Below are 110,093 nucleotides of genomic sequence, written 5' to 3'. Positions count from 1 at the left end.
TGCCGTCGAACTGCCGCCGAGGTGGACGTCCGGCGGACAGTCATCAGCAGCTGCGACGCTATTCGTCACGCGATCCGATCTCATGAAGACGCGTGATCGGTTGTTGGCGCTCATGCCGTCTAGCGGTGTCACGACCGCGTTCTCGGCGCCCGATGTTTCGCCCATGGTCCCCCGGCCAATTGGCATGTTCGTCCCTCGATCGGATTCGGGAGTATCGCGATGACCAGGTGTGCGGGTTCGCAAGCTGATGGTGTATGGGCGATGCCTTCGGCCCGCGCTCTACTCGTCGCTTCGCTCCTCACCGAGCCACCCTTCGGGTGTCTCGGCCCTTCGGGTAACGATCGCTATCGCAAGCGCTCGGAAGCAGTGGGGGCTTCGCGAGTTGGCGGCCAGGTCGCGGTGGCTCTTTCGGGAACCGGCGACCCGGAGACCACGACGGCAGGACGGCGAGATAAAAGGGGCTCGCCGCTCGAACCGCAAGCCATTGACATGGCTTGGGTTCCGGCGTGCCGGTCGGTCGGGGCGCGTGCCGCGCCTTGGATTTTTAAGAATGAGATCAACTACATTTTCGGCACTCTACGCGTTTTGGCGTCCTTCGAGGCGCAGTCATGACCACGGGCGACAGCGATCTGCGTATCCGGCCCGGGCGCATCCGCAGTACCCGCGCGCCGAAGCCGAAAAGCTTCATCAATCAGGTGCTACGCGCGGCGAAGAAAACCGGACACACCTCGGGTCAGACCCCGGCCGGCAGGCGTTCCGCGGCCCATGGGCGTTCGACGTTTGGCCGCGGGCGCCTCGCCTTTAGCCGGGCGAGATTGTTCAGCCCGACGCGGCGCGTTGTGGTGAAGGCGCGCGTGGTTCGCCACAAAGGACGAGCCTTCCGCTCAGCGCCGCTGACGGCCCATCTCTCGTATCTGAAGCGCGATGGCGTGACCCGGAGTGGTGAGCGGGCCGAGATGTTTGATGCCCGCGGCGACGGCGCCGATAGCGCGGCGTTTGCCGAACGCTGCAAGGACGACCGTCACCATTTCAGGTTCATTGTCTCGCCGGAGGACGCCGGCGATATGACCGACCTGAAGGCCTTCACCCGCGACCTCGCCAAGCAGATGGAAGCCGACTTTGGCACGCGACTGGATTGGGTGGCTGTCGATCATTGGAATACCGACAATCCTCACGTCCATCTTCTCGTTCGGGGGGTCGACGAAGAGGGCGCTGATCTCGTGATCTCCCGCGACTACATCAGCCGGGGCCTGCGTTCACGCGCCGAGGAATTGGTCGCGATCGAACTGGGTCCAAAACCGGAGCACGAGATCCGCAATTCGCTGGAGAGGGAAGTCTCGGCGGAACGATGGACGCGGCTCGACCGGGAGGTCCGACTGGCGGCGGAAGAGACCGGGTATATCGATCTTCGACCCAAGAATCCCGGCAGCGCGGATCCTGAGATCCGCCGCCTGATGGTTGGCCGTCTTCAGCACCTCGAGAAGATGGGCCTTGCCGCATCCGCCGCACCAGGGGAGTGGATGGTCGGACTCGAGGCCGAGCGCAGCTTGCGCGACCTCGGCATGCGCGGCGACATCATCAAGACCATGCACCGCGCCTTTACCGAGCGCGGGGAAGCGCGCGGCGTCGCCGACTTCGTCATCGAGGGTGGACAGCCGACGTCTCAGCTTATGGGACGACTGGTCGAGCGTGGATTGCATGACGAACTGACTGGCGAGGCCTACGCCCTGATCGACGGGACCGACGGACGCGCGCACCACGTGCGCTTTCGAGGTATCGAGGCCTTCGAACATGCTCCGCCCGTTGGGGGAATCGTCGAAGTCCGACGCTTCGGTCAAGCCGGCGATCCACGGCCGACCGTGGTGCTCGCCATCCGCTCCGATCTCGATCTTGCCGAGCAGGTCACCGCAAAAGGCGCGACCTGGCTTGACCACAGGCTGGTCGAACGCGACTCCATGCCGCTTGCCATGGGCGGATTCGGCCGAGAGACGCGCCAAGCCATGGAAGCCCGTACCGAGCATCTGATCCGGGAGGGCCTAGCGCGGCGGCAGGGCCAACGCATCATCTTGCAGCGCAACCTCCTGAACACGTTGCGCCAGCTTGAACTGGACCAGGTGGCCGCAAAAGTCTCGGCCGACACCAGCCTCCCTTACGTGAAGTCCGAATCCGGGGAGCATGTGGCGGGGACATATCGCCAGCGTCTGACGCTCGCCTCGGGACGCTTCGCCATGATCGACAATGGGCTCGGCTTCCAACTCGTGCCCTGGTCGCGCGAACTCGAAAGGAGGCTCGGCCAACACGTCACCGGCGTCGTGAAGGACGGCGGTGGAATCGAATGGGGCTTTGGTCGCAAGCGCGACCTCGGTCTCTAACAATCGCACCAATCCAGCTGCGGAAGGGCGTTCGGGATGTCCGGAACCAAAATCCTTTGGGGGCAGGTGATCGTGGTCGGCCTGATCGTTTTGCTGGCCATCTGGGGAGCAACCGAGTGGACGGCCTGGCGGCTCGCCTGGCAACCGGAGCTTGGGCGGCCCTGGTTCGAACTGTTGGGCTTCAAGGTCTATTACCCGCCCGTCTTCTTCTGGTGGTGGTTCGTCTACGACGCCTATGCGCCACGGGTCTTTGTCGAAGGAGCCTTCATTGCGGCGTCGGGGACCTTCGTTTCGATCGCGGTGGCGATCGGCATGTCGGTTTGGCGGGCGCGCGAAGCCAAGAATGTCGCGACCTATGGGTCGGCGCGCTGGGCTGGTGCGGACGAGGTTCGAGCGGCGGGACTTCTCGGTCCGGATGGTGTGGTGCTCGGCAAGCTCGACCGCGACTACCTTCGCCACGACGGGCCGGAGCACGTGTTGTGTTTTGCACCCACCCGATCCGGCAAGGGTGTCGGTCTTGTCGTCCCCTCGCTCCTGGCTTGGCCCGGCTCGGCCATCGTTCACGACATCAAGGGCGAGAATTGGCAACTGACCGCGGGCTTCCGCTCGCGACACGGCCGCGTCCTGTTGTTCGATCCCACCAACCCAAAGTCCTCAGCCTACAATCCGCTGCTCGAGGTCCGGCGCGGGGAATGGGAGGTTCGCGACGTCCAGAACGTGGCCGACGTCCTGGTCGACCCCGAAGGCTCCCTCGACAAGCGGAACCACTGGGAGAAGACCAGTCATTCGCTCCTGGTCGGCGCCATACTCCACGTTCTCTATGCCGAGGCGGACAAGACCTTGGCCGGCGTCGCCGCCTTCCTGTCCGATCCGAAGCAGCCGATCGAGACCACGCTGAGGGCGATGATGACTACACCGCACCTTGGCGAGCAGGGCGCCCATCCCGTCGTCGCCTCGACCGCGCGCGAACTCCTCAACAAATCCGAAAACGAACGCTCCGGCGTCCTATCCACCGCGATGTCGTTCCTCGGGCTCTACCGCGATCCCGTCGTGGCCCAGGTGACCTGTCGCTGCGACTGGCGGATTGCCGATCTGATCGCAGATGGTCGCCCGACGACGCTTTACCTCGTGGTGCCGCCGTCGGATATTTCTCGGACCAAGCCGCTGATCCGTCTGGTGCTGAACCAGATCGGCCGGCGCCTGACCGAGGATCTACACGCCCGCGACCGTCGGCATCGAGTGCTAATGATGCTCGACGAGTTCCCGGCGCTGGGGCGGCTGGATTTCTTCGAGTCTGCGCTCGCCTTCATGGCGGGGTACGGCATCAAGAGCTTCTTGATCGCGCAGTCGCTCAACCAGATCGAGAAGGCCTACGGGCCTAACAACGCCATCCTCGACAACTGTCACGTCCGCGTCAGCTTCGCGACCAACGACGAGCGGACCGCCAAGCGGGTATCGGACGCGCTCGGGACCGCGACCGAGATGCGGGCCATGAAAAACTATGCCGGCCATAGATTGAACCCGTGGTTGGGGCACTTGATGGTCTCGCGGCAGGAGACGGCCAGACCTCTCTTGACCCCGGGCGAGGTCATGCAGCTTCCACCGATGGACGAGATCGTCATGGTGGCGGGTACGCCGCCGATCCGGGCGAAGAAAGTTCGCTACTACGAGGATAGGCGGTTCACCGAGCGGGTTCTGCCGCCGCCAAATCCGGCGAGCGCCGGCCGATCATCGAGAACGGACGGTTGGTCAGCGCTAGGACCATTGAAGCCGACGGCGGGTCCAACTGACAAAGCCGCGGAGGTCGAGGAAGACACGGCGAACAGCGGACTCCGTCGCGAGCCCGAACTCCCCGATCACGTCGCGATCGCCAAGGAGACGACCGAACCGACGCCGGCAGAAGAATTTGCCGCCGTTCTTGACGATGACGAGGATGGGGTCCGCCAGTCCCGGCTCATACGCCAGCAGATGCGCGGCGTTGCGCGTCAGGTCGCCATGGACCCGAATGACGGTATGGAGCTCTGAGGCATTATGCGCGACCGGATGAACGTCTACTTCCCGCCAGAACTGCTGAAACAGATCTCAGAGCTCGCCGATCGCAAAAGACTTTCTCGGTCGGCGATCGTGGAAGCGGCAGTTGTTTCGTTTCTGTCCCCGGATGGAGCGGACAGGCGAGAAGCGGCGTTTACCCGGCGCCTCGATCGGCTGTCGCGCCAGATGCAGCGGCTGGAACGCGACGTGGGCTTGACGGCCGAAAGCTTGGCGCTCTTCATCCGCTTTTGGCTGACGATCACGCCGCCGCTACCCAACGACGCACAGGCTGCCGCGCAGGCAAAGGGCAGGGATCGTTTTGAAGGATTTGTCGAAGCACTCGGGCGCCGTTTGCAAAAGGGGCAAAGCTTTCTCCGGGAGATTCCAGAAGACATCGGTCGTCAGGAACCGGCCGAAGAAACTTGAGAGAGCCACGTAGACAGACCATTTCGCGGATCCTTCTTATTCTACGCCACCCTACGACCGCAGGGATTTACCCGAACTGACGAAAAGCTGGTCGCGCTATCGGCTCGCACGAGCTGACAGCAAGAGGGCCAGCATGCAAATTTCCGGGACATGGCGTCTCATCTCGCGCGTTTTTCTCCCGTTTGCTGCTGGATACTATCTTTCGTATCTGTATCGAACGATCAACGCTTTGATCGCCAGTCATCTCAGCTCGGATACCGCGCTCGGGACTGCCGACCTCGGGTTGCTTACGTCAGTCTATTTCCTGATATTCGCGGCGGCTCAGATCCCTGTCGGTATATTGTTGGATCGCTTTGGTCCGCGTCGCGTCCAGAGTGTTCTGCTCTTGCTAGCCGCAGCGGGCGCCGGACTCTTCGCGATATCGACCGGTTTCCTGTCGCTTTTGATCGCGCGTGCAATGATCGGGCTTGGCGTGGCGGCGGCGTTGACCGCAGGACTGAAGTCGATCGTCCTTTGGTTCCCCAGAGAACGAGTTGCCTTGCTTAACGGCTACATGATCATGCTGGGATCGCTAGGAGCGGTGACCGCTACGGTTCCCGTAGAATACCTACTCGCTTGGATGAGCTGGCGGCAGCTCTTTGAGATCCTAGCGGCGGCGACCGGCGCGACGGCCATTTTCATCTATGTCGTGGTTCCCGAGCGGGGCATTGTCCCATCAGCAGCCTGCGCCACTCTTAGCTCCGTTTTCAGCGATCGGCGCTTCTGGCGAATGGCCCCGTTGTCGGCGACTTGCGTCGGATCAGCCTGGTCTCTGCAGGGGCTGTGGGCATCACCGTGGCTGATCGACGTGGAGAGGCTTGATCGCACAAGTCTCGTCAGACAGCTGTTTACAATGTCCGTCGTACTAAGCGGCGGTGCCTGGTTGTTCGGTATGGCCGTCCATTACATCAAACGCAAAGGAATCGGAGCGGAGGCTATATTAGTGGTGGTTGCAGTGCTGTTCATCGCAGCCGATTCAGCCTTGATCTTGCGAGCGCCCCTGCCGTCCATCCTGCCCTGGTCGGTTGTCGCAATTGCCGGAACGGCAACCGTGGTCAGCTTCGCGGTAATAGCGGATTACTTTCCGCCGGAGCTTGCTGGTCGTGCCAACGGCGTCTTGAACGTCCTGCACTTTGGTTGGGCATTTCTGGCACAATACGCGACAGGCCTGATCCTGGAGCAATGGCACACGATCGATGGCCATAGGTCCGTCCAGGCCTATCAGGTCGCGTTCGGCCTCAACGTAGCGCTGCAGATCGCAGCCTTGGTCTGGTTCGCGCTGCCTTGGCGTAGAGTCTGCGCTTCATGGATGAGTTTAACTTCCCGCTCCACGCCAGCCTCTGTTTCCAATGGTGTCAAGTCGGTCGGCTTGTACGAGAATTCGCCCATCCTGATACCCGCGGACGACGGCGCGGAGTGGTGAGCGATAGCTCTTAGCGGACTGGTACGATTGAGCAGGAGTCCAATATCAGTTCTCAGTCTTCCTTTTTCTACGCCAGTCTACGATCACCGAAAGCGCTTGTTGCGCCAACTCCATAGGTGCTTTTTCTAATCATCCCATCTGAGGGCCCTTTGCGGACGCTCTCACTGGGTGGGGACGACGGTGCCAAGCCATTCCATTCAATCGGAAGCGAATTCGCGCGGCGCGCGCATGCTTCGTAGTGCGCTTGGCACAGCGATTGCCGGCTACCTCGAAGATGAAGCGATCATCGAGGTGATGCTCAATCCGGATGGGCGGTTGTGGATCGACAGGCTGTCGAGTGGCTTGATCGACACAGGCAAAACTCTCTCCGCAGCGGATGGCGAGCGCATTGTTCGCCTGGTAGCGCACCACGTAGGTGCGGAGGTGCATGCCGGGGCGCCACGGGTTTCGGCAGAACTGCCTGGAACTGGTGAGCGCTTCGAAGGCCTTTTGCCTCCGGTCGTTGCCGCCCCGGCCTTTGCTATCCGCAAGCCAGCGGTCGCGGTGTTTACCCTCGACGATTACGTCGCCAAGGAAATCATGACCTCGGAGCAGGCCGAGATCCTGAAGAGCGCGGTCGCCGCACGGAAGAACATCCTCGTCGCCGGGGGAACGTCGACCGGCAAGACGACTCTGACAAATGCGCTCCTGGCCGAAGTGGCAAAGACTGCCGATCGGGTCGTGCTGATCGAAGATACGCGCGAACTGCAGTGCACAGCGCCCAACCTTGTCGCTTTGCGTACCAACGATGGCGTGGCGACGCTATCGGACCTCGTTCGCTCCTCGCTGCGACTGCGTCCTGACCGTATTCCGGTCGGCGAGGTCCGCGGTGCCGAAGCCCTCGATCTGCTCAAGGCCTGGGGTACCGGGCATCCCGGTGGCATCGGGACCATTCATGCTGGTACCGCGCTCGGTGCCCTGCGGCGGCTTGAGCAACTCATTCAGGAAGCCGTCATCACGGTTCCGCGTGCCCTGATCGCCGAGACCATCAACGTTATCGCCGTGCTGGCGGGGCGTGGCGCTGATCGTCGCCTCGTTGAGCTCGCGCTCGTCCGGGGGCTTGGAGCTGCCGGCGACTACAGCCTTTCAACAGCAGGAGACTGACATGCGTCAGCAAATTCGTTTTCTTCGAGGTGCATCGGTGGCCGCCTTCGGCACGGTGCTTTTGGCGGCGGCGCCGGCATGGGCCGCTGGTTCGAATATGCCATGGGAGCAGCCGCTCAATCAGATCCTGCAATCGGTTGAAGGTCCGGTTGCCAAGATCATCGCGGTCATCATCATCGTCGTGACCGGGCTCACGCTCGCGTTCGGGGATTCGTCGGGTGGTTTCCGCCGGCTGATCCAGATCGTGTTCGGCCTGTCGATCGCATTTGCCGCCTCGAGCTTCTTCCTATCGTTCTTCTCCTTCGGCGGCGGCGTGGTGGTTTGATGGATGAACCGGTCACAGGTTTTGTCGTGCCCGTTCACCGCGCACTCACTGAGCCGATTCTGATGGGCGGCGCGCCGCGGTCCGTCGCGATCGTGAACGGCACGCTTGCTGCGGCCCTTGGACTTGGATTGCGGCTCTGGATCGCGGGTCTCATCCTCTGGTTCATCGGCCACATGGCCGCCGTCTGGGCCGCCAAGCGCGATCCCGCATTTGTCGATGTCGTGCGCCGACATCTGCGCATTCCCAGCCACCTCAACACCTGAGCGCTCCGCCATGATGAACCTTGCCGAATATCGTCATTCCAACGCGCGTCTCGCCGACTTCCTGCCCTGGGCAGCTCTCGTCGACGAGGGAATCATCCTGAACAAGGATGGTTCTTTCCAACGGACAGCAAAGTTCCGGGGACCTGACCTCGACAGCGCGGTGCCGGCCGAACTCGTTGCCGTCGCCGGTCGTCTGAACAACGCCTTGCGCCGCCTCGGATCCGGCTGGGCCGTGTTCGTTGAGGCGCAGCGTCATTCTGCGGGCGCTTATCCTCCAAACACCTTTCCGGATGTCGCGTCTGCGCTGGTCGATGCCGAACGCAGAGCGCAATTCGAGGAGGCAGGTGCCCACTACGAGTCCAGTTATTTCCTGACCTTCCTCTATCTGCCGCCGGAGGAGGGAGCGGCTAAGGCGGAGCGATTGCTCTATGAAGGTCGCGACCGCACCGTTGGAGCAGATGCCCGGGAGGTGTTGCGCGGCTTTATCGATCAAACCAACCGCGTGCTGCAACTCGTCGAAGGGTTCATGCCGGATTGCGCCTGGCTCGATGATCAGGCCACGCTGACCTATCTGCACTCGACGATCTCGACTAAGCGTCACCGCGTTCGCGTGCCCGAAATTCCCATGTACATCGATGCGCTTTTGGCCGACCAGCCACTGACCGGCGGGCTTGAGCCGATGCTGGGTTCAGCGAACGTGCGGGTCTTGACGATTGTCGGCTTTCCGGGCGCGACGACCCCGGGGGTCCTGGACGACCTGAATCGCCTGGCATTCTCGTATCGTTGGTCGACGCGCGCAATCATGCTCGACAAGACCGATGCCACCAAGCTGCTGACCAAGATTCGGCGGCAGTGGTTCGCCAAGCGAAAATCCATTGGCGCCATTCTCAAGGAGGTCATGACCAACGAGGCGTCGACGCTGCTCGATACCGACGCCCACAACAAGGCGATCGACGCCGACGCGGCGTTGCAGGAACTGGGGTCGGATCAGATCGGACAAGCCTTTGTTACGGCCACCCTCACTGTGTGGGACCGAGATCCCAACGCTGCCGATGAAAAGCTGAGGCTGGTCGAGAAGGTCATTCAGGGCCGCGATTTCACCTGCATGATCGAGACGGTGAACGCTGTCGAAGCCTGGCTCGGTAGCCTGCCGGGACATGTCTATGCGAATGTGCGGCAGCCACCGGTCTCGACGCTCAACCTCGCCCATATGATTCCGATGTCAGCCGTGTGGGCCGGTGAGGCGAGGGATCTGCACTTCAAGGCGCCGGCACTCCTGTTTGGCAAGACTGAGGGATCGACGCCCTTCCGATTCTCTCTCCACGTCGGCGACGTCGGCCACACCCTCGTGGTGGGCCCGACCGGCGCCGGAAAATCCGTTTTGCTGGCTCTGATGGCGTTGCAATTCCGCCGTTATCCGAACTCTCAGGTCTTTGCGTTCGACTTCGGCGGTTCAATTCGGGCGGCTGCGCTCGCCATGGGTGGCGACTGGCATGATCTCGGCGGTGCATTGTCAGACGGGGACGAAAACCCCGTCGCCCTGCAGCCGCTGGCCTGGATTGAGGATCCTTCCGAGCGCGGATGGGCGACGGAATGGATCGGCGCGATCCTGGCACGGGAAAAGGTCGAGATCACCCCGGAGGTCAAGGATCATCTGTGGTCGGCACTGACATCTCTCGCTTCGGCGCCGAGGGAGGAGCGGACCCTGACGGGCTTGTCAGTCCTGCTCCAATCGAACTCTCTGAAACGCGCCTTGCAACCTTATTGCCTCGGCGGACCTTCCGGGCGCTTGCTCGACGCCGAATTCGAGCGCCTTGGCGAAGCCTCGGTCCAGGCGTTTGAGACCGAAGGTTTGATTGGAACGGGTGCTGCGCCGGCCGTGCTGTCGTACCTCTTCCATCGCATCGGGGGCCGTCTCGACGGCCGGCCTACACTCCTTATTGTCGATGAAGGTTGGCTTGCCCTCGATGACGAGGATTTTGCGGGGCAACTCCGGGAATGGCTGAAGACGCTTCGGAAGAAGAACGCGTCCGTCATCTTCGCCACACAGTCGCTTTCTGACATTGATGGCTCCGCGATAGCACCGGCGATCATCGAAAGCTGCCCGACGCGCCTGTTGCTGCCGAACGAACGGGCGATCGAACCGCAGATCACCGCCATCTACCGCCGCTTCGGACTCAACGATCGCCAGATCGAACTTCTGAGCCGGGCAACGCCAAAGCGCGACTACTATTGCCAGTCTCGTCGCGGCAACCGGATGTTCGAACTTGGCCTTGGTGAGGTTGCGCTCGCCTTCACCGCAGCCTCTTCCAAGACAGACCAGGCAGCCATCGCGCAGCTCCTTGCCGAACATGGACCTGACGGCTTCGTGCCCGCCTGGCTCCAGCACCGCGGCGTCGCCTGGGCCCTCGACCTGATCCCCAACCTCGTCAATCTGGAGAAATCGCAATGAGACCTCTTGGCCTATTGGCGACCACGGCCGCCTTCGCGCTGCTGCTTGGCGTCACGGTGCCTGCACGGGCGCTGATCGTCTTTGACCCCACCAACTACGTCCAGAATGTCCTGACGGCCGCGCGGGAGCTCCAGCAGGTTAATAATCAGATCACCTCGTTGCAGAACGAGGCACAGATGCTGATCAATCAGGCAAGGAATTTGGCAAGCCTGCCGTATTCATCGCTGCAGCAACTGCAATCATCGATCCAGCGGACCCAGCAATTGCTGGCCCAGGCCCAGCGGATCGCCTACGACGTTCAGCAGATTGATCATGCCTTCTCGACAAGTTACGCGCCAGCGACCAGCAGCCAATCGAACCAGTTGCTGATCTCCAACGCTCAGTCACGTTGGCAGAATTCCTATGCCGCAACGCAAGACGCGCTTCGCGTCCAGGCGGGCATTGTTGGCAACCTCGACACCAATCGCATCCAGACATCCGCGCTCGTAACGTCAAGCCAGGGTGCCAGCGGCGCGCTGCAGGCAACGCAGGCTGGCAATCAGATTCTCGCGCTGAACGCGCAGCAGCTCGCCGACCTCACCGCCGTCGTGACGGCGCAAGGTCGGGCGCAGAGCCTTGAAGCGGCTCAGCGCGCCTCGGCCCAGGATCAGGGACGAGAACAGCTTCGTCGGTTCCTGACTCCGGGACAGGGCTATCAGTCATCCAACGTACAGATGTTCCACTGATGACGGACATAAGGGCATTCAAGGCGTTGTCGCTGCTTACGACAATCGGCGTGTTGGTCGTCACTGCCTGCACGATTCAGCTTCGCGGTGGTGACGAGCAGCCCGCGCTGCCGAAGGCCGCGCAGACGACAGATGCAACCAGCTCTGACCTCGCACGCTGCCGCAGCGTCACTGCGGAGGAAACGGCAGGTTATCAGCATTGCAGGCAGGTCTGGGCCGAAAACCGGCGACGCTTCTTGGCCAAGAAATCTGGTGCCGCGGTTCGTGGCCAAGAAGAACCCGCCGCTGCGTTGGCGCCGGCCCCAAAGGATCAGAGCCGGATCCCGCAGGGATATCTGCTACCGGCGACACCTGAGGCGAGCAAGCCATGACGGGTACGGGGATTATCGACCAATTCCTGGAAACGTTCACGCGATATATCGACAACGGCTTCGGCCTGCTCGGTAGCGACGTCGGCTATCTCGCAACGACCCTTGCCGCGATCGACATCACGCTTGCTGCGTTGTTCTGGAGTTGGGGGCCGGACGAAGACATCGTCGCGCGCCTCGTCAAGAAGACGCTCTTTGTAGGCGTCTTTGCCTATCTAATCGGTAATTGGAACAGTCTGGCACGCATCGTTTTCGAGAGCTTTGCCGGCCTTGGGCTAAAAGCATCAGGCGCAAGTCTCTCCGCGTCGGACTTCCTTCGGCCGGGAAAGATCGCTCAAGTCGGACTTGACGCTGGCCGACCGCTGCTCGATTCGATCTCCAATCTGATGGGCTACATCAGTTTCTTCGAGAATTTCGTCCAGATCGTCGTTCTCCTGTTTGCCTGGATCGTGGTGCTGCTCGCCTTCTTCATTCTGGCGATCCAACTCTTCGTCACCCTGATCGAGTTCAAACTCACGACGCTGGCCGGCTTCGTGCTCATTCCCTTTGGGTTGTTTGGCAAGACAGCCTTCGCGGCAGAGCGGGTCTTGGGCAACGTCATCTCTTCAGGGATCAAGGTCTTGGTCCTGGCCGCCATCGTCGGCATCGGCTCGACTTTGTTCTCGCAGTTCACCGCTGGCTTTGGTGGCAATCAGCCGACCATAGAAGACGCGATGACCCTGGTCCTTGCGGCGCTCTCCTTGCTTGGCCTGGGCATCTTCGGTCCTGGAATCGCCAACGGCCTGGTGTCGGGTGGGCCTCAGCTCGGTGCCGGTGCCGCGGTTGGAACAGGCCTTGCTGCCGGTGGCATTGTTGCGGCGGGCGCGGGTCTTGCCGCCGGCGGTGTTGGTCTCGCTGGCGGCGCGATTGCGGGCGCCGCGCGCGGTGGTGGCGCTGTCATAAGGGGAGCGTCAGCCGCCTATCGAAGCGGCGGCCTTGCTGGCGTCGCTGAGGCGGGCAGCTCGGCTGCCATGAGTCCATTGCGTCGTGCAGCGGCTGCCTTCGGGGGCGAGCAAGCTGGCGAGCAGGCCGCAAGCGCTTCGGCCGAAGGGCTGCCCGATTGGGCGCGCCGCATGAAGCGCGCCGAGACTATTCGGCATGGTGCCTCGGCTGCTGGTCACGTCCGCTCGGGCGATCATGGTGGCAGCGGCTCCTCCGTCGATTTGTCCGAAGGAGAGCGCTGAGACGCATCACCGCACTTTCGCCACCCGCCACGCGGCAGCGCCTCAAACCCAGACACTACACGGCTCAAAGCCGATCACTTGATCTCAGGGGCAATCATCAATGATCAAACGACCATTAGTTCACTACGGGCGCATGCCCGAACCGATCACGCCTTATCAAAAAGCAGCCCAAGTTTGGGACGAACGCATTGGATCCGCCCGCGTGCAAGCCAAAAACTGGCGGCTGATGGCGTTCGGTTGTCTCATACTGTCAGCCGGTCTCGCTGGTGGGTTGGTCTGGCAATCAAGCCATGGGTCGATCACGCCCTGGGTGGTCGAAGTCGACCATCTTGGCCAAGCCCAGAGGGTTGCGCCGGCCAACTTCGACTATCAACCGACTGATGCGCAGATCGCCTACCATCTGGCGCGCTTTATCGAGGATGTCAGAGGTCTGCCGGCCGACGGCATCGTTCTACGCCAAAACTGGCTCCGGGCCTATGATTTTACGACCGATCGCGGCGCCGCTGCGCTCAACGACTACGCGCGGAACAATGACCCCTTTGCCAAGCTCGGTAAGGCGCAAATCTCCGTCGACGTCTCGAGCGTCATTCGCGCGTCGTCGGAAAGCTTTCGGGTCGCATGGACCCAGCGCACCTATGACAACGGTTCGCTGAGCTCGACCGAACGCTGGACCGCAATTCTCACCATCGTGATCGAGATGCCCCGCGATGCCGAACGCCTGCGCAAGAATCCCCTTGGCGTTTACGTCCGCGCCATCAACTGGTCAAAGGAGTTGAGTCAGTGACCAAGACGCCGTTTGACGTTTATTCGAAGCGCCCCGCCCCGGACTGCGGGATCGGTCCCACTTGGCCCGCGTTCTTGACCGCGAAGCGAGCAGTTTTGTTTGCTCTCCTGCTTGGTTCCTCGGCGCTCGGTGGGTGCGCGACCTACATTCCTCCGGAGATCAGCTATGACGCCGAAGTGCCTCCGTTACCGGCTACGCCGGTGGCTCTCGACGACAGATCGCGACCGCTTCACATTCCACCCCTCTGGAAGCCGGCTCTCGGCGGCAAGTCGGGAGGGAAGGAAGACGCTGAACCTGTGAGCCGGGTTGAGACAGCAAATAGCGCGGCCCGGGTCGAACCGCGCAAGCGAGGGTATTTCAACGCAGCGCAAATCTACGCCTACAGTCCTGGGGCGCTCTATCAGATTTACGCCGCGCCGGGGCAGATCACGGATATCGCGCTCGAGGAAGGAGAACTTTTGACGGGATCAGGGCCGATCGCGGCCGGAGATACCGTACGCTGGGTCGTGGGCGATACCGAGAGCGGGAGCGGCGACACACGGCGCGTCCATATCCTGGTCAAGCCGACCCGAGCCTCGATCGAGACCAACCTGGTGGTCAATACTGACCGGCGCACCTACCTGATTGAGCTCCGCTCTCGCGAGCGGCCGTACATGCCATCCGTTGCTTGGTACTATCCTGAGACGGTACGCGAACGGTCGCGTTCAGCTGCTCTGAAGCCCGTTCTTCCGGACCCAGCGCAGCGTATCTCCCGCTATTCCATCGAAGGCGACAGTCCTCCCTGGCGGCCGCTAGCCGCATATGACGATGGCCGCAAGGTCTACGTCGAATTCCCGCTCGGCATCGTGCAGGGCGAAATGCCTCCGCTCTTTGTCATCGGCCCAGACGGCAAGACAGAACTCGTCAACTATCGCGCCTACGGCAATGTGTTGATCGTCGATCGGCTGTTTGCGGCCGCCGAACTCCGGCTCGGCGGTGAGCACCAGCAGAAGGTCAGGATTGTCAGGACCGACGGGAGACCGTCGTCATGAACACCCGGAATGAAAACGATCACGAGCAAGCAGTTCCGCCGGAGACACAAGCGGAGCAGTCCGAAAGTTTCCGCTTGAGAGCGGAGCATCCGCGCGTGACGCGGTTGTCGCGGAAGGTCTTGGCTGGCGGGAGCGCGGTTGCCCTGCTTGTTATCGGCGGAGCAGTGTTGTGGTCACTTCAGAGCAATCGTGCTCGAAATCAGGCGGCCGATGAGCTTTACAGCACCGACCATCACAATGTTGCCGACGGCATTACGACCCTGCCGAAGGACTATGCTGGCGTTCCGCGCCAGCCAATCCCGCAGCTTGGTCCGCCGCTCCCCGGTGACCTCGGTCGACCGATCCTTGCCGCTCAAGGCCAGTCGCCGACGAGCGGCGCTGATCCGGACCAGCAGCGCCGGGATCAGGAGACCGAAGCAGCCCGCATCAGTCATCTGTTCGCTTCGACCAATGGACGAGAAGTGCGTCCGTCCGCGACTGCGGCTGTTGGAAGCGAGCGGGTCGTGCCACCGAACGCAACGAGCACCGGCGACGATGGATCTGTGCAAAACGGTCAGGACCGGAAGCTTGCCTTCGTCAACGCCTCTGTGGACCGTCGCACGGTAAGCCCTGACCGCATCACCAGGCCGGCCTCACCGTATGTCGTGCAGGCTGGGACGGTCATTCCGGGTGCCCTGATCACCGGGATCCGATCAGACCTTCCGGGCCAGGTTACAGCGCAGGTAACCGAAAATGTTTTTGATACCCCGACCGGCCGCTTTCTGCTTGTGCCTCAGGGAGCGCGTCTGATCGGCATCTACGATAGCCAGGTCACTTTCGGCCAGTCCCGCGTCCTGCTCGTCTGGACCCGGCTGATCATGCCGAACGGACGTTCTATCGTTCTCGAGCGGCAGCCTGGCGTTGACGCTGCCGGGTATGCAGGCCTCGAAGACCAGGTCGACAATCACTGGGGTGAGCTGTTCAAGGCTGCGGCCCTATCGACGTTTCTGGCGGTCGGGACCGAACTGGGTGCCGGCTCGGACACCAACAGCAACGACAGCGCAATTATCCAGGCCTTGCGACACGGCGCCTCGGACTCACTGAATCAAACCGGACAACAGGTGGTTCGGCGCAGTCTCAACATCCAGCCGACCCTGACGATCCGCCCGGGTTTTCCGGTTCGTGTCATCGTCAACCGGGATCTCCGCCTCGAGCCTTACACAGGATGACAACCTCAATGACGAAGCTGAAGATCGCCGCCGTCCCAGACGACAAGCCGGTGAAGGTGACCGCGGAGTTGCCTGCATCCGTCCACCGGGACCTTGCTGCGTACGCGGAGGCAATCGCGCGTGAAACGGGTCAGCGCGCCGATCCAACAAAATTGATCGCGCCGATGCTGGCGCGGTTCATGGCGGCTGACCGAGGATTCGCCCGTCTACGACGCGCGTGTCAATCGCCGAGAGATGGGGAGGAATAGCGCTCCGCCAGCATTTCGAGAAAGCGGTTGAGGGCTGGATTCTCGTTGTCAGCGCACCAGTGTGCAGAAAAGCCGATATGGCTTGATCCTGTCCCGTCCCGTAGTTCGCGATATTTCAGTCCGGCGAAACTCGCGCCCATATCGGACTCCATGACGAGGCTAATGCCTAGTTTCATACTGACGAGACCCTTGATCATGCTTCGGCTGACGTCGTGTCGGTCGATCTTGGGCCGATCGTCCGTAGATACAAATTTCGATATGATGAGATCTTCAAACTCGCGGCTGGAATCGTGATGGCTTAGTAGTACGGTTTCGTCGCGAAGATCGGTCCAATAAACCGCGTCGCGCGCCGCCAAAGGGTGATCCTCAGGCAATGCAACGAGGACGCGTTCGCTCCAGACCCTGAGCGTCTTGTTGTCCGATGATGGCGTGTCGCTCGTAACGATGAGAACGTCGAGTGTTCCGCTCCGGAGCGCGTTCATAAGCAAAGTGCGCGGCCGTTCGGCTATAGCGAGTTCGATCCGAGGAAATCTCGTTCTAAAGTCGAGGAGGGTAGTCCGCAGATTGCCTGCTGAAATCGACGTGCAGAAGCCGACCGAAAGGTGGCCAGTTTCGCCACGACCAATTGATCTGCCGGTTGCAACGAGTGTATCAACCTGCTCCAGCACCATTCTTGCGATCCGCACGACTACTTTACCAGCAAGTGTTGGCTGGACTCCCGCGGTCGACCGCTCAAACAAGCTGGTCCCGACTAGGCGCTCGAGTTGGCCAATGGAGCGGCTCACGACAGAATGTGGAATGGAAAGTAATTCAGCGGCTTGCCGAAGACTTCCACAGTCGTTGGCAACGACTGCAAACCGAAGCAGGCGCAGGCCGATGACGGGCATTCCGGTCGTGCGCTGCTGGTTGTCAATGTTGTTGATTTCCATCATGCCTGTAGCCCGTCAGTAGGCGAAACTGCGTCCCAGGGGTCCGCTGTGCGACCGTTCTAGGCGACGCGCAATACAGGCGCCCAGAGCACTGGCCCGGAAAGTCCGCCTGCCCCACGGAGTTTCGCGAGCGCCGCACTGGAGATATCCAGATATCCAGCGACGGCGAGAGTGTTCCCAATCTTAGAGGGAGCGCCGATTCGACGTAGCGGCCACCCAGCGCGCCGCAGGATCCTTTCCATTCGGGCGTCGGTAACGGTAACAATATCGCTCAGATGCCGCGAAAGCCCAAATTCCACCATGCCAGCAAACAACTCGTAGGTGGCACAAGCTATTCCGTGTTCTCCTTTTGGTGTGTCGAGTCTAGCGTCGATCGCAAAGCGGCTGCTTTCCCATATCTGCGGACTCATGGGCATCGGCTGACCATTCAGAAGCGCGGGAAATGTGTCGCGGAGCATCGTCGGTCCCTTGGTTGGAAGCAGGCGGACGCAGCCTTGTACCCGGCCGTCGTCCGAGAGTTGGGCGAGGTATGCCGGATGCAACGAGTCGAACTTGTCAACTTCCATGTCGCCGCTAATTTGAACGTCCCAGTCCATCCGGACCTTGAAGACGCGATGTCGTAGTTGGTGTATTGCAAAGAGCGTATGGGAGAATTCGCCGTACCAAGGCTCCGTGATGAGCTGAATCATGACATCCTCCAAGGTTGCCATGATTCTTTGAGGCGAAGTTACGCTAAGAAGCATCACCCCTAGTTGTGGGAGGAGTTCGCCTTAGTTTTGCTGTTCTCGTTTGGCAGCGGCCACGCGTAGTGCCGCTTGAACAACGGTTCGCACTCCCAATTTTGCTTTCGCGTTGTTCAGGTAAGAGATAGCAGTGTGATGCGATATTCCCAGAATGCGTCCGATGTCCCAAGCGCTCTTGCCGCGGGCGGCCCACTCCAGACATTCGAACTCGCGGGCGGACAAAGCTGCTCCATCAACACGAAGATCGCTCGCGAGTTTGCGGCGAACGTGTGAGTGGAAGAACATCGCCATCAACTGAAGCATTCGAGGGTTCGACGTGACGAAGCGTTCGAATTGAGCTTCCCGTTGGTTGCCGGCAAAGGTGACGGCGGCAACGGGGCCGTGTCCGTCATGGATAGGAACGGTGAATCCTAGCCGAATGCCATATTGGGAGGCTTCGTCCAGCAACCGCTTCTGTGCCGGCGAAAGATATCGTTCGGTCGATCCGATTCCCCAGCGAAACGGCTCGGTGTCCCGTAGCGCCTGCATGATAACCGGATCGATCCGTTCGTAGTGGCTCCTTAGGTAGTGTGAAGTCCACTCCTTTGGGTATGTCGACATAAGACGGGGTGTCCCATCGAGCTTTTGCGGTAGCGCGAGGTACGCAAAGCAAGACAGGTCGAGAGCCGCGGCTGTGACGGCCATGGCTCCCGAAAGCTCTGCTTGATCTTCAGCGCTCGAAAGATGATCAATGAAGTCTTGAAATATGCGATGCATGTCGAGCTAGGTTAGGTGGCGTCGGTACTTGATCTCCGGCACGGCTGTCCCGGTTAAACCTTCCTTATCGAACGGTCAGAGCAGCACGGACATCGTTGACGATTGCGGGTGATGTCCAAAAGGGTACTCAAATCCATAAAAGAAGCCCGGGACCCGTCATCGGACCCCGGGCAGTCTAGGGAGGACGCCCTCAGGCGCTTGCTGCCATTTACTGACACCTTCGCGTCAGACCGCCGACAACGAGCGGGACCACGGGAAATCAAGCGATGGCCTGTGCGATGAAAGGCAGGGTTTCAGATTGTTCCTGCCATTGAGGGAGAGAACATTGGGTCACTTCCCGGCAATCAACTCTGCAGCTTTCTCCGCCATAGCCATGATCGGCAGATTGGTGTTTCCGCTGATCACGGTCGGCATAAGTGAACCGTCGATAACGCGTAGATTGTCGATGCCCCGAACCCGAAGCTTGCTATCGACCACGGCGTCGCGATCCTCACCCATGCGACATGTTCCGACCGGGTGGTAGATCGTTTCTGCGCGGGCTCGTATCCACTTTTTGCGGGATTCCGTGCTGGTAAACGGATCGATATCGAGTTTGCGCTTAATGTGTTTTCGGAGCGCCGGCTGATCGATGATCTCGCACATCTGCCGAACGCCTTCTTGCATGCTGACGAAATCACTTTCATCGGATAGAAAGCGGGGGTCGATCGCCGGCGCGACGAAGGGATCGGCCGACCGCAGGCGCAGCGTTCCACGACTCTTCGGACGAAGCTGGCATACGCGAATGGCAAAGCCGTGCGGGACGCGCTCGCCCTGCGGCGGGTTTCGCAGCGCGACGATGAGATGAGCCTGCCACTCAGGCCACGATGAGGTTTTATCGGGCCCCCAGAAGGCTCCGGCTTCGACCCCCTGTGAGGTGCCGGGCCCCGTGCCTCGGAGCATATATTGTGCGCCGGCCAAGGCACCTCTGAACAATCCGATGTACGGCGTCAGTGTGATCGGCTGCGACGCCTCCAATCGAATTGCGCAATCCAAATGATCTTGCAGATTGCTTCCAACGCCGGCGGAATCGAGCACCGGCTTGATGCCGAGTGAACGGAGGTGATCGGCCGGTCCAATTCCTGACAGCATCAGTAATTGCGGCGAACCAATGGCCCCGGAAGTCAGCAAGACTTCTCGTTCGGCCGAAACGGTGACCTCACGCCCGTTGTGGTCAATGACAACACCCCGAACGCGCGTGCCTTCGACCGCGAGGCGCCGAACCTGAGTGTTGGCCATGATGGTCAGATTGCTTCGTCCTTTCCCCTGGTCGAGAAACTTGAAAGCACCTGAACGCTTGCCGTCTGAAATCGTAAGTTCGTAGAAGCCTGCGCCCATCTGAGACGGACCATTGAAGCCGTTGTTCTCGGGGAGGCCTGCCGACTTGGCGCTCTCAATAAATGCCTTCGAGATTGGATGCTGCAACACGCCATAAGAAAGTCGGATCGGACCCGAATAACCTCGGTCCTGATCGGGCTGGGACGTTACCTGGGCGGCGTCCTCGATTTTTCTAAGGTAGGGGCGGAGGTTTTCGTACCCCCACCCACGACAGCCTTGCGCTTCCCATGAGTCGTAATCCTGAGGATTTCCCCGGATCGCAATCATGGAGTTGATGGCGGACGACCCTCCCACCACCTTGCCACGGGGAATATAGATCTTGCGATTGTTGAGTTCGGTCTGCGGTTCGGTCCAAAATTGCCAGTTATGCTTCGGACTCGTGTAGAGCACGCGAATGCCCGCCGGCATGTGAACGAAGATTGAAGAAGAGGGACGTCCGGCCTCGAGCAGCAACACCTTGACGTTGGGATCTTCGCTCAATCGAGCGGCGAGCACGCATCCTGCCGATCCTGCGCCGACAACGATATAATCGTATTTCGAGAGCTTCATCCTCCGTCCCCTATTTCAAAAGCCGACGATCGGTTCGTTTTTGCGACCAGTTTCGCCAAGGTCAGGCCTTCCCGACTTGCAAAAGCCATCGCCAAACTATAATTGGTCCTACCAATCAGGTCGATCCAATTATAGCGACGAAGGCCTGGTAGTCAACGGAGAGCTCGTCTCATGTTTCAATACCGGAGGATCGTGGCCGCGTTCCTGCTCCTCGGCGCAGGGCTCGCCGTTTTGCTGCTCGCTCCTGCCAAACCTGCCATCCAGCCGGACCAAGAGACGATTCGACGAGTGATATGGGCTCTTGGCCCCTAGCCGACTTCGGGACGTCCGATATCGATGATCCGTCGCTCACTTAGATCTTGGATGGCCGCCGAGTCGTACTTCAGTATCGACTTGAGGATGTTTGCAGTATCCTCGCCTCGCCGCGGCGGTCCTTTGGCATATTCGATCTTCGTTCCGGAAAACTTTATCGGATTGGCGACGAGAGGGGCTGTTGTTCCGGAAGAATGAGGAAGATTGACCTGCATCTCCCGATGGATAACCTGAGGGTGAGCGAACACCTGATCCAGCCGGTTGATCGGTGCGCAAGGCACGCCCACGGGCTCCAGAATGGAAATCCAATGCTGGGTCGTCTGCTGTATCAGATGCGCATCGAGTAGGGGGATGAGTTGATCACGATTCTTAAGCCGGTCGGTGTTAGTGACGAAACGGCTATCGGTTGCCAGGCCGCTTAAACCAGTAGCTGCACAGAACTTCCGGAATTGCTGATCATTACCAACGGCGAGCACGAAGGAACCGTCGCTGGTTCTGAAGACCTGATATGGAACGATGTTTGGATGCGCGTTGCCGAACCGTTTCGGCGGCGTGCCGGTCGTGAGGAAATTCAAATTTTGGTTGGCGAGAACCGCGACCTGGACGTCCAGCAGTGCCATGTCGATATGCTGTCCTTCTCCGGTGCGTTCGCGATGCAGTAATGCGGAGATGACGCCGGCGGCGCTATACATGCCAGTGAGAATATCGACGATCGGAACCCCGACCTTCTGCGGACCCCCGCCTGGCTTGTCATCACTCTCTCCGGTAATGCTCATCAGGCCGCCGATGGCCTGAATGGCCATATCGTATCCTGCGACGTCCTTCATCGGGCCGGTCTGGCCATAGCCGGTGATGGAACAGTAAATGATGTCAGGCTTGACCCTTTTAAGCGCCTCGTAGTCGAGGCCGTAACGCGCCATGTCGCCGACCTTGTAGTTCTCGATCACGAGATCGGCTTGCTGGGCAAGTGCGCGCACAATGGCGCTACCCTCGTCAGTCGATATATCGACGCATATCGAATGCTTGCCGCGATTGGCGCTCAGGAAATACGCGCTTTCGGTCGTATCAATTCCACCGTCTTTCCGCAGAAAGGGCGGGCCCCACTGCCGCGTATCGTCGCCGGTGCCAGGGCGTTCGATCTTCCAAACCTCGGCTCCTAGATCAGACAGCAACTGCGCTAACCAAGGCCCCGCGAGGATTCTCGAAAGATCCAGCACTCGATAACCTGCCAACGGTCCAGCCATCACGCTTCCTTGAAGTCTGCGGGTCAAATAGCCGCGCGCCGTGCGAGGCCGCACTAACTATATGTGGAGCGACCAGATTGGTCAAACCAAATGCTGCTTGACACCGCGCATCACGCGACATACGGTCCTGCCAAATTGGTTTAACCAATTAATGAAAATACCGGGAAGAACGTGAAGGTCTGGCTGTATGGCGCGAGTAACTCTCCAGAATGTCGCGAAATCCTTTGGAGGAGATCGAGGGCCATGGGCCGTTCAGGACTTTTCGTTGGATATTGCCGATGGCGAACTGGTCGTGTTCGTCGGCCCGTCCGGCTGCGGCAAGTCCACGACGTTGCGAATGCTCGCCGGTCTAGATGACGTCACATTCGGCAAGATTCTGATCGACGGAAGGGACGTCACCGCGCTTCCGCCGAAAGATCGCAACATTGCGATGGTTTTTCAGAACTACGCTCTCTATCCACAGAAGACGGTCTTCGAAAACATGGCCTTCGGCCTTCGGGTCCGTAGGACGCCACAGCAGGAGATCGATCGTCGGGTGCGCAGCGCGGCATCAAGTCTCGGATTGGAGGCCCTGCTGGAGCGCAAGCCACGCCAATTGTCGGGTGGTCAGATGCAGCGCGTAGCGCTTGGTCGCGCGTTAGTCAGAGATCCCGACGTATTCCTCCTCGACGAACCCCTCTCGAACCTTGATGCGAAGCTGCGGGTCCGGACGCGAGAAGAGATTGCGACGCTACACGCCCGATTGGGCGCGACGATGATATTTGTTACCCACGATCAGGTCGAGGCCATGACGCTCGGCGATCGTATCGTGATCATGCGTGACGGATTCATCCAACAGGCGGGCAGTCCGCTTGACCTTTATGATCGGCCCGCGAACGCCTTCGTGGCGACTTTCATCGGGTCTCCAGAGATGAACCTGATTGATGGCGGGTTGATGCGCGACGGGGGCGCGCTCGTAATGCGCTCCGGCGGTTTGAGCGTCAACTTGCCTGCCCAGTCATTCTCCGAAGCGGAAAGGGATGTCACGCTTGGCATTAGGCCCGAGCACATCGAGCGCGCGGAAACCTCCACGGCTTTTGAGCTGGTAGTCGGCTTGGTCGAGCAAATCGGCGCGCAAACCTATGTGCTGGGTAAGATCGATGGCAACAAAATCCGCGCGGTATTTGCTCGGGACGATGCGCTGAGGGCGGGCGACCGAATTTTTGTGAATTTGTCTCAAGAGAAGTTGCACCTGTTCTCGCGCGAGAGCGGCAAGACACTGAGGCGGACCTCGACGAAAGGCGAAAATGGCAACGGGAGAGAACTTCATGGACAAGCTCAGCTTAGGCGCGCCGAGTTCCAAGGCTAACGTGAGCGACATCGATCGGCGGCGTTTTCTCAAAACGACGGCTGGTGCAGCGGCTGGCATCGCGGGCTCACTTTCCGCGCCCTATGTCAACGCACAGTCCGGGGTAACGCTTCGCATTTTGAACGCTGAAACGACTGCTGCGAGCCAATCGGCCTTGCGCGATGCGTGCAATGAATACGAGAGCAAGTTCGGCGTAAAAATCGTCGTCGACTCGACGCCGATTAGTGGTGGTTATGCGAAGTCGATGGCGGCCATCAATGCTGGCGCTCCTTACGATATCGCCACGGCGGGATACATTGCGCACATCTTGCAATACGCGATGGCGGGTCACATCGTGCCGTTGACGGATCTTGTCAAAAAATATTCGTGGGGGAAGCAGGGAACCTGGTCATATAAGGGAGAAAATTGGTTCTATCCCTATGACTACAATTTGGTGACGGTTTTCTACAGAAAAGATCTGTATCAGGAGAAGGGCCTGAAGGTTCCCAACACATGGGCCGAGTTCCTTGAGAATTGCCGGGCGCTGACTGTCGCGAAGGATGGCAACATAGAGCGAGGGGGGTGCGTCATACCGCTCGCGAGTGACAGTGCCACCAACTGGGCGAGCTTCGGCAACTTGTTTGCAGACGCGCCGAAGTTTTATGACGACAAGTGGAACGTCGTTCTCGATGCGCCGGGGAATGCCGGACCGACCGGCCGTTTTCTCGATCTATATGCCGATCTTTATAAAACGATGCCGGCTGGCATGAACACGGTCAGCTATGCTGAGCTGATGAGTCTTTTCGCGACGGGAAAGGTTGCGCATACCGTCTATTCGGGCCGCGTAGTCGAGGCGCTGGAAGCTCGCAATCCGGACCTCGCAAACAAGTATGGTATTTTCGCTTCTCCAGACAGTGCTGGTAAGCAGAACGCACTGTCCTTCGCCTTCGATGGCTTTATTCTTTACAAGACTAAGCAGACTGAGGCGGCCTTTAAGTTTCTACAATGGTTTATTGACGCGCACTATATTCGCTGGCTGCACTCCGCCTGGATGAATTTCCAACCGGCGCGATTGGACATTTACGAAGATCCACGGTGGAAAAATCATCCGATGATTCAGAAGCATTGGGCGACGATGGAGCAGATGAAGTCGTTCATTGATGAAGACAGCAAGACGGTTCTTAACTCAATAGATATGACGGGTCCGTCGTTTGATCTGCGACCGTGCAAGGTCTTTGATGCGAACATTATGCCGGAGATGCTGCAAAATCGGGTTCTTAAGAACATGTCGTCAAGCGACTGCGTGAAAGCCGCCGCCGATCGAATCCGAAAAATTGGCTGAGCATCGGAACTGGTGAATAGAGGCCCGAGGCTATGCGACAGGACTGGCGAATCATCGGTTTGTTCATCGGGGGTGTACTGGTACTCGGTACAATTGTTGGCGGACCTCTCCTCTATTCGATAAAGCTCTCCTTCTACACAGCGGCGTCGTTCATCGACCCGCCGCAGTGGGTGGGACTTGGCAATTACGTGAAGGTTCTTAGTGAGCCGCTGTTCTGGGGCTCGCTGTTAAACGGTGTCACGATCGCCATCTCGGCGATCGTGCTGCAAGTCGTTCTCGGCGTCACCATTGCGCTCGTCCTCAATAGGCAGTTTGTGGGGCAGACTGTCGTGCGGGCGCTGTCAATCGTGCCGTATTTTCTTCCGACGGTCGTCGCCTGCCTCATCACGCAGTGGATTCTTGATCCCAACTACGGCCTTCTCAAGAGTGTCTTCGCGTCATTCGGATATGGGATGTTCGATTGGGGAGGTAATTCAACGAGCGCGAAGGCGACTATTGTCCTTGTTAGCGTTTGGATCTGGACGCCGTTTGTCGTGACCTGTGTTCTTGCCGGCCTTCAATCCATTCCGGCTCAACTGTATGAAGCGGCCCGGGTCGATGGAGCAGGGGTTATGAAGCAATTCTGGCATGTCACGCTGCCAGGATTGAGGTCAGTGTTGATCGTGGTCATCCTCCTGAGAGGGATCTGGATGTTCAACAAGTTCGACGTGATCTGGCTTCTAACGAAGGGCGGACCGCTCAACGAAACCGAGACGCTTCCCACGTTGGCCTACCGAAAAGCGTTTCTCGAGTTCGACTTGGGAGGGGGGGCCGCTGTCGCCACCATCTCGTTCTTGATGTTGGCGAGCATTATCTTGATTTACCTCAGGGTTTTTCCGATCGACGAGGCCAAGCAGGGACGATGACGATGTCGACTCAAAATCAAGCCCGCTCTGCTGCCGCTGTCGTCGTTGGTTCACGAGCGGTGCGGATGTTGCATAGCTCTAGCGGCTCAGGAAGAGAAATCTCAGACTCCACACCTTCAGTCTCGCACGGGAAAACGACGCGGTATTACGGCAAGTCGCTGAAGCAGATTGCCGGCCGCGTCGGTTTGTATGCCGCGGTTGCGCTAATCTGCATCTATTCCTTCTTCCCGATCTACTGGATGATCCTCTCCAGTCTGAGGTCGCCCGAAAAGCTATTTCTGGATTCATCCTTGGTTTTCTGGCCACCCGATCTAAGCTCTTACAAGTCACTCTTGCAGCTTACGAACTATCCGGCGAATTTCGTTAATAGCGTCATGATGGCTATGGCTACGATTGCCGTGGCGACGACGCTGTCATCATTCATTGCTTATGGAGCGACGCGTTTACGGTTTCGGGGCAAAACGACGTTGGTCGCGTCCATGCTGTTCGCCTACATGTTTCCGCCATTGATGTTGGTTATTCCGATGTCCGCCTTGTTCCGAATAGCTGGCTTAGCCGATAGCTTGTGGGGCCTGCTAATCGCTCACCTGGCGATTTCGCTGCCGCTGGCGGTGTGGCTGCTATGGGGCTTTTTCAAATCGATGCCGTTCGATCTGGAGGAAGCGGCAATGGTGGACGGCTGTTCCCAATTCGGCGCCTTCATCAAGGTGGTCCTTCCGCTTTCGGCCCCCGGCTTGATTACGGTCGGCATCTTCTCGTTTTTGCTGTCCTGGGCGGACTACGTATTCGCGCTCATCCTCATCATGAGTGATGATCGCAAGACATTGCCCGTGGGCTTGGCATCAATGCTTGGCGCGCAAGATCTGCGTTGGGGTGAGATACTCGCCGGCGCAACCCTTATTGCTCTGCCGTTGTTCGTTATCTTTATGTTCTGCTATCGATATTTCGTCGCAGGGCTGACGGCGGGTGCGCTCAAAGGTTAGGCACTGTTCGAGCGAAGCACGTCCTCGTGCTTCGCGCTAGACCGTGGGTATTTCGCGTAGAGATGGCGGACGGGGTGCCCGGCAAGACTAACGTTTTGTGACTTTGGTTTCCCCTAGAAGCGATTGCCATGCCTCCACTGTTCGCGAGAGGTGAGCGTTCATCTGTTGTTCGGCTAGGCCTACCCGCCGCTCTTCGATCGCTTCCAAGATGGTGCAATGGTCCTCATAAGATTGTCGACCTCGATTTTGGTCGGCAAAGTAGACCTTCCGTCGATGCCTGGACAGTTCGTAGAACGATCTCGCCACGCGCAGCAAAATGTCGTTCTTGGTTGCAGCAAAAATCGCAAGATGGAACGCCTCGTCCTCGCGCTCTATGCTTTGCTTTTTGGATAGGCGCTTGTTGGTCTCTTCAAGTATGGCGGTGATCTCGCGAATGTTGTCCGCGGTCCTGCGTGTGCAGGCCAACCTGACCGCCTGCCCTTCGAGCATGCGCCGGACCTCCATGACGTCGGCGATTTCCTTGGCCTCGAATGGAACTCCGGATTCAGCATAAAGCACTAGAGCATCGATGCTGCTCTCTTCGATCTTTCGCAGATAGATTCCAGAATTTGGGCGCCGTTCTATCACTCGCATGGTTTCAAGTGCGGCCAGAGCCTCTCGAACCGCGCCGCGACTGGTGTCGAACTTTTCCGCAAAGTCGCGTTCTGATGGCAACCGTTCGGAGGGCTGATAGCGGCGCTCACGGATGAAGGAAAGGATCTTTCCGATGGCGTTCGAAGGAGCCTCAAGCTTGTCGGTTCGATTTCGCTCAGTCATCTAAAATATCCTGCCTGGTCCTGCCGACCACTTGATTTCGATTTCCTCGGTAGCTAATCATGGCCGACCAAATTGGTCGACCAGTACTTTGGAGGAACCTTGAGGATCTCGGTCGAATCCGCCCTGCTTCAGTAGATATCAGGTTGAGGAAATTGAAGCATCTGAAACGCGCCAAATCCACCTAAAGAATTGATTTCCCAGCATGGATAGCTTTGAGACGGATCTGTTTGTCATAGGTGGCGGCTCGGGCGGCGTGCGCGCCGCGCGGATCGCCGCTGGCCATGGCGCCCGCGTCATGATCGCCGAGGAATATCGGATGGGCGGCACTTGCGTCATTCGCGGGTGCGTACCGAAGAAGCTATTCGCCTACGCCTCGCATTTCAGCCACGACATCGCGGATGCCGCGGGCTTCGGCTGGACCGTTCCGCCGGCGACGTTCGACTGGGCCACCCTGATCGCCAACAAAGACAAGGAGATCGCCCGGCTGGAAGCGGCCTACACCACCAACGTGGAGAAATCTGGCGTGCAGGTGATCAAGTCGCGCGCCGTGTTCGAGGACCCGCATACGCTGGTGCTCGACGGCGGCAGGAGGGTGCGCTCGAAGTATATCCTGATCGCCACGGGCGGCGCACCGAACCACGGCAAGGCCATTCCCGGCATCGAGCATGTCATCTCATCGAACGAAGCATTTCATCTACCCGAATTGCCGAAGCGTATCCTGATCCAGGGCGGTGGCTATATCGCGCTGGAGTTTGCGTGCATCTTCTCGGGCCTGGGTTCCCTCGTGACTGTGGTCTATCGCGGCGACAACATCCTGCGTGGCTTCGACGACGACGTCCGCGCCCATGTCCGCGATGAGATGGAGAAGAACGGCATTACCATCCTGACCGGTTGCACGGTCGACGGGATTGAGAAGCACGACGATTGGTACACGTCGCACCTGTCGAATGGCTCCAGCATCGCGTCCGACAAGGTGATGTTCGCCATCGGCCGTCACCCCGCCGTCGCAAATCTCGGGCTGGAGAAAGCCGGCGTCGCCATCAACCCGGATAACGGAGGCATCGTCGTCAACGAAGCCTCGCAGAGCTCGGTGCCACATATCTATGCGGTCGGCGACGTCACCCATCGCTTCAATCTGACGCCGGTAGCGATCCGTGAGGGCCACGCTTTCGCCGATACGGTTTTCGGCAAGCGGGCGGTCAAGGTCGATCACATCGATATTCCGACCGCCGTGTTCACGCAGCCCCAGGTCGGCACCGTGGGCCTCACCGAGGCGCAGGCGCGGGCGCAGTTCGCTATCGTTGATGTCTACAAGGCGGCGTTCCGCCCGTTGAAGGCGACGCTGTCCGGCAGCGAGTCGCGGGTGTTGATGAAACTGGTGGTTGACGCGGGGAGCGACCGCGTCGTGGGTTGCCATATCGTTGGATCGGACGCGGCCGAATTGGTTCAGGTCATCGCCATTGCCGTAAAGATGAAGGCTACCAAGGCGGACTTCGACGCCACTATGGCGCTGCACCCGACCTCCGCCGAGGAACTGGTGACTATGCGTACCCGCACTGCACGTTACGTGCGCGACGCGGCGGCTTAGAAAGCTCAATTTCGATCGATTGTGCAAATTCAGGCCGTTGGCGCGCGCGTTATGCGGCGCCGCTCAAAACGCACTTGACAATACGATTGTGATCATACCAAACTGGTCCTACCAGTATCGGTGAAAATCCAGCAACAGACTAACCTCGCCATCCGCAGCCGCTTGTAGTCGAGGAGCTGGATGCGGAAGTTCTGGCGAAGAAGATTGGGCCCACCATGGAAGTGGATTATTTGACTAGCCTGCCGCGACGCATCCACCTCATTGTGGATGAGGGGGCCAAAGCAGGAGCATCCCGGCCGGCTCTTACTGACGAGCGGGGCATCGTTTGGTCCTATCGGAGACTGATCGATACGATCGAGGCCGTTGCAGGTGACTTGGCGCGTCTAGGGATCCGTCCCGGTGATCGGGTCATGGTGGTGGGCGAGAACTCAATCGGCGCCATCGTCCTGATGTATGCGGCGAGCCGGCTTGATGCATGGGCAGTGATGACGAGCGCACGGCTCGGCCCGCACGAACTGGACGCCATTGAGGGTGATTGCAAGCCCAGACGCGTATTCTATACGCATGGAATATCGGCGGAAGCAGATGCTGCGGCGTGCCGGCGCGGCGCGGAAGCCGAAGCGTTCACGGGGATTGGAGCGATCAAGGTCGGTAAGTTGGAGGCGAGCGCCGTTCCCGAGGAGGTCTATGAGGATCCCGCCCGTCAGGTTGCAGTTCTCATCTACACGACGGGGACTACCGGTCGCCCGAAGGGAGTGATGCTCAGTCATCGCAACCTCGCTTACGTGGCGGGCCGGGGCAAAAGAACCAACACGCTCTTTCCCGAGGACGTCACGCTTTGCGTTATGCCGATCTCTCATTCGTACGGGTTGACGTTGCTGCAAGGTATGTTGTTTGTCGGCGCACACCTGCGGATCATGCCGAGGTTCTCTCTCACGCAAGCAATCGACGCCGTCGTGAATGGTTCGTTGACCGCCTTCAATGCCGTCCCTGCGATGTTGTCGCGGATCATCGCTTACGTCGATCAGAACAATATCAAGCTCACGCCCAATAACCTTCGTTATGTCTATACCGGAACGGCACCGCTCGATCTGTCTCTGCGACAGAGCGTCGAGCGAGTGTTCGGCGTGGTGCTTCATAATGGTTACGGGCTGACCGAGACGTCTCCGACCATCAGTCGGACGCTGTATGCCATGGGAAGCAACGAAATCAACATCGGACCGCCAATCCCGGGAATCGAAACCAAGATCGTCGGACCTGATGGGCGGGAAGTACCCGATGGCGAAGCGGGCGAACTGCTCGTTCGCGGGCCCAACGTGATGTTGGGGTATTATGGTCAGCCGGACATGACCGCGGAGGCGATCGATCGCGAAGGATATTTGAAAACCGGAGATATCGTCAGCCGGTCGCCGGGCGGCGAACTGGTGGTCCAAGGCCGGTCGAAGGAGCTAATTATCAGGTCCGGCTTCAACGTCTATCCGCCCGAAATCGAGGCTGTCCTCAATTCTCATCCGGCGGTTCTCAATTCCGCGGTAGTCGGGCGATCAATCGAGGGCAACGAGGAAATCATCGCTTTCGTTGAGCCGACCCCTGGAAGCACCATCGAAGTGGCCGAACTGCTCGCGCTCGTGGAGCGGCAGCTCGCACCATACAAGAAGCCGCAGCAGATCATTGTCTTGCCGCAACTTCCGGTAGCCCCGAACGGGAAGATTAGAAAGCACGACTTGAAAAAGCGCGCCGAGGAGTCGCTGTCAGCGGCTACCTCAGTTTAACGAATTATAGACCGGACGGACGGAAATGGTGACAAGTCGCGAGCAGATGTACCCCGATACAAAGTTGTTCATCGATGGATCCTGGCGCGATGGAACGAGCGGAAAGGTCGAGCCCATCCTGAATCCGGCGACGGGAAAATTGATCGGAACAGTTGCGCACGCGTCTATCCCCGATCTCGACGACGCACTTGAATCGGCCGTGCGCGGGTTCGAATTGTGGCGGAGGACGTCTTCCTTCGAGCGATACAAATTGATGCGTGGGGCTGCCGAAAAGCTCCGCGAGCGAGCCGCCTCAATCGCGCGTATCATGACGCTCGAGCAAGGCAAGCCGCTGGGCGAGGCGAAGATGGAGGTGTTGCTCGGCGCAGACATCATCGACTGGTTCGCGGAGGAGGCGCGTCGATCCTACGGTCGGACCATTCCGTCACGTTCCGGCGCCGTACAGCAGGTCGTGATCCGCGAGCCAGTTGGGCCTGTCGCCGCCTTCACGCCGTGGAATTTTCCGATCAACCAAGCCGTCAGAAAGATATCAGCTGCGATGGCGGCCGGGTGCTCCGTGATTCTGAAGGGACCCGAAGAAACGCCGGCAAGTTGTGCAGCTCTGGTCAATGCTTATGTCGATGCCGGCTTGCCCTCCGGTGTCCTCAATCTCGTTTTCGGTGTGCCGTCCGACATATCGGAATACTTGATTGCCCACCCTGTCATTCGCAAGATTTCGTTCACGGGTTCGACGCCAGTCGGGAAGCGGCTTGCGGCTCTCGCTGGAAGTCACATGAAGCGCGTTACGATGGAGCTAGGTGGACATGCGCCTGCGCTAGTCTTCGAGGACGCAGATGTCAAACAAGCGGCAAAATTGCTGTCCGCGGCAAAGTTCAGGAATGCCGGCCAGGTTTGTGTTTCTCCGACCCGGTTCATGGTCCATGAACGGGTCTACGACGACTTCGTTGAACAATTCACCGCTGCTGCCAAAGCTCTCGTCGTCGGGGACGGCCTCGACGAAGCGACCCAAATGGGACCACTAGCTAATCTCCGTCGAGTCGAGGCGATGGACGCGCTGGTCTCGGACGCCGTTCAGCGCGGCGCGCGCATCCGGACAGGTGGAAGGCGCCTGCGCAACGATGGCTTCTTCTTTCAACCGACGGTTCTGACGGACGTGCCTCTGGACTCGCGCATTATGAACGAGGAGCCATTCGGCCCTGTTGTGCCAATCGCGTCGTTCTCGACATTCGAGGATGCCATGGTCGAAGCGAATCGGCTCCCTTATGGCCTTGCTGCATATGCGTATACGAAGTCAGCGGCGACGATCGGCGCGCTCGGCTCGATCGTGGAGAGTGGAATGGTGTCGATCAACCACCAAGGCCTTGCCTTACCGGAGACTCCCTTCGGAGGAATCAAGGACTCCGGATACGGTTCGGAAGGTGGTACAGAAGCGATGGACGCGTATCTCAACACTAAGTTCCTGACCCAGATGCACGGTTAGCATGCGCGATCGGCAATGCTGATACGCCGTCGCGGAGCATGCGTCGCGCAGGTCAAACCTCGCGACGGTCCTTCGCCGCGCCAGACTCTAGGGCCCAAAGATCCAACGCCTAAAGCGAGTTAGCGAAGTGTTGTTGACCATCGACCGCGTTCAGATCGCGACGCCGGATGCCAAAAGTGCCGCGGAGATGTGGCGTCGCCGATTGGGGGCGGAACAAGTCTCTGCGGATCGGGTCCGGGGATTGGGCGCCAAACGAGTGACATTGCGTGCCGGGACCGGCGAGATTGAGTTGTTGGAGCCGGAAGGCAACGGCGTTGTCGCGGACGAACTGGCAAGACGCGGGCGATCTCATCTATTCGGCGCCGGCGCGACCTCACTCGACCCGCGTGCACTGGTGCATCATGCCACGTCGGTCGGAGTTGAGCATCAGCACGAAAATGGCCAGGATTTTCTCCGGTTCGAAATCGAGGGGAAGCCGGTCCATTTCGTAATCTCTCCCCCGCGTACGGTGGAGCCGACCGGCGGGATTGATTTCCTTTATGAGGTGACTTTGCTCGCGGCCGACCAGGCAGCCGCGGTAACGCGCTTCGCCGAAGTCTTTCGTCTTGATACACGGAATTTCGTGACGATTACCTCGGAGCTCTTTGGCTATACGGGCGTCCTCACTCTCTTCGCGCCTGATCGCCTCGACCGATTTGAAGTCATCACGCCGACGGACTTCACCAAGACGCTCGGCAGGTATCACGCCCGCCAAGGCTCGTCTTTCTATATGGCGTATGCCGAAAGCCGAGAGATCGGTCGCATCGAAAGATCGGCGAAGGCGGACGACGTGGGACACACGCTGGATCCGCGCGAGGAGAAGCGGAGCGGTCGAGATCCGGAGCAACTCTGGCTTCATCCTCCGGCCCTTGGCGGAATGATGCTAGGGCTATCGCGGCCGACGCTTGGTTGGCGCTGGTCGGGCCACCCTGAGAGGGTCGTGGCGTTAGTGCAATAGAAGCTCGATGGTGGATGCGTCGGGCTTATGTCGATTGCATCAGGCCGCGACTGACCCATCGGAAAAATATCCGATGACGAGGATACGATGAGCAAAATTAGGTTCACCGAACCAAATCGAGAAATCCTCGCGCGCCGAGATTCAATCATAAACGATCTAACCCGCCTTGTTGACCCCGCTGGGCTAATAACGTCGACGGACGAGTGTCGGGCTTATGAGACAGATGCGTTGACGGCCTATCGCAAGATGCCGCTCGCCGTCGTCCTACCGAAGACGACCGAAGAGGTGAGTGCCGTTTTGAAATACTGTCACGACACCGGCGTCAAGGTCGTGCCGCGCGGCGCAGGTACGTCTCTCGCCGGCGGGGCAATTCCGAGTGAAGACGCCGTCGTTCTCGGACTTTCAAAGATGAATCGGGTGCTCGCGGTCAACTACGATGACCGCTTCATCCGCGTCGAAGCGGGAGTCACAAATTTGAGCGTAACGGCGGTGGTGGCGGAGAACGGCTTCTTCTATGCGCCAGACCCTTCCTCTCAACTTGCCTGCACGATCGGAGGCAACATTGCCAACAACTCCGGAGGCGCGCATTGCCTGAAGTATGGAGTCACGACCAATAACCTCCTCGGCGTAAGGATGGTACTGATCGATGGATCGATCATCGATCTCGGCGGTGACTATCTCGATAGCGCTGGACTCGATCTGCTGGGCCTGGTCGTCGGCTCCGAGGGGCAGCTCGGGATAGTGACCGAAGCGACCCTCCGAATTCTGAAATCGGCCGAGGGAGCGCGCCCGGTTCTGTTCGGTTTCCCGTCTTGCGAGGGAGCGGGCAAGGCGGTTGCGGACGTCATTGCCGCCGGTATCATTCCCGTAGCCATCGAATACATGGACAAGGCCGCCATCGAGATCTGCGAGGCCTTCGCCAAGGCCGGCTATCCGCTCGATGTCGAGGCCCTTCTGATTGTAGAGGTCGAAGGGTCCGACGCCGAGATGGACGCGACGCTGGCGGACATCACCGCCATCGCTCGTGCGAATGGTGCGACGACAGTGCGCGAGAGCAGGTCGGCAATTGAGACGGCGGCAATCTGGAAGGGGCGGAAGTCGGCTTTCGGTGCGACCGGGCGAGTCGCTGACTATTTGTGCATGGACGGCACGGTGCCGACCGGCAAGCTGTCGTACGTTTTGGCGGAGATCTCCAAGATCGTACAGCGACACGGATTGCGTGTCGCGAATGTTTTCCATGCCGGTGACGGCAACATGCATCCGCTCATCCTCTACAACGCGAACGATCCGTCGCAGCAGTCGAAGGCGGAAGCAGCGGGAGATGACATTCTCAGGCTCTGCGTTGAAGTTGGTGGGTGCCTGACGGGCGAGCACGGTGTCGGTATCGAGAAGCGTGATCTAATGCGCTGCCAGTTTGACGATGCCGATCTGGCTCAACAGATTCGGGTGCGCGCCGCGTTCGATCCGCGATGGCTGCTCAATACGGATAAGGTGTTTCCCCTCGATTTTCGATGTCAAGGTTAGGGTGACGGGAGTGTGATGACCGATTGCTATAAGCCGCGCGACGAGTGCGGACTGTCGTCTGCCATCAAGGATGCGGCTACAGCAAAGATGCCTCTCGTCGTGCGCGGCGCCGGCTCCAAGTCGGCGATGGGCCGACCGCTGGGTGGATACGCTATGCCTCTAACGACCGAGCGCATGCGCGGAGTTTCACTTTATGAGCCGACAGAGCTCGTCATCGGTGCTTTGCCTGGAACGCCGGTTTCCGAAATCGATCGGATGCTCGCCAAGCACAACCAGATGCTTCCGTTCGAGCCGATGGATCATCGTGTGTTGTTCGGGACGAGCGCAGAGCCGACAATCGGAGGTATTGTCGCCGGGAATGTTTCGGGTCCGCGTCGTGTCGCGGTCGGAGCTTGTCGCGACAGCCTGATCGGCGTTCGCTTGGTCACGGGCCGCGGAGACATCGTGAAATCCGGCGGGCGCGTGATGAAGAATGTCACCGGGCTCGATTTGGTCAAGCTGACCTGCGGTGCGTGGGGCACGCTCGGCGTTTTGAGCGAAGCCATCTTCAAGGTGTTGCCGAAGCCGGCGCGTTCCCTATCGCTGGGATTGCGCGGCTTGGACGACATGACAGCGATTTCGGCGCTAACCGCAGCGCTCGGGTCGACTTTCGCGGTCTCGGCGGCGGCGCATATCCCGGCGAGTATTGGGTCGGACTCGACTACGATCGTTCGACTAGAGGGGTCCGAGGGCTCGGTAGCCTACGGATCCCGCGAACTTGCCAGGCTCTGGTGCTCCTTTGGGCTGCCCGACCTGATCGAAGGGGATGAAAGCGCAAACTTTTGGTTGCGCATCCGCGACGCGCACTGGCTGGCTCAGCCAATGGATCGTTCCATTTGGCGGTTGTCCTTGGCCCCCTCCAAAGCGCCGCGTGCTCTTGCTGACATCCGGCGAAAACTCGGCGTGCGGTATTTCTACGACTGGGGCGGTGGTCTCGTGTGGCTCGCGGTCGTGGGCGCTGACGATGCGGGAGCGTCGGTCGTTCGGGAAGCTATGGTCAATACCGGTGGGCACGCCACACTCGTACGGGCTTCATCGGAGATTCGCCGCAGGATCGATGTGTTCGAGCCGCTTCCTCCTGCGGTGCTCAAGTTGACGCAGGAAATCAAGAAATCTTTCGATCCTGACCGCGTTCTAAATTTCGGCAGGATGTACGCCGGTATCTGAGGCGAGGCGGACTGGTATGCAAACAAACTTCTCGCTGACGGCCTTGGCCGATGCACATGTAAGCGAGTCAGAAAAAATCCTCCGTGCCTGTGTGCATTGCGGCTTTTGTACTGCGACATGCCCGACATATCTGCTTCTTGGTGACGAAGCGGACAGTCCGCGCGGGCGCATCTATCTGATCAAGGACATGTTGGAGGAGGAAAAGCCGGCGACCCCTCAGGTCGTCGAGCATATCGATCGATGTCTGACGTGTCTTTCCTGCATGACGACCTGTCCGTCCGGCGTGCACTACATGCACCTGGTCGATCACGCGCGAGCCCATATCGCCCGAACCTATACGCGTCCTCTGCCTGATCGGTTGCTTCGAGGCATGTTGGCGAAGGTGCTGCCGTTTCCGGGCCGACTTAGGTTGGCTTTACGCGTGGCTACCGTGAGCAGGCCGATCAGAAAGTGGCTCGCCAATCTTCCCGGCGGCGCGCAACTCGCCGCGATGATTGAACTTTCGTCGTCATTCAAGCGAAGAAGGCCGACCCGAAGGTTACCGGGCGCGACCGTCGATAGGCCGCGCGGTCGGGTTGCGCTTCTGAGCGGATGTGCCCAGCAGGTCCTCGGCCAGAACATCAACGAGGCTGCAATCCGGTTGTTGACGCGTCACGGTATCGAAGTAGTTCAACCGATCGACGAAGGGTGCTGCGGAGCTCTCGTGCAGCACTTGGGATACGAAAGTCGGGCGCTGGATGCGGCTCGACACAACGTGGATGTATGGACACGCGAAATCGAGAACGGCGGCCTCGACGCCATCGTGGTTACGACGTCCGGTTGCGGAACGGTCATTAAAGATTATGGCTTCCTACTTCGCAACGATAACGCCTACGCTCAGAAAGCCGTACGGATCTCGGCTCTAGCGCGGGACATCACAGAATTCTTGCATGAATTACCGCTTCAAGACGGTGTTCGGACTACCGGCCAGGTCGTGGCTTACCATTCGGCATGCTCGATGCAGCATGGACAGCAGGTTAGAGATCAGCCGAAGTCACTTTTGAGGCGAATGGGGTTTGTAGTGAGAGAAGTACCGGAAGGCCACATATGTTGCGGCTCCGCCGGAACATACAACGTACTGCAGCCTGAGATCGCCAATCGACTGCGCGCACGAAAGGTCACCAACATTGAGAAGGTCAAACCGCAAATCATTGCGAGTGGAAATCTCGGCTGCATAACGCAGATTGGTGCTGGAACACGCATTCCAGTCGTCCACACGGTGGAGTTGGTCGATTGGGCGATGGGCGGCCCGTTGCCTGACGTCCTAAAGGGGTGCTTGGGCTAGGTGCGGACAAGCGACCGCTCTGACGTCCTAGTTTGGATTGCCATTTCCGTCCATCGCGGCTTCGATTGCCTTATTGGCTGCTGTCTCATCATACAGATGGCAGGCGATCTGCCGATTGCCGTGCAACCGCAGCGGCGGAATTTCGCGGCTGCAGACCGGCATGGCGGACTGACAGCGAGGGTGAAATGGACAGCCGGGCGGGGGGGTGGCGACGCTCGGCACCTCGCCCTGAAGGAGCACGTGATCGCGGGCGCGCTCGATTTGCGGGTCCGGCACCGCTACCGCATCGAGAAGAATGCGCGTGTAGGGATGGAGCGGTTCGCCGTAGAGGTCGTCGCGCGTCGCGATCTCGACGATGCGTCCGAGATACATCACTGCGACCCGATCGCTCATGTGTCGGACGACGCCGAGGTCGTGCGAGATGAACAGATAGGACAAGCCGAACTGCTCCTTGAGGTCGGAAAACAAGTTCAGAACCTGGGCCTGCACTGAGACGTCGAGAGCTGAGACCGGCTCATCACAGATGAGCAGTTTCGGACGCAGTGACAGGGCGCGCGCGATGGCGACCCGCTGACGCTGGCCGCCGCTGAGTTGGTGCGGATAGCGGTCGAGGAAGCGAGTACCCATTCCGACCGTATCTAGGAGTTCGGCAGCCTTCGCGCGGCGCTCGTGGCCCGATCTGCCGACGCCCTGAATCGCCATCGGTTCGGCGATCAGGTCGGCGATTGTCATGCGGGGATTTAGCGACCCGAACGGATCCTGGTAGATGATCTGCATCTCACGCCTTAGCGGTCGCATCTGGCGATGACTGAAGCCCGTGATATCGCGTCCGTCGAACACGACCCGGCCGCCGCTCGGCGGCGTCAGTTGTAGTATGGCCATGGCCGTGGTGGATTTGCCGCAACCGCTTTCGCCGACGAGCGAGAGAGTTTCGCCGCGCTGGAGTGTGAGGGATATGCCCTTGACAGCTCGAACGGAGGGGGCGCCCGTTACGCCGAAAGAGGTTGTGCTTGCATAGTCGACGCACAGGTCCGAGACCTCGAGAATATTCGTTGCTACGTCGTTCATAGCGGATTCCAGCACGCGAACAGATGGCCGTTCCGTGTGCGTTCGTCGCCGCTAAGCGGAGGGCGTTCGTCGCACCGTTCGGTCCGACGTGGGCAGCGCGGTGCGAAGGCGCAGCCCCCGGTTCCGTCGGAGGGGGCGGGTGGCTGCCCAGCGATCGACTCGAGCCGATGAGCGATCGGACCGACGATCTTGGGCACGGAGGCGAGGAGGGCGTGCGTATAAGGATGGCGCCCATCGCGATAGAGGTCGTCGGCCGCCGCTGTCTCGACGATGCGGCCGGCATACATCACGTTGACCCAGTCGGCGTAGCGCGCCACGACGCCGAGATCGTGCGTGATGAGAAGCAGCGCCCCGCCCAATCCGCGGGTAAGGTCAGTGAGAAGCGTCAAAATCTGCGCCTGCACGGTGACGTCGAGTGCTGTCGTCGGCTCGTCCGCGATGATGAGTCTTGGCTCGCAGGAGATCGCGATAGCAACCATGACACGCTGGCGCATACCCCCACTGAGCTGGTGAGGATAGGCCTCGGCTTTGGTCTCTGCATCCGGGATGCGGACCTTCTTGAGAAGGTAGATCGCCTGCGCTTTGGCGGCGCTCCAGGACATCCGGCGATGACGCACCAGCGGCTCGGCGATCTGGCGCCAGATGCGCAGGCTTGGGTTCAGCGCTGTCATCGGCTCCTGGAAAACGATGCCGACCTCGTTGCCTCGGATGTCCCTGATCTGTTTTGGTGACTGCGTCTGCATATCACGGCCGGAGAGGCGTATTTCGCCGGCCGTGATCTTGATCGGTGGCATTGGCAGTAGATGGGTGAGCGACATCGCGGTGATGCTCTTGCCCGCGCCGCTTTCGCCTACGAGCGCCACGACCTGGCCTGAATAGGCCCGGAACGAAACGTCTGCGACAGCACTCAGCTCCGTCTTGCCCGACCAGATGCCCACGCAGAGCCCGCGTACATCCAGTATCGGGGGCCCCGACATTTCCAAAGTTCCGTGCATCGATCAGAAGCCCATCGACTTCTTTAGATCCTGATCGATCCAAGCGCGCGCCCAGACCGGCGCATCACGCCGAGCGGAGACCGAAATCTCACCATAGTAATTCTTGACCCACGGCCACCATACCGTGAACGAGCGCGGCCTGGGCAGAAACAGGAATGGCGCTCGCGCGGTCATCTCATTGGTGAGCGCGGCGACGCCCTTCTTGACCTTGTCCGGGTCCCTCTCCTGCTGGATGGTGTCGAGTGCCGCATCGACCTTCGGGTCGTTGACGCGGGCCGAATTCCAGACGGAAGAGGACCGGTACAGTTTCTCGATTGAGGCCGTCGGATTGCTCATGCCTGCGAGATGCCAATAGCCGGGGCCGTGCTTGCCGGTGGTCATCAGACTGAGAAACGCTCCATACTCCTTTGGCTCGATGGTCATCTTTACGCCGATTGCCGACAGATATCCGGCTACAATCTGCGCTTTCTTTAGCTGCTCAGGGAAGCTCGGAACCTGTGCCTTGAACTCGAAACCATTCGCAAGACCCGCTTCGGCGAGGAGCTTCTTGGCCTTGGCCGGATCGTACTGGAGAACCTCCCGGGCATCGTTCGGCATCTTTTCGGGCGGCGTGAAATAGCCTTCCCAAGTTTCGTCCATCGGCAGGTGCGGAAAGTCGGCGTGGCCGCCATAGATCTGCTTCGAGATGGCGGCCCGGTCGACCGCGAGATTCAAGGCGAGACGCACCTTCGGGTTGTCGAAGGGTGGTGCATCGACCCGCATTGCCAGTGCCTCACCCGCATAGTCGGGGTGTTCGATGACTTTGATTTTATCTTGGATCGGCGCCAGTGACTTGAGTTCGTCCCAGTTGATATTCGCCATGACATCGATCTTGCCGGTGCGGAAGGCGGCTAGGCGTGTCTGTGAATCCCCGATCGTCCGCATCACAAGGTTATCGACGAATGGGATCTTGTAAGGTTTGCCGTCGATCGTCTCGCGGTCCCAGTACTCCTTGTTAGCCTGATAATCCCCGAAGGCCCCGGCCTCATACCGCGTCAACCGGAAGGGACCCGTGCCGCAGGCATTCTGCCAGTTGCCAGCACCGCCGTTAGGGGCCTCCGTGATCTCTTTGGGATAGATGCCGGCGTAATAGCCGTAGCCGAGGCGGTACTTCCACTCCGAGTTGTACTCCTTCAGGAAGAAGGTCACCTGGTGCGGTCCCGTCTCCTCGGCCCTGTCGATGAAGGAAAAATAGACTTTGTTCGCCTTCGGACTAGCGACGAGACGGTTATACGCGAACACGACGTCTTTGGCGGTAAAGTCGCGCGCTTCCATGATGCCTTTGCAGGCCTGCCATTTCACGTTCTTGCGCAGGTTGATAACGATCGAGAGCGGTTTGTCGACGACCTCCCAGCTCTCTGCGAGTTCGCCGCGCAGCACGTCGTCGCTGAGCCAGGCCTCGCTGAAAAAGTTGTTCTTCCCGCCGCCACGTACGCCTTTGCTTAGATCGCCCACCATCAACTGCTCCATGTAGGGCCCAGCATCGATAGAGACCTTCCAGTTCCAGTCGGCGGGATCCCACGACAACGCCGCAATCCCCGGGGAGTAAGGAACGATGGTCAGCGTGCCACCGTATTTGGGTTCCTGGGCGCTCACGGCTTGGGTCGCAATCACAGTCCCGAGCGCGATAACCGCCATAGTTCCGAGATGTCGGCCTACCATTCCTTGCTCCTCCTTAGTGTTATGGTTTTTCGCTCAATTGCGCACTATTCCGCGTGGATCGAGAAGATCGCGGAGAGAGTCTCCGAAGATGTTCACGCAAAAAACGATCAGAGTTATCGCGAGGCCAGGGGCCGCGACCATCCAGACGTTCTCGAACATGTAAGGGCGGGCATCGCTCAGCATACGGCCCCACGCGGGTGCGGGCGGTGGCACACCAAGACCAAGGAAGCTGAGACTCGATTCGGCCAGGATCACGCCGCCGAGGCGCGTGGTGTAAAGCACGATGAGGGGCGCGGCGATCGTCGGCAGGATGTGCCGGAGAATAATGTGCCAGTTACCGGCGCCGAAGGAATGGCCCGCCTGCACGTACAGTTGCTCGCGCGCCGACAGGACCGCGCCGCGTACGATGCGCGAACCGGCAACGCCGTAGAGGATGCCGAGGAGGGCGATGATCTGCACGATCCCGGGGCCGAGAACCGCGACGCCCGCGATCAGCACGATTAGGTCGGGAAAGCTCTGCCAGGTATCGACGAACCGCTGAACCAGGGCATCGAGACGTCCGCCGAAATACCCGGACAGAACCCCGAGCGTGACCGATAGGGCGAGCGATAGCAGCGCGGCGGTGATACAGACGATAACGGAAGTACGGGCTCCATAGATGATGCGGCTGAGGATGTCGCGTCCGAGTTCGTCTGTGCCGAGGTGGTGCGACCAGGACGGCCCTTGCATCAGCGATGTAAGGTCGATCGCGTCGAAGTCGTACGGTGCGATCCAAGGTGCCAAGAGTGCGCAGACCACGATCGCGGCGAGAAGGCCGGCGCAAACCGTTCCGAGGATATCCTGCTTAAAAAGGCGACTGAAGAAAGTCCTGACGGGTGCTGCCCAAGCGCCTCGCCCGGGACCTGTTTCGATCTTCAGAGGTGACTCGATAGTCATGCGTTCAGCCCTGACGAATCTTGGGATCTAGGAGGGCGTAGCTGATGTCGACGAGCAGGTTGATCGTCATTACGCCGACGCCCACGAGAAGAAAGATGCCCGTAATGACCGGATAGTCCCGCTGCGACACCGCCATCAGGAGTAGTTGGCCCATACCGGAGATCACGAAGATCTGCTCAATCACGACCGCGCCACCGATCAGCAGGGGCAACTGCAACCCGACGATGGTTATGACCGGCAGAAGCGCGTTTTTGAGGACATGGCGCAGGACGACCGTCCGCTCGTCGAGACCCTTGCTCCAAGCTGTACGGACATAATCCTGGCGCATGACTTCGAGGACCATGGTGCGGGTCATCCGCATCGTCACTCCCGACAAGGCGATGCCGAGGACGATGGCGGGCGGCACCATCTGGCGGAGGCTAAGGAGGGGATCGTCGGTCAGCCGAACATATTGCACGGTCGGAGCGATCCCCCAGAGCATCGCCGGCACGACCACCACTAATGTCCCGAGCCAAAAAGGCGGGACGGACAGGGCCGTGATGGCAAAGACACGGCCGAGATAATCGACCGGCTTGTTTTGCCGGATCGCCGAGATGATCCCGACGGGCAGCGCGATCAAGAGCGCGAATATCATGGCCAGCACGCCTAGATACAGAGTAATCGGCATGCGCTCGGCGACGAGGCGGGTGACGCTATCTCCCGTCCAAAGCGAGCGACCGAAATCTCCGTGGAACACAATCGAGCTGATCCAGTGCCAATATTGTACAAGGACCGGCTGATCGAGCCCGAGTGCCTTGATAAGATCTTCGCGGGTCTGGACGCTGGCCGAGATGTCGTTCTGCGACATCATCATGTCGATCGTGTTTCCCGGTATCAGGCGAATGGCCGAGAACACAATAACGCTCGCTAACAGGAACGTCGGCACAAGGGCGACAAGGCGACGAATTAGATATCTCAGCATGACGCGGTCCATTGGAGGGCGCGCTCACCATGCAGATTGGCTTGGTCCGACAGCACCACGCTCTTGTCCCTCTCTATGTGAAAAAGGCCGCTGAACGCCCGCTCATCAAAAAATGAGGTGAGTTCTCTATTTGCAGATCAGTTGCAATCTGGCACATCCAATCTGGTCATACCATTCAAGCGTGCTCTTGGCGGCGGTGTCAAGGCGAATGTTGTCGCGGTGGCGTAGCTCCGGGGTGCTTATCTACTCCGAGAACCATTGACCGACCGAATTGGATATGCCAATTTGGTCGAACCAGATCGCGATGTCTACCAAAACGCATGCGCACCTGGATGGTTGATTTACGTCGAAAATCTCGAAGGAGAAGCGCTGTGGCGAAGGAAAAGAGTGGCTACTACGGCCAGCGAAGGAAGTTCTGGTCGTGGGGATATGAAGGTGAAGCTAATTCCAAGGACGAAATCCGAACCATGCGAGACCGCGTGGAGCAGCGGCTTGGAATTAAAGACATCGAAATTCTGTCAGACCCGACTCTGGACGAGATTGAACTTTATGCGTCGCGCATAAAGATCCCGCGAACGCTGGAGGATTTCTGTACCTCGGAAAAATGGGACAGAATTGTTCATACGTACGGTAAGGGTTTCAAGGACATGACCCTTATCTACCGGCGCGATTTCAAGAAGGCTCCGGACGTCGTGGCCTATCCGCGCGACGAAGAAGACATCGCTGCCATCTTCGACTGGTGCGGGGAAAATAGTTATGCATGCATCCCGTATGGCGGCGGATCGAGCGTCACCGGCGGCTTCTGGGGTCCCGAGCGCGACGCCTTTCCCGGGGTCGTCGTAATCGACTTGGGCAACCTCAACAAGATTCTCGAAGTCGACCCCGTGTCGCGCTGCGCGCGGATCCAGGCGGGCATTCTCGGTCCGGCTCTGGAAGAACAACTGAAGCCGCATGGCCTCACCTTGCGCCATATTCCGCAATCGTGGGAATTCTCATCGCTGGGCGGTTGGATCGCAACCCGCTCGTCCGGTCACTATGCGACCCATCTCACGCATATTGACGACATGGTGGAAAGCCTGCGCGTGGTCACCCCGGCGGGAACGATCCAGAACCGCCGCCTGCCAGGCTCGGGTGCGGGACCCAATCCGGATCGGCTGTTCATCGGGTCTGAGGGCTCGCTGGGCATCATCACCGATGCATGGATGCGTCTACAGGGGCGTGTGAAATTCCGTGCGAATGCGTCGATCTCCTTCAAGACGTTCTATCAGGGTGCCAAGGCCGTCCGTCAGATCACCCAAGCAGGACTGTTCCCGGCGAACTGTCGCTATCTGGACGAGCAGGACGCCAAATTCTACGGCGCTGGAGACGGCACCGATTCGGTCCTGTTGCTGGGCTTCGAATCCGCCGACCATCCGGTGGACGCGTGGCTGGAGCGTAGTCTCGAAATCTGCAAGGACTTCGGTGGCGTCGTGAAGCAACAGGCGGGAACTGCGGACAACGCGCTGGAGACCAGCCGTAGCGGGCCGCAGGGTAACTGGCGGCACCAGTTCAGATATCTGCCCCGGTTGATGCATACGCGCGCAGCGATGGGAATCGTCAGCTTCACGTTCGAAACTGCCTACACTTGGGATCGGTTCGAAGAAGTCGATACCGAGATCATGCGTCGCATCCGGAAGGCCCAGAAGGAAAATCTTGGCGGCGGCATCGTCTGCCGCAGGTTCTCCTTCCTGTATCCGGACGGCCCGGCTCCTTACTATTCGATCATGGCTCCTTCGACGCACGCCAACAGCCTTGAAGCCTATAAGATGCTCCACGACGTTGCGTCGGACGCGCTAATCGAACTCGGCGCAACCATCACGCACCACCATGCTGTCGGAAAATCGTTCCGTCCTTGGTACGACAAGGAAGTCGATCCGTTGTTCCGCCGTGTGCTGGCAGCCGCCAAGACCGAACTGGACCCGAAGTGGATGTTGAACCCTGGGCTGATCGTTGACAAGCCAGCAGGGCTCAAGATCGTCGGATAGGAGTCCTCTGCGATGATTGATCTATACTTCTGGCCAACCCCGAACGGGTATAAAGCAGCCATAATGCTGGCAGAGTTGGACTTGGAGTATCGTGTAGTTCCGGTTGATATAACGGCAGGTGAGCAGTTTCATCCGGAATTTCTGAAGATCAATCCAAATAACAAAGTGCCGGCCATCGTGGATCACGATGGCCCGCACAACAAGCCATATGCAGTTTTTGAATCCGCGGTCGTTCTTATCTATCTCGCGGAAAAGTCCGGTAGATTTCTCTCTCAGGATCCTGAAAAGCGCTACGATACGCTAAAGTGGCTTGTATTTCAGAATACGACGATGGGTCCAATGCTGGGCCAAGCGCACCACTTCATGGTGTATGCGACTGAGAAGATCGATTACGCGATCGAACGTTATGATCGGGAAGTTGGTCGAATATACAACATTCTCGAGAAGCGCCTTGGCGAATTTGAATATCTCGCCGGCGAGTATTCCATCGCTGACATCAGCACATTCCCTTGGGTTCGCACGCGAAAGCTGCATCGACGTGACTTGTCGGAGTACCCGAACATTGATCGATGGTACCAGGCGATCAAAGACCGTCCGGGGGTTAGGGCGGGCATAAATACGTTGTCCGACAGCAAACAATGGGAAGCGAAGCCGGGCACCGAGGCCTGGAAGAATATGTTCGGAAAGAACTGAAGTTCGCAACAATCCAAAAGCGAGCGTCGACTCGAATGACTAACTGGGTAAAAGCCGCTCTTACGAAAGATGTGTCGGATGACAGCATTCAGCAGCTCAATATCAACGGATGCAAAGTTGCGCTCTACCGCTGCGGCGAAGAGTATTTTGCCACGTCTGACGTTTGTACTCATGCCTATGCACTTCTGTCCGACGGTTGGCTCGATGGTTACGAGATCGAGTGCCCGCTTCATGGCGCCCGCTTCGATGTTCGAACGGGCGCGGCGTTGACCTCACCAGCAGAAACGGCCCTGGCAACCTATCCTGTTCGTGTCGCCGGTGATGCTGTGGAAATCGATGTCACCTCGGCACCGTCTAATCCCGACGCGTCAACCTAACTTAACGGCAAGGGGGGCGACGATGTCGCCATTTTGTGTGACGCCCCCATCTCGTCCGAAATAGCCGCTCCGCTTTGCTACAAGAAAAATAGAGGAGGTCGAATTGACCAGCTTCAGGTCGGAAGTACCCAGCCCTGTGAGGCCGAGCGACGGTGGTGTCAGAGGTGGGCCAATCACACCCGAAATGGTTTCGAAGCTGCTGGACGATCGACCCGATGACGGAATATTTCGGGTAGATCGGACGGTGTTCACCGACCAGGATATTTTTGAGCGCGAACTTACTCACGTTTTCGAGGGGACTTGGGTTTTCGTCGGGCTGGAAAGTCAGTTACGCAAGCCGAATGACTTCGTGACGACGTACATCGGGCGCCACCCCGTCCTGATTACAAAGGACGGGACTGGAGAAATTCGATGCTTCTTTAACACCTGTCGCCACCGCGGGGCGATCGTTTGCCCCTTTAAGAAGGGCAATCAGAAATTCCATGTTTGTCGCTATCATGGGTGGTCGTACGATAGTGCCGGCAAGAATGTTTCGATGACCGATGAGAAGGATGGCCAGTATCCGCCGTCCTTTCTTGCGGATGATCATGGCCTCAAGCCTGTTCCCAAGATTGCAAGCTATCGAGGGCTTCTGTTTGCAAGCGTGTCGCCCGACGTGCCGACGCTAGAGGAGCATCTTGGTGACGCGCGCGCGTTTATCGATCTCGTTGTCGATCAGGGCATCGAAGGGCTGGAGTTCGTTGACGGAAACGTAAGCTACACGTTCGACGCCAATTGGAAGCTTCAGTTCGAGAACGGGCTTGATTATTACCACTTCGCTTCAACGCACAGTTCGTATATCGACGTTCTCAAGAAGCGTGAAGTGCGGAGAGGACCGCTAGAAGTAAAGCCGTGGAATCCGACAGAGACCGACCCCGACGCGCAAGGAAGCTTCAGCCTGGCGAGGGGGCACGCGATGATGTGGTCCATTCATGCGTCAAGGGTTTATAAGCTCCGCCCTCTCAATCAGGATGGCAAACTTCTGTCGACGGTTCAGGGGCAGACTCGGGAAGACAAGCTCAAGTGGATGTTTCGTCAGCGCAATCTCACGATTTATCCTAACCTGCAGATCGTTGATATCGGCACGCTGCAGTTGCGGACGTGGCGGCCATTGGCTCCGGACAAGACGGAGATTACGTCTCACTGTCTTGCCCCAGTTGGTGAAAGTGACGAGGCGCGCCGCGTTCGCATCCGTCTGTATGAGGATTTCTTCAATCCGAGCGGTCTTGCGACGTCCGACGACAACGTCATGTACGAGCTTTGCCAGACCGGCTACGGAGCTCGTTTCGCTGGTCCTACGCAGGGGTATGCGCGAGGCTTGAGGCCGAAGTCCGGCGAGGCACTCAACTACTCTTCCGAATTGCAGGTTTCACCTGATCGGTGGACCTATGGAGCGCCCCTGTTCGGCGATGAGACATGCTTTCATTCCGGTTACCGGGAATGGCTGCGCCTTATGACTCGTGATCCCTCGGAAGGCTAGGTTAGCGACATGTCAGAGGATGATTACCTGAAGATTGCTACTCGCGTTCTCTTCACGGAGGCAAGACTTCTGGATCAGAAGAAATTCCGCGATTGGGTCAAGCTCTACGCTGACGATGCGATTTTCTGGGTGCCGGCCTGGAAGGACGAGTACGAGACGACGTCCAATCCGAACCGCGAGCTTTCAATGATATATCATGAGAACTCATATGGGCTGAGTGACCGAATTGACAGGATACAGTCGCGAAAGTCCATCACGGCGATGCCGCTTCCGCGCACGGTTCATTCCTATACGAACATCATGGTCGATGCGGCCTCGACGGATTCGATCGAGGGAAATGCCTGCTTCACGGTTCATACGTACGATCCGCGCGCTTGTAAAAGCCATACCAACTTCGGACGCCTTGAATTTCGGCTGCGCCGTCTTGGAGAGGCTTGGCTGATCGGATTCAAAAAGATTTCCCTTACGAACGATCAAATGGCCACTGCGCTCGATTTCTACAGCGTCTAGCAAGTGCGTCGCAGATGAATATCAGCAGAATCTGCCAACTAGCCTTCGGCTGAAGGTATTGAATGTGAGAGTGCTCGGCGCCTGTCAACGGCGGATAAGGAGGACGGGCGCGCCGAATGTGCCCTTCCCCTACAGGGAGCGCTAAAATGCGTTTTGTGATTGTCGGAGCAGGCCTCGCGGGGCACACAGCCGCCGTGCATCTTCGCGAGTTGGCGCCACAAGCCAAGATCGATATTCTCGGAGACGAACTCGGCCTGCCGTATGATCGCCCGCCGCTGTCCAAAGAAGTCCTTGGCGAGGGCGCACCGCGCTATCTGGCAAACGCGGAGACCTATCATGAGAACGGTATTTCGTATCATCCCGGACAAACCGCGACGCAGATCGATCGAAACCGCTCCGAAATTCTAACCGCTTGCGGAAATGCTTATGCTTACGATCGGCTACTCCTCGCGACCGGATCGCGGGCGAGAAAATTGCCGGATAGCGTCGGGCAAAGCTCGAAAATTCTCTATCTGCGAACGCTTGAAGACGCGGTTCGCTTGAAATCCGTGCTTCGGGAATCGCGTCGAATTGCTGTGATCGGCGGCGGGTTCATTGGGTTAGAGGTTGCTGCCGCCGCTCGAGCGATGGCCTGCGAGGTTTTTCTGTTTGAGATGACGGATCGGATACTATCTCGCGGCATGCCTGCTATCCTGAGCCGTTGGGCTGAGAAATTGCATCGCCTGAACGGAGTCCAGTTCGAATTTGGCTCAAAGATCGATTCAATTCATCATCAGGATGATGGTTCGTTGCGATTGCGCTGGAATGCATTCGCAGATGTCGACGCAGTCGTTGTCGGGATCGGGGTTCAACCCAACACCCAACTTGCATCGGACGCGGGGCTGGACGTCGATGATGGTATTGTCGTGGATGATCGCTGCCAGACATCTGATCCGGCGATCTTCGCTGCGGGAGAGGTGACGTCACACCCCGTCTTAGGCGGCGCGTTTCGTCAGCGACTTGAGTCCTGGAAGGTGGCCTCGGGCCAATCGCTGGTCGCGGCGAAATCCATGGCAGGGATTGACTCGCATTATGCGGAGCCGCCGTGGCTATGGTCGGACCAGTTTGGACACAACATTCAGTCGTTAGGAGTGCTGCAAAATGCTGACCGCAGTGTCGTGCTGGACGATCCTGAAACGAACAATTGGACGGCAATCTTCCTCGATAGTCACGATAAAATTGCCGGCGCAATCGCGGTGAACAACGGCCGTGATATTTCGATGCTAAAGCGTGCCTTGCTTCATGACGGAATCATTCCAGAGAAACTGCTCAATAGAGCCGCCAGATAGCGCTCCTATTACGTGTTCATCATGAGAACCGAGATACCGAGCGATATGCTTGGCTTCGACCAAACTCATTGCGCCTATGTTGGCGCGGTTCATGGCGACGGACAGAAGCTTTTTTGAAGGCTCGCCGAGTGCGTCATTTCGCTAAGCGAGCCGAAGGGTAGCCCTCGGAGAGCATCCTCAGGAAAGAGTCAGAGCGGGGTTCCCATTGTCGGCTCTCCAATAGGCCGAATAGTAAAGCCGGTTTGGGCCCGCGCCATGCGCAGTTTTCGTTGCCTATTCCGAAGCTCTAGCCGGGACCGCGTTCGCAGCCGCGCCTTCCCGATCCGGCTAAGCTGGTCCCGCCGATGTTCAAGTGCGTCATGGCGGCGGATAAGGGGCCGGAAGGCGAGAGGAAGTTGTCAGTTAAGGTAGATAGCATCAAAGCAGAAGGGGACGCCGCATGTATTGTAATATAGCCGTCAGATCCTCGGTTGCCGCGTCGCGCGACGCACCCGTCGACCATAACGCTCGTTATCCGTCGGATCGGGGTGCTTGCCGCCGCCCTTCCAGTCGTCGGAGATCAGCCAGTCCTCGAAATAGTAAAGCCACGTTGTGGCCCAGGGTACGAATGTCTGATCGATCCGCATCGTGCCGGTCCACTCGCGCGTTCCTGGCAACGTGAGGCACAGGCGCAGGGGATCATGATAGACGTGCGGCAGGGGCCGCTCACCCGCCAAAGCCGAAAGCTCGGGGTCCGTGACGAAGACGCTTGGTGTTTCGCCCCGCTGAAATGTAATGCGCATGGAGTATTCACGGCTAAGGGGCGTCGGCCTGTCACGATAATCCCAAATAAAGCCAGTCGCGTGCAGCCGGCCTGTCCCCGTACAGATGGGATTGGCGCGCAGAAACATAAACTGCTGCGCGGGCGTCAGGTCTGGGCGGTCACGCGAAAACACCTAGTCACCGAAGAACGTGTTGGAGCGAACCGGCGTCGCATTGGCCGCGCTGGACAGCGTGAGCCCGACCGTCGGCGCGACGTAGAGCTTCTTGGCCGTGCGTGCCTGCGAAATGCTGTCGGTGCGAGCATCGATAACTTTGCGAACGACCGAACTCCCGAGGCTTCCTTCCAAGCTCTTGCCGATAACGTCGATGCCCTGCAAATCCGGAAGGGCCTCGAAGTCCGCCAGTGCCTTCGCATGCCACTCGTAGAAGGCGGCGGCGCGAGCCGGCTCAGTATTCCAGCGCTCGGCGAAGTTCTCGCCGACCGTGGTTTCGTTGGCCACCACATAGATCCGCCGACCATTGACGACCGGCTTATCGATGAAGTGTGGCATCAACCGAATGGTCGCGATCAGAACGTCAAGTTCGGAATCGAAAACAAAGCTCTTGACGCAATACTCATACGACTGTGCCGCGAGCGTGGTGATGATGATGGAGATCGGTGCGATCTCCTCGACGACTTCCAGGAAATGCACATCACGATGCCGCTTGAGGATCTGCACCGTCCGCCGCAGGATGCCTTTGGCGGTGCCATGCACAGGGAAGGGCTCGACGGCCGCACGGTCCTCGGCAGCGAGAGCCTTTTGCATCCGCAAGGTGGGGATTAGGGCTGCCCTGCGTTCAAAGAGCGCCTTGTAGCCTTTCGGATTCGTCGGTTTGAATTCCCGCAGCTTCTTGTCGGGAACCAATTCGCCGCCGTTGGCGCATTTGGCATTGTTGATCGTCGGCGAGATGTCGAGATGATATTCGCGTGCGTAGTTCAAGCGCCAGCAGCGCTTCTTCTCTTCGAGCATGGCAGCGTAGCGCGCGTTCTCCTTCAGGCGATCGCCGACAATGCGTTTCAACTCTGCCGGTGGCCGGTCAGCGGTAAAGCGCAGCACCTTGCAGATGAGATCGACGTCGAAATCTTCGCGCCCGATCGGTTTGACCGTCGTGCCGAGGCCGGTCGAGCCGTGAGCATAAATATCGATCCACTTCAGAAGAGGGTTGTCCGACCCGGAGAGCCATTCCGCGACAGCCTCGTAGCTCGTCCGCGCAGCCTCAAGCTGAGCAGCGGTCAACTCCAGCGCTTGGCAAATCTGATCGAGGAGCGAGTAAACCTCGGCTTTGCGCAAAAGCAGATGCGTCTGGGGAGGCGCCGTGAACATCTGATTCATGGCTCAATTCCTTTCACGGTGTAGATAGGTTTGAACGATTCGGCAGTTTCCGTCAGAAAAACGGGTTCAATGCGAGGACGCTCCTTACGAGCTGATGAGGCGCCCATGCCTTTGAGTTGCGCGATCTTGCGCGTGTCATCGAGATTGAAGAAATCCTTCGGCACATCCGGGCAGCACCGGAAAATCGCCTCACGTTCGTATTGATGGCCGGTAAGCAACTTCGCCATACCAAGCGCGCCATGCGACTGGCCGTCCATGAACAGGCGGGTCACATCCTTTGCGAGACCGCCCCAACCAGGCGCCTCGCCGATCATGTAGACCTCGTTGACGCAGCCCAGGCTCAGCACTCGCAGACTGCTGGCCGGCCAGTCGAGCAAAGTGACGGCCTCGACCACCGCCAACGCGATCGGGTTGTTGGCCCATACGCCGCCGTCGAGCAGACCGACATCCTCGGCGGTCCGGTGGCGCTTGTAGTAGGTGGGCGCGGCGGCCGTCGCCATCGCGGCATCGACGGCGAGGCGCTTGTAATCGGTCTTGAGGCGGGGATGATGCGCTGTCTTGAAAATATAGACACCGCGATGGTCGGCATCCCATGCGGGAATCACCAGTCGCGTTCTCGCATCCCCAATGCGCCTGCTGCCGAGAACTGTAGAGAGTTCGCTCCGCAGCAGATCAGCGTCATGCTTCGGGGTGACGATGTGCTTGAGGCGACGCCACGCGTCGCCGGCGAAGCTCGCCAGAGCGCCGCCCGACTGTCCAAAAATGTGTGGGCCGCGACGGACATAGAGGTCAAGGAGATCACGCGCGGGAAGACCCATCGCCAATCCGATCGCCAGAATGCCGCCCGTGGACGTTCCTGCGATCAGATCGAAATACTCTCCGATGGGCCGGTCGAGATCCTCTTCCAGAGACGTAAGAAAGGACGCCGGCTGCGTTCCCATGATGCCGCCGCCGTCAATCGAGAGAATTCGACGAATCGGCGGTTTATCTGAAGGAACTGCAACCTGCGTCATGTCGCTTAGCCCTTCGGAGGATAGGGATCGTGCCCGTAGGAATTCTTGTCGCGAATCCGACCGTCCGGCCGATGAATGACGACTTCGCTCTGCTGGTTGATCGCGATCTCCCGTGCAGCCCGTTCGGCATCTCCCTGGGTCGGATGGATCGAGGTTGCCCTCTCATTCCTTTCGCCACGCACGGCCCATTCGTCACCGTGCGGAACGACATGCTGATTCTTGCCTGCCATGCTCACAACTCCTGATTCCTTGACCTGATTCGCAAATCGTAATAAGTAGCTATACGCTCTGTCATAGCCTGAGCCGAAGAAATAGCCCCGCGGGGCTGTCGACGATCTAGACATGGAACTCTATACGATCTGTCATGGCCGAGTCAAGCGCACCAAAAGACTTCGCCTCTCGCCTGCGCAAAACGCGCGAAACGCGGGAGCTAAGCCAATCCGAACTGGCCAGGGAAGCCGGCATGCAACCTTCGGCCATCGCCCATTTTGAGGCTGGGCGCCGCAAGCCGTCGTTCGACAACGTGCGAGCGCTCGCGAAGGCGCTGAAGGTCTCGGCCGACTACCTACTCGGGGCGCAAGCCGCGACGACCGCCTTTCGCGACGAAGACAAGCTGAGCGCAAAAGATCGACTTTTTATTCAGAACATCATCGACACAATGATTAAGGACAAGAAATAGGGGGCGAAACATGGCGGGCTTTCGGTTGAAGATGGCAACCCAGCACGGCGAAAAGGTCGCTGAGGAATTTGGCTTCAATCAGTTTCCAGTTAGACCTCGAGAGATCGCCAAGGCCAGGGATATTGTCATCCAGGCGAAACCAGCCGAAGTGACGGGCGTGTCCGGCGCGATCATCTTCGCCGGTGATTCGGCCACCATCATCTACTCCACCGAGCACGGCAACGAAGGCTTCGAGAATTTCTCCATTGGCCATGAGCTGGGGCATTGGTTCCTGCCGGGCCATCCCGAGGAGATTATCAAGGCCGGCGGCGCGCACATGTCCCGCGCCAATTTTACACAGAATACGTCGATCGAGCTGGAGGCTGACCACTTCGCCAGCGGCCTTCTCTTGCCGTCCAATCTCACACGCAACCTGCTCTCCAATTATCAGATCGGCCTCGACGGCATTCTCAAGCTGGCTGAGAAGGCCCATTGTTCGATCACGGCTGCCGCGATTCGGGCCGCGGAGTGCGGCAGCTATCCGATGGCGATCATCGTCAGCAAGGGCAACGAGATCGCATATGCGTTTACCTCGGAGTCTTTCAAGAATCTCGGCAAGCTAGCGTTCTTGCGAAAAGGCGCTCCTTTGCCCGACGGAGCGACGCAGAGGTTCAACGCGGATGCGGCGAATGTCCTTCGCGCCGAACGCGCCGTTGGTGAAACCGACTTGGCGACATGGTTCGACGGCCCGGGTCGGATCACTCTTGATGAAGAGATCATCGGCCTTGGCAAATACGGCTACACCTTGACCGTGTTGACCAGCGAGGGGCTGCCCGAAGCCCCTCTCGATGAGGAGGATGAGGATGCTGAATTGGAGCGAAGCTGGACACCCCGCTTCGCTTATGGCCGGTAGCCACATCCGACATTGGGCCGATTAGCAGGGCCATGCTGCGGGCCGTGGGATTGCCCTCGAACTAATACGGGTGTTGCACCCCCCGCAACCATCCCCTCTTCGAAACAGTATTATGACCCTTCCGGTAATTTCGGCTGCCGGAGATGATATTTCGGACGTGGCCGTAGTCCAGGAAGGTCGAAAATGCTTTATCTTTCAGCGGGGGCTGACTGACACTCTCTCCGTCGCACTGCTTCTCCATTGTATCCGGCCGTTCGAAGCCACGGCAAAGCATTGGATCTAGGCGACAACGGCTGTTGCGGTTATCTCAGGCGGACAAGCGCAACGCGATGCAACGGATGCGAAATCGATCCTTCCAGCACGAGATGCACAAGCGTCGACGATTATCACATGAGCTTTGCGACGGGTTGAATTGGGCAACTTAACAGGCCTGATGATAGGCGACTCAAGCCTGCGCGCCTCCCTTGATCGGCATCACCTTCTTGGGATCGAGCCAGTGGTCGATCCGATCAGCCCAATGCTGCATCAGCTTCGTGCGCGAGCCGATCAGCGCGAGGGGTCCGTGCTTCTTGTAGAGACCTTCCACAGTAGAGTTATCGAGATGTGCGAGCTGCAGCTCGACGACATCGCCATCCCATGCCTTGGCGTCCTTGATCTCTTCGTGGTGAGATAGAGTCGAGAACGTGGTCCGGAATCCGTGGGCACAATGATCAGTCTTGGTATCAATGCCAAGCAGCCGCAAGCGCTTGTTGAGCGTATTGTTTGATAGCGGCGCGTCCTTCGAGCAGGAAAACGCGTACCGGCGATGGCCGGTCAGCTTCTGGACGCTACGCAGGATCGCGAGTGCCTGTCGTGACAAGGGCACAACATGGTCCCAACCGGTCTTCATCTTGGGAGCTGGAACAGTCCAGCGTTTGGCATCCCAATCGACCTCGCCCCATTCCATTTCATTGACCATGCCGGGGCGGGGAATGGTCAGCGCATTGAAGCGCAAGGCAAGGCCAACGACGTCACCAAATCTCGCTCTCGTCCACGGTGCGCTGATAAGTTTGAAGACGCGCGTGACGTCGCGTGGTTCGGTGACACCGGGACGCGGCGTCGAAATGTTGGCAATCATCTGTCCATTCAGGTTGCGGAATGGATTGTAGCCGTCGCCTTCGACGTCGGCATAGTCGCAGATCTGCTCGCCGATGCTGCGCACTCGGTCCCGGGTTTCCAGCCTTCCCTCTGCTTCATATGAACGCATGAAAGCGAGCACGTCGGGACGCTTGATGTCCTGCCTGCACAGCTTGCCGAAGCGAGCCTTGACGTAGCCGACGCGCAGCTCGAGCACCTCGACGGTCTTGGGGTCGCGCACTGCGACGATCCTGCCGCGCTTGACTTTCTCCACCTTCTTCTTGGCGAGCCACTCATCGGCCCATTGCGCGAAAGGCCGGGCGGCGGCCTGCTTGTGCTTGTCGAGCTGCTTCTCGATGCTCGGGTCTTTGCCTTCCTTGAGCAGGTCTTTGGCCTTGTCGCGCTCGCGCCGCGCGTCTGCGAGCGAGAACGTGCCATCCCTGCCGTTGCCGTAGGGGCCGATGGAGTAGGTTTTCTGGCGGCCGTGGAAACGGTAGTCCATCCGCCAGAGCTTGGAGGCAGCGTTGCCGGGCCTGCTCACGTCCGGCGTGACGAAGAGATAGAGCCAGCCGCCGGTCACGTCGGAAATCTTAGCGGGACTCCACGCGCCATTGTCGAATTTCGGTCGGGCGGCGCGGCAGTCGACGTCGGTCTTAATCTGCTTGGGATTGGCGCACGCGCCGTCGTTCTTGCCGCCCATCGGCTCAATTCCTTCATTCGGCAAAGCGAAAGTCGCCGTGAACGTTTGTTCTCCCGATACCAGCAAAAATACCAGCAAATCGGGCGGCTGGGATCGGAGGAGAACAAACGGTGACGAACTAGAACGTACGCGGAAGTGCCTATTTTTCAAGGCTTTCCGAGCACGGTGCGGACGGTTGCGGACGTTTCGGAACGGGCTTGAACAGCCTGGTTGGTGCCCCTGGCCGGAATCGAACCAGCACTCCTTGCGGAACTCGATTTTGAGTCGAGCGCGTCTACCAATTCCGCCACAGGGGCCAACGGACCGCTGCCCGAGGGCAGGGATCGCGAAGCGGGCGGAATATAGCCCGCGCGCGCGCGCGGTCAACCGCCTGTGATCGTGCCATATGTCGACAGCGGGCGGCGGGCAAGCTAGGACCCGTTCCGAACCGGAGAAGATCACGTGGCGAGCGGCACCATTGTCACAAAAGGCTCGGAGAGTTCGCGGGACGCGGTGTTCGCCGCGGGCGCGGGCGTGGCCGTCATTGCCGCCGCGACCATCGCGGGCGCGTGGTTCTTTGAGCTTGTGCTCGATATCCGGCCTTGCCCGCTCTGCCTCGAGCAGCGCTACGCCTATTACCTCGCCATTCCGCTCGCGGCCTTGATCGCGCTTGGCGCTTCAAAGGGTGTTTCGCGCCGCCTGCTGGTCGCCGGTCTTGTGGTACTGGCGCTCGCTTTGCTCGCCAATGCCGGGCTCGGCGCCTATCACGCCGGTGTGGAATGGGGTTTCTGGCAGGGGCCGACGGATTGCAGCGGGCCGATCGTCGATTTCGGCAACACGGGCAATTTGCTGGATGGCCTCAACAAGGTGAAGGTGATCCGCTGCGACGAGGTGCAGTGGCGCTTTCTCGGGTTGTCGTTGGCCGGTTACAACGCGCTGATCTCGCTGGCCATGGCGGCGCTCGCCGCATGGGGCATCGGTAAGTCGGTCCGATAGGGCAATCTAATCGTCGGCGTCGACCTGCGGCCGTCCGAACAGGTGGACGATGCCCGGCGTTGCGAGCGACACGAACACAAAACGCGCCAGATGATGCGCGCCGACAAAAATCGGATCGATATGCAATGTGAGGGCCAGCGCCAGCATGGCGTCCATCGCCCCCGGTGCGAACGCGACAATGATGTCGCCGAACCGCGCGTGCGTCGTCAGCATCGCGAGGACGACAAAGATCGCCGAGATGACGATCGCCACGGTGAACGATCCGATCGCGGCCGTCATGTAGCTCAGCAGGGTGCGTGGTGAAATTCGCGCAAAACGCGTGCCGATCAGCGCGCCGATGCCAATCAAGGCCGCGGCATAGGCCCAGGCCGGCAATCCGCCCTCGATTGAGCCTGTGCCGTGCAGCACGCTCGATCCCAGCATCGCGCCGAACATCCAGCTTGCGGGAAATTTCAGGACCCTTAGCAGCACCGACGTCGCCACGCAGACCACAATGAGGACGGTGAGCGCGAGCGGTGTTGCCGGGGCTGCACGCAACGGCCCGCCCGCATGCTGCGCCAGTCCGGACGCGGCGAGGATCAGCGGCAGCGCCGCCGTCAGAATGATCACGCGCATGGTTTGCACCACCGCGATTCCGGCGACATCGGCGCGCCGCTCGTTGGCAAGCATGATGATCTGGGACAGCGCGCCGGGGCTGCCCGCAAGCAGGGCCGACGTGCGGTCCCATTGATGGACGTGCTGAAGATAGAAGCTGCTGCCGAGCGTGGCGCAGAAGGTGGACGCGGCGAGAATGGCGATGCTGACCGGATAGGCGGCCATGTTCGTCAGCATTTGCGGCGAAACCATCGAGCCGAGCGATAGACCGAGCGTCATGAGGATGACGTGCGCCATCAGCGGCGGCAGTCCCATCGGCTGTCCCGCGATGGCGGCGGCGCCGACGGCAATCATGGCGCCGGAGATCAGGCCTCCCGGAAGTTGCAGCCATTGAAACAACAGCCCTCCCGCCAGACCGATCAGAAGTGTTTCAAGCGTATGCAGGACGTCGCGCGCTGTGATGTGGCGAAGCATTCGCGACAGGTTCCGAAGGCGAGTGTGATGCAGCGGGATGTGATGCGCGAGGTCCGTTATCACAAATCCGGACATCACCCGCAAATGCGCAGTGAGCATGGGTCGCACGACAATTCTGCGTGCGCCATGCAATGCAATCAACAACGCAAGGAAGAAGAGCCGGTCATGACCGGCCCCTCTTCAGGTTCGCTGGATCAGTTGGGCTTGCTGGCGCCCCGCTTGCACTCGGAGCGGAATTTCTTGCGCTCCTTGCCGTGCAATCCCTTGGCATCGGCCTGCTTCGAGCATTCGAGCGAAGCCGCGGTACGTTCGGCTTTGGGGGCGGCCGTCTTGGCCGCGGGTGCTGGTTTGGCGGCGGGCGCCGTCTTGGCGGCCGGCGCAGCCGGAGCGGTGGGCGCAGCGGTTTGGGCGAAGGCCGAACCGGCCAGCATGAGTGAGGCGAAAGCGACGGCAAGGGCGCGTGAGGAGAGAGTGATCATGGCTGGGGTCTCGCGTTGCAGATGGGCACGAGCCTTTGCCCGTCAGGATGAACCGGCGGTGAACGACGCAGCGCGGGATAAACGTGGTCGCTCATTATTTTTTGATTGTCCGGGGCTGCAGCGCGTTGAACCGCAACCGGCCTGAGCTAGGATGTGATGCTTTCGAAGCCCTTTTTCAGGAGAGTTCGATGACAATCCGAGCCAATCTGTTTTGCTCCGTGTTGCTGGCCGGCGCGGCCACCCTTGCGACGATGCCAGCGCAAGCTTTGACCGCGCAGGAATGCAGCGCCAAGTATCAGGCTGCGAAGACCGCCGGGACGCTCGGCGACCAGAAGTGGAATGACTTCCGCAAGGCGCAGTGCGGCGCCGACGCGACGCCGGCCGCAGCGACAACGGCAACTCCCAAGGAGGCGCCAAAGGCTGCTGCCAAGGAAGCACCAAAGGCGGCTGCCGCTCCAAAGGAAACGCCGAAGGCGGCCGCTGCTCCTGCCGCCGCTCCCGCTGCCGCAGGAGCCGCCGTGTTCCCGACCGCCGTTGCGCCGAAATATTCGAGCGAGACCGCGGGCAAGGCGCGCATGCACACCTGCGTCGATCAGTACAACGCTAACAAGGCTGCGAATGCCAACGGTGGCCTGAAGTGGATTCAAAAGGGCGGCGGCTATTACAGCGAATGCACCAAGCGGCTGAAAGGCTGATCTCGGTCGTAACGCAATGAACCAGCCGGGCGCCGGTCCGTCTGGTCCGGCGCGGCGGGTATCGCGCACCATGAAGCGAACGCTCATGGTGCTTGCGTCCGGTCTCATCGTGTATGGCGCGATCGCCTATCTTCTTCTTCCGTCGCTCTGGCGGCATTACGAGCATCAGAAGAAGCTCGACGGCATGACCATGGTGACGGCGACGCCGCAAGGCATTCCCGCCGATCCGATCAATGTCGGCATGGTCGGATCGGCAAAAGATATTCTATGCGCCATGCGCGCGGCGGGCTGGTATGCCGCCGATCCCATCACATGGCGGTCCTCCCTCGAAATATCCGGCAGCGTGCTGCTGGATCAGCCCTATCCGAACGCGCCGGTCAGCACGCTGATCTACGACGGACACCCGGAAGACTTCGCCTTCGAGAAGCCGGTCGGCAAGAGCGCAGACCAGCGGCATCACATCCGTTTGTGGATGGTTCTGAAAGATGGAGAGGAAAAGCGGCCGGTCTGGCTTGGCGCGGCGACGTTCGATCGCAGCGTCGGGTTCAGCCGCTACACCGGCGCCGTCACCCATCACACAGCGCCTGACATCGACGCCGAGCGGCAGTTGATCGAGGCAGGCTTGCAGGCCGCGGGAATGGTCGAAGCCCGCTACAAGGTTGCGGGAATCGGTCCCACCTTGCGCGGCCGCAACGGCGAGGGCGATCTCTATTACACGGACGGTGAGGTGTGGGTACTGCGGCTGGTCGAGGATTGCGTCCGGCGCGTCGCACCGCCGCTGGTTCTTGAGGGCCCGGCGGTCACCGAACTGAAGGATACGATCTGGAAGGCTGTTTCGGGTCTTTATCAGCGCACGCAGCAGTGACGCGCATCATGTGATATGAAGCGCTCATTATTGCGGAGCATCCCATGATCGCGAGCCTGAGTGTCATCCTGATCTGCCAGTTGATCGGTGAAGTGGTCGTCCGCAGTTTGCGGGTGCCTGTGCCGGGACCGGTGCTCGGGCTGGCGCTTCTGTTCGTAGCGCTCATCGCGCGGGATCGTTTCGCGGTGTTGGCGCGCGGGCCGCTGCGTGACGGCACGGTGGAGGGCACCTCGAAAGGCATGTTGGCGCATTTGTCACTGCTGTTCGTGCCGGCCGGTGTCGGCGTCGTTCAGAACCTGGACCTCCTTGCGCAGCGTGGCGTTGCGATTGCCGCGGTTCTTGCGGCCTCGGTGGTCGTGACGCTGCTGGTCACTGCCGGAACCTTCCTGATCATCAACCGGGCGATGGAACGGACGCGCAAATCGCCATGACGGCTAATATGACCGCCAATCCATTCTCGTTATGGGTGTATCTGTCCCAGACGCCGTTGCTGTGGCTGACGGTCACGCTGTCGGTCTATGCGGTGGCCGATGCGGTGTCGCTCGCGACCCATCGCAATCCGCTGATGAATCCGGTGCTGCATTCGATCTGGATCATCGGTGTGTTTTTGTATTTCACCGGCACCAGCTACACGACGTATTTCGGCGGCGCGCAGTTCGTGCATTTCCTGCTCGGCCCGGCGACGGTGGCGCTTGCGGTGCCGCTTTATGAAAATCGCAAACTCGTCGCTGCCGCGATCCTGCCGATGCTGGCTGCGTTGCTGGTCGGCTCGGCGACGGCGATCGTTTCGGTGGTGCTGTTCGCCGAAGCCGCCGGTCTGCCGCGCGATATAGTTTTGGCGCTCGCGCCGAAGTCGGTCACGGCCGGCGTCGCCATGGGCATCTCTGAGACGCTGGGCGCCAATCCGGCCATCACCGTGATTGCAACGGTGCTGACCGGCATCATGGGCGCCATCGTGGTGACGCCCGCGATGAACCGGCTCGGGATCACCGATTTTCGCGCGCGGGGCTTCGCAGCGGGGCTTGCGTCGCACGGCATTGGCACCGCGCGGGCGTTTCAGGTCGATGAAGTCGCGGGCGTGTTTGCGGGCATCGCGATGGGACTCAATGCGCTGGTGACGTCATTGCTGGTGCCGCTGGCGGCCACGCTGCTGTTGCGTTGAGGATTTCACTGCGTGTTATCGGACGTCGTTTCTCCGTGCGGCGGTCGTGGTGGATGAAATGTTCAACTCCAAGCGAAAGTACGAAAATTCATTTTGCCGGATGTGTGGGACAACGCCTGCTGTCACGCGACGACCTGATCTCGGATCTCGTCGCACATCATGGAGCAATGTTCGCGATGTCGTTTTCCTTTTCTTCGATCCGTCGCGCTGCCTTGGCCGGTGCAACGGTGCTGGCGGCCTTTCTCGGAACGGCGGCAAGTCCGTCTCATGCAAGTGAGCTTACCGAACTGCGTATCGGCTATCAGAAATATGGAACGCTGGTGCTACTCAAGGCCAATGGTGAGCTTGAAAAACGTCTGAGTGCGAACGGCATCAAAGTGACGTGGTCTGAGTTTCAAGGCGGCGTAAAACTGCTCGAAGCGTTGAATGTCGGCGCGGTCGATTTCGGCAGCACCGGCGACGCGCCACCGATTGTGGCTCAGGCTGCCGGCGCAAATTTTGTCTATGTGGGTGTGGAGCCCCCGGCACCGGCCGGCGAGGCGATCATTGTGAAGGACGATTCGCCGATCCGCTCTGCGGCCGACCTGAAGGGGAAACGGATTGCGTCGAGCAAGGGCGGCAATGTCCACTACCTGTCGTTGCAGACGCTTTCCAAGGCCGGTCTCTCATCGAAGGATGTAGAATGGTCATGGTTGTTTCCGGCCGATGCGCGGCCCGCGTTTGAGTCGGGCAAGATCGATGCCTGGGCCGTTTGGGACCCGTTCCTCGCCGCTGTGCAGACCGATCTGAAGGTTCGCGTCATCGCGGACGGCACATATGCGGATGTGGCGAACTATCAGTTCTATCTCGCAACGCGTGCGATTGCCGAAAAGCACCCGGCGCTGGTGAAGATCATCCTCGAGGAGATCGCGAAGATCGACCAGCAGGCGCTGGCCGACCTGAAGCCTGTCATCAAAACGCTCACTCAGTCGACCGGGATCAAAGAGGAGGCTGTGTCGCTCGCCTTGGGGCGCATGGGCTATGGCGTGAAGCCGCTGAGTGCCGAAATTGCCGCCAGTCAGCAGCGCCTTGCGGATACCTTCCTGAAAGAAGGTCTGATCCCGAAGCCTATCCTCATCAAGGAGGCCGTTCCGGCCGCGGGATTTTAAAGCCGTCATGAACATCTTCTGGTTTCTGCCGACATTTGGGGACGGCCGCTATCTCGGAACGGACATCGGCTCGCGCCCTGTGACGTTCTCCTATCTGCGGCAGATATCGGAGGCGTGTGACGATCTTGGCTATCGCGGGGTGCTGATCCCATCCGGCCGGAGTTGTGAGGACGGATGGAGTGTCGCCGCTGCGCTGGCGCAGGTTACGACACACCTGCAATTCCTCGTGGCGCTGCGGCCGGGGACGATTTCGCCCACGGTCGCAGCGCGCATGGCGAACACCATCAATCGTCTGTCGGATGGACGGCTGCTGCTGAATGTCGTGGTCGGAGGCGATCCTGAAGAACTTGGTGGAGACGGCGTCTTCGCTAGGCACGATGAGCGTTATGAACTGGGCGCAGAGTTCTTGGAGGTTTGGCGACGCCTCCAGCAAGGCGAGCGTGTCGACTTTCAGGGCAAGCATGTCCGGGTCGAAGGCGCACAGCTTTATCTGTTTCCCGAGCGTGAGCCTGTCGAAAAATTTCCTCCGCTGTGGGCCGGTGGCTCGTCATCCGCCGGTCACGCGTTCATTGCGGAGCATATCGACGTCTATCTGACCTGGGGTGAGCCGCTGGAGGCTGTCAGGGAGAAGATCGCCGACATGCGCCGGCGCGCGAACGCTCTGGGGCGCACGGTGCGTTTCGGCATCCGGCTGCAGACAATTGTGAGGGAAACCGAAGATGAGGCATGGGCGGCGGCCGACAAGCTGCTCGACCATGTCACCGACGACACGATCGCTGCGGCTCAGAACACGCTGCGGCGATTTGATTCGGAGGGGCAACGCCGCATGAACGAATTGCACCAGGGTGATCGCCGACGACTGCGTGTTGGCCCGAACCTGTGGGCAGGATTCGGCCTCGTGCGGGGCGGGATCGGCACGGCGCTTGTGGGAAGCCCCGAGAATGTCGCGGAGCGCTTACGAGAATACGCCGATCTCGGGATCGAATATTTCATTCTGTCGGGGCTGCCGCATCTCGAGGAAGCGCACCGGTTCGCGGAACTGGTGTTCCCATTGTTGCCTGTCCAGCAGCAATCAACGCGCAGCCGCTATTCGATCATGGGTGCCATGGGCGATGCTTTGGTATCGGCACCGGCAAAGTAGCGGCATCCGGGATGAAGACGAGGCGCAGGACCGGCTACGGATCGAGTTCGGTGTCCCAGTAGAGATAGTCGAGCCAGCTCTCGTGCAGGTAGTTCGGCGGAAACAACCGGCCGTTGCGATGAAGCTGGTGGACGGTCGGCGCGAATGGCATCTGGCGCGGATGCATCCGCGCCTGCGCCATCGTCATGTTGCCCTTGCGCAGGTTGCACGGGGAGCACGCGGCGACGACGTTTTCCCAGGTGGTCTGGCCGCCGCGGGAGCGCGGGATGATGTGATCGAAGGTCAGGTCATCCTGCGAGGTGCAGTACTGGCAGGAGAACCGGTCGCGCAGGAAGACGTTGAACCGTGTGAAAGCGGGATGCGTCGTCGGCTTCACGAACGACTTGAGCGAGACCACGCTCGGAAGCTGCATCTCGAATGTCGGGCTGTGAACTGCGTGATCGTAATTGGCAACAATATTGACGCGGTCGAGGAACACCGCCTTGACGGCATCCTGCCACGACCACAGTGACAGCGGATAATAGCTCAGCGGCCGGAAGTCCGCGTTCAACACCAACACCGGCCAACCGCCTTGTGACACATGTGCGTTCAAGTAACGCTCCTGGCCCCAACCCCAATTGGCTGCGAAGCAGCTTGGGATGACATACTACAGGCAGCGTGACGGGATTGTGAAGAGCGTTTCCGCTCACCTGATGGTGTCCGTTTCGCCTCAGTCACCCATGGAGAGCATGTGAGCCTGGGCCGGTTTTACGCGGCCTTTCAGCGTATCCAGGTAGATTCGCTGGACGGAGTCGGAACCCCGGCTTTCCACCACCTCCAGCTTCGGTCCCATCGCCGCCGTGAAGGCAGACCAGACCGCGCCGAATCGTTGATCGACTCCTCCCGGCCCCCATTCCTTGGCGCGCTTGCGGATCTGGTCCGGCGCGAAGAACCATGTCGGCCTGGCGCCGGGCAGGGTGTCGTCGTCGGGCGCCGCATCCTGATGGGTGAGGCCGACCCGCCCGCTGTAAACCATCCGGTCTCCGAAATGCCTGTGCAGCCGGGTGCGCAGATCCGGGTTGCCTGCCATGTCCACAAACGCGACGGGTTGGTCCGGCATCGATTCGATCTTGTCGTAAGTCACGACCTCGTCGTAGCAGCCGAGCGATGTGACGAAACCCAGGTTCCCGGCCGAGGTCAGGCCGATCACCCGCACGGGCTTGCGGTGGGTATGCAACAGCCACGCGAGGCCGAACGCCGTCTTGCTTGATGCGCTGGAGAGGATCACGCTTTTCGCGCCGAAGAAATCCTGGTCGGCGAGGAAGTCGTCCACCATGAACGAGAGCATGAACAGCGGCCGCAGCAGCGCCTGATAATCGCCCTCGCGGCCTTCAAAGGCCGGGTGACCAGTGACGCGCGAATAGGCGTTGTAGACCGGCGACACGCTCTGGCGATGCGCGGCGGCGTCGCGAAAACTCGTTTTCTTCACGTCGGCGGCTTCGATCACCAGATGGGTCGCCATCGGCAGGTAACCGAACAACACTTCTCCTTTGGCGATATCCGGATGGCGCGACTCGATCACCCGCCCAAATCCCCACACAGGAATGTTGCCGAACCCATCGGGCGCCGGAAACAGGTGCCAGTATTTCATCTGATCGCCGAGCATTGCGTAGGTGATGTTGTTCGCAGTGAATGCAAAGCGATCGACTTTCACCAGCAGGCCGTCTTCCGGCAGTTGCATCACGCTCGGCAACGGCGTTTCGATCACCTTGAATTTTGCAAGATCGTTGCGATCCACAATGAACTGAGTGGACGATGTCATTTGCGAGCTCCCGATTTTGTCGCTGCTTTCTTTCGTAGCGCATTCTTCGCCGTATTGGCTGACGCTTTTGCGACGCGGGATTTGTTTAAAACGGGTTTGGTGTTTGAAACGGGTTTCGGTTTCGATGCCTTTTTCTTTGCCGCGTTCGTCGGCGGCTTTGATGTTCCTGCGATCACGCCTTCGCGTTTCTTGACGGCGTGATAGTACGACCACCACAAATGCGCGGCCGCGCCCCGCAATGGCCGCCATGGCTCCGCCAGCGGCTGCATTTCCTTCACTGTCGGCCGCGATTTCAGTCCGAGGCCGATCCGCATGGCTTCCTGGATCGCAAGATCGCCTGCAGGCCACGCGTCGCCGTGGCCAAGGCAAAACAGAAGATAGATGTCGGCGGTCCACGGGCCGATGCCGTGCAGCTTTGTCAATGTCGCGTGCGCGGCATCCGCGTCTTCTTCAGCCAGCACCTCGAGATTGAGCCGCTCCGCGCTTAACTCGCGCGCGATGAATTTCAGCGACTTGATTTTCGCCGCGGACAGGCCGAGACGCCCAAGCCTGTCGGCGCGCGCGCTTTTGAGTGCGTCGTGATGGAAAGGATCGAACGACGTGCTGACGCGGCCCCAGATCGCGGCGGCGGCCTTGGTCGATAGTTGCTGGCCGCACACGATGGCTGCCAGTCCCGCGAAGCCCGGCTCACGCCGCCGCAGCGTCGGCATCCCGGCGGCATCGAGAACAGGCCCGAGCCTTGGATCTAAACGCACCAGCGCGTGGATCGCGTCTTCAAGGTCGGCTTGCGTGTTGAGGTGGACTGTCATTAATTTCACGCGTGTTCCGTGTCAGGCGCTGCGAATGAAGCGAACGTCAGATCAGGACAATAACAGCGCGTCGAGCAAAGTCGAACCATGCCGCCACCCGTTTTCCGATTTGCCCCGAGCCCGAACGGATTTCTCCATCTCGGACATGCGCGTTCGGCGTTGCTGAATTTCGATCTGGCGCAGCAAGGCGGCGGGCGGCTGCTGTTGCGCATCGAGGACATCGACGCGGCTCGCTGCCGGCCGGACTATGAGCAAGCGATCTACGATGATCTCGCATGGCTCGGCATCGTGTGGGAACAGCCGGTGCGGCGGCAGTCCGAACATCTCGCGCTCTACGGTGAAGCCGTCGATCGTCTTGCGCGCGGTAAACTGCTGTATCCGGCGTTCGAGAGCCGCGCGGAGATTGCCCGGCTGGTCGCGGAGCAGGACCGGACCGGCGCGTGGCTGCGCGATCCCGATGGCGCTCCGGTCTACCCGGGGATTGGCAAGCAATTGCCGGATGCGGAGCGCGACCAGAAATTATCCTCTGGCGCGCCCTATGCGCTGCGGCTCGACATGGCTGCGGCGATCGCGCGCGCGGGCAGGTTGTCGTGGGCAGAGCAGGGTGCCGGGCCGCGGGGTGAGAGTGGCGAGGTGCCGGCGCGGCCCGAACAATGGGGCGATGTCATCCTGGCCCGCAAGGATACGCCGACGAGCTATCACCTGTCGGTTGCGATTGATGATGCCTTGCAGGGCGTGACCCATGTGGTCCGCGGGCAGGACCTGTTCTGGGCGACCGGCGTGCATCGCCTGCTTCAGGAATTGCTCGGCCTGCCTCAACCCCTTTACCGTCATCATGCCCTTGTGCTGGACGAGGCCGGGCAAAAGCTGTCGAAATCGACCCGTTCGACAGCGCTCCGCGAACTGCGGGCCGGCGGGATGACGCCGGCCGACGTGCGGCGTCTTGTCGGTATTAACCTGCCTTAAATCCGTAGTGGCGTGACTCTCGATGCCCTGACATGCCATGTTGATGCGGGGATGGGTCGGGGAATCATGGCGGCGAAATCGCCTGCAAAACGCCGGAAAACGGGATCGGAACGCGCGGCCAAAAGGCCGGCGCCGAAAAAGCGCGTGCCGAAAAAGATCGTGAAGCGACCACGTAGTCCGTCCCGCGCAAAGCGTCCGCCGTCCGAGGCCCGGATCGTCGAAGCTGCGCTTGCCGCTTTCGCCCATGAAGTCCGCACGCCGCTGACCGGCATTCTGGCGATCAGCTCGCTGCTCGCGACCTCGGAGCTGGGCGAGCGCGAACGGCGCTGGGTTGATACCATCAAGGTCGGCGCGGAGCATCTGGCCGCGCTCGCCACGCTGTTCGTCGATGCCGCTCGCAGCGGCAGCACCGGGCTCGCAGTCCGTCAGGACTTTTTCGACCTTCAGGCGCTGGCGCGGGCCATCGGGGATTCGATGGCCGGCCGGGCCGCGGCGAAGGGCCTGCAGTCGCAGGTCGACATCGCCACGAAACTACCGGCCTTTGTGATCGGCGATCCCGTGCGTCTGCGAGCGGCGCTCGAAAACCTGATCGACAATGCCGTGAAATTCACACCGCAGGGCAAGGTCGCACTGAGTGTGTCCGCCGTGTCCGGGCCGGCGGGCCGACTCGGCGTCGCGTTCGCGGTGTCCGACAGCGGCATCGGCCTCTCGCTGGCGGAGATCAGGCGGCTGTTCAAGCCGTTCTCGCAGGCCAATGTCAGCATTGCCTCCCGCTTCGGCGGCGCGGGCCTCGGGCTGTCGTCGGTCAAGCAGCTTGCGCGCGCGATGGGAGGCGATATCGTTGCGACCCAGCGGCGCGGTGGCGGAATGACGTTCACGCTGACCGTGGCGCTCAAGCGCGCCAAGGGACTGGCGACGGTCCCTGGGGCCGACACGCCGCTGCATTCGGCGCAGAGCCTTCGTATCCTGAGTATCGAGGACAATCCGTTCGGCCGCGTCGTGCTCAATGCCATTCTCACCGAACTCGGCCATCAGACCGAATTCATCGGACGCGGCGAGGCGGCGCCGGAGCGTATCGCGCAAGGCGACTTCGATGCGGTGCTGATGGACATGGTGTTGCCGGGTATCGACGGCATCGAGGCGATCCGGCGTGTTCGGGCGCTTGAAGGCACGCAAGGGCGCATCACCATCATCGGCGTGTCGGGCCGCGCAGAGGACGAGCAGGCCTCGCGCGCCGCCGGCGCCGATGCGTTCCTGACCAAGCCCGTCAGCCCACGCGCGCTGGCGACGGCTCTGCTTCAGGCGGCAAAGCGCTAGATTTTTGCGCCTTGACGATGGAGGCATTGAGCTCGCCGCCGTAGATGAAAATCGCGGCGATGAAATACAGGAACACCAGCGCAATCATCACCGATGCGAGGCCGGCATAGGTCGTGACGTAGTTGCTGGCAAAGCGTTCGAGATATTTTCCGAACACGATGCCGGAAACCAGCGACGCGACCATCGTCACGACGATGCCCGGCATAATCTCGCGCATCTTGCGCGTGCCGGCCGGTAGCCATTTGTGCAGGATGACCAGCGCGACGATCAGCGCGACGATGGTCAGGCCGTACCGCAGGACGTTGAGAAGGTCTTCGTTCGGCTCGACCCGCAGCGGCACATAGCGCCGTGCAGCGGCGAGGATCAGCGGTCCGAGCACGATCAGGAACGCCATGGCGAGAGACGTCACCGCGGCGACCATGGTGTAGCCGATCGATTCCAGCCGCAGCCAGTACCAGCGCCGCGGTTCGACGACGCCATAGGCGCGGTTAAGTCCGACGCGCAGGCTCTCTACGCCATTCGATGCGAAATAGATCGCCAGCGCGACGCCGATGGTGAGAACACCGCCGTGCGATTGTGTCAGCACGTTATGGATTTCGCCGGACAGAGCGCTGGCCACCTGCGACGGCCAGGCATCCAGCATCAGTTCGGCCGCCTGGTCCGCGAGATCCTTCGAGCCGAAAAAGCCGGCAAGCGACGTAATCACGATCAGGAAGGGAAACAGCGCCATCAGCGCCGACAGCGCGATGTGGCTGGCGATCGCCCAGCCGTCATCGGCCAGAAAGGTGTAGAACGCATCGAGCGCGATATTGAAGGCGTTGCGAAGCAGCCTCACGTTTCACCCTGTTCCATCACACCCATGATTTACCGCGCTAGTGTCCCGTATCCGATGTTCGCTTCACTCCGTAGCAGCTTCCGAGCGAACGTCGGATACGAAAGGACACTAGCAAGCCATGATTCTGGTGATCCTTTGGTTTTGACATTCGTAAAAGTGCCCGCCACGATTATGATACGAATGTCAGAACCGGATCACCAGCCCCCTAAAGTCATGTACGGTTGAAGACGGAAAGGGTTCTTTCCCTCTGTTTCCCTCAAGCAATGGCGCGATGCCGCAGCCGGTGTTATGTAGCCCTTATGTCATCCTTTCTCTCAAGCATTGCTCTCCCCATCGCCCTGGCCGCGGTTACCATCGTGCTGTTTCTCGGCCTGTTCAACATGATGCGCGGAGGTTCTCCCAATACGTCGCAGCGCCTGATGCGCCTGCGCGTGCTGTTCCAGTTCATTGCCATCGTGATCGCGATGCTCGCGGTCTGGGTACTCGGGAAAAGCTGACTGACGAGGGCCGACCGGATTTCAATCACCACCTTGTTGTCATAACGGATCGACGCGATGGTCATTCTCAATCGGATTTACACCCGCACCGGCGACGACGGCACCACGGCGCTCGGCAGCGGCGAGCGCCGCCCGAAATACGATCTTCGCGTCAGCGCCTACGGAACCGTTGACGAGACCAATGCCGCCATCGGGGTCGTCCGGCTTCATCTGGCGCAGGCGCCTGACATCGACGCCATGCTCGGACGCATTCAAAACGACCTGTTCGATCTCGGTGCCGATCTCGCCGTGCCGCAGCGTGACGGCAAGGCCGAGCGGTTGCGCGTGCTGGGGACGCAGGTCGAGCGCCTTGAGCAGGACATCGACGCGCTCAACGCAAACCTCGCGCCGCTCAGCTCGTTTGTTTTGCCTGGCGGAACGCCGGCCGCCGCGCATCTTCATCTAGCCCGGACCGTCTGCCGCCGGGCGGAACGAATGGTTGTGGAACTGGCATCCCAGCCGAACGAGCCCGTGAGCGACGCCGCCGTCCAGTATCTCAACCGGCTGTCGGATTTCCTGTTCGTGGCCAGCCGTGCGGTCAATGACAACGGGGCCGGCGACGTGCTCTGGGTGCCCGGCCAAAACCGCTGAGCGCTGATATTAGGTATACCTTCCTTGAATTCCAGCTTTCGCGCGTTGACCCGGATTGGCGGGACCTTTAGGTTCCGCCGCCAACCGCTTTAGAGTGGATGTGATCAACCATTTCAGGACGAAAGGGAACCGATGAAGGTTCTGGTGCCGGTTAAGCGCGTCATTGACTACAACGTCAAAATTCGCGTCAAGAGCGACGGGACGGGCGTCGAGCTCGCCAACGTCAAGATGTCGATGAATCCGTTCGACGAAATCGCCGTCGAGGAAGCCCTGCGCCTGAAAGAGGCCGGCAAGGCGACCGAGGTTGTGGTGGTTTCGATCGGGCCCGCGCAGGCGTCGGAGACTATCCGGACCGGCCTCGCCATGGGTGCGGATCGCGGCATCCTCGTGAAGACCGACAGCACCATCGAGCCGCTCGGTGTCGCCAAGATTCTCAAGGCTATCGTGGACGAAGAAAAGCCGGGCCTCGTCATTCTCGGCAAGCAGGCCATCGACGACGACAGCAACCAGACCGGCCAGATGCTGGCGGCGTTGCTCGGCTGGTCGCAGGCCACATTCGCATCCAAGCTGGAAGTCGATGGATCGGACTTCAACGTGACGCGCGAAGTCGACGGCGGTTTGCAGACCGTCAAGGTCAAGGGACCGGCGATCGTCACCACCGATCTTCGCCTGAACGAGCCGCGCTACGCGAGCCTTCCGAACATCATGAAGGCGAAGAAGAAGCCGATCGACGAGAAGGCTGCCGACAGCTTCGGTGTCGATCTCTCACCGCGTCTCGAAGTTCTCAAGACATCTGAACCGCCGGGCCGCAAGGCTGGCGTTAAGGTCAAGGACGTCGCCGAACTGGTATCGAAACTCAAGGAAGCGGGGGCGCTCTGATGGCCACGTTGCTGATTGCCGAACACGACCACGCCACCCTCAAGGATTCCACCAACAAGGCTCTGACCGCGGCAGCAGCCCTCGGCGCCGAGGTCCACGTTCTTGTGGCTGGCGGCGGCGGAGGCACCAAGGGTGCCGCCGAAGCGGCCGCGAAACTGAAGGGCGTCACGAAAGTCCTGCTCGCGGAAAACGCGATCTATGAACACGATCTGGCCGAGCCGCTGGCTGCGCTGATCGTCTCGCTTGGCGGGTCGTATGACGCCTTCGTCGCGCCCGCGACCTCGCGCTTCAAGAACGTGATGCCGCGCGTCGCAGCCCTGCTCGACGTGATGCAGATTTCCGAAATCATCAAGGTGGTTTCGCCCGACATGTTCGAGCGGCCGATCTATGCTGGTAACGCGATCCAGACCGTGAAGTCGAAAGATGCCAAGAAAGTCATCACGGTTCGCACCTCGACATTCGGCGCGGTGGGCGAGGGCGGCAGCGCTTCGGTCGAGAACGCAACCGCCGCAGCCGATCCGGCGCTGTCGAGCTTCGTCGGTGAGGAAGTCGCCAAGAGCGATCGTCCCGAACTGACGTCGGCCAAGATCATCGTCTCTGGTGGCCGCGCCATGCAGAGCCGCGAGAACTTCGCCAAGTACATCGAACCGCTCGCGGACAAGCTGGGCGCCGGCGTCGGTGCATCACGCGCCGCCGTGGACGCCGGCTACGCACCGAACGACTGGCAGGTGGGCCAGACCGGCAAGGTGGTCGCGCCTGAACTGTACATCGCCATCGGCATTTCCGGCGCGATCCAGCATCTGGCCGGCATGAAGGACTCCAAGGTGATCGTTGCGATCAACAAGGACGAGGACGCGCCGATCTTCCAGGTCGCGGATTTCGGCCTGGTCGCCGATCTCTATCAGGCCGTCCCTGAACTGACCGCGGCGCTCTAAGAGGATTCCCGGCGCGCCATGCGCCGGGGCCGTGGTATGCTGCTGATGAGATCCGGCGGGAATTTTGAAACGCCTGCCGGTATTTCACGTAATATAAAGGACGGCGCGGCAAGCTGTTGCCGCCTCGGATAACGCGAGCGAAGACACAGAGACCGGAAGAGAATGGCAGCGATCAAGACGGTTGGTGTGATTGGGTCGGGTCAGATGGGCAACGGCATCGCGCATGTTGCCGCGCTCGCTGGCTTCGACGTCGTCCTTAATGATGTATCCGCCGACCGCCTCAAGTCCGCGATGGCCACCATCAATGGCAACCTGTCGCGTCAGGTCGCCAAGAAGACCATCACCGAGGACGCGCATAAACACGCGCTCGCCAAAATCACCTCGTCCGACAGTCTCGATGGCCTGGCCGCCTGCGATCTTGTGATCGAAACCGCGGTCGAGAAGGAAGATGTCAAGCGCAAGATTTTCCACGACGTTTGCGCGGTTCTGCGGCCCGAAGCCATCATTGCGTCCAACACGTCGTCGATCTCGATCACCCGGCTTGCTGCCTCGACGGACCGGCCCGAGAAGTTCATCGGCATCCACTTCATGAACCCCGTTCCTGTAATGGAACTGGTTGAGCTGATCCGCGGCATTGCCACCGACGACGCGACGTTCGACGCCGCGCGTGAGTTCGTCACCAGGATGGGCAAGCAGATTGCAGTCTCGGAGGATTTCCCGGCCTTCATCGTCAACCGCATCCTGCTGCCGATGATCAACGAGGCGATCTACACGCTGTATGAAGGCGTGGGCAACGTCGAGGCAATCGATGCAGCCATGAAACTCGGCGCACATCACCCGATGGGTCCGCTGGAGCTTGCCGATTTCATCGGTCTCGATACTTGTCTGTCGATCATGCAGGTGTTGCACGAAGGGCTGGCGGATTCGAAATATCGCCCATGCCCGCTGCTGGTGAAGTATGTCGAGGCTGGCTGGCTCGGCCGCAAATCGCAGCGCGGGTTCTATGATTACCGCGGCGACAAGCCAATTCCGACGCGATAGCGCCCCGCGCGGCCTGTCCAGCATTCGTTAACCGTTGTCGGCTAGTTTCCCGCCACGTCGGTTAGAGCGGGTGCGTTTTCCATGGATATGATGAGTATCGTCAGCAGCATGATGGCCATGCAGGCCGCCAGCACCCAGCAACAGATCGCGACCAGCGTCCTGAAGCAGAATATCGATTCCCAGAAATCGGTCCTGCAATTGCTTCAGCCCGCACCGGCGGCAAACAACGCGCCGGGCGTCGGCGGCAATCTCGACATTTCAGTCTGACGCGTATCACGCGGTTGGCGTGATCCATCCGATACCGGCGCCGCCGGGCTCGGTCAGGATCGCAATGCGTCCCACATGCGGCACGTCGAAGATCGGCCGCATCAGTTGCGCGCCGGCTGCGACCGCCGCCTTCACCCGCGCATCGACATCATCGACCGCCAGATAAGACATCCAGCCTTCCGGAACGCCTTCAAACGCGGGGCGGTTGGTCGGGAAGATTCCAGCGGCCATTTCGCCGTCAGCGTAAGCGACCCAATAGGTCGCGCCGTCATCCATCGGCATCCCCTCGAATGTCCAGCCGATGGTCTTCTGGTAGAATTGTTTCGCGCGCTCCGGATCGGGCGTCATCAACTCGTTCCAGTGAAAATGGCCGTGGGATGTCATGGTCGCGTCCTTCGTTGATGCGTCGTGTTTTGTCGCGCCGCAAAGGGCAGCGTTTACATCGCTCCGTTCACGTCGAGCACGGACAGGATGTTGCCGGCGGGGTCCTTGAACCAGGCGATGGTGGGACCGCCGTTACCGCGGGAAATACCCTTCGCGTCGGTCTTGAAGCCCGGTTCGTCATAAATCTCGAAACGTACGCCGCGTTTGCCGAGTTCATCCACCGTTTTGTCGACGTCCTCGACAGGGAAGTTGAGGACGGTGAACGTGGCTGGCGAATGATGGGGCTTTGGATAGATCAGGACATCGGCGCCGCCGCCGAGGTGCAGGGTCAGGAGGCCGTGTTCCTCGGAAACTTCAAGTCCCAGGGTACGGCCGTAAAACTCCTTGGCTTTCCCGAGATCGTTGGTCGAGAACCCACTGAACGCTTCGCTTGCCTTCAACATGACTGCACTCCTTTGCATCATGGTTTCAGCCTGCATCCACGCGACATGAAACGCGCGGGTGTAGAGATTGGTTGCGAGTTCCCGATTCGGGATGACGTCGGCGTCATTCCGTCCCGGGAACTCGCAGCGCGAGGCAGAGTTAGGCCGCCTGCTCATAAGCCTGCTTCAGGGTTTTGACGTCGAGCTTGATCATCTTCATGACGGCTTCCATCACTCTCTGCGACTGCGCAGGCGTGCCGGTTTTCATCATCTCGCTCAGAGCGGTGGGAACGATCTGCCACGACAAACCGAACTTGTCGGTCAGCCAGCCGCATTGTTGGATGTTGCCGCCTTCTGAAAGTTTCTCCCAGAACTCATCGACTTCATCCTGGGTCTGGCAGTTGACGATGAACGATGTCGCCGGCGTAAATTTGAAATGTGGGCCGCCATTGAGTGCGAGAAAGTTCTGACCGTTGAGTTCAAACTCGGCGGTCATGACCGTTCCCTCTTTTCCGGGCATGTTTTTTCCATAGCGGGCAATGTTTCCAACCTTCGAATTCTTGAAAACCGACGTGTAGAACTTCACGGCTTCTTCGGCCTGGTCGTCAAACCAGAGACATGTGGTGAATTTCTGCATTCTCGTGCTCCTTGCTCGATCAGAAATGGTTGGCGCGGGGCGCGGCCTACGCCGTGACGATGGTGTCGAAACCGCCGAAAAACATGCGCTTGGCATCGAAGGGCATTTTCTTCGGGTCCATCATGTTTGCGAGGCGCGGATCCTTCATCACCTTGGCCATCACAGCGTCACGGTGTTTGCGCGACTTGTAGGTGATCCAGGCAAACACCACGGTCTCGCCGGTCTTCAGCTTCACGCTCTGCGGAAACGACGTTACCTTTCCGGGCTTGACGTCCTCGGCGACACACTCGCGATAATCCAGCGCGCCGTGATCGAGCCAGACCTTGCAGGCGAGCTTGGCCATGGCCGTATAGGCTTTCAGCTTCCTTTTCGGGACGGGCAAAACAAATCCATCGACGTACTGCATTTCGAACTCCCTGGTGGCTTCGAGGTTTATGCCGGTTACCGGCGGTGAATCAGGCGGCTTTGGCGTGGTGGCCCGGGAACGGGTCGCGCCACGCCGGCAGTTCGTTGAGCCGTGCGTGCCAGCGCGTGATCTCGGGAAATTCACCGATCGGAATCTTCGCCTTCTCCGCATAGGGCAACGTCGCGGCGACCGCGAAGTCGGCGAGTGTGATGGCATCGCCGACGAGATAGTCGCGGCCCCGTAAATGGTTATTGAGCACCGAACCGTGTTGCCGGACCCATTTTTCGGCTTCCTGCACGGCGGCGGCATCGGGTTCGCCGAAACCGAGCTGCGGCTTGACGAGATTCTGAAAGTAAAGCGTTCCGGCGAAGCGCGTGAAATGGCTGGCGTCCCAACTCAACCAGCGCATCACTTCGATCTGCCGCTGGTCGTCGGGCCAGATATCCGAACCCGCCACGCGCGCGAGATGGCACATGATGGCATTCGCTTCCCACAGCTTCGTCTCGCCGTCCTGCAGGACGGGAACCTTGCCGTTGGGATTGATGCCGAGAAACTGCGATGTCCTGTTCTCCGACTTCGCCAGATCGACATAAACAAACTCGACGGGCGAGTTCAGGTACTTGGCGACGGCGCAGGCCTTCCGGGGATTCAGCGTTTCGGAATAAAACAGCTTCATGTCGATTTCCTCCGCACTTACGCAAACAGCTGCTCGAGCTTGTCGAGCGTTCCAGTCCAGCCGCGGACGTGACCGTCGCGGGCCTCTTCGTTGAAGAACTTGTCGTGGGTGAGCGTCAGCAGCGTGATGTCGCCCTCGGCGCGCAGCACCACGGTGACCTGCGACACGCGCTCCGGCGTCGAATGCCACGCCCAGCTAAAGACAAGCCGCTGCGGCGGCGACACTTCGAGATACTTGCCGCCGACCTCGTGATATTCGCCGTCGTCGGTCTTGAAGCTGATGCGGAAGTGCCCGCCGACGCGCACATCCATGTCCGCCTTGACGCTGTCGCCTACTGTGTGTCCGGGTCCGAACCACTGGACGATTTTTTTGGGGTCTGTCCACGCTTCGAAGACTCTTGCGGCGGGCGCGTTGAGTCGTCGGGCGAGGGTGAGGCTTGGCTGGGTGAGCATGAATCCTTCTCCACAAAAGCGGCGAGACGATCGAGTTGCGCGGTCCAGAATCGCTGATAGCGGCTGAGCCATTCCATTGCCTGCTCCATCGGGGCCGCCGTCAGGCGGCACGTGACTGTGCGGCCTGTTTTGGTCTTGGTGATCAGCCCCGCGTCCGAGAGCACGTCGAGATGCTTCATGACCGCGGGCAGCGACATATCGAACGGTTTCGCCAGTTCGCTGATCGTGATGCTCTCGCGTCCTTCCAGTTCCGCCAGCAGCGCGCGCCGCGTCGGGTCAGCGACGGCGGCAAAAACTCGGTTCAGGCGGTCAGTTGAATAGTAAACCATATGGTTAAGTATAGGCGCGTGCACGAGGAGGTCAAGAGGCGGATTCCAGGGAACTGCGACTTATTGCCCTGAGGCGGCCTTGATGAGTTTCACCGCATCGTCGCTCGACCATTCGGCGGGGCCGGCGAGGGTGGCGATTTCGCAACCGGCGCCATCGACCAGAACGGAGGTCGGCATTCCCAGTGCGCGGCCGACGGATTTCAATTCCTGAAACACCTTGGCTTTCGAATCGGCAAAATAGCCGAGACGGGTGAGAGATGCGTCCTTGAGAAAGTTTTTCGGCTTGTCGAGATCGCGGGTGTCGATGTTGATCGCGACCACCTCGAAGTTCGGTCCGCCCAATTTGCCTTGCAGGCTGTCGAGCGCCGGCATCTCTTTCCGGCATGGCACGCACCAGGTGGCCCACAGATTCACAAGCACCGTGCGCCCGCGCCACTCCGACAGCTTGCGCGGCTTGCCCTCGGCGTCATCGAAGGCGAGGTCCGGTACGCGCAGCGCGCTCTGAGCCATGGTTAATGCCGCGACCTCGCCACGCGCCAAGGGGGCGATTTTCCTGGCCAGATCGACAGCCGGACGGCACTCCGGATCGCCAGACGGATTGCCTGTTAACCCACCGATCCCGTATACCCCGACATATCCGATCCCAGCGCCTATAAGGATGGCTGCCGCGACCATGGGGATGCGGCGGAAGGGCTTCCGAGATTGGCCGGGTTGTTGCTGGACGGCGTCAGGCATTTTGCTTGTCATACTCCGGGACTGGTCTGCTGCGATGGTGGCGAGTGGCAATTTGCGAAGCGGTTGGCGGGCAACCCTAATGAAGATGAGCGCGTGAGTAACAAGATATGAGCAACAAGATGTGGGGCGGCCGTTTCGGGGAAAGCCCCGATGCGATCATGGAGGAAATCAACGTCTCGATCGACGTCGATCAGCACCTTTACGCCCAGGACATTGCGGCGTCCAAGGCGCATGCAGCCATGCTTGCCGCTCAAGGCATCATTACGGCAAACGATGCAAAAAACATCACGGGCGGTCTAGACACGATTTTGTCAGAAATCGGCAAGGGCACCTTTACCTTCAAGCGCGCGCTCGAAGACATCCATATGAACGTCGAGAGCCGTCTCGGTGAGTTGATCGGGCCGGCGGCGGGCCGCCTGCACACGGCGCGTTCGCGTAACGATCAGGTCGCCACCGACTTCCGGCTTTATGTGCGCGACGTTATCGACAACATCGACAGGGCGCTTGCGGCTTTTCAGCGCGCGCTGGTCGATCGCGCCATCGAACATGCCGATACGGTCATGCCGGGCTTCACGCATTTGCAGACCGCGCAGCCGGTGACGTTCGGTCACCATCTGCTGGCCTACGCCGAAATGGCGGCGCGCGATCGCGGCCGGTTCGCGGACGCCCGCAAGCGGCTGAACGAAAGTCCGCTTGGCGCGGCCGCGCTGGCAGGCACCTCGTTTCCGATCGATCGTCACGCCACCGCAAGCGCGCTCGGTTTCGACCGGCCGATGGCAAATTCGCTCGATGCGGTATCCGACCGCGACTTCGTGCTCGAGACGCTGTCGGCGGCGTCGATCGCGGCTGTGCATCTGTCGCGCTTCGCCGAGGAAATCGTGATCTGGACCTCGCCATTGGTGGGGCTGGTGCGGCTGTCCGACAAGTTCACTACCGGCTCGTCGATCATGCCGCAAAAGAGAAATCCCGATGCCGCCGAACTGGTGCGCGCCAAGACCGGCCGCATCATCGGGTCGCTGACGGCGTTGCTGATCGTGATGAAGGGACTTCCGCTCGCCTACCAAAAGGACATGCAGGAAGACAAGCAGGGCGCGATGGAGGCGTTCGAAGCGCTGTCTCTTGCGATTCGCGCGATGACCGGGATGACGCTCGATCTGGTGCCGGAAGAAGCGCGGATGAAAGTCGCGGCGGGCGAGGGCTATGCTACCGCAACGGATCTTGCCGATTGGCTGGTCCGCACACTGAAGATGCCGTTCCGCGATGCGCATCACGTCACCGGCCGTATCGTCGCGAAAGCGTCGGAACAGGGACTGGCGCTGCACAAGGTGCCATTGTCCGAGATGCAGGCGGTCGAGCCGAAGATCACCGCCGAGGCGCTGGAAGTCCTGTCCGTGCAGGCATCGGTGGAAAGCCGTACCAGTTACGGCGGCACGGCCCCCGCCAACGTCCGCGCGCAGGCAAAGGAATGGCTCAAGCGGCTGGAAAAAGAGCAAAATTTGGGTTGAAGCCAGAAATTTTCATCATTTCCGGGCCTCGCCAGAGCGACACCTTCTTTGTATGGTGACGCGCAAATTCAAGGACTGACCCGTGGCTTCTCGCTCCATTCCTTCGCTCTCAAAACTAACGGCCATCGGGCTGATCGCCGCTGCATGTCTGCTCGCAGGATGCGGCCGCAAGGCAGGCCTCGACCTTCCGCCAGGTGCCGTCGCCGAGCAGCAACAGAACGGCGCGACCGCGGCGGAAATCGCCGAGCAAAACTCTGCGTCGAACTTGCAAAGCCAAGTTTATCGCCCGCCGGGCAGCAGCAGCATCGCGGTTGCTCCCAAGGGTCAGAAAAAGCGCATTCCGCTCGACGCGATCCTGGACTGATCCCGCCATGAATCATTTCCAGTATCGCAACGGCGTGCTGCACGCCGAAGATGTGAGCTTGGCCAGCCTCGCCGACGAGGTCGGGACGCCTTTCTATTGTTACTCCACCGCGACCCTCGAGCGGCATTACCGCGTTTTCGCGGAAGCCTTTGCCGGTGTGCGGACCCTCGTATGCTACGCGATGAAGGCAAATTCCAATCAGTCCGTGCTGCGCACGCTGGCGAAACTCGGCGCCGGCGCCGATGTCGTGTCCGGTGGCGAACTGAAGCGCGCGCGGGCCGCCGGCATCCCGCCGGAAAAAATTCTGTTCTCCGGAGTCGGCAAGACCGAGGCCGAGCTACGTCAGGCGCTCTCCGAAGACATTCTGTGCATCAATGTCGAGTCCGAACCCGAACTCGAATTGCTGTCTAATCTCGCGCGCGAGACGGGCCGCACCGCGCGTATTTCGGTACGCATCAATCCGGATGTCGACGCCAGGACACATGCGAAAATCTCGACCGGAAAGTCCGAAAACAAGTTCGGGATTCCGTTGAGCCGCGCCCGCGCGGTCTACGCGCACGCCGCGAAGCTGCCCGGCATCAAGGTCACCGGCGTCGACATGCACATCGGCAGCCAGATCACCGATCTCGGCCCGATGGAGGACGCGTTCAAGCTGCTGGTGGAGTTTGTCGGCACGCTGCGCGCTGACGGCCACGCCATCGCGCATGTGGATTTTGGCGGCGGCCTCGGCATTCCGTATGAGCACGATCTGCCTAATCCGCCGGAACCGGCCGCCTATGCGGCGATGGTGAAGCGCGTGACCAAGGGTCTTGACGCAACACTGATGTTCGAGCCGGGCCGCATGATCGTCGGCAATGCCGGAATTCTCGTGAGCCGCGTGATCTATGTGAAGCATGGCGATGCGAAGAACTTCGTCATCATCGACGCCGCCATGAACGATCTGATCCGTCCGACGCTGTACGAGGCGCATCACGACATCCTGCCGGTGAACGAGAATACCGCGCGCGATTTCACCGCCGATGTGGTCGGTCCGGTCTGCGAGACCGGCGACTATCTCGCGCTCGATCGCAGGATGGCCGAACCGAAGCGGGGCGATCTGATTGCGATCATGACCGCGGGCGCTTACGGCGCGGTGCAGTCCGGCAGCTACAACACCCGTGCGCTGGTGCCGGAAGTGCTGGTCAAGGATGGACAGTATGCGGTGGTGCGGCCGCGCATCGATGCCGATGCGCTGATCGCGATGGACCGCACGGCGCCCTGGTTATAGTCACCCAATATTACCAGATACCCGGGACCAGCCGATAACGGACATCCCGGCAATAGTCGTCATAGCCGGACAGTCTGGCGCCGAGAAATTTTTCTTCATCGATCAGGCGAACCGCGATCATTGCGCTCAAGGCGATCGCCGGAATGAACGCCCACCAGGAATTGAGCGCCAGCGGCGTTGCGAGAAACAGCAGCACCACGCCGGCATACATCGGGTGCCGGACAATCGCATAGGGCCCGCTTGAGACGACCTTCTGGTCCTTGGTCACCTCGATAATGCTCGAGGCATAGGTGTTCTCGCGAAACACCAGAAACGTGATGAAGAATCCGAGCGCGACGCCGATCTGGCCGATGACAACCAATGCCATCGGAATATGCGACCAATGCCAGCGCGCATCGAAGCCCGGCACCAGATAGAGGATAATGCCAAAGACCGACGTCAGGGCCTGAATGATCTTCTGGCTTTTTTCCTTTTCCGCCACTGGCCCTGCCTTGAGCCGCCGTCCGATCAGTGCGTCATCATGTCTCGCGAGATACAGGATGATGGCGGCGGAACAGGCCGCCATGATTGTGAGATAAACCCAGCCTTCCCGGAAACGCAGTGTCCAGGCGGGTACAAACAACAGAACCGCGAGAACGATCATCGCCTTGAGCAAGCCGGTCATGGCTTTCTGTGCATTGGCCGTCATGATGATCTTCCAGCTTCGTTTTGCGCGCCTCTCAATTAGCCCCAAGGCGGATGCCTCCAAGACCGACGGTCGGGCTTTGTCTGTCACGCTTTCGTGACACCCCAACATGGGGGCGGCAGGACCTTTGCATGTGGGTATGCGCGTTGAGGCCATGCCTCATTGCCGCCGCTGTGATACGCTGCGCTATCGCAAATCTGGAGAGCCTGTTGAGCGGACCGATCCCAGACCCAACCGAGCGTCCGCGCGATCCTGAATCGGCGCGGCGGCTTCAGCTTGCGCAGGCCTTGCAGCGCGCGCGGCTTGCGGTTGCATGGGAACGCGGCTGGCCGCATCTCGCGCGGCTTTTGACGGTCGTCGGCCTCTTCCTGGCCGCGTCGTGGGCCGGACTCTGGGTCGCATTCCCCTTCGCGGTACGCATCGTCGCATTTACCGTGTTTGCGGCGTTTGCTGTGGCAGCGCTTGTTCCCGCGATTCGCTTTCGCTGGCCATCCCGTGATGACGCGTTGCGCCGGCTCGACCGCGGCACCGGCATCCCGCATCGCCCCGCCACCGCGCTGACCGATACGCTGAAATCGCAGGACCCGCTCACGCAGGCGCTATGGCAGGAGCAGCGCGTGCGGACGCTGGCGTCGATCAAGCGCATCCGCGCTGGGTTGCCGTCCCCGCGTCTGGCGCTCCACGATCCATGGGCGTTTCGTGCGCTGGTCGTCGTACTGATGGTCGCGACCTTTGTCGCCGCCGGCAACGACCGATTTGCGCGGGTGGTCGCGGCGTTCGACTGGAACGGCGCGTTTTCCGCAGCCAACGTTCGCGTCGATGCGTGGGTGACGCCGCCGCCTTACACGAGCCGTCCGCCGGTCATTCTGTCGGCCTCCACCAACAAGGACACGCCGCCGTCCGACGCCGGGCCCGTTTCCGTGCCTGCGGGAAGCACGTTGATCGTCCGCTCCAGCGGCGGCAGGCTCGATGTCTCTGCCGGTGGCGGCGTGACGGAAATTCCCGTCACGGAGAATGCGCCGCAGGGCACCAACGAGCGGCGCTTTACCATTGCCAGTGACGGCACCGCGCATGTGCGCTCGCCGTCGGGGCAGCCGCAATGGACTTTCAAGGCGATGCCCGACCGCGCGCCGTCGATTTCGCTTGCCAAGGATCCCGAACGGCAGGCGAAGGGTGCGCTGCTGCTCTCCTACAAGCTCGAAGACGATTACGGCGTGACCGAAGCGCAGGCGCAGTTCGCGCCTCGCTCCAGCGGCAAGCCGGATGCCGCCACGCCGCAGCCGCTATACGATCCGCCGTCGATCACGCTCGGGCTGCCGAACGCAAGGACGCGTAACGGCGTCGGCCAGACGGTGAAGGACCTCAGCGAAAATCCCTATGCCGGGGCCGATGTCACGCTGACGCTCACGGCGAAGGATGAGGCCGGCAACGAGGGCCGCAGCGAGCCGTTCGACATGCGGATGCCGGAGCGGCTGTTCGCAAAGCCGTTGGCGCGCGCTTTGATCGAGCAGCGCCGCAACCTTGCGCTTGACGCCAACCAGAAGCCGCTGGTGCTGATCGCCCTTGAGGCGCTGACGATCGCGCCCGAGGCGTTTACGCCGGAGCTTGGATATTATCTCGGCATGCGCAGCATCGCGGCCCAACTTGGCCGCGCCAAATCGCGTGAATCGATGCGCGAAACCGTTGACAATCTGTGGGCGCTCGCGGTCGCGATCGAGGACGGCAACATCAGCGATGTCGAGAAGGCGCTGCGGGCCGCCCAGGATGCGCTGAAGGATGCACTGGAGCGCGGCGCCAGCGACGAGGAGATCAGGAAACTCACGGACAACCTGCGTGCGGCGCTGGACAACTTCATGCGTCAGCTTGCCGAACAGTTGCGCAACAATCCACAGCAACTGGCGCGGCCGCTCGATCCGAACACCAAGGTCATGCGTCAGCAGGACCTCAAGAACATGATCGACCGCATGGAGCGGCTGTCGCGCTCCGGCGACAAGGACGCGGCGCGCGCGTTGCTCGATCAGATGCAGCAGATGCTGGAAAACCTGCAGATGGCGCAGCCCGGCCAGGGCGATGGCGACATGGAGCAGGCGCTGAACGAACTCGGCGACATGATCCGCAAGCAGCAGCAACTGCGCGACAAGACCTTCAAGCAGGGACAGGATTCCCGGCGTGACCGCAGCCGCGGCGAGCAGGGCGACCAGAATGCAATGGACGGCCTGCGTCAGGACCAGCAGGCGCTGCGCGACCGGCTGAGCAAGCTGCTCGATGACATGAAGAAGAACGGCATGATGCCGGGCCAGCGCGGCGAGAAGGGGCAGCCGGGGCAGGGTCAGCAGCCCGGTCAGGGGCAGGACGGCCAGCAGGACGGCGGTGACTCGCTTGGCGACGCGGATTCTGCGATGGGCGATGCGGGCAATCAGCTTGGGCAGGGCAACGCCGACAGCGCCGTGGATTCACAAGGGAGAGCGCTGGAAGCTCTGCGCAAGGGCGCGCAGAATCTCGCGCAGTCGATGCAGCCCGGCGAGGGGCAGGACGGCGGTCCGGGCAACCGCGCAGGCCGCCAGCAGAACAGCGGCAACACCACCGATCCGCTGGGACGGCCACTCAGCGGCCGTGAATGGAGCGACGATCTCACGGTGAAGATTCCCGGCGAGATCGATGTGCAGCGCGTGCGGCGAATTCTGGAAGAACTGCGCCGTCGCCTCGCGGACCCGGCGCGGCCGCAGATCGAGCTCGATTACATCGAGCGCCTGCTCAAGGACTACTGAGCTTCGGGCCGGTCGGTCCGGTTCCAAACCGAACCAGATTTTCAAAATGGATCGCTTGACAGGTCGCGGAGACGCTTGTATTTAACCAGAAGGTTATTTAACCGATTGGTTATATGAAGATGCCGATGGACCCCCTCAGCAGCAAATTCGCGGCGCTTGCCGACCCCACCCGCCGTGCCATTCTTGCGCGGCTGGTGCTGGGCGAGACGTCGGTGACCGAACTTGCCGAGCCGTTCGAGATGAGCCTTCCGGCGGTCTCCAAGCATCTCAAGGTGCTGGAACATGCCGGGCTGGTGACGCGGGGCCGCGCGGCGCAGTGGCGGCCGTGCAGGATCGAACCCGCCGCGCTCAAGGAAGTTGACGACTGGCTTGAAGAATATCGCCGCTTCTGGGAGGCGGGGCTCGACCGTCTCGAGGAATATCTCGGCGAATTGCAGGCCACGGAGAAGCAGGAAACACCCGCGAAGCGACGCAAGACCGCGAAGCGCAAATCTCCGCGCGCGCCGCTCAAAAAATAGAGACCCGTTTACGGCAGCGAATGTCAGAAATCCCATCACCATCAGCCAGTGAGGAGTTTATCCATGACCGACCAGCCAGCCCAGCTTCCCCCGCTTGTCCCGCATATCGTGGTGGACGGCGCCGTCGATGCGCTCGCGTTCTACAGCAAGGCGTTCGGCGCGATCGAAACGCTGCGGATGCCCGCGGAAGACGGCAAGCGCCTGATGCACGCACAGATGATGATCAACGGCGCCGCCGTGTATCTGATGGATTACTTCCCGGAGTATTGTAACCACGGCGACGGCAAAACCGAATCTCCCGGCAAGCTCGGCGGTTCGACGTTTCTCATTCACCTCGAAGTTCCGAACTGTGACGAAGCCTACAAGCGCGCCATAGCCGCCGGCGCGACATCGATCCTCGAACCGTGGGACGCATTCTGGGGCGCACGTTACGCGCAGGTGCGTGATCCGTTCGGCCACGGCTGGAGCCTCGCGCATCCGCAACCGCCCGTAGCCGCCTGATCATCACGAGTTGTCAGCGGAAATCCGTCGGAGAAAAGAAATGGCCTCAGTTCAATCCGCCGTTGCGGAAGTCTTCAGCAAGGAATTCGTCATCGAGCGCGTGTTCGACGCACCGCGCGATCTGGTCTGGCAGGCTTTCACGGAGCGGGACCATTTGATGAAGTGGTGGGGCCCAAAGGGCTTCAAGATGATCGTCGGCAATCTCGACCTCAAGCCGGGCGGCACTTTCCACTACGGTATGCAGGGGCCGGACGGCAGCGAGATGTGGGGCAAGTGGGTGTTCCGCGAAATCGTAAAGCCCGAGCGGCTGGTCTTCATCAGTTCGTTTTCCGACAAGAATGCAGGCCTGACCCGTCATCCGATGGCGCCGACATGGCCGGTTGAAATGCTGGGGACAGCGACTTTTATAGATCAGGGCAGCAAAACCCTGCTGGTCAATCGCGTGGTCGCGCTGAACGCGACGGACGAAGAGCGCGCGACGTTCGAGGGCAACTTCGACAGCATGACTCAGGGCTTCGGCGGGACGTGGGATCAGCTTGCGGCCTACCTCTCGTCGCTGCGCGCCTGAATCCCGGAGAGTATCATGGATGAACTCATTCCGATTTCGCCGGTTGCGCTGTGGACTGGCCGCATCCTTAGCGGTCTGGTGATCGTGTTTCTGTTGTTCGACGGCGCTATCAAACTGATCCCGCTCGATATCGTCATCGAGACGTCCCGTCAGCTTGGCATCCCGACCGATCTCGCGGTCATGCTCGGCGTGCTGACGCTGATCGGCACGGTGCTTTATGCATGGCCGCGCACCTCGGTACTCGGTGCAATCCTGCTGACCGGTTACCTCGGCGGCGCAATCTACGTGCATGTCCGCGCCGGCAGCCCGCTGTTCAGCCATACGCTGTTCGGCGTCTATCTCGGGGTCATGATCTGGGGCGGTCTCTATCTGCGGGACGAGCGCTTGCGCCTGATCTTTCCCTGGCGACGATGATTATCGATCACATTCCGGCAAGTGGAGTAAGGCATGACCATTCTGATGTACATCGCGATTGCTCTCGCTGTTGTTATCGCAATCGTTCTCATTCTCGCGGCGCTGCGCCCCGACACGTTTCGCGTTGAACGGTCGATCGACATCAATGCACCGGCGGATAAAATCTTTCCGCTGATCAACGACTACAGGCATTGGGGTTCATGGTCGCCCTATGAGAACCTTGACCCCGCGATGCAGCGGACCTTCAGCGGCGCACCGAGCGGCAAGGGGTCGGTATATGAGTGGACCGGCAACAAGAACGTCGGCCAAGGCCGCATGGAGATTCTTGAGACGACGCCACCGTCAAAGATCGTCATCAAGCTGGATTTCTTCAGTCCGTTCGAGGCTCACAATTTCGCCGAGTTCACGATGCGCCCGCAGGGCTGCGCGACGAACGTCACCTGGGCGATGCACGGTCCGGCGCCCTTCATGGCGAAGATCATGCACCTGTTCATGAACATCGACCGGATGTGCGGCGATCAGTTCGTGCAGGGACTGACCAGCATGAAGGCCGTTGCCGAGAAACCGGTTTGATTGGTGATCTGCCATGGCAACCGCTCGCGATCTGCGGCGTATCGCGCTTTCGCTGGAAGGCACAACAGAGGCGCCGCATTTTGACCGTGCGGCGTTCAAGGTGGCGCGGATTTACGTGACGCTCGCTGCCGATGGCCGCACTGCCAATCTCAAGCTCTCACCGGAAGAGCAGGAATTCAAATGCCTGCTTGCGCCAAACGCATTCGCCCCGGTCCCGAATGCCTGGGGCAAGCAGGGATGGACGACACTCAGTTTTGCGGCGCTCGGCGTCGCTGAACTCAGGAATGCATTGGAAACGGCATGGCAACATGCGCTACCGAAAAAGCGGACGTGACAAGTGGTGACGGTCGCTGGCTGCTAGGACGGATCGAGCAGTCTTGCTCCGGTGCCCTGCGTCGAAAGCCGATCCCCAGGATTGCACAGAGGGCATGTCTTCATCGACAAGCATCCGCATCCGATGCAACCATTCAGCTGATCGCGCAAGCGGGTCAGCTTGGCGATCCGATCGTCGAGGTCGGCACGCCACTTCGCCGAGAGCCTGGTCCAATCCTTGGCGGTCGGGACGTGTCCGTCAGGCAGCGATGCAAGGGCATCGCGGATCGTCGCGAGCGGCAACCCGGTGCTCTGCGCCACCTTGATGACGGCGACACGGCGCAGGACCGCTCGCGGATAGCGGCGCTGGTTGCCACGGTTTCGCGAACTCGCAATCAGCCCCTTCGACTCATAGAAATGGAGAGCAGAGACGGCGACCCCGCAGCGTTCTGCGACCTCGCCGACGCTCAGTTCTCGTGCAATTCCCGTCAATTTCTCGTGCTTCATCATGGCTTGACCTCAACTATGGTTGAGGTTCTAGGCTACGAGCACGGTCGCCGCAAGCGGTATGCTTCGATGATCGAAAGGGCCGACCGACAATCAGAGATGGAACCATGCCAGACGCGACATATCAGGACCGAATTCAATCGCAGGACAGCCCATCCCGGCCGTTCGTGCTCATCAACAGCTTCACGCCCAAGCCGGGGAAACTCGACGAACTTGCAAATTTTCTGGAAACCGCGCGCAATCGTCTCGCGGACGCGGTTCCCGGATTTCACGGCGGCCGGGTCTATCGCGATGTGGATGGAAGCTCGGCTCTGCTCATCAGCGTGTTCGAGACGGAAGATCACTACGAGAGCTGGACGGCAACGCCGATGTTTGCGGAGCATCAAGCGCGAATCGTGGGTCTTACCGATGGCATGGGCCAATCGCGCGTTGAGTCCAGTCGCGCGCGCCGAACCGAGCGCCGCGGAACGGCGCACACAGGAGACGCTGCTGCACGAGCGTCTTCGCGGTGGAGATCGTGAATGCGGCTTGCTCTCAGCCGTTGCGGCCTTCTCCGCGCAGCGTCGGCAGGCCGATGCCGGTCGCTTCGAATCCGCCGTCCACGCACAGCATCTGGCCGGTGATGTAGCTGGCGCGCTCACTGCACAGGAAGAAGATCGCTTCGGCGAGTTCTTCCTCGAGACCGTAGCGGTTGAGCGGAATGGTGTCGTGATAGTCGGCGCGGATCGCGGGCGTGTGGACCGCCTTGGCCATCGCAGTGTCGACCGGGCCGGGCGCGACCGCATTGACGCGGATGCCCAGCGTCGCAAGCTCCACGGCGAACTGTTTGGTGAGATGGGCGAGGCCGGCTTTGCTGGTGCCGTAGGCGGTGCGCAGGGTCGAGGCGCGGAGCGCGGAAATCGATGTGATATTCACAATGGCGCCGCCGCCGTTCTCGCGCATCAGCGGCGCGGCCGCCTGTGTGCACAGAAACGGCCCGGTCAGGTTCACCGCCAGCACGCGGTCCCAGTCGGCCTGCGTGGTTTCCAGCAGGGGCTTGAAGATCGCGATGCCGGCGTTATTGACAAGCGCGTCGAGCCGGCCGAAATGCTGCACGACTTGCTTGAACGCGGCCGCGACGGCATCGGCATCCGACACATCGCAATGGATCGCCAGTGTCGTGTCGGGTGCGGCCAGCGTCTTGTAAGTCTGGGCAAGAAGTTCGGCCTCGATGTCGAGCAGGACGACGCGCCAGCCTTCGGCCAGAAATCGTTTAGCCACGGCGAGGCCGATGCCGCGTGCGGCGCCCGTCACCAGCGCGATCTTCTGTTGTTCTTTCGCCATGTCCCGTTCCGTTTCTTGTTTGATGCCATCGATCACCATGGCATTGACCATTTTTCGGGCGGCCTCACAACCTCTTCGATGCGACCCGAGACCGGTTGCTGACCCATCGCGCGGACTGACCGGCAGGCCGCCCACACAATCGCCAAGAATATTCAGGATACGTCACGTCATGTCATCAAATTTTGCAAAGAACGCGATCGTGCTGGGTCTGCTCTCCGCGATCGGACCCTTCGCCATCGATATGTATCTGCCCGCGCTGCCGGCGATCGCCGCGGATCTTCACGCCTCCACTGCGGCAACACAGATGACGCTGATGGCCTTTTTCGTGTCGCTCGGTGTTTGCCAGATTGTATATGGGCCAGTGTCCGACATGGTCGGCCGCAAGCCGCCGCTCTATTTCGGAATCGTGGTGTTTGCGCTCGGCAGCATCGGCTGCGGTCTGGCGCCCAGCATCACGTGGCTGATTGCGTTTCGCTTCCTGCAGGGTCTTGGCGCTGCGGCGGTCATGGTGATTCCGCGGGCAGTGATCCGTGATCTGCATACCGGGGTCGACGCGACGCGCCTGATGTCGCTGGTCATGCTTGTGTTCAGCGTCTCGCCGATTCTGGCGCCGCTGGTCGGCAGCGGCCTGATTGTGCCGTTCGGCTGGCGCTCAGTATTTGTGGCGGTCACCGTCGCGGCGCTCCTGTCGTTCCTGCTGGTCGCCTTCGTGCTTCCTGAAACCCGGCCGCCGGAGGAGCGAATTCAGGTCAGCGTCCGCAGCGTGCTGGACGGATTCGGCGAATTGTTTCGCGACTGGCGCTTTCTTGGGCTGACCTTCATCGGCGGCTTTGGCATGGCGAGCTTCTTCGCGTTTCTTGCCAGTTCGTCATTCATTTACATCGGCCATTTCGGCCTGACGCCGACGCAGTACAGCCTCTCATTCTCCGTCAATGCCATCGGCTTCATCGGGGCGTCGCAACTCAGCGGCTATCTCGCCGGGCGCTTCGGGATCGCGCGAGTCGTCTCGGTCGCGGTCAGTTGCTACGCGGCGTTTTCGGTCGCGCTGTTCGTCGTCATCGCGAGCGGCGTCGATAATCTCGCTGTTCTGATCGTGATGTTGTTCTGCGCGTTCGCATGGCTCGGCCTGGTGATCCCGTCGACGATGGTCCTTTCGCTCGAGGAACACGGGCCGATCGCGGGCATGGCGTCAGCACTGGGCGGTACGCTGCAAATGGTCACGGGCGCGGTGATGATTGTCGTCGCCAGCGCATTCTTCAACGGCACCTCGCTGCCGATGGTGGCGACCATCGCGGTATGCGCGGTTGCGGCATTCATTCTGACGCGGCTGACATTACGGCCGGGCAAGGTCGCGCCACAACTGGCGGAATAGCATGGAGCGAAGTGAAGACCGGTTCGTGTAAAGAAAACGCGTCAATTAATGACGGTCAGTCGATTTTCCGCGATGCCAATGCATCCGCCACCGCGGTGCGGATGTCCGCGACGGCAAATGGCTTGGTGATCACATCGTGGACGATGGCGTCCAGCCCTGAGGCGCGCTCGCGCTGATCGGCGAAGCCCGTCATCATGAGAACGGTCAACCGCGGAAAATCACGCGCCACCGCCAGCGCCAGCGCGATGCCGTCCATCACCGGCATCTTGATGTCGGTCAGAAGCAGGTCGAATGCGCCGCTTTCGCGTGTCAGAATCTCCAGTGCCTCGGCGCCGTCCTCCGCGGTCACGACCTCATGGCCGTCCATGGCGATCGCCCGCGCGACCAGCAGGCGCATCGACTCTTCGTCGTCTGCGATGAGAACGCGCGGCATTCAGGTGCCTCCGGAGCCCACATCCAGCTTGTGGAAGAACCTCACGGCAATTTCACGGCCTTCCGCGGGCGGCGATGCCAGCCGCGTCTTGAACCAGGCTTTTTCGCCGGGGTTGAGCACCGGCTGCTCCAGCACCGCGTTCCAGGCGTAGATGTCTGCGCCTTTGGCGTCGCGCACGATGAACCGCAGGCGCGGAATTTCGACTGACCTGCGCGCGACATCGATGAGTGCGCCCTCGATCAACAACACCGGCTTGTTGTCCACCATCTCAGTGCTGATCTTGAGATCCTCGAAGGCGAGGCCGCGCAGGTTCACGCCCATGCCGATCATTTTGTAGAAGGTCGCAGTCTGCGGCATCGCGCGCACCACATCGGCGCGCCAGGCGAGGAGGGCAAAAACGATTGCGCCGAGCGCCAGGCAGGCGGTTGGCAGCGTCAGTGCGCCGGGCAGTGCCTGGGCCCAGTTTGCGGGCTTCAGGAATGGCGCGATGGACCGGCCAACGCCCTTGAATCGTGAGCGGGATTTGGCCGGAACGGCATCGGTGATCGCGTCCTGCTGGGCCAGTGAAGACCAGTAGGGGTCGGCTTCGGCGGCTGGCCGCGTCGTCTCGGCTTCGGTCCATTCGGCGGCTATGGATGGGCTGTCGATGTGCGGGGTGTGGTTGTCCTGCCAGTCGCCCGATGGGTCATCGTTCGGCTCGAAGCCGGCTTCCGGGCGGGCGGGTTCCATCCCGGGCCGGGACATGGCGTTGGCCGAAGCCAGCTCCTGTGGCGTCGCCAGCCAGATTTCGTGGCATCGGGCACAGCGGACCCGGCGTCCGGTCTCGGGGAAATTGCCCGGATCGACCGCGTAGGATGTCGTACAATGGGGACAGACAATGTGCATGGACGAATCGCCAAAGTGAAAGCGCCCCAAAGCTATCCGGCGTCCGTTAACGAATCGGAAACCATAACGGACGCACAAGCGTTTTACGGTATTCGCCCAATCGGCCGTCCGGGGACCGCCGTGTCCGGCGGCCCTCTCGAACGGAGCTGAGCTTGGTCCGGTTCGAAAATGTCGGTTTGCGCTACGGGCTCGGCCCGGAGGTTCTGCGCGACCTGACCTTCCAGATTCCGGCCCGCTCGTTCCAGTTTCTCACCGGACCGTCCGGAGCCGGCAAGACGTCGCTGCTGCGCATGTTGTTCCTGTCGCTGCGGCCGACGCGCGGACTGGTCAATCTGTTTGGCAACGACGTGTCGATGCTGAACAAGGACTCGCGCGCCCAACTGCGCTCGCGCATCGGCATCGTGTTGCAGGATTTCCGGCTGCTCGATCACATGACGACGTATGAAAATGTCGCGCTGCCGTTCCGCGTGATGGGGCGCAGCGAATCCAGTTATCGCAAGGAAGTTATCGATCTGCTCAATTGGGTCGGTCTCGGCAAGCGGATGGATGCGCTGCCTCCGATTCTTTCCGGCGGCGAGAAGCAGCGCGCGGCCATCGCGCGCGCGGTGATCGCGCGGCCGCAACTGCTGCTGGCCGACGAGCCGACAGGCAACGTCGATCCTTCGCTGGCGCGGCGGCTGCTGAGCCTCTTCATTCAATTGAACAAGTCTGGAACCGCCGTCATCATCGCGACCCACGATATCGCGCTGATGGATCAATATGAGGCGCGACGCATGGTGCTGCATGAGTCGCGGTTGCATATCTATGATTGACGAGCGCAAAAACATGATGGATCTCGGCGACAGCACATCGGAGGTCGCTGCGAATGCGCGGAACCTGTCGCCGATCGTTCCGCGCGGATCGATTGCCGGGCGTGCGCTGATTGCCGTCGTCGCCATCATGACGTTCCTGGCGTCGATGACGACAGGGGCGGTGCTGCTGGTGCGCGCATCCGCGGCCGAGTGGCAGTCCGATGTCGCCAGCGAACTGACGATCCAGTTGCGGCCTTCTCCGGGGCGCGACATCGAGCGCGATGTTCGCGCCGTCACCGACGCCGCGCGGGTGGTGCCGGGTATTCTTGAGGTGCGGCCTTATACCAAGGATGAATCGGCCAAGTTGCTGGAGCCCTGGCTGGGCACCGGACTGTCGCTGAGCGATCTGCCGGTGCCCCGTGTCATCGTCGTACGCATTGCACCGGGCGCGGCTCCCGACCTTGCGGTGTTGCGCAAGGCTGTCGCCCAGGCCGCGCCGTCCGCGAGCATCGACGATCACCGCGCCTGGATCGAGCGGATGCGGTCGATGACGGGGGCCATCGTTCTGGCAGGGACCGGAATTCTCATTCTCGTGATCGTAGCGACCGTGATTTCGGTGTCGTTCGCCACGCGGGGCGCAATGGCGGCCAACAGGCCGATCGTCGAGGTGCTGCATTTCGTGGGCGCGCAGGATCGCTATATCGCCAATCGCTTCCTGCGCCATTTCCTGCGGCTTGGCCTTGAAGGCGGGATTATTGGCGGACTGGCTGCGATGCTGACATTTGGCTTCTCGGAATCCATCGCCAGCTGGTTCTCGGGCACGCCGGTCGGCGACCAGTTCGCCGCCCTGCTGGGAACGTTCGCGTTGCCGGCTTCGGGGTATCTCGCCCTCGCGGCCCAGACCGTCATGATCGCCGCCGTCACCGCATGGGCGTCGCGGCGGACACTTTTTGCGACCCTTGAAGAGATCGACTAGGCCCTTCCCGAATGCTGTTGCCCGATCGGCTCACGGCGACTGATCAAAACATGGTTGAGCAGTGTTTTGAGGCCACAGCCGTGCCGGATTTTGCGATAGACTGACAGCAACACGATGTGACCGAGCGAGTTGAGATTGCCCGAGACGTCCCGCAGCCATGACAGCAAACCGACGCATCCGCGCCTGCGCCGACGCGTGGCGATGCTTGTCGTCTTCGCGGTTCTCTTGTTCGTCGGGTTGGGGTTCGTCGATTTTCTGTCGAAGGTGCCGCCCTCCGAGGATAAGCCTCCGCGTAATGCAGACGGCATCGTGGTCCTCACCGGTGGATCGTCGCGCGTTTCCGACGCGATCGAATTGCTCTCGGCAGGTTATGGACGCAGGCTTCTGATTTCCGGCGTGCACCCCACAAATGGCTACAGCGATATCCAGCGCACCATACCGGACAGCCAGCGCCTGCTCGGCTGCTGCGTCGATCTGGATCGTTCCGCCGTCAACACCCGCAGCAATGCGACGGAGACGCGACGCTGGGCGGCCGAGCGCGGCTTTCATTCCCTGATCGTGGTGACATCGAACTATCATATGCCGCGTGCGATCGTGGAATTGTCCCACGCGATGCCGGACATCGAACTCGTGCCGTTCGCCGTGGTCGGGGACAAATGGCGCGAGGAGCCGTGGTGGACGAGTGGCGCTGCGCTGCGCCTCCTGCTATCGGAATACGGCAAGTATCTTTTTGCCGAGATGAGGGTCGCCTTCGGTGGCTTGGGGCAGGGCGGTATTCCGGAAGTCGGTTTGCCGCCAGCGCCGAACAAGCCGGCGACCGCGTCCGCCAACTAGTGGTCTGGTTCTGACATTCGGGTTTATCGATGGTTTCGGTTTTTCTGCGTTCGCTGCTTTACAATATCGTCTTCTATCTGAACCTCGCGTTCTGGGTGCTGCTCGGAATTCCGACCTATGTCATGCCGCGCTGGGGCATCGTCTGGATTGCGACCAACTGGGGGCGAACCAGCATCTGGTGGATGCGGATCATCTGCAACACCAAGGTTGAATATCGTGGCCGCGAGAAAATTCCGAAAGGGCCGCTGATTGCTGCTTCCAAACATCAGTCGGCGTGGGAAACCTTCGCGCTGCTGCAGTTTTTCGATGAGCCGCTTTACATTCTCAAACGCGAACTGCTGTGGCTGCCGTTGTTCGGCTGGTACCTCAGCAAGGCCGGCATGATCGGCGTCGACCGCAAGGCCGGCGGACGCACGTTGATCGACATTACCAAGCGCGCGGCCCGCGAAACCAAGCGTGGCCGGCAGCTTCTGATTTATCCCGAAGGAACACGGCGGGCCGTCGGCGCGCCGCCCGATTACAAAAACGGCGTCAGCCTGATTTATGGCGAAGCCGGCGTGCCCTGCATTCCCGTCGCGCTGAATTCCGGCCTGTTCTGGCCGCGCCGGACCTTCATGCGCTATCCCGGCACGCTCGTTGTCGAGTTTCTCGACCCGATTCCGCCGGGCCTCAAGCGTCAGGAATTTACCGCGCGCCTTCAGGCTGTCATCGAAGAGGCGACCGACAGGCTGGTCAAGGCAGGACGCGAGGAACAGGTCAGGCTGATCGGTTTCTCCGCGCCGGTCGTCGCTCCTCAATCCTGAACTGGCGTTCGGTCAGGGGTGGCGGTGTAGCGCGCCCTCGCCATGCAGCAGCACGGCAAGACGATGCAGTGGCGTATCGCGAATGCCCTGCGCCTCCAGCGCGCGCACTGTCGAAATGACGTACTCGTCGTTTGGTCCGTAGGCGCCGTGTCCCTGGCGCACCAGGCGTAACTGGTCGTCCATTGTCAGTCGGCCCGCATACTGATCGTGGCTGCGGTCGGCGACATAGGCCAGCGCGCTGACGCGCTGACGTGCATCGCCCTCAAGCCAGACCGAGCGCATGACTTCGCGATATACGCCGGTCACCTGTTCGCGCTCGCGCAAGTAGTCGACGGTCTCTTTCCGCCGGGCCGCCGCCACCCTGAATGCAACGCCCTGACAGGCTCCGCCGCGATCCAGTCCCAGCACCAGCCCAGGCTTTTCGGGTGTGCCGCGATGGACCATTGAATAGATGCAGAGCGAGCGGTGCTCGCCGATGAGCCGGGCCGGCTTCTGTTCGAGAAAGGCAAAGCCCGGCTTCCAGATCAGCGACCCATAACCGAACACCCACAGATCATCGTCGGGGAAGTCCTGCTCGGAAAGGATTTTAGCAGCCATGATTGCGTCACCTGGTCGATCACGCCTACCAGTCTGTCTTCGCGCATGCAACTATATGGACATCAATGGGATTTGCGCGAACAGTGCATCTTTCAATTGCCCGATTCAGGTGATCTAGCTTCTGCCATGCCGACATCTCCTATCGCACCTCGCCGCCGTCTCTGGCCCGTTTTCGTGATGCCGGTTCTGGTTCTCGCCGCGGCTGCGGCGTGGAGCGGATTCTGGTTCTACGCGGCCTCTCACGTGGATGAAAAATTCGACGAATGGCGCACACGCGAGGCGAAATCCGGCCGCGCCTATGAATGCGCCAATCGCTCGGTCTCTGGCTTTCCCTTCCGCATGGAGGTGCGTTGCGCAAATCCGGTGGTGACGCTGACGTCGCAGACCGCCGACCGGACCCAGCTCATCGCGAAGCTGAAGGACATTCTGGTTGTCGCGCAGGTCTACGACCCGACAAAAATCATCGCCGAATTTACCGGCCCTGCGATCGTGAGCAATGAGCGCGAGACGTCGTCTTTCGTTGCCAGCTGGACCACGGGGCGGGCCAGCGCATCCGGTCTGCCGACGCCGCAGCGGATTTCGACGGTGTTCGACGATCCGGCGTTCGATCGCGTCAGCGGCGGAGTCCAGACACCTCTGCTGCGCGCGAAGCATCTTGAGTTGCATACGCGGCTGCTGGAAGGCTCGATCTCCGACAATCCGGTGGTGGAGACCGCGCTTCAACTGACGGCGGCAAGTTTGCAGGGATTGCATCCCGTCATGGCCGAGCCGTTCGATGCCGATATTCGCGCGCTGTTGCGCGGCTTGAAGGATTTCGCACCGAAGCCGTGGCCCGAGCGTTTCCGGGAAATCCAGGCTGCGGGCGGGCGTCTGGATTTCACCCAGTCGCGGGTCCAGCAGGGCGAGACCATCGCGGTGGCGGCAGGTTCACTTAGCATTACACCAAGCGGCTATCTCGACGGCGAATTGACGATGACGGTCGCGGGTCTCGAGCGGATCGTGTCGCAACTCGGCATCGACAAGTTGCTGATGGATGGCGTGCCCCAGTCGACGGTCGATCGGGTCGCGCCCGGCATCAGCGCGCAGGACGTCAACAAGGTGATCGGCGCGCTCGACCGCATGATCCCGGGGCTCGGCAATGTCGCGCGCAAGAATGCCAATGCGGGTGTGGTTGCGGGGATCAACCTGCTCGGTCAGGCCTCCACGCTGGAAGGCAAGCCTGCGCGGGCTTTTCCGCTGAAGTTCACCGAGGGTGTGATTTCCATCGGGCCGTTGCGGATCGCGCAGACCGCGCCGCTGTTCTGACGGCTATTGGTCTGCCTTCTTCGGCAGGTTTGCGTGCTTGCGCCCGAAGTCGGGGTCGGCGGTTTCCTGACCGAGGTTAACGATACCGCGGCGGATGGCGCGGGTTCGCGTGAAATGCTCGAACAGCGCCTCGCCGTCACCGCGCCGGATCGCGCGGGTGAGTTTCGAGAGATCTTCCTGAAACGCGCCGAGCATTTCCAGCACGGCATCCTTGTTGGCGAGAAACACGTCGCGCCACATCACCGGATCGGACGCCGCGATGCGCGTGAAATCGCGAAAGCCGCCGGCGGAGAATTTCAGGACTTCCGCCTGCGTGACATCCTCGAGTTCGTCGGCCGTGCCCACGATCGTGTAGGCGATCAGATGCGGCAGATGACTGGTGACGGCGAGCACCAGATCGTGATGATCAGCGCCCATGGTTTCGACATTGGCGCCAAGCGCGCGCCAGAACCCCGCAAGTTTTTCGACGGCGGCAGCGTCCGCATTGGCCGGCGGTGTGAGAATGCACCAGCGATTGATAAACAATTCGGCAAAGCCTGAATCGGGACCGGAGTACTCGGTGCCCGCGACAGGATGCGCGGGGATGAAGTGGACGTTTTTTGGGAGATGCGGAGACATCTCGCGCACCACAGCGCCCTTCACGGAGCCCACGTCGGAGACAATGGCGCCCGGTTTGAGATATGGCGCAATCTCCTCCGCGACCGGCCCGCAGGCGCCGACCGGAATGCACAGTATAACGAGGTCAGCGTCTTTCACCGCCTCCGCGTTCGTGTCGACCACGCGATCGACGATACCGAGTTCTTGGACACGCGCGCGGGTTGCCGGCGAGCGCGCGGTGGTCACGATCTCTCCCGCAAGCTTTTGCGCGCGTGCCGCCCGCGCAATCGAACCGCCGATCAGGCCGAAGCCGATCAGCGCGATCCGCCCGAAGTGAGGTTCGGCGCTCACTTCCGCCCCATGAATTCGGCCAGGGCTGCGACGACGAGCTTGTTCGCTTCTTCGGTGCCGACAGTCATGCGCAGCGCGTGCGGCAGCTTGTAGTTCTTCAGCGCGCGCAGGATCAGGCCGCGCTTGGTCAGAAACGCATCGGCGTCCTCGGCCGTCTTGCCCTTCTCCTGCGGGAAATGGATCAGGATGAAGTTGGCTGCGCTTGGCGTCACCTGAAGTCCGAGCTTGCCGACCTCGTCGGTCAGCCATTCGCGCCACTTCTCGGTGTGCACACGGGACATGTCCTGATGCGCCGTGTCCTCAAGGGCCGCGACCGCGGCCATCATTGCCGCGGTGCTGACGTTGAACGGGCCGCGAATGCGGTTGACCGCATCGACGATGTTTTCGGGGCCGTACATCCAGCCGATCCGCAACGAGGCGAGGCCGTAGATTTTCGAGAAGGTCCGCGTCATCACCGTGTTGTCGGTGGTGGCGACCATCTCGATGCCGGCTTCATAGTCGTTGCGCGAAACGTATTCGGAGTAGGCGGCGTCGATCACCAGCAGCACATGCGGCGGCAATCCCGCGCGCAGCCGCTTGACCTCGTCGAACGGCAAGTAGGTGCCGGTCGGATTGTTCGGGTTGGCCAGCCAGACGAGCTTGGTGCGCGGCGTGACAAGCGCGAGGATCGCGTCGACATCGGCGGTAAAGTTTGTCTCCGGCGCAATGATGTTCGTCGCGCCGTTCGCCATCGTGGCAATCGGATAAACGAGAAAGCCATGGGTGGTGTGTATCGCCTCGTCGCCTGGGCCGAGATAGGTGTGTGCGAGCAGGTTCAGGATCTCGTCGGAGCCCGCGCCGCAGATAATGCGATCCGGGTCGAGCCCGTAGGTGCGCCCGATGGCTTCGCGCAAAACGCGCGAGGTGCCTTCCGGATAATCTTCCAGATGATCGGCGGCAGCCTTGTAGGCGGCGACGGCCTTGGGCGACGGTCCGAGCGGGGTCTCGTTCGCCGACAGCTTGAACACGCGGCCGCTCAGTCCCGCGCCGCTTTTGCCGGGCGTGTAGGGCGCAATATCGAGAATGCCTGGCTTCGGCACAGGGCGTGACATCGACTTAAACTCCGAAATGAAGACTTAGGCTTTGGATTGCGGGACCGTATAGCGCGTTGCATGGCTCCCGACGAGAGCCGATGAGCGCACCGAAGCCCCTGCCGCAAGCAGCGCGGCGGTGATTTTCGCAAGTCCGCCCGGGCCCGGAACCGAGATCAGCAGTGCCGCGCCGTCGGATGCGGTATCGGGAACGGCAATGATTTCCGAGAACGGCGACAACGCGCGGGCGACATCCGCGCTCCAGCCGGAGACGCGGACGCTCCACATCTCGACTTCGGTCACCATCGCATCCGCAGCGACGCGCGAGACGACGAACACCGGCAATGCGGCCGGATGGTCGGCGCGCTCGACGAACGGTAGCCGCGCAATAATTTTCGGTGTGCCGGCGGGTTCGAGCGCGATCCACCACGGCGAGCGGCTGCCGGTCGCGGAGATCAGCGCGAGATCGCCCTTGGATTTCGCCACCGCTTCCACGGCCGCTTCAGCGTTGAAATGCGCGACGAACGGAACGGTGAAACCGAAATGAAATCGCGCGGAGTCCCGCATCGCGGATTCGCCGACGGACAGATCGGCATGAACCGAGAAGGGCGCCTGCACGTAGGTGAAGGTCGAGATGATGACGCGCCAGATGCTCTCGACCGTGTCGAGCGGCAGCATACCGCGATGACGCTGCACCAGCCGGCGCATCATGTCGGCCTCGCGCGCGGGGCGGAAGGCGGAGCCCACTTCCTGCGTCTTCTTCACCGAGATCAGGCGGTCGATGATGTCGCCGCGCTTCATCAACAAGCCATGCACCTGCTCATCGATGGAATCGATTTCGAGGCGAAGGTCCTGCAGCGATGGCGGCGGCTTGGTCATGGTATCGCGACTTGTGTTTGCAGCCTGGAAGCTGCGATTGAGGCCGGTCTGAAAGGGGGTTGGCTGGCGCATTGATAGGCAGGGGAGCGCCTGAAAGCAAAGAAAACATTGGCAATTCTGACCTCGCGCAGCCGCAGGGGCGGTTCGCATCCCGCGGTGCAGCTTGACGAAAAGGCCGTTCGTGACTAGTAACTTAGCCATTCCGTGGTCATTTGAGCCGGCCGGCTTGCAGCCACGTTAAACAACTCGCTAAACAGGCCGGGGACATAAGTGATCCCGGCCGAACCTCGTTTCAGGCCGGGTTTTTTTATGGCCTGATTTCCGACGTTGGTCGCGAGACCTGCTGAGGAGGCCAGTATCAAGATGGTAAACGTCAAGCCCATTAACAACGCGGCGGCGCCGACCGGCGAGCGTGCGCATGAGGCGGATCACCCGACGTCGCTGGTCGCGCGGTTCGGCACCGACAAGCCGCTGCGGCTGGATTGCGGCGTCGATCTCGCGCCGTTTCAGATTGCCTATCAGGCGTATGGCCAACTCAACGCCGATCGCTCCAATGCCATCCTGATCTGCCATGCGCTGACCGGGGATCAGCATGTTGCGAACGTGCATCCTGTCACCGGCAAGTCGGGATGGTGGGAAACGCTCGTCGGTCCCGGCAAGCCGATCGACACCGACAAATACTTCATCGTCTGCTCCAACGTGGTCGGCGGCTGCATGGGCTCCACCGGTCCGTCATCGACGAACCCCGAGACCGGCAAGCCGTGGGGGCTGGATTTTCCGATGATCACCTTGCCTGATATGGTTCGGGCGCAGGCGATGCTGCTCGATCACCTCGGCATCGAGAAGCTGCTCGCCGTCGTCGGCGGATCGATGGGCGGAATGCAGGCATTGCAATGGGCTGCTGCCTATCCCGAGCGGGTGTTTTCCGCGCTGGCGGTGGCGTGCAGCACGCGGCACTCGGCGCAGAACATCGCATTCCATGAACTGGGCCGTCAGGCGGTGATGGCGGATCCGGACTGGCGCGGCGGGCGCTATTTCGAGGAAGACACCCATCCGCGCCGCGGTCTCGGGGTCGCGCGCATGGCGGCGCATATCACTTATCTTTCGGACGCGGCGCTGCATCGCAAGTTCGGGCGGCGATTGCAGGATCGCGAAGTGCCGACATTTTCGTTCGATGCGGATTTCGAGGTCGAGAGCTATCTGCGGCATCAAGGCTCGTCGTTCGTCGAACGCTTCGACGCCAACAGCTATCTCTACCTGACGCGCGCGATGGACTACTTCGATATCGCCGCCGACCACAATGGCGTGCTGGCGGAGGCCTTTCGCGGCACGCGCACGCGTTTCTGTGTCGTGTCGTTCACCAGCGACTGGCTGTTTCCAACGTCGGAATCCCGCGCGGTCGTGCATGCCCTCAACGCCGGAAGCGCGCGGGTGTCGTTCGCCGAGATCGAGACCGACAGGGGGCACGACGCGTTCCTGCTGGACGTGCCCGAATTCATCGAGATTTCCCGTGCGTTCCTGGAATCGGCCGCGTCCGCGCACGGCCTGACCTAGGAGCGCGCATATGACCATCCAGGATCAGGCCTTCAAACCGACCGCGATTTTGCCCGTGACCGAGAACGGCTACCGCGCCGACCATCTGCTGGTGGCGGAGATGGTGCCGCCCGGATCGAAGGTGCTGGACGTCGGCTGCGGCGAGGGCGACCTGCTGCAACTTTTGGAAAAGCGCGGTGTCGATGGCCGCGGCATCGAACTGTCGCGCGAGGGCGTCAATCGTTGCGTCTCCAAGGGCCTCGCGGTCGTGCAGGGCGATGCCGACACCGACCTCGTCAATTATCCTGACGATGCGTTCGATTATGTTTTGCTGTCGCAGACGTTGCAGGCGACGCGCCAGCCGCGCGTGGTTCTGGAAAACCTGCTGCGCATCGGGCACCGGGCGATCGTGACGTTTCCGAATTTCGGGCACTGGAAAATGCGCCTTCAGCTTCTGGTCAAGGGCCAGATGCCGCGCACCGATAATCTTCCGGCGACGTGGTACGACACGCCGAACATCCACTTCTGCACCATCAAGGATTTCGTGCAGCTCTGCGACGAGATCAACGTCAAGATGGAGCGCGCGGTGGCGCTTGACCTCTACGGCAGGCCGCTGCGGCTCAATGCGCCGTGGTGGTTCTGGAACATGTTCGGCGAGCAGGGTGTTTTTCTGCTGAGCCGCCGCGATTAGGCCGAACGGCGAAATCGTCCGGAAATCGCGTGATTCCGGCCCTTAAGTTATCGTGCGATAATCGCGGAGCGCATAGCAGTCTTGCTCAACGCCGCTCAGCGCGCAGCTGTCTTGTTTCTGCCACATCCCGCCCGTCATACGCCCGCTCACTCATATCGCTCCGGCATGGAGCGATGGAAAATGGGGGTGTAACGAGGACTATGGATGATTGTAAGTAACGCGTTTCGTCGGCCTGTTGGTCTCACTGCGGTTGCATTGTGCTCACTGGCAATTGTCGCAATCGCGACCCCGGCTTCGGCGAGGCCACATCACGGCGCCAGCCGTCATGCTCATGTGCATCATATCAAGAAGCATCACATCAAGAAACATCGTGGATATCGCGTTCGTCATGGACGGCGCGGCGGTCATGCGCCGGCAGAAGCATCTGCCGTAACTTCTGCTCCGCAGAGCTTCGGCGGATCGAACATCGTTGCGGAAGCGCGGCGTTACATCGGCAGCGGCAATCCCACAGGGCGTGCGAGCCTGTGGTGCGCGCGCTTCATGAACATGGTGCTTCAGCGCTCGGGTCATAAGGGCACGGGCTCGGACATGGCGCGCTCGTTCGCTAGCTACGGCCAGCGCATTTCCGGCCCGCAGGTCGGCGCCATCGCCGTGATGTCGCGTGGCCGCCGCGGCGGTCATGTCGGCGTCGTCAGCGGCATCGACGCCAAGGGCAACCCGATCGTCATCTCGGGCAACCACGGCCGCCGTGTCGCCGAGTCGAGCTATTCGCGCGGGCGGATCTACGCCTACGTGATGCCGACGAGCTGATCGTTCAAAACAGCTTCGGCTCTTCACTCACAACCGCATCGCCGGTGGCAATCTCGCCGCCGGCGATGACTTGCGCATACACGCCGCAATCCGCATGGCCATTCGCCCGCATCAGCGCCTGCGGGATGTTCAGATCGCGTTCGGCGGTCACCGGATCGACATTGACGGCCGCGCAGCGCACGATCCGCTTGATGATCCGCAGCTGTGCGCCGCCGATCTCGAGCGTGGTGTTCATCAGGTCGAACTCGTGCCATGGGGGCCAGCCGCTCACGTAAAGGTTGGCGCGAAACCGCAGCGGATGGACCGGCTGCCCGACAAGGGTTTCGATCACGGCAAGGCTGGCGAGATTGATGATCGAGACGACCTTGGCTGCAACGTCCGAGAAGCTGTGCCCGGGCGCCGAGAGAATTCTGGGCGATCCGTGCAACTCGTTTGTAAAATTCTCGGCAAAGAACTGTTCGATGGCGGCGCGCCCGCTCGCTGTTTCCAGATCGCCGCGCACGGCTTCCGCGTCGTTGCGATGAATCGCGAGAATGTTGCTGGCGTCGTCAAACCGCGTTTGCAGCCCGGCAAGGCGCTCGTTCCGCATCAGCATCAGAAACCGGATCTTCGGAAAATACTTCGGATCCGCCGGGTCGAAGCCCGTGGGTCCGTTCTCGATGGCATAACGGCGATCCGCAGGAAGCGTCTGGCTCTCGCGAAGGACCACGCGGTCGAGCGCTTCCGGTGACAGGCCTTTGACGGGATAGCGATAGATACCGTTAACGGTGACGGGGGAGGCGTTCGACATCCGGCATCCTTATGCGAATTTACCCTGCCATTCCAGCGCGGGTGAATTTTTGGCCCTGCCTCTTTCGCAGGCGTGCCGGGGTTCCCACATTTGCGTGAGGCCGGCCCAGACCGGCCACCGCTCCGGGTTGAGGAACGTCAACGCCGGCAGCGGAAACCCATTGAAGATGCTAATTTCGTGCCTTCGGGGCGGAATGGCAGGCTGAGGGACACCGAATGAATATTGAAAAGTACACCGACCGCGTGAAGGGATTCATCCAGTCGGCACAGAGTCTGGCCATGCGTGAGGGCCATCAGCAGTTCACGCCCCTGCATATCCTCAAAGTGCTGCTCGACGATAGCGAAGGTCTGGCCGGTGGGCTGATCGACCGCTCGGGAGGCAATTCCCGTGCGATCCTGAAAGCGACCGAGGATGCGCTCGGCAAGATGCCGAAGATTTCCGGCGGCGGCGCAGGGCAGATTTATCTTGCGCCCGCCACTGCGCGCGCCTTCGACGCCGCCGAACAGGCTGCCGACAAGGCTGGCGACAGTTTCGTCACGGTCGAACGGCTGTTGCTGGCGCTTGCGCTCGACAAGGACAGCGACGCGGGCGCTCTGCTCGCCAAGGGCGGCGTCACCCCGCAAAATCTCAATGCCGCCGTGAACGCGCTGCGCAAGGGGCGCACCGCCGACAGCGCCACGGCGGAGAACGCCTATGACGCGCTGAAGAAATACGCTCGCGATCTGACGCAGGCGGCGCGCGACGGCAAGCTCGATCCGGTGATCGGCCGCGACGAGGAAATCCGCCGCACCATTCAGGTGCTGTCACGCCGCACCAAGAACAATCCGGTGCTGATCGGCGAACCCGGCGTCGGCAAGACCGCCATCGTCGAGGGCCTTGCGCTGCGCATCGTCAATGGCGACGTGCCGGAAAGCCTGAAGGACAAATCGGTTCTGTCCCTCGATCTCGGCGCGCTGATCGCAGGCGCGAAGTATCGCGGCGAGTTCGAGGAGCGGTTGAAGGCCGTGCTGACCGAAGTCACCGGGTCCGACGGCCAGATTATCCTGTTCATCGACGAGATGCATACGCTGGTCGGCGCGGGTAAGGCCGACGGCGCGATGGATGCGTCGAACCTGCTCAAGCCTGCGCTGGCGCGCGGCGAGCTGCACTGCATCGGCGCGACCACGCTCGACGAGTATCGCAAGCATGTCGAGAAGGACGCCGCCCTCGCACGCCGGTTCCAGCCGGTGTTCGTCAGCGAGCCGACGGTGGAAGACACCGTCTCGATCCTGCGCGGGCTGAAGGAGAAGTACGAGTTACATCACGGGGTCCGCATCACGGATTCCGCGATCGTGGCAGCGGCGACGCTGTCGAACCGCTATATCACGGACCGTTTTCTGCCCGACAAGGCCATCGACCTGATCGACGAGGCCGGCGCGCGGCTGAAGATGCAGATCGATTCCAAGCCGGAAGAGCTCGACACCATCGACCGCGACATCGTGCGGCTGAAGATCGAACAGGAGGCGCTGAAGAAGGAAACCGATTCCGCGTCGAAGGAGCGTCTCCAGCGGCTTGAGAAAGAATTGGCCGATCTTGAGGAAAAGGGCGATGCGCTGACTGCGAAGTGGCAGGCGGAACGCGACAAGCTGTCCGACGCCCAGAAGGTCAAAAGCGAACTGGAGCAGGCGCGCCAGGAACTGGCCGACGCGCAGCGTCGTGGCGAATTCCAGAAGGCCGGTGAGCTGGCCTATGGCCGCATTCCCGAGCTTGAGAAGCGGCTGAAGGCGCTAGAGGAGAGCGAGAAGGCCGGCAACGTCGTGCTCGAGGAAGCCGTCACGGCGAGCCACGTCGCGCAGGTGGTGTCGCGCTGGACCGGCATCCCCGTCGACCGGATGCTCGAAGGCGAACGCGAGAAGCTGCTCAAGATGGAGCTGCAGCTTGCCAAGCGCGTCATCGGTCAGGCCGAAGCGGTCACCGCGGTATCGACAGCGGTGCGGCGCTCGCGTGCGGGATTGCAGGACCCGAACCGTCCGATCGGATCGTTCATGTTCCTCGGCCCCACCGGCGTCGGCAAGACCGAATTGACCAAGGCGCTCGCGGAATATCTGTTCGACGACGAGACCGCGCTGGTCCGCATGGACATGTCCGAATACATGGAGAAGCATTCGGTGGCGCGGCTGATCGGCGCGCCTCCGGGCTATGTCGGTTATGACGAGGGCGGCGCGCTCACCGAGGCCGTGCGCCGCAGGCCGTATCAGGTCGTGCTGTTCGACGAAATCGAGAAGGCGCATCCGGATGTGTTCAACGTGTTGCTGCAGGTTCTTGACGACGGCCGCCTGACCGATGGTCAGGGCCGCACGGTCGACTTCCGCAACACGCTGATCATCATGACCTCAAATCTTGGCTCCGAATATCTCGTCAGCCAGGGAGAGGGTGAAGATACGTCGGCGGTGCGCGATCAGGTCATGGCCATCGTGCGCGCGAGCTTCCGTCCGGAATTCCTCAATCGCGTGGACGAGATCATCCTGTTCCACCGGCTGCAGCGAACCGAGATGGGCCGCATTGTCGATATTCAGATGCAGCGGCTCTCGAAGCTGCTGGACGATCGCAAGATCACGTTGACGCTCGACGATAAGGCGCGCGATTGGCTGGCTGCGAAGGGCTGGGATCCAGCTTACGGCGCACGTCCTCTCAAACGTGCGATCCAGCGCGCAGTGCAGGATCCGCTGGCGGAGATGATCCTGGCCGGACGCATCCATGACGGTGAAGTGGTCGCGGTCTCGGCGGGCGATGGCGGCCTGACCTTCAATGGTCAACTTGCCAGGATCGATACCGAGACGCCACCGGTGCCCAAGAGCAAGCTGAATTGAAGATAAAATAGCCGGGCAACGTGCCCGGCTATTTCTATTTGTACAGCTGTCTGCCGGGCTACTTTTTCTTCAGCGTGTAGATCGCGTTCTCGATGTCGGACGACACGTAGATCGTGCCCGACGCGCCGACGCCGACGCCGGTCGGGATGTTCGTCGGCAAGGTTCCTGCGGCGCTCGCAAGTCCGATCGGCAGGTTGCCGGCAAGCTCTGTAATGGCGCCGGTCTGCGGATCGATGGAGATTATCCGTTTGGCGCCGACCTCCGCGACGATCAGTTTTCCGTCGGGCGCAAGCGCGATGCCTTCCGGACCTTTCAGATCCTTGGCGACGACGGTCTTGGCGCCGCTCGCAAGATCGATCTTCGACACCAGCCCGGCGAAGGCCTCCGTCACATAAGCCGTGTTGTCGTTCGCAGTGACGAGGCCGACGGGGCCCGCGAGATCGCCGGCCACCGTCTTGCGATCCTTGCCGTGCTCGCCGCTGGCGCGAACCAGCGATTTCGTGCCGAGTTCGTTCACGAGAAGACTGCCATCACCGAGGCGCACGGCATCGTGCGGGGCCTTGAAGCCGTGCAGCATCTCGACCGTCTTGCCGGTCTTGCGCTCGATGAGTTGTACCGTTCCGGTGAACCAGCTCGACAGCACGACGAAATCGCCCTTGGCCGTGGCGCTCATCGGATATTCCAGCGTGACGCCGTCCGCGTGCATGCGTGAGGTTTCGCTGACCTTGCCGGTGCCGCCGTCAACCGTGCGATAGGCAAAGACGTCGGCGATGTAGACCGTGTCCTTGCCGTCGTCAGTGACAACGCCGATGCCGCCGGGCAGTGCGAGTTGCCCGATAATGATCTGTTTCGCCGTGCCGGTTTCGGGATCGACTTCCTGAATGCCGTTATCGGCCATGTTGGAAACGAAGATGCGATCCTTGTCATCGATGGCAAGGTTGTCGAGGGAGGGCTTGAGCTGGGCTGCGACTTTTTTCGTGCCCGTCTTCGGATCCACTTTCACGAGTTGGCCGAGCGCAGTATCGACCACCCAAAGATTGCCCTTTGAATCGAAATTGACGGCCGCAGGCACCTTGAACCCATCCGCGACCACTGCGAGTTCGCCCTTGTCGACATCCACCTTGACGACCTGGCCTTTGAACCACAGCGGTCCATAGAGCTGGTCGTCCGGGCCGAATTCGAATCCGTTCAACCCGCCCATCTTTTCCATGATCTTGCGCGGAGGCTTTGCGCCCTCGACGTCGATCTCGTAGAGCGCATCGCCGAGGAAGACCTGCGTGGCGTAAAGCCGGCCGTCCTTGCGGAATGCCAGCGAATTGATTCCCGGCAGACCGGACGCGAGCTTCCTGATCGGGCCGTCGCCTTTGCGCGCATAGAGATCGCCGGTGATGAACCCGGTCCACGCCATGGTGCCATCGGGCGCGAACGCGATGTCGTCGGCCATGCCGCCGTCGGCGGCGGTCACGGAAATCTTCGCGGTGCCGGTGCTGCGGTCGACTTCGTAAAGCGCTGCGCCTGCGACGCTGCCCGCGAACATGCGTCCGCTCTTGTCGATGCCCAGTCCATGAACGCCGTGAAACGCCGAGCCTGGCACCAGCTTCGCCACCTCATAGGCTTGCGACAAGGCTGCGGTGGTTGTGCCGACCGCGAGTGCGGCCACGAGTGTCGCGCTCGCGACAAATCGGTTCATCATGGCAAGCCTCCCTGTTTGGCGTCTTCGCGCCGGGATTTATGCAGGGAGTATTTGGGGTCGAGCGCTGCTTGGCAACGAAAACCGACGTTGCGATGCACGCACGGTACGGCACGCGACACCGGCGTCGGCAATCTTTCAAGATTGAGGAATGTTGTCGGGAAACACGGAGCCGGGATTTAGCGCTCGCCCGCGGCCTGCGCTGTCTTCTGGCCCTTGGCGGCTTGCGGCTGCGGACGATTGCTGCCCGGTCGGTTGTTGATCATGGTGTCGAGCCGGTCGCGTTCGGCTTCGAAACTCGTCAGCATCGGCCCCTCAAGCGAACGTCCGCGCGGCAGCTTGATGCGCATCGGATCGACGAAGCGGCCGTTGACCAGAATTTCGTAGTGGACGTGGGCACCGGTCGAGAGGCCGGTCGAGCCGACGAAGCCGATCACCTGGCCCTGACGGACGCGCTTGCCGGGCTCCATGCCCTTGGCGAAAGCGGTCATGTGGCCGTAGGCCGTTTCATATCCATTGGGATGCTTGATGCGGATGTATTTGCCGTATCCGCCTTCCCATCCGGCCTTCTCGATGGATCCGTTGCCGGATGCGAAAATCGGAGTTCCGTAAGGGGCTGCCCAATCCACGCCGGTATGCATCTTGGTGTAGCCGAGGATCGGATGGCGGCGGCCGCCGAAGCCGGAGCGCATGATGGCGTTGCTGACGGGTTTGCGGACCAGGAACTTCTTCGCGCTCTTGCCGGTCTCGTCGTAGTAGTCGACGATCGAGTCGTCCGGCGCCTGGAAGCGATAGTATTTTTTGGTTTCGCCGCCGACGGTGAGGGCTGCATACAGCACCTCGGTCTTTTCGTTATTGACCGGCGTTTCGTCCTCGCCGGCGAAGAACACTTCGAACGAATCGCCGGCCTGCACCTTGCGCTGGAAATCGACGTCGTAGGAGTAGATCCGGATCATGTCTTCGATGACGGTGGCCGGAACCTTGTTGCGCAGCGCGGTCTCGTAAATGCTCTGGTAGAGCCGCACGCCGGTGCCGTCATCATCTTCGTCATCGTCGCTGCTGTTTGCGGTCTCGGTCACGGTATTGAAGCTCTGGGGATCGACGGCGACGTATTTGCCGAGATCGGACAGCGCTGCGACGGCCTCGATGGTGGCTTCGTTGGCGACGATGACGCGAACCGGTTGCTGGCGCTGAAGTCCGGGGCCGGTCCCCGCCATCATGATGCGCAGCTTCTGGCCTTCCTTGAGCCCGCCGTCGCGGCCGCGCGCGCCGAGATTGTTGGCGATGGCCAGCGCTTCGCCCGGTGACGCTCCCATATCGCGCAGGATGGTCTGTACGGTGTCGCCCTTCTTGACGATGTGGATGCGCTCGCTGGAGGGGTTCCCGCCGGTGGCCTGATCCTTGGTTTTCGGAAGCAGGGTGACGTTTTCCGGCACCACGCGCGCCTCGAAACCCGCGTAGGGATCGGGCGTGCCTTCCGCGGCATAGGCCATCTTGAAATCGGTCGGTGAACTTGACGCATATTTCACGGCGCTGTTGCCCCGCCAGTTCGATGCGTCGCGGACCCGCAGCAGAACTTCGTCGATCGCGACATTGGCCGCGATTTTCGCGCGAGGCAGCACCGACGCGAGGTCGCGCGTCACGAAAGAGACTTCCGCATCCGGCTCGGCGGTCTGGGCGTCGCCGTCTGCGGGCGCCGCGCTGCCGACGTCGGTCAACATGCGCTGCGCATTGAAGGCCGGGACCTTGGAAGAGAGATCGCTGGTGGTGAGTGAGAGGTTGCCTGCGATTCGAACGAACGGGCGTACCTTCATGACGTCGCGGTTGCCGGCGCGGGCCACCGTTGAAACGCGAATCACCTGGCGCGCGGCCGTCGAATCGCTGGGCGGCGGAAGCCGGTCGCTTTTGCGCGCGACAGCTCCCTTGTCATTCGCGCCGAATGCACCGCGCAACGCGCCTTCGACACGTTCGGGCACCTTGGCGAATGTCATTTCGCCATCGAGCGACGCGAAAACGGCGCCGCCGATCAAAGCCGCGCCGCACAGACCGGTGAGAATCGTGCCGCTGAACCATTGGACGGAGACGCGTCGGCGATCGATGAC

Annotated in this window: 114 protein-coding genes, 1 tRNA gene and 1 riboswitch (2 of these 116 running past the window's edge); of the genes, 72 read left to right on the top strand and 43 right to left on the bottom strand. The window is 60.7% G+C overall.

Features of this window, described 5'->3' with window-relative positions; genetic code table 11:
* The 16 genes from AC1RKJ_RS10240 to AC1RKJ_RS10165 all read left to right on the top strand — a co-directional run.
* Nucleotides 1-223: the 3' end of a lytic transglycosylase domain-containing protein gene (locus tag AC1RKJ_RS10240; RefSeq protein WP_006018722.1), read on the top strand. Its footprint begins 608 nt before the window's first position; the window shows 223 of its 831 coding nt (coding positions 609-831); its start codon lies beyond the left edge, outside the window; it ends in the stop codon at nt 221-223.
* A 385-nt stretch (nt 224-608) separates the two neighbouring features.
* Nucleotides 609-2,372 carry a relaxase/mobilization nuclease domain-containing protein gene (locus AC1RKJ_RS10235; protein WP_006018724.1) on the top strand — a complete coding sequence of 588 codons (1,764 nt, stop codon included), beginning with the start codon at nt 609-611 and terminating at the stop codon, nt 2,370-2,372.
* A 36-nt stretch (nt 2,373-2,408) separates the two neighbouring features.
* A complete protein-coding gene (locus tag AC1RKJ_RS10230) occupies nt 2,409-4,397 on the top strand; it encodes a conjugal transfer protein TraG (RefSeq protein WP_006018725.1) in 1,989 nt (662 codons plus the stop codon).
* Nucleotides 4,398-4,403: 6 nt separating this feature from the next.
* Entirely contained in the window at nt 4,404-4,829 is a 426-nt protein-coding gene (locus AC1RKJ_RS10225; protein ID WP_006018726.1) for a ribbon-helix-helix domain-containing protein, read from the top strand.
* A 133-nt stretch (nt 4,830-4,962) separates the two neighbouring features.
* Complete coding sequence (locus AC1RKJ_RS10220) at nt 4,963-6,291, top strand: MFS transporter (RefSeq protein WP_006018727.1); 1,329 nt, start codon at nt 4,963-4,965, stop codon at nt 6,289-6,291.
* A gap of 228 nt (nt 6,292-6,519) precedes the next feature.
* Nucleotides 6,520-7,434: a P-type conjugative transfer ATPase TrbB gene (trbB, locus tag AC1RKJ_RS10215; protein WP_006018728.1), complete on the top strand. Its 915-nt coding sequence runs from the start codon at nt 6,520-6,522 to the stop codon at nt 7,432-7,434.
* A 1-nt stretch (nt 7,435) separates the two neighbouring features.
* Complete coding sequence (locus AC1RKJ_RS10210) at nt 7,436-7,759, top strand: TrbC/VirB2 family type IV secretion system protein (RefSeq protein WP_006018729.1); 324 nt, start codon at nt 7,436-7,438, stop codon at nt 7,757-7,759.
* The gene (locus tag AC1RKJ_RS10205) at nt 7,759-8,022 is read left to right on the top strand and encodes a VirB3 family type IV secretion system protein (protein WP_006018730.1); all 264 of its coding nucleotides are present in this window, start codon (nt 7,759-7,761) and stop codon (nt 8,020-8,022) included. Before AC1RKJ_RS10210 ends, AC1RKJ_RS10205 begins: the two co-directional genes overlap by 1 nt.
* A gap of 10 nt (nt 8,023-8,032) precedes the next feature.
* Complete coding sequence (trbE, locus tag AC1RKJ_RS10200) at nt 8,033-10,474, top strand: conjugal transfer protein TrbE (RefSeq protein ID WP_006018731.1); 2,442 nt, start codon at nt 8,033-8,035, stop codon at nt 10,472-10,474.
* Complete coding sequence (gene trbJ, locus AC1RKJ_RS10195) at nt 10,471-11,199, top strand: P-type conjugative transfer protein TrbJ (protein ID WP_006018732.1); 729 nt, start codon at nt 10,471-10,473, stop codon at nt 11,197-11,199. Before trbE ends, trbJ begins: the two co-directional genes overlap by 4 nt.
* A gap of 26 nt (nt 11,200-11,225) precedes the next feature.
* Nucleotides 11,226-11,570: a putative entry exclusion protein TrbK-alt gene (gene trbK-alt / locus AC1RKJ_RS10190; RefSeq protein ID WP_338076544.1), complete on the top strand. Its 345-nt coding sequence runs from the start codon at nt 11,226-11,228 to the stop codon at nt 11,568-11,570.
* Nucleotides 11,567-12,790 carry a P-type conjugative transfer protein TrbL gene (gene trbL, locus AC1RKJ_RS10185; RefSeq protein ID WP_006018734.1) on the top strand — a complete coding sequence of 408 codons (1,224 nt, stop codon included), beginning with the start codon at nt 11,567-11,569 and terminating at the stop codon, nt 12,788-12,790. The genes trbK-alt and trbL overlap by 4 nt, the downstream gene beginning before the upstream one ends.
* Before the next feature lie 100 nt (nt 12,791-12,890).
* Nucleotides 12,891-13,574: a conjugal transfer protein TrbF gene (trbF, locus tag AC1RKJ_RS10180; protein WP_006018735.1), complete on the top strand. Its 684-nt coding sequence runs from the start codon at nt 12,891-12,893 to the stop codon at nt 13,572-13,574.
* Entirely contained in the window at nt 13,571-14,605 is a 1,035-nt protein-coding gene (trbG, locus tag AC1RKJ_RS10175; RefSeq protein ID WP_006018736.1) for a P-type conjugative transfer protein TrbG, read from the top strand. The genes trbF and trbG overlap by 4 nt, the downstream gene beginning before the upstream one ends.
* Nucleotides 14,602-15,813, top strand: a complete 1,212-nt coding sequence (locus AC1RKJ_RS10170) for a TraB/TrbI/VirB10 family type IV secretion system protein (protein ID WP_006018737.1) — start codon at nt 14,602-14,604, stop codon at nt 15,811-15,813. The genes trbG and AC1RKJ_RS10170 overlap by 4 nt, the downstream gene beginning before the upstream one ends.
* A gap of 8 nt (nt 15,814-15,821) precedes the next feature.
* Entirely contained in the window at nt 15,822-16,061 is a 240-nt protein-coding gene (locus AC1RKJ_RS10165) for a DUF2274 domain-containing protein (RefSeq protein WP_006018738.1), read from the top strand.
* On the opposite strand, the gene AC1RKJ_RS10160 is transcribed toward AC1RKJ_RS10165, so the two are convergent.
* The 5 genes from AC1RKJ_RS10160 to AC1RKJ_RS10140 form a co-directional block, all read right to left on the bottom strand.
* A complete protein-coding gene (locus tag AC1RKJ_RS10160) occupies nt 16,034-16,990 on the bottom strand; it encodes a LysR family transcriptional regulator (RefSeq protein ID WP_013500405.1) in 957 nt (318 codons plus the stop codon). The two genes, AC1RKJ_RS10165 and AC1RKJ_RS10160, sit on opposite strands and share 28 nt — an antisense overlap.
* A 59-nt stretch (nt 16,991-17,049) precedes the next feature.
* Entirely contained in the window at nt 17,050-17,679 is a 630-nt protein-coding gene (locus AC1RKJ_RS10155) for an acyl-homoserine-lactone synthase (protein WP_006018740.1), read from the bottom strand.
* 81 nt (nt 17,680-17,760) lie between these two features.
* Nucleotides 17,761-18,489 carry a LuxR family transcriptional regulator gene (locus AC1RKJ_RS10150; RefSeq protein WP_013500406.1) on the bottom strand — a complete coding sequence of 243 codons (729 nt, stop codon included), beginning with the start codon at nt 18,487-18,489 and terminating at the stop codon, nt 17,761-17,763.
* Between the two features lie 330 nt (nt 18,490-18,819).
* Entirely contained in the window at nt 18,820-20,412 is a 1,593-nt protein-coding gene (locus AC1RKJ_RS10145; protein ID WP_006018742.1) for a GMC family oxidoreductase, read from the bottom strand.
* Between the two features lie 308 nt (nt 20,413-20,720).
* Complete coding sequence (locus AC1RKJ_RS10140) at nt 20,721-21,968, bottom strand: CaiB/BaiF CoA transferase family protein (protein WP_006018744.1); 1,248 nt, start codon at nt 21,966-21,968, stop codon at nt 20,721-20,723.
* Between the two features lie 187 nt (nt 21,969-22,155).
* Here AC1RKJ_RS10140 and AC1RKJ_RS10135 point away from each other — a divergent pair, with 187 nt between their 5' ends.
* The 4 genes from AC1RKJ_RS10135 to AC1RKJ_RS10120 are packed head-to-tail and all read left to right on the top strand — an operon-like array spanning nt 22,156 to nt 26,525.
* Nucleotides 22,156-23,316 (top strand): ABC transporter ATP-binding protein, encoded by a 1,161-nt coding sequence (locus AC1RKJ_RS10135; RefSeq protein WP_006018745.1) that lies wholly within the window; start codon nt 22,156-22,158, stop codon nt 23,314-23,316.
* On the top strand, nt 23,276-24,637 hold the full coding sequence (locus AC1RKJ_RS10130) for an ABC transporter substrate-binding protein (protein ID WP_006018746.1): 1,362 nt from the start codon (nt 23,276-23,278) through the stop codon (nt 24,635-24,637). The genes AC1RKJ_RS10135 and AC1RKJ_RS10130 overlap by 41 nt, the downstream gene beginning before the upstream one ends.
* A gap of 32 nt (nt 24,638-24,669) precedes the next feature.
* Entirely contained in the window at nt 24,670-25,542 is an 873-nt protein-coding gene (locus AC1RKJ_RS10125) for a carbohydrate ABC transporter permease (protein ID WP_006018747.1), read from the top strand.
* A 2-nt stretch (nt 25,543-25,544) separates the two neighbouring features.
* A complete protein-coding gene (locus AC1RKJ_RS10120) occupies nt 25,545-26,525 on the top strand; it encodes a carbohydrate ABC transporter permease (RefSeq protein ID WP_006018748.1) in 981 nt (326 codons plus the stop codon).
* Nucleotides 26,526-26,612: 87 nt separating this feature from the next.
* Here the strand turns inward: AC1RKJ_RS10120 and AC1RKJ_RS10115 are convergent, their stop codons facing one another.
* A complete protein-coding gene (locus AC1RKJ_RS10115; protein WP_006018749.1) occupies nt 26,613-27,341 on the bottom strand; it encodes a FadR/GntR family transcriptional regulator in 729 nt (242 codons plus the stop codon).
* 202 nt (nt 27,342-27,543) lie between these two features.
* On the opposite strand from AC1RKJ_RS10115, the gene gor reads away from it, so the two are divergent.
* The 7 genes from gor (at nt 27,544) to glcF (ending at nt 37,232) form a co-directional block, all read left to right on the top strand.
* Nucleotides 27,544-28,929, top strand: coding sequence for a glutathione-disulfide reductase (gor, locus tag AC1RKJ_RS10110; RefSeq protein ID WP_006018750.1), 1,386 nt, complete (start codon nt 27,544-27,546; stop codon nt 28,927-28,929).
* A 215-nt stretch (nt 28,930-29,144) separates the two neighbouring features.
* Entirely contained in the window at nt 29,145-30,701 is a 1,557-nt protein-coding gene (locus AC1RKJ_RS10105) for a class I adenylate-forming enzyme family protein (protein ID WP_006018751.1), read from the top strand.
* Between the two features lie 25 nt (nt 30,702-30,726).
* Nucleotides 30,727-32,181 (top strand): NAD-dependent succinate-semialdehyde dehydrogenase, encoded by a 1,455-nt coding sequence (locus AC1RKJ_RS10100; protein ID WP_006018752.1) that lies wholly within the window; start codon nt 30,727-30,729, stop codon nt 32,179-32,181.
* 127 nt (nt 32,182-32,308) lie between these two features.
* Complete coding sequence (locus AC1RKJ_RS10095) at nt 32,309-33,178, top strand: VOC family protein (RefSeq protein WP_006018753.1); 870 nt, start codon at nt 32,309-32,311, stop codon at nt 33,176-33,178.
* Between the two features lie 87 nt (nt 33,179-33,265).
* Complete coding sequence (locus tag AC1RKJ_RS10090; RefSeq protein ID WP_006018754.1) at nt 33,266-34,702, top strand: FAD-linked oxidase C-terminal domain-containing protein; 1,437 nt, start codon at nt 33,266-33,268, stop codon at nt 34,700-34,702.
* 15 nt (nt 34,703-34,717) lie between these two features.
* Nucleotides 34,718-35,908 carry a glycolate oxidase subunit GlcE gene (glcE, locus tag AC1RKJ_RS10085; RefSeq protein ID WP_006018755.1) on the top strand — a complete coding sequence of 397 codons (1,191 nt, stop codon included), beginning with the start codon at nt 34,718-34,720 and terminating at the stop codon, nt 35,906-35,908.
* Between the two features lie 16 nt (nt 35,909-35,924).
* The gene (glcF, locus tag AC1RKJ_RS10080; RefSeq protein ID WP_006018756.1) at nt 35,925-37,232 is read left to right on the top strand and encodes a glycolate oxidase subunit GlcF; all 1,308 of its coding nucleotides are present in this window, start codon (nt 35,925-35,927) and stop codon (nt 37,230-37,232) included.
* 27 nt (nt 37,233-37,259) lie between these two features.
* On the opposite strand, the gene AC1RKJ_RS10075 is transcribed toward glcF, so the two are convergent.
* Genes AC1RKJ_RS10075 through AC1RKJ_RS10055 form a run of 5 tightly spaced genes read right to left on the bottom strand, consistent with a single transcriptional unit; the run spans nt 37,260 to nt 42,905 of the window.
* Nucleotides 37,260-38,300, bottom strand: coding sequence for an ABC transporter ATP-binding protein (locus AC1RKJ_RS10075; protein WP_006018757.1), 1,041 nt, complete (start codon nt 38,298-38,300; stop codon nt 37,260-37,262).
* The gene (locus AC1RKJ_RS10070; protein WP_237863167.1) at nt 38,297-39,238 is read right to left on the bottom strand and encodes an ABC transporter ATP-binding protein; all 942 of its coding nucleotides are present in this window, start codon (nt 39,236-39,238) and stop codon (nt 38,297-38,299) included. Before AC1RKJ_RS10070 ends, AC1RKJ_RS10075 begins: the two co-directional genes overlap by 4 nt.
* Nucleotides 39,239-39,298: 60 nt before the next feature.
* Nucleotides 39,299-40,972 carry an ABC transporter substrate-binding protein gene (locus AC1RKJ_RS10065; protein ID WP_492790896.1) on the bottom strand — a complete coding sequence of 558 codons (1,674 nt, stop codon included), beginning with the start codon at nt 40,970-40,972 and terminating at the stop codon, nt 39,299-39,301.
* A gap of 57 nt (nt 40,973-41,029) precedes the next feature.
* Complete coding sequence (locus tag AC1RKJ_RS10060) at nt 41,030-41,932, bottom strand: ABC transporter permease (RefSeq protein WP_006018760.1); 903 nt, start codon at nt 41,930-41,932, stop codon at nt 41,030-41,032.
* Nucleotides 41,933-41,936: 4 nt separating this feature from the next.
* Nucleotides 41,937-42,905 carry an ABC transporter permease gene (locus tag AC1RKJ_RS10055; protein WP_230551318.1) on the bottom strand — a complete coding sequence of 323 codons (969 nt, stop codon included), beginning with the start codon at nt 42,903-42,905 and terminating at the stop codon, nt 41,937-41,939.
* Between the two features lie 359 nt (nt 42,906-43,264).
* On the opposite strand from AC1RKJ_RS10055, the gene AC1RKJ_RS10050 reads away from it, so the two are divergent.
* The 7 genes from AC1RKJ_RS10050 to AC1RKJ_RS10020 all read left to right on the top strand — a co-directional run bounded on the left by AC1RKJ_RS10050 (nt 43,265) and on the right by AC1RKJ_RS10020 (nt 49,489).
* On the top strand, nt 43,265-44,917 hold the full coding sequence (locus AC1RKJ_RS10050) for an FAD-binding oxidoreductase (RefSeq protein ID WP_006018762.1): 1,653 nt from the start codon (nt 43,265-43,267) through the stop codon (nt 44,915-44,917).
* Nucleotides 44,918-44,929: 12 nt separating this feature from the next.
* Nucleotides 44,930-45,610 (top strand): glutathione S-transferase N-terminal domain-containing protein, encoded by a 681-nt coding sequence (locus tag AC1RKJ_RS10045; RefSeq protein ID WP_006018763.1) that lies wholly within the window; start codon nt 44,930-44,932, stop codon nt 45,608-45,610.
* Nucleotides 45,611-45,645: 35 nt separating this feature from the next.
* Entirely contained in the window at nt 45,646-45,987 is a 342-nt protein-coding gene (locus AC1RKJ_RS10040; RefSeq protein WP_006018764.1) for a non-heme iron oxygenase ferredoxin subunit, read from the top strand.
* A 184-nt stretch (nt 45,988-46,171) separates the two neighbouring features.
* Nucleotides 46,172-47,506, top strand: coding sequence for an aromatic ring-hydroxylating oxygenase subunit alpha (locus AC1RKJ_RS10035; RefSeq protein ID WP_237863165.1), 1,335 nt, complete (start codon nt 46,172-46,174; stop codon nt 47,504-47,506).
* 9 nt (nt 47,507-47,515) lie between these two features.
* A complete protein-coding gene (locus tag AC1RKJ_RS10030; RefSeq protein WP_006018766.1) occupies nt 47,516-48,016 on the top strand; it encodes an aromatic-ring-hydroxylating dioxygenase subunit beta in 501 nt (166 codons plus the stop codon).
* Between the two features lie 146 nt (nt 48,017-48,162).
* Nucleotides 48,163-49,344, top strand: coding sequence for an NAD(P)/FAD-dependent oxidoreductase (locus AC1RKJ_RS10025; protein WP_006018767.1), 1,182 nt, complete (start codon nt 48,163-48,165; stop codon nt 49,342-49,344).
* 76 nt (nt 49,345-49,420) lie between these two features.
* Entirely contained in the window at nt 49,421-49,489 is a 69-nt protein-coding gene (locus AC1RKJ_RS10020) for a DUF2274 domain-containing protein (RefSeq protein WP_244438006.1), read from the top strand.
* A 313-nt stretch (nt 49,490-49,802) separates the two neighbouring features.
* Here AC1RKJ_RS10020 and AC1RKJ_RS10015 read toward each other — a convergent pair whose 3' ends face one another.
* The 4 genes from AC1RKJ_RS10015 to AC1RKJ_RS10000 are packed head-to-tail and all read right to left on the bottom strand — an operon-like array spanning nt 49,803 to nt 52,722.
* A complete protein-coding gene (locus AC1RKJ_RS10015; protein WP_006018768.1) occupies nt 49,803-50,234 on the bottom strand; it encodes a type II CBASS E2 protein in 432 nt (143 codons plus the stop codon).
* 45 nt (nt 50,235-50,279) lie between these two features.
* Nucleotides 50,280-51,479, bottom strand: coding sequence for a nucleotidyltransferase domain-containing protein (locus tag AC1RKJ_RS10010; protein WP_006018769.1), 1,200 nt, complete (start codon nt 51,477-51,479; stop codon nt 50,280-50,282).
* A complete protein-coding gene (locus tag AC1RKJ_RS10005) occupies nt 51,476-52,492 on the bottom strand; it encodes a CBASS cGAMP-activated phospholipase (RefSeq protein ID WP_006018770.1) in 1,017 nt (338 codons plus the stop codon). The genes AC1RKJ_RS10010 and AC1RKJ_RS10005 overlap by 4 nt, the downstream gene beginning before the upstream one ends.
* Nucleotides 52,493-52,497: 5 nt before the next feature.
* Nucleotides 52,498-52,722, bottom strand: coding sequence for a DUF2188 domain-containing protein (locus AC1RKJ_RS10000; protein WP_006018771.1), 225 nt, complete (start codon nt 52,720-52,722; stop codon nt 52,498-52,500).
* Between the two features lie 134 nt (nt 52,723-52,856).
* Here AC1RKJ_RS10000 and AC1RKJ_RS09995 point away from each other — a divergent pair, with 134 nt between their 5' ends.
* Together AC1RKJ_RS09995 and AC1RKJ_RS09990 are read left to right on the top strand one after the other, a co-directional pair.
* Nucleotides 52,857-53,171 carry a helix-turn-helix domain-containing protein gene (locus AC1RKJ_RS09995; protein WP_013500416.1) on the top strand — a complete coding sequence of 105 codons (315 nt, stop codon included), beginning with the start codon at nt 52,857-52,859 and terminating at the stop codon, nt 53,169-53,171.
* A 10-nt stretch (nt 53,172-53,181) separates the two neighbouring features.
* Complete coding sequence (locus AC1RKJ_RS09990) at nt 53,182-54,063, top strand: ImmA/IrrE family metallo-endopeptidase (RefSeq protein ID WP_006018773.1); 882 nt, start codon at nt 53,182-53,184, stop codon at nt 54,061-54,063.
* Between the two features lie 445 nt (nt 54,064-54,508).
* On the opposite strand, the gene AC1RKJ_RS09985 is transcribed toward AC1RKJ_RS09990, so the two are convergent.
* Nucleotides 54,509-55,879, bottom strand: coding sequence for a tyrosine-type recombinase/integrase (locus AC1RKJ_RS09985; RefSeq protein WP_006018774.1), 1,371 nt, complete (start codon nt 55,877-55,879; stop codon nt 54,509-54,511).
* Nucleotides 55,880-56,090: 211 nt separating this feature from the next.
* A tRNA-Leu gene (locus AC1RKJ_RS09980) sits at nt 56,091-56,175 on the bottom strand.
* Between the two features lie 145 nt (nt 56,176-56,320).
* Between AC1RKJ_RS09980 and AC1RKJ_RS09975 the strand changes: the two genes are divergently transcribed.
* A complete protein-coding gene (locus AC1RKJ_RS09975; RefSeq protein WP_492790895.1) occupies nt 56,321-56,854 on the top strand; it encodes a disulfide bond formation protein B in 534 nt (177 codons plus the stop codon).
* 6 nt (nt 56,855-56,860) lie between these two features.
* Here AC1RKJ_RS09975 and AC1RKJ_RS09970 read toward each other — a convergent pair whose 3' ends face one another.
* Together AC1RKJ_RS09970 and AC1RKJ_RS09965 are read right to left on the bottom strand one after the other, a co-directional pair.
* Nucleotides 56,861-57,922 (bottom strand): AbrB family transcriptional regulator, encoded by a 1,062-nt coding sequence (locus tag AC1RKJ_RS09970; protein WP_492790894.1) that lies wholly within the window; start codon nt 57,920-57,922, stop codon nt 56,861-56,863.
* A 194-nt stretch (nt 57,923-58,116) separates the two neighbouring features.
* Complete coding sequence (locus AC1RKJ_RS09965) at nt 58,117-58,401, bottom strand: PsiF family protein (protein WP_492790893.1); 285 nt, start codon at nt 58,399-58,401, stop codon at nt 58,117-58,119.
* Nucleotides 58,402-58,589: 188 nt separating this feature from the next.
* Between AC1RKJ_RS09965 and AC1RKJ_RS09960 the strand changes: the two genes are divergently transcribed.
* The 6 genes from AC1RKJ_RS09960 to ssuD all read left to right on the top strand — a co-directional run bounded on the left by AC1RKJ_RS09960 (nt 58,590) and on the right by ssuD (nt 63,412).
* Nucleotides 58,590-59,096: a hypothetical protein gene (locus AC1RKJ_RS09960; RefSeq protein WP_492790892.1), complete on the top strand. Its 507-nt coding sequence runs from the start codon at nt 58,590-58,592 to the stop codon at nt 59,094-59,096.
* A 70-nt stretch (nt 59,097-59,166) separates the two neighbouring features.
* Entirely contained in the window at nt 59,167-59,961 is a 795-nt protein-coding gene (locus tag AC1RKJ_RS09955; protein ID WP_492790891.1) for an LssY C-terminal domain-containing protein, read from the top strand.
* Between the two features lie 44 nt (nt 59,962-60,005).
* The gene (locus AC1RKJ_RS09950) at nt 60,006-60,392 is read left to right on the top strand and encodes a CidA/LrgA family protein (RefSeq protein ID WP_492790890.1); all 387 of its coding nucleotides are present in this window, start codon (nt 60,006-60,008) and stop codon (nt 60,390-60,392) included.
* An 8-nt stretch (nt 60,393-60,400) separates the two neighbouring features.
* A complete protein-coding gene (locus AC1RKJ_RS09945; protein ID WP_492792704.1) occupies nt 60,401-61,123 on the top strand; it encodes an LrgB family protein in 723 nt (240 codons plus the stop codon).
* Nucleotides 61,124-61,299: 176 nt separating this feature from the next.
* On the top strand, nt 61,300-62,271 hold the full coding sequence (locus AC1RKJ_RS09940) for a sulfonate ABC transporter substrate-binding protein (RefSeq protein WP_492790889.1): 972 nt from the start codon (nt 61,300-61,302) through the stop codon (nt 62,269-62,271).
* Nucleotides 62,272-62,278: 7 nt separating this feature from the next.
* Nucleotides 62,279-63,412 carry an FMNH2-dependent alkanesulfonate monooxygenase gene (ssuD, locus tag AC1RKJ_RS09935; RefSeq protein ID WP_492790888.1) on the top strand — a complete coding sequence of 378 codons (1,134 nt, stop codon included), beginning with the start codon at nt 62,279-62,281 and terminating at the stop codon, nt 63,410-63,412.
* A 34-nt stretch (nt 63,413-63,446) separates the two neighbouring features.
* Here ssuD and AC1RKJ_RS09930 read toward each other — a convergent pair whose 3' ends face one another.
* From AC1RKJ_RS09930 to AC1RKJ_RS09920, 3 genes are all read right to left on the bottom strand, one after another.
* Nucleotides 63,447-64,004, bottom strand: coding sequence for an HNH endonuclease (locus AC1RKJ_RS09930; protein ID WP_019199958.1), 558 nt, complete (start codon nt 64,002-64,004; stop codon nt 63,447-63,449).
* A 117-nt stretch (nt 64,005-64,121) separates the two neighbouring features.
* On the bottom strand, nt 64,122-65,213 hold the full coding sequence (locus AC1RKJ_RS09925) for a DUF2855 family protein (RefSeq protein ID WP_492792703.1): 1,092 nt from the start codon (nt 65,211-65,213) through the stop codon (nt 64,122-64,124).
* A complete protein-coding gene (locus AC1RKJ_RS09920) occupies nt 65,210-66,022 on the bottom strand; it encodes a DNA-3-methyladenine glycosylase family protein (RefSeq protein WP_492790887.1) in 813 nt (270 codons plus the stop codon). Before AC1RKJ_RS09920 ends, AC1RKJ_RS09925 begins: the two co-directional genes overlap by 4 nt.
* 87 nt (nt 66,023-66,109) lie before the next feature.
* On the opposite strand from AC1RKJ_RS09920, the gene gluQRS reads away from it, so the two are divergent.
* Both gluQRS and AC1RKJ_RS09910 read left to right on the top strand, forming a co-directional pair.
* Nucleotides 66,110-66,988, top strand: a complete 879-nt coding sequence (gene gluQRS / locus AC1RKJ_RS09915) for a tRNA glutamyl-Q(34) synthetase GluQRS (protein ID WP_492790886.1) — start codon at nt 66,110-66,112, stop codon at nt 66,986-66,988.
* A 66-nt stretch (nt 66,989-67,054) separates the two neighbouring features.
* On the top strand, nt 67,055-68,305 hold the full coding sequence (locus AC1RKJ_RS09910; protein ID WP_492790885.1) for an ATP-binding protein: 1,251 nt from the start codon (nt 67,055-67,057) through the stop codon (nt 68,303-68,305).
* Here AC1RKJ_RS09910 and AC1RKJ_RS09905 read toward each other — a convergent pair.
* On the bottom strand, nt 68,256-69,140 hold the full coding sequence (locus AC1RKJ_RS09905) for a YihY/virulence factor BrkB family protein (protein ID WP_492790884.1): 885 nt from the start codon (nt 69,138-69,140) through the stop codon (nt 68,256-68,258). The genes AC1RKJ_RS09910 and AC1RKJ_RS09905 overlap by 50 nt on opposite strands.
* A 299-nt stretch (nt 69,141-69,439) precedes the next feature.
* On the opposite strand from AC1RKJ_RS09905, the gene AC1RKJ_RS09900 reads away from it, so the two are divergent.
* The 6 genes from AC1RKJ_RS09900 (at nt 69,440) to AC1RKJ_RS09875 (ending at nt 73,389) form a co-directional block, all read left to right on the top strand.
* Complete coding sequence (locus AC1RKJ_RS09900) at nt 69,440-69,637, top strand: twin transmembrane helix small protein (protein ID WP_492790883.1); 198 nt, start codon at nt 69,440-69,442, stop codon at nt 69,635-69,637.
* Nucleotides 69,638-69,694: 57 nt separating this feature from the next.
* Complete coding sequence (locus AC1RKJ_RS09895) at nt 69,695-70,267, top strand: cob(I)yrinic acid a,c-diamide adenosyltransferase (protein WP_492790882.1); 573 nt, start codon at nt 69,695-69,697, stop codon at nt 70,265-70,267.
* Between the two features lie 132 nt (nt 70,268-70,399).
* Entirely contained in the window at nt 70,400-71,146 is a 747-nt protein-coding gene (locus AC1RKJ_RS09890) for an electron transfer flavoprotein subunit beta/FixA family protein (protein WP_492790881.1), read from the top strand.
* A complete protein-coding gene (locus AC1RKJ_RS09885) occupies nt 71,146-72,081 on the top strand; it encodes an electron transfer flavoprotein subunit alpha/FixB family protein (protein ID WP_492790880.1) in 936 nt (311 codons plus the stop codon). The genes AC1RKJ_RS09890 and AC1RKJ_RS09885 overlap by 1 nt, the downstream gene beginning before the upstream one ends.
* 162 nt (nt 72,082-72,243) lie before the next feature.
* Entirely contained in the window at nt 72,244-73,122 is an 879-nt protein-coding gene (locus AC1RKJ_RS09880; RefSeq protein WP_492790879.1) for a 3-hydroxybutyryl-CoA dehydrogenase, read from the top strand.
* Nucleotides 73,123-73,203: 81 nt separating this feature from the next.
* On the top strand, nt 73,204-73,389 hold the full coding sequence (locus AC1RKJ_RS09875; RefSeq protein ID WP_492790878.1) for a putative motility protein: 186 nt from the start codon (nt 73,204-73,206) through the stop codon (nt 73,387-73,389).
* Nucleotides 73,390-73,395: 6 nt separating this feature from the next.
* Here the strand turns inward: AC1RKJ_RS09875 and AC1RKJ_RS09870 are convergent, their stop codons facing one another.
* From AC1RKJ_RS09870 to tlpA, 8 genes are all read right to left on the bottom strand, one after another.
* Nucleotides 73,396-73,773 (bottom strand): VOC family protein, encoded by a 378-nt coding sequence (locus AC1RKJ_RS09870; RefSeq protein WP_492790877.1) that lies wholly within the window; start codon nt 73,771-73,773, stop codon nt 73,396-73,398.
* Between the two features lie 53 nt (nt 73,774-73,826).
* A complete protein-coding gene (locus AC1RKJ_RS09865; protein ID WP_492790876.1) occupies nt 73,827-74,216 on the bottom strand; it encodes a VOC family protein in 390 nt (129 codons plus the stop codon).
* 139 nt (nt 74,217-74,355) lie between these two features.
* Nucleotides 74,356-74,832: a VOC family protein gene (locus AC1RKJ_RS09860; RefSeq protein ID WP_492790875.1), complete on the bottom strand. Its 477-nt coding sequence runs from the start codon at nt 74,830-74,832 to the stop codon at nt 74,356-74,358.
* 46 nt (nt 74,833-74,878) lie between these two features.
* A complete protein-coding gene (locus AC1RKJ_RS09855; protein ID WP_492790874.1) occupies nt 74,879-75,238 on the bottom strand; it encodes a DUF1428 domain-containing protein in 360 nt (119 codons plus the stop codon).
* A gap of 49 nt (nt 75,239-75,287) precedes the next feature.
* A complete protein-coding gene (locus AC1RKJ_RS09850; protein ID WP_492790873.1) occupies nt 75,288-75,914 on the bottom strand; it encodes a glutathione S-transferase family protein in 627 nt (208 codons plus the stop codon).
* A 17-nt stretch (nt 75,915-75,931) separates the two neighbouring features.
* Complete coding sequence (locus AC1RKJ_RS09845; protein ID WP_492792702.1) at nt 75,932-76,279, bottom strand: SRPBCC family protein; 348 nt, start codon at nt 76,277-76,279, stop codon at nt 75,932-75,934.
* Nucleotides 76,246-76,695, bottom strand: coding sequence for an ArsR/SmtB family transcription factor (locus AC1RKJ_RS09840; RefSeq protein WP_492790872.1), 450 nt, complete (start codon nt 76,693-76,695; stop codon nt 76,246-76,248). Before AC1RKJ_RS09840 ends, AC1RKJ_RS09845 begins: the two co-directional genes overlap by 34 nt.
* A gap of 60 nt (nt 76,696-76,755) precedes the next feature.
* Nucleotides 76,756-77,430, bottom strand: coding sequence for a thiol:disulfide interchange protein TlpA (gene tlpA / locus AC1RKJ_RS09835; RefSeq protein WP_492790871.1), 675 nt, complete (start codon nt 77,428-77,430; stop codon nt 76,756-76,758).
* 107 nt (nt 77,431-77,537) lie between these two features.
* Between tlpA and argH the strand changes: the two genes are divergently transcribed.
* The 3 genes from argH to lysA all read left to right on the top strand — a co-directional run bounded on the left by argH (nt 77,538) and on the right by lysA (nt 80,566).
* On the top strand, nt 77,538-78,935 hold the full coding sequence (gene argH / locus AC1RKJ_RS09830; RefSeq protein WP_492790870.1) for an argininosuccinate lyase: 1,398 nt from the start codon (nt 77,538-77,540) through the stop codon (nt 78,933-78,935).
* Nucleotides 78,936-79,017: 82 nt separating this feature from the next.
* A complete protein-coding gene (lptM, locus tag AC1RKJ_RS09825; RefSeq protein WP_492790869.1) occupies nt 79,018-79,299 on the top strand; it encodes an LPS translocon maturation chaperone LptM in 282 nt (93 codons plus the stop codon).
* Nucleotides 79,300-79,306: 7 nt separating this feature from the next.
* Nucleotides 79,307-80,566: a diaminopimelate decarboxylase gene (lysA, locus tag AC1RKJ_RS09820; RefSeq protein ID WP_492790868.1), complete on the top strand. Its 1,260-nt coding sequence runs from the start codon at nt 79,307-79,309 to the stop codon at nt 80,564-80,566.
* Nucleotides 80,567-80,576: 10 nt separating this feature from the next.
* Here lysA and AC1RKJ_RS09815 read toward each other — a convergent pair whose 3' ends face one another.
* Nucleotides 80,577-81,254 carry a methyltransferase family protein gene (locus tag AC1RKJ_RS09815; protein ID WP_492790867.1) on the bottom strand — a complete coding sequence of 226 codons (678 nt, stop codon included), beginning with the start codon at nt 81,252-81,254 and terminating at the stop codon, nt 80,577-80,579.
* A gap of 206 nt (nt 81,255-81,460) precedes the next feature.
* On the opposite strand from AC1RKJ_RS09815, the gene AC1RKJ_RS09810 reads away from it, so the two are divergent.
* From AC1RKJ_RS09810 to AC1RKJ_RS09780, 7 genes are all read left to right on the top strand, one after another.
* Nucleotides 81,461-84,019, top strand: coding sequence for a TIGR02302 family protein (locus AC1RKJ_RS09810; protein ID WP_492790866.1), 2,559 nt, complete (start codon nt 81,461-81,463; stop codon nt 84,017-84,019).
* Between the two features lie 125 nt (nt 84,020-84,144).
* Nucleotides 84,145-84,537, top strand: a complete 393-nt coding sequence (locus tag AC1RKJ_RS09805) for an ArsR/SmtB family transcription factor (protein WP_492790865.1) — start codon at nt 84,145-84,147, stop codon at nt 84,535-84,537.
* Between the two features lie 63 nt (nt 84,538-84,600).
* Complete coding sequence (locus AC1RKJ_RS09800; protein WP_492790864.1) at nt 84,601-85,038, top strand: VOC family protein; 438 nt, start codon at nt 84,601-84,603, stop codon at nt 85,036-85,038.
* Nucleotides 85,039-85,078: 40 nt separating this feature from the next.
* Entirely contained in the window at nt 85,079-85,606 is a 528-nt protein-coding gene (locus tag AC1RKJ_RS09795; RefSeq protein WP_492790863.1) for an SRPBCC family protein, read from the top strand.
* A gap of 15 nt (nt 85,607-85,621) precedes the next feature.
* Entirely contained in the window at nt 85,622-86,020 is a 399-nt protein-coding gene (locus tag AC1RKJ_RS09790; RefSeq protein WP_492790862.1) for a DoxX family protein, read from the top strand.
* 33 nt (nt 86,021-86,053) lie between these two features.
* Nucleotides 86,054-86,593 (top strand): SRPBCC family protein, encoded by a 540-nt coding sequence (locus tag AC1RKJ_RS09785; RefSeq protein WP_492790861.1) that lies wholly within the window; start codon nt 86,054-86,056, stop codon nt 86,591-86,593.
* Between the two features lie 13 nt (nt 86,594-86,606).
* Nucleotides 86,607-86,927 (top strand): MmcQ/YjbR family DNA-binding protein, encoded by a 321-nt coding sequence (locus tag AC1RKJ_RS09780; protein WP_492790860.1) that lies wholly within the window; start codon nt 86,607-86,609, stop codon nt 86,925-86,927.
* 23 nt (nt 86,928-86,950) lie between these two features.
* Here AC1RKJ_RS09780 and soxR read toward each other — a convergent pair whose 3' ends face one another.
* Nucleotides 86,951-87,412: a redox-sensitive transcriptional activator SoxR gene (gene soxR / locus AC1RKJ_RS09775; protein ID WP_492792701.1), complete on the bottom strand. Its 462-nt coding sequence runs from the start codon at nt 87,410-87,412 to the stop codon at nt 86,951-86,953.
* Between the two features lie 107 nt (nt 87,413-87,519).
* Here soxR and AC1RKJ_RS09770 point away from each other — a divergent pair, with 107 nt between their 5' ends.
* Nucleotides 87,520-87,933 (top strand): antibiotic biosynthesis monooxygenase family protein, encoded by a 414-nt coding sequence (locus tag AC1RKJ_RS09770; RefSeq protein ID WP_492790859.1) that lies wholly within the window; start codon nt 87,520-87,522, stop codon nt 87,931-87,933.
* A 13-nt stretch (nt 87,934-87,946) separates the two neighbouring features.
* On the opposite strand, the gene AC1RKJ_RS09765 is transcribed toward AC1RKJ_RS09770, so the two are convergent.
* Nucleotides 87,947-88,735 carry an SDR family NAD(P)-dependent oxidoreductase gene (locus AC1RKJ_RS09765; protein ID WP_492790858.1) on the bottom strand — a complete coding sequence of 263 codons (789 nt, stop codon included), beginning with the start codon at nt 88,733-88,735 and terminating at the stop codon, nt 87,947-87,949.
* A gap of 169 nt (nt 88,736-88,904) precedes the next feature.
* On the opposite strand from AC1RKJ_RS09765, the gene AC1RKJ_RS09760 reads away from it, so the two are divergent.
* On the top strand, nt 88,905-90,107 hold the full coding sequence (locus tag AC1RKJ_RS09760; protein WP_492790857.1) for a multidrug effflux MFS transporter: 1,203 nt from the start codon (nt 88,905-88,907) through the stop codon (nt 90,105-90,107).
* 55 nt (nt 90,108-90,162) lie between these two features.
* On the opposite strand, the gene AC1RKJ_RS09755 is transcribed toward AC1RKJ_RS09760, so the two are convergent.
* Entirely contained in the window at nt 90,163-90,540 is a 378-nt protein-coding gene (locus tag AC1RKJ_RS09755; RefSeq protein WP_492790856.1) for a response regulator, read from the bottom strand.
* On the bottom strand, nt 90,541-91,425 hold the full coding sequence (locus AC1RKJ_RS09750) for a zinc-ribbon domain-containing protein (protein WP_492792700.1): 885 nt from the start codon (nt 91,423-91,425) through the stop codon (nt 90,541-90,543).
* Nucleotides 91,426-91,577: 152 nt separating this feature from the next.
* Between AC1RKJ_RS09750 and ftsE the strand changes: the two genes are divergently transcribed.
* From ftsE to AC1RKJ_RS09730, 4 genes are all read left to right on the top strand, one after another.
* The gene (gene ftsE, locus AC1RKJ_RS09745) at nt 91,578-92,237 is read left to right on the top strand and encodes a cell division ATP-binding protein FtsE (RefSeq protein WP_492790855.1); all 660 of its coding nucleotides are present in this window, start codon (nt 91,578-91,580) and stop codon (nt 92,235-92,237) included.
* Nucleotides 92,230-93,192: a cell division protein FtsX gene (locus AC1RKJ_RS09740; RefSeq protein ID WP_492790854.1), complete on the top strand. Its 963-nt coding sequence runs from the start codon at nt 92,230-92,232 to the stop codon at nt 93,190-93,192. Before ftsE ends, AC1RKJ_RS09740 begins: the two co-directional genes overlap by 8 nt.
* Before the next feature lie 135 nt (nt 93,193-93,327).
* Nucleotides 93,328-94,026, top strand: coding sequence for a YdcF family protein (locus AC1RKJ_RS09735; RefSeq protein ID WP_492790853.1), 699 nt, complete (start codon nt 93,328-93,330; stop codon nt 94,024-94,026).
* Between the two features lie 29 nt (nt 94,027-94,055).
* Entirely contained in the window at nt 94,056-94,829 is a 774-nt protein-coding gene (locus tag AC1RKJ_RS09730; protein ID WP_492790852.1) for a lysophospholipid acyltransferase family protein, read from the top strand.
* 12 nt (nt 94,830-94,841) lie between these two features.
* On the opposite strand, the gene AC1RKJ_RS09725 is transcribed toward AC1RKJ_RS09730, so the two are convergent.
* Nucleotides 94,842-95,426 (bottom strand): gamma-glutamylcyclotransferase, encoded by a 585-nt coding sequence (locus AC1RKJ_RS09725; protein ID WP_492790851.1) that lies wholly within the window; start codon nt 95,424-95,426, stop codon nt 94,842-94,844.
* Between the two features lie 126 nt (nt 95,427-95,552).
* Here AC1RKJ_RS09725 and AC1RKJ_RS09720 point away from each other — a divergent pair, with 126 nt between their 5' ends.
* The gene (locus tag AC1RKJ_RS09720; protein WP_492790850.1) at nt 95,553-96,731 is read left to right on the top strand and encodes a DUF2125 domain-containing protein; all 1,179 of its coding nucleotides are present in this window, start codon (nt 95,553-95,555) and stop codon (nt 96,729-96,731) included.
* A gap of 3 nt (nt 96,732-96,734) precedes the next feature.
* Here the strand turns inward: AC1RKJ_RS09720 and AC1RKJ_RS09715 are convergent, their stop codons facing one another.
* From AC1RKJ_RS09715 to AC1RKJ_RS09705, 3 genes are read right to left on the bottom strand one after another with little or no spacing between them, the layout of a single operon-like run.
* On the bottom strand, nt 96,735-97,679 hold the full coding sequence (locus AC1RKJ_RS09715; protein WP_492790849.1) for a prephenate/arogenate dehydrogenase family protein: 945 nt from the start codon (nt 97,677-97,679) through the stop codon (nt 96,735-96,737).
* On the bottom strand, nt 97,676-98,770 hold the full coding sequence (gene hisC, locus AC1RKJ_RS09710) for a histidinol-phosphate transaminase (RefSeq protein WP_492790848.1): 1,095 nt from the start codon (nt 98,768-98,770) through the stop codon (nt 97,676-97,678). The genes AC1RKJ_RS09715 and hisC overlap by 4 nt, the downstream gene beginning before the upstream one ends.
* Nucleotides 98,771-98,794: 24 nt before the next feature.
* Nucleotides 98,795-99,628, bottom strand: a complete 834-nt coding sequence (locus tag AC1RKJ_RS09705; protein ID WP_492790847.1) for a chorismate mutase — start codon at nt 99,626-99,628, stop codon at nt 98,795-98,797.
* A gap of 194 nt (nt 99,629-99,822) precedes the next feature.
* Nucleotides 99,823-99,902, top strand: a riboswitch (SAM riboswitch).
* 89 nt (nt 99,903-99,991) lie between these two features.
* Between AC1RKJ_RS09705 and metX the strand changes: the two genes are divergently transcribed.
* The 3 genes from metX (at nt 99,992) to AC1RKJ_RS09690 (ending at nt 102,662) form a co-directional block, all read left to right on the top strand.
* Nucleotides 99,992-101,182, top strand: coding sequence for a homoserine O-acetyltransferase MetX (metX, locus tag AC1RKJ_RS09700; RefSeq protein ID WP_492790846.1), 1,191 nt, complete (start codon nt 99,992-99,994; stop codon nt 101,180-101,182).
* 10 nt (nt 101,183-101,192) lie between these two features.
* Nucleotides 101,193-101,852 (top strand): methionine biosynthesis protein MetW, encoded by a 660-nt coding sequence (gene metW, locus AC1RKJ_RS09695; RefSeq protein WP_492790845.1) that lies wholly within the window; start codon nt 101,193-101,195, stop codon nt 101,850-101,852.
* A gap of 204 nt (nt 101,853-102,056) precedes the next feature.
* Complete coding sequence (locus tag AC1RKJ_RS09690) at nt 102,057-102,662, top strand: TIGR02594 family protein (RefSeq protein ID WP_492790844.1); 606 nt, start codon at nt 102,057-102,059, stop codon at nt 102,660-102,662.
* A 4-nt stretch (nt 102,663-102,666) separates the two neighbouring features.
* Here the strand turns inward: AC1RKJ_RS09690 and AC1RKJ_RS09685 are convergent, their stop codons facing one another.
* Nucleotides 102,667-103,452, bottom strand: coding sequence for an MOSC domain-containing protein (locus tag AC1RKJ_RS09685; protein ID WP_492790843.1), 786 nt, complete (start codon nt 103,450-103,452; stop codon nt 102,667-102,669).
* A 215-nt stretch (nt 103,453-103,667) separates the two neighbouring features.
* Between AC1RKJ_RS09685 and clpB the strand changes: the two genes are divergently transcribed.
* Nucleotides 103,668-106,301, top strand: a complete 2,634-nt coding sequence (clpB, locus tag AC1RKJ_RS09680) for an ATP-dependent chaperone ClpB (RefSeq protein WP_492790842.1) — start codon at nt 103,668-103,670, stop codon at nt 106,299-106,301.
* 58 nt (nt 106,302-106,359) lie between these two features.
* Here the strand turns inward: clpB and AC1RKJ_RS09675 are convergent, their stop codons facing one another.
* Nucleotides 106,360-107,994 carry a Vgb family protein gene (locus AC1RKJ_RS09675; protein WP_492790841.1) on the bottom strand — a complete coding sequence of 545 codons (1,635 nt, stop codon included), beginning with the start codon at nt 107,992-107,994 and terminating at the stop codon, nt 106,360-106,362.
* A gap of 176 nt (nt 107,995-108,170) precedes the next feature.
* Nucleotides 108,171-110,093, bottom strand: the 3' portion of a protein-coding gene (locus AC1RKJ_RS09670) for a peptidoglycan DD-metalloendopeptidase family protein (protein ID WP_492790840.1). It continues 99 nt past the right edge of the window; only the last 1,923 of its 2,022 coding nucleotides appear in the window; its start codon lies beyond the right edge, outside the window; the stop codon is at nt 108,171-108,173.

The organism is Afipia sp. GW822-FHT04G07 (assembly GCF_058800765.1).
The sequence above is the reverse complement of the archived record's forward strand: the minus strand, read 5'-3'. Positions and strand labels throughout refer to the sequence as shown.

Bases quoted from the DNA above. Each gene is read 5' to 3' on its own strand.
- AC1RKJ_RS09750 (WP_492792700.1), bottom strand. From the start codon at position 91,425: ATGCACATTGTCTGTCCCCATTGTACGACATCCTACGCGGTCGATCCG.
- AC1RKJ_RS09780 (WP_492790860.1), top strand. From the start codon at position 86,607: ATGGCAACCGCTCGCGATCTGCGGCGTATCGCGCTTTCGCTGGAAGGC.
- AC1RKJ_RS10225 (WP_006018726.1), top strand. From the start codon at position 4,404: ATGCGCGACCGGATGAACGTCTACTTCCCGCCAGAACTGCTGAAACAG.
- AC1RKJ_RS09675 (WP_492790841.1), bottom strand. From the start codon at position 107,994: ATGATGAACCGATTTGTCGCGAGCGCGACACTCGTGGCCGCACTCGCG.
- AC1RKJ_RS09950 (WP_492790890.1), top strand. From the start codon at position 60,006: ATGATCGCGAGCCTGAGTGTCATCCTGATCTGCCAGTTGATCGGTGAA.
- AC1RKJ_RS09805 (WP_492790865.1), top strand. From the start codon at position 84,145: ATGGACCCCCTCAGCAGCAAATTCGCGGCGCTTGCCGACCCCACCCGC.
- AC1RKJ_RS10130 (WP_006018746.1), top strand. From the start codon at position 23,276: ATGGACAAGCTCAGCTTAGGCGCGCCGAGTTCCAAGGCTAACGTGAGC.
- AC1RKJ_RS09765 (WP_492790858.1), bottom strand. From the start codon at position 88,735: ATGGCGAAAGAACAACAGAAGATCGCGCTGGTGACGGGCGCCGCACGC.
- clpB (WP_492790842.1), top strand. From the start codon at position 103,668: ATGAATATTGAAAAGTACACCGACCGCGTGAAGGGATTCATCCAGTCG.
- AC1RKJ_RS10035 (WP_237863165.1), top strand. From the start codon at position 46,172: ATGGTTTCGAAGCTGCTGGACGATCGACCCGATGACGGAATATTTCGG.
- AC1RKJ_RS09840 (WP_492790872.1), bottom strand. From the start codon at position 76,695: ATGGTTTACTATTCAACTGACCGCCTGAACCGAGTTTTTGCCGCCGTC.
- AC1RKJ_RS09800 (WP_492790864.1), top strand. From the start codon at position 84,601: ATGACCGACCAGCCAGCCCAGCTTCCCCCGCTTGTCCCGCATATCGTG.
- AC1RKJ_RS10150 (WP_013500406.1), bottom strand. From the start codon at position 18,489: ATGCATCGCATATTTCAAGACTTCATTGATCATCTTTCGAGCGCTGAA.
- AC1RKJ_RS10135 (WP_006018745.1), top strand. From the start codon at position 22,156: ATGGCGCGAGTAACTCTCCAGAATGTCGCGAAATCCTTTGGAGGAGAT.
- ssuD (WP_492790888.1), top strand. From the start codon at position 62,279: ATGAACATCTTCTGGTTTCTGCCGACATTTGGGGACGGCCGCTATCTC.
- AC1RKJ_RS10230 (WP_006018725.1), top strand. From the start codon at position 2,409: ATGTCCGGAACCAAAATCCTTTGGGGGCAGGTGATCGTGGTCGGCCTG.
- AC1RKJ_RS09690 (WP_492790844.1), top strand. From the start codon at position 102,057: ATGATTGTAAGTAACGCGTTTCGTCGGCCTGTTGGTCTCACTGCGGTT.
- AC1RKJ_RS09960 (WP_492790892.1), top strand. From the start codon at position 58,590: ATGACAATCCGAGCCAATCTGTTTTGCTCCGTGTTGCTGGCCGGCGCG.
- AC1RKJ_RS10010 (WP_006018769.1), bottom strand. From the start codon at position 51,479: ATGAATCAGATGTTCACGGCGCCTCCCCAGACGCATCTGCTTTTGCGC.
- AC1RKJ_RS10025 (WP_006018767.1), top strand. From the start codon at position 48,163: ATGCGTTTTGTGATTGTCGGAGCAGGCCTCGCGGGGCACACAGCCGCC.
- AC1RKJ_RS10125 (WP_006018747.1), top strand. From the start codon at position 24,670: ATGCGACAGGACTGGCGAATCATCGGTTTGTTCATCGGGGGTGTACTG.
- AC1RKJ_RS09910 (WP_492790885.1), top strand. From the start codon at position 67,055: ATGGCGGCGAAATCGCCTGCAAAACGCCGGAAAACGGGATCGGAACGC.
- gor (WP_006018750.1), top strand. From the start codon at position 27,544: ATGGATAGCTTTGAGACGGATCTGTTTGTCATAGGTGGCGGCTCGGGC.
- metW (WP_492790845.1), top strand. From the start codon at position 101,193: ATGACCATCCAGGATCAGGCCTTCAAACCGACCGCGATTTTGCCCGTG.
- AC1RKJ_RS09895 (WP_492790882.1), top strand. From the start codon at position 69,695: ATGGTCATTCTCAATCGGATTTACACCCGCACCGGCGACGACGGCACC.
- AC1RKJ_RS09785 (WP_492790861.1), top strand. From the start codon at position 86,054: ATGACCATTCTGATGTACATCGCGATTGCTCTCGCTGTTGTTATCGCA.
- AC1RKJ_RS09990 (WP_006018773.1), top strand. From the start codon at position 53,182: ATGGCGGGCTTTCGGTTGAAGATGGCAACCCAGCACGGCGAAAAGGTC.
- AC1RKJ_RS09790 (WP_492790862.1), top strand. From the start codon at position 85,622: ATGGATGAACTCATTCCGATTTCGCCGGTTGCGCTGTGGACTGGCCGC.
- trbL (WP_006018734.1), top strand. From the start codon at position 11,567: ATGACGGGTACGGGGATTATCGACCAATTCCTGGAAACGTTCACGCGA.
- AC1RKJ_RS10120 (WP_006018748.1), top strand. From the start codon at position 25,545: ATGTCGACTCAAAATCAAGCCCGCTCTGCTGCCGCTGTCGTCGTTGGT.
- trbB (WP_006018728.1), top strand. From the start codon at position 6,520: ATGCTTCGTAGTGCGCTTGGCACAGCGATTGCCGGCTACCTCGAAGAT.
- AC1RKJ_RS10005 (WP_006018770.1), bottom strand. From the start codon at position 52,492: ATGACGCAGGTTGCAGTTCCTTCAGATAAACCGCCGATTCGTCGAATT.
- AC1RKJ_RS09995 (WP_013500416.1), top strand. From the start codon at position 52,857: ATGGCCGAGTCAAGCGCACCAAAAGACTTCGCCTCTCGCCTGCGCAAA.
- AC1RKJ_RS10115 (WP_006018749.1), bottom strand. From the start codon at position 27,341: ATGACTGAGCGAAATCGAACCGACAAGCTTGAGGCTCCTTCGAACGCC.
- AC1RKJ_RS09795 (WP_492790863.1), top strand. From the start codon at position 85,079: ATGGCCTCAGTTCAATCCGCCGTTGCGGAAGTCTTCAGCAAGGAATTC.
- AC1RKJ_RS09940 (WP_492790889.1), top strand. From the start codon at position 61,300: ATGTCGTTTTCCTTTTCTTCGATCCGTCGCGCTGCCTTGGCCGGTGCA.
- AC1RKJ_RS09885 (WP_492790880.1), top strand. From the start codon at position 71,146: ATGGCCACGTTGCTGATTGCCGAACACGACCACGCCACCCTCAAGGAT.
- AC1RKJ_RS09705 (WP_492790847.1), bottom strand. From the start codon at position 99,628: ATGACCAAGCCGCCGCCATCGCTGCAGGACCTTCGCCTCGAAATCGAT.
- metX (WP_492790846.1), top strand. From the start codon at position 99,992: ATGGTAAACGTCAAGCCCATTAACAACGCGGCGGCGCCGACCGGCGAG.
- tlpA (WP_492790871.1), bottom strand. From the start codon at position 77,430: ATGCCTGACGCCGTCCAGCAACAACCCGGCCAATCTCGGAAGCCCTTC.
- AC1RKJ_RS10030 (WP_006018766.1), top strand. From the start codon at position 47,516: ATGTCAGAGGATGATTACCTGAAGATTGCTACTCGCGTTCTCTTCACG.
- AC1RKJ_RS09865 (WP_492790876.1), bottom strand. From the start codon at position 74,216: ATGTTGAAGGCAAGCGAAGCGTTCAGTGGGTTCTCGACCAACGATCTC.
- AC1RKJ_RS09945 (WP_492792704.1), top strand. From the start codon at position 60,401: ATGACCGCCAATCCATTCTCGTTATGGGTGTATCTGTCCCAGACGCCG.
- AC1RKJ_RS09965 (WP_492790893.1), bottom strand. From the start codon at position 58,401: ATGATCACTCTCTCCTCACGCGCCCTTGCCGTCGCTTTCGCCTCACTC.
- trbF (WP_006018735.1), top strand. From the start codon at position 12,891: ATGATCAAACGACCATTAGTTCACTACGGGCGCATGCCCGAACCGATC.
- gluQRS (WP_492790886.1), top strand. From the start codon at position 66,110: ATGCCGCCACCCGTTTTCCGATTTGCCCCGAGCCCGAACGGATTTCTC.
- AC1RKJ_RS10060 (WP_006018760.1), bottom strand. From the start codon at position 41,932: ATGACTATCGAGTCACCTCTGAAGATCGAAACAGGTCCCGGGCGAGGC.
- glcE (WP_006018755.1), top strand. From the start codon at position 34,718: ATGACCGATTGCTATAAGCCGCGCGACGAGTGCGGACTGTCGTCTGCC.
- AC1RKJ_RS09730 (WP_492790852.1), top strand. From the start codon at position 94,056: ATGGTTTCGGTTTTTCTGCGTTCGCTGCTTTACAATATCGTCTTCTAT.
- AC1RKJ_RS10055 (WP_230551318.1), bottom strand. From the start codon at position 42,905: ATGGACCGCGTCATGCTGAGATATCTAATTCGTCGCCTTGTCGCCCTT.
- glcF (WP_006018756.1), top strand. From the start codon at position 35,925: ATGCAAACAAACTTCTCGCTGACGGCCTTGGCCGATGCACATGTAAGC.
- AC1RKJ_RS09870 (WP_492790877.1), bottom strand. From the start codon at position 73,773: ATGACATCCCACGGCCATTTTCACTGGAACGAGTTGATGACGCCCGAT.
- hisC (WP_492790848.1), bottom strand. From the start codon at position 98,770: ATGTCACGCCCTGTGCCGAAGCCAGGCATTCTCGATATTGCGCCCTAC.
- AC1RKJ_RS09725 (WP_492790851.1), bottom strand. From the start codon at position 95,426: ATGGCTGCTAAAATCCTTTCCGAGCAGGACTTCCCCGACGATGATCTG.
- soxR (WP_492792701.1), bottom strand. From the start codon at position 87,412: ATGAAGCACGAGAAATTGACGGGAATTGCACGAGAACTGAGCGTCGGC.
- AC1RKJ_RS10205 (WP_006018730.1), top strand. From the start codon at position 7,759: ATGGATGAACCGGTCACAGGTTTTGTCGTGCCCGTTCACCGCGCACTC.
- AC1RKJ_RS10065 (WP_492790896.1), bottom strand. From the start codon at position 40,972: ATGGCGGTTATCGCGCTCGGGACTGTGATTGCGACCCAAGCCGTGAGC.
- AC1RKJ_RS09685 (WP_492790843.1), bottom strand. From the start codon at position 103,452: ATGTCGAACGCCTCCCCCGTCACCGTTAACGGTATCTATCGCTATCCC.
- AC1RKJ_RS10155 (WP_006018740.1), bottom strand. From the start codon at position 17,679: ATGATTCAGCTCATCACGGAGCCTTGGTACGGCGAATTCTCCCATACG.
- AC1RKJ_RS09890 (WP_492790881.1), top strand. From the start codon at position 70,400: ATGAAGGTTCTGGTGCCGGTTAAGCGCGTCATTGACTACAACGTCAAA.
- AC1RKJ_RS09720 (WP_492790850.1), top strand. From the start codon at position 95,553: ATGCCGACATCTCCTATCGCACCTCGCCGCCGTCTCTGGCCCGTTTTC.
- AC1RKJ_RS10220 (WP_006018727.1), top strand. From the start codon at position 4,963: ATGCAAATTTCCGGGACATGGCGTCTCATCTCGCGCGTTTTTCTCCCG.
- AC1RKJ_RS10090 (WP_006018754.1), top strand. From the start codon at position 33,266: ATGAGCAAAATTAGGTTCACCGAACCAAATCGAGAAATCCTCGCGCGC.
- argH (WP_492790870.1), top strand. From the start codon at position 77,538: ATGAGCAACAAGATGTGGGGCGGCCGTTTCGGGGAAAGCCCCGATGCG.
- AC1RKJ_RS10075 (WP_006018757.1), bottom strand. From the start codon at position 38,300: ATGAACGACGTAGCAACGAATATTCTCGAGGTCTCGGACCTGTGCGTC.
- trbJ (WP_006018732.1), top strand. From the start codon at position 10,471: ATGAGACCTCTTGGCCTATTGGCGACCACGGCCGCCTTCGCGCTGCTG.
- AC1RKJ_RS09755 (WP_492790856.1), bottom strand. From the start codon at position 90,540: ATGCCGCGCGTTCTCATCGCAGACGACGAAGAGTCGATGCGCCTGCTG.
- AC1RKJ_RS09880 (WP_492790879.1), top strand. From the start codon at position 72,244: ATGGCAGCGATCAAGACGGTTGGTGTGATTGGGTCGGGTCAGATGGGC.
- AC1RKJ_RS10140 (WP_006018744.1), bottom strand. From the start codon at position 21,968: ATGGCTGGACCGTTGGCAGGTTATCGAGTGCTGGATCTTTCGAGAATC.
- AC1RKJ_RS10015 (WP_006018768.1), bottom strand. From the start codon at position 50,234: ATGTTTCTGCGCGCCAATCCCATCTGTACGGGGACAGGCCGGCTGCAC.
- AC1RKJ_RS10000 (WP_006018771.1), bottom strand. From the start codon at position 52,722: ATGGCAGGCAAGAATCAGCATGTCGTTCCGCACGGTGACGAATGGGCC.
- AC1RKJ_RS09770 (WP_492790859.1), top strand. From the start codon at position 87,520: ATGCCAGACGCGACATATCAGGACCGAATTCAATCGCAGGACAGCCCA.
- AC1RKJ_RS09955 (WP_492790891.1), top strand. From the start codon at position 59,167: ATGAAGCGAACGCTCATGGTGCTTGCGTCCGGTCTCATCGTGTATGGC.
- AC1RKJ_RS10045 (WP_006018763.1), top strand. From the start codon at position 44,930: ATGATTGATCTATACTTCTGGCCAACCCCGAACGGGTATAAAGCAGCC.
- AC1RKJ_RS09985 (WP_006018774.1), bottom strand. From the start codon at position 55,879: ATGGGCGGCAAGAACGACGGCGCGTGCGCCAATCCCAAGCAGATTAAG.
- AC1RKJ_RS09760 (WP_492790857.1), top strand. From the start codon at position 88,905: ATGTCATCAAATTTTGCAAAGAACGCGATCGTGCTGGGTCTGCTCTCC.
- trbE (WP_006018731.1), top strand. From the start codon at position 8,033: ATGATGAACCTTGCCGAATATCGTCATTCCAACGCGCGTCTCGCCGAC.
- AC1RKJ_RS10160 (WP_013500405.1), bottom strand. From the start codon at position 16,990: ATGGAAATCAACAACATTGACAACCAGCAGCGCACGACCGGAATGCCC.
- AC1RKJ_RS09740 (WP_492790854.1), top strand. From the start codon at position 92,230: ATGATTGACGAGCGCAAAAACATGATGGATCTCGGCGACAGCACATCG.
- AC1RKJ_RS09875 (WP_492790878.1), top strand. From the start codon at position 73,204: ATGGATATGATGAGTATCGTCAGCAGCATGATGGCCATGCAGGCCGCC.
- AC1RKJ_RS09815 (WP_492790867.1), bottom strand. From the start codon at position 81,254: ATGACGGCCAATGCACAGAAAGCCATGACCGGCTTGCTCAAGGCGATG.
- AC1RKJ_RS09970 (WP_492790894.1), bottom strand. From the start codon at position 57,922: ATGCTTCGCCACATCACAGCGCGCGACGTCCTGCATACGCTTGAAACA.
- AC1RKJ_RS10235 (WP_006018724.1), top strand. From the start codon at position 609: ATGACCACGGGCGACAGCGATCTGCGTATCCGGCCCGGGCGCATCCGC.
- AC1RKJ_RS09855 (WP_492790874.1), bottom strand. From the start codon at position 75,238: ATGCAGTACGTCGATGGATTTGTTTTGCCCGTCCCGAAAAGGAAGCTG.
- AC1RKJ_RS10040 (WP_006018764.1), top strand. From the start codon at position 45,646: ATGACTAACTGGGTAAAAGCCGCTCTTACGAAAGATGTGTCGGATGAC.
- AC1RKJ_RS10100 (WP_006018752.1), top strand. From the start codon at position 30,727: ATGGTGACAAGTCGCGAGCAGATGTACCCCGATACAAAGTTGTTCATC.
- AC1RKJ_RS10105 (WP_006018751.1), top strand. From the start codon at position 29,145: ATGGAAGTGGATTATTTGACTAGCCTGCCGCGACGCATCCACCTCATT.
- AC1RKJ_RS09925 (WP_492792703.1), bottom strand. From the start codon at position 65,213: ATGACATCGTCCACTCAGTTCATTGTGGATCGCAACGATCTTGCAAAA.
- AC1RKJ_RS10170 (WP_006018737.1), top strand. From the start codon at position 14,602: ATGAACACCCGGAATGAAAACGATCACGAGCAAGCAGTTCCGCCGGAG.
- AC1RKJ_RS10145 (WP_006018742.1), bottom strand. From the start codon at position 20,412: ATGAAGCTCTCGAAATACGATTATATCGTTGTCGGCGCAGGATCGGCA.
- AC1RKJ_RS09850 (WP_492790873.1), bottom strand. From the start codon at position 75,914: ATGAAGCTGTTTTATTCCGAAACGCTGAATCCCCGGAAGGCCTGCGCC.
- AC1RKJ_RS09900 (WP_492790883.1), top strand. From the start codon at position 69,440: ATGTCATCCTTTCTCTCAAGCATTGCTCTCCCCATCGCCCTGGCCGCG.
- AC1RKJ_RS10165 (WP_006018738.1), top strand. From the start codon at position 15,822: ATGACGAAGCTGAAGATCGCCGCCGTCCCAGACGACAAGCCGGTGAAG.
- lysA (WP_492790868.1), top strand. From the start codon at position 79,307: ATGAATCATTTCCAGTATCGCAACGGCGTGCTGCACGCCGAAGATGTG.
- AC1RKJ_RS09920 (WP_492790887.1), bottom strand. From the start codon at position 66,022: ATGACAGTCCACCTCAACACGCAAGCCGACCTTGAAGACGCGATCCAC.
- AC1RKJ_RS09860 (WP_492790875.1), bottom strand. From the start codon at position 74,832: ATGCAGAAATTCACCACATGTCTCTGGTTTGACGACCAGGCCGAAGAA.
- AC1RKJ_RS10210 (WP_006018729.1), top strand. From the start codon at position 7,436: ATGCGTCAGCAAATTCGTTTTCTTCGAGGTGCATCGGTGGCCGCCTTC.